Here is a 106,710-nt window from a genome sequence, read left to right as displayed (position 1 = left end):
CGACCTGTTCTCGGTACTGATGGGCGAGGACGTCGAAGCACGACGCTCCTTCATCCAGCGCAACGCCAAGGACGTCCGCTTCCTCGACATCTGAGCCGGCCCGACGAACGCGGGCCCGTCCGACGGCCGTTGCCGTGGACGGGCCCGCGTCCTCGCTGCCCTGCGCCTGAGCCCGCCGTCAGCCCGTCGGGGCTCAGAGCATGGTCTTGTAGATGTGCCAGCCGTTGCCGAACAGCACCTTGGAACCGAAGGTGGCGGTGCCGCTCTTGCCCGTCGAGCTGTAGCGGTACATCTCGCCGGTCGAGCGGCGGGCGAGCAGGTCGCCCTTGCTGTCGCCGTCGATGTCACCCGGCGCGATCAGCTTGTCGTACGTGCTCCAGCCGGTGCCGATCTGCTCCCGCGCGGCGAACGGGGCGCTCGACGTCCCCGTCCCCTTGTAGAGGAACAGCAGCCCGGAGCCGTCCCGGGCCAGCAGGTCGGGCCGTCCGTCGCCGGAGTAATCGCCGGCGCCGACCAGCGTGTTGTACGTGTTCCAGCCCGAGCCGACCCTGATGCGCGTGCCGAGCTTCGTGTGGACCGCCCCGTCGCCGGGGTGCAGCCACCGCACGCCCGCGGAGTCCCGGCTGACCAGGTCGCCCTTGCCGTCACCGGTGAGGTCGCCCGGGCCCGCCATCATGGTGTAGTTCCACGACGAACTGGCCTTCGAGCCGCGGATGTACAGGTCGCTGCCGATGTTCTGCACATAACTGGCGAGGTTGTGGCTGTTGAGGCCCGTGGCGTACGTGTTCCGCGACCCGGGCGCCTCCGTGCCCACTCCCGTCGGCGGGGTGATGTACGTGCCGTTGGCCAGGGCCTGGTACTTGACCAGGGTGTTGTCGGACTGGGTCATCAGGTTCTGGCTCTTGCCGTAGAGCTGGGTGGTGCCCGCGCCGACGATGAACCGGTTGTTCTGGTAGCCGCTGCCGAAGTACTCCTTCGGCGCGAACTTGCCGCCGCCGATCGACCGGTACCAGTACTGCACGCCGTCGCGGGTGCGGGCGAGCAGGTCGCTCTTGCCGTCGCCGTCGCGGTCGTCCGAGCCGGTGATCACGTTGTACGTGTTCCAGCCGGTGCCGACCTTCACACCGGGTTTGAGCGGGGCGGTGGCGCTGCCGGCCCCCTTGTGGAACCAGAGCTCCCCGCTGAGGGTGCGGGTGATGACGTCGCCGATGCCGTCTCCGTCGACGTCGCTGGCGCCGACCAACTGGTCGTAGATCCCCCAGCCGGAGCCGACCTTGACCCGGGTGTTGAAGGGCTTGCTGACGCTTCCGGTGCCGGTGTAGAGCCACAGGTCGCCGGCGTGGTCTCGGGCCAGCATGTCCGGGCGGCGGTCCCCGGTCACGTCGCCCGTGGCCATGATGCGGTTGAAGATCTGGAAGCCGGTCCCTGTCCACAGGGGCGCCGAGGTGCCCGTCCGGCCGGCCTCGTAGAGGGTCAGCTTGCCGTCGAAGGACAGCGACAGCAGCTCGGGCTTGGCCGTGCCACCCACGTCGCCCACCGGCAGCAGGTCCTTGTACGAGGAGTCCGGGTCCGTCTTGTGGATCGAGTAGTCGCTCCACTGCGAGGTCGACGACAGGTAGACGGCCGTGTAGTGGTCGTACTGCGTGACCATCATGTCGCTGATGCCGTCGCCGTCGACGTCGTGCCGCGGCTTGGCCGCGGCGGCCGCCCGCGCGCCCGTCGCGACCCGGTCGGGCTCGACGACGCCCGGGTGCCGGCCGTCGCCGCGTGACGCGGTTGCGGAGGACGGCTCCGCTGCCGGGCCGGCCGCGGGCCGGGTGGCGGAGCCGGTTGCGCGGGGCTGGGTGGCGGCGCTGCTCGGGGCGGCGGCCAGGGCGCCGGCGGTCAGCGCGAGTACGCCGCCTGCGGCCAGTACGCGGAGCCGTGCGTGGTGCGGTGCAGTCAAGATCCCCCCTGGTGATCGAGCCCGGGGCCCGCCCGGGACACGTCGTGCTGAGTCCCTGGAGACACGAACGTATGTGCGAACGGTTCCCCGGGCGTCCGCGCAGCCCGTGCCGCCGCTCTGGCAACACGGCGAGCGTTCACATGCTCAACCACCGCCGGAGCCCGCACCCTCGCCAAGAAGGATGCGGGCTCCGGCGGTTCCGGCACCCGTGTGAGCGGGGTGCGCCCCTTACGGAGCGATCTCGAACTGCGGCGGCTGGAGGCCCGCGAGGCACCCGGTGTCCGGGGCGTCCGGACGCTCGAAGAACGACGTGGTGATCGTCTGCGCGCACTTCGAGTCCGCGAACACCACGTGGGCGACGTACGGCACAGTGACGACCGTCGAGCGCGGCAGCGTACGGGCGACGTACGCGCCGTTGCTCGGCGCCGTCTGCGCGTCGAACCCGCCGGACAGGGCCAGCGTCGGGATGTCGCTCCGCGTCACGTCCCGCACCGAGGGGGGTGCCGGGGGCACGTCCCAGGCACGGCAGTCGTCGTGCAGCCAGGCGAGCTGCGGGGCGTTGGGCAGCATCGACTCCGGGAACGTCGGGAACGCGCGGCGCCCGCCCCGGATGATGTCGGCCCGGCTCTCGTACGGCGTCCACTGGCTGCAGAAGACGCCGTAGACCAGCCCGTGGGAGACGCGGCCGATGGCCGCCGGGCTGTACTTGCCGCCCGCGAGCTGCTCCGCGATCCGCTGCCCGTTGCCGTGGGCCAGCTCGTCGATGGAGCGCGGCACCCCCTCCGCCAGGTGGCTGGCGAAGGTCAGCCAGGTGACGAGCTGGCTCCCGTCCAGCACGACGTCCACCGGCTCGGGGCGGACCGGGACCGTGACGGTGACGGTGAGCGGGTTCGCCTCCAGCTCGCTGACGAGGCGGAGGAACGTGGCCTTCAGGTTCGGGTAGCGGGTGTTGCAGGCGGGCTGCTCCGCGCAGGCCTTGAAAATGCCGTCGAAGCCCTCGCGTGCGGCCTTCCAGGTGTTGGCCCCGCCGGCGATGGACGGCGGCAGGATGCCGTCGATGCCGACCGAGCGGATGCCCTTCGGGTGCAGGCGCATGTAGTTGAGCGCCAGGTGGGTGCCGTAGGAGATGCCGAAGACGTTCCACTTCTTCACACCCAGCGTCCTGCGCAGGGCGTCGTAGTCGGCCGAGCTCTCGATGTCGTTGTACGCGCTGCGGTCCGCCTTGGCGTCCACGCGGTCGCGGCACTCCCGGGTCGCCTCGACGTGGAGGCGCCGGGTGGACTGGGCGTTGGAGACGAGGCTCAGGGCGCGGGCGTTGAACAGGTCGATGTTCGGGCAGGTGAGCTCCGGCTCGGCCGAGTAGGTGCTCCGCTGGGACATGAAGATCACGTCGCGGTCGCGGTTCAGGTTGCCGGCCAGCGCCATCGGGATCTCGGAGACCGCGTCGTCGCCGGGGCCGCCGGCGAGCCACACGATCGGGTCGGGCGCCGGGGTGCTGCTCTCCGCGGGCATGATCGCGACGGCGAGCTTGATCGTGCGTCCGCCGTGACCTCCGGCGCCCCTCGGCCCCTCGGGCCGGTCGGGCTTCTTGGGTCCCTTGGACCCGGACCGCTTCTCGGGCACGGTCAGCGTGCCGCAGCGGGCGCGCGCGAGGTCGGGGATCGGATCCGCCGTCCGGGGGCAGGGGCCCGGCTCGTAGTGGGCGTCGCCCACGGTACGGGCGACCGTGCCGGTCGGCCCTTCGGTGCCGGATGCGGCGTGGGCGGGCAGCGCGGCGAGGCCGACGACGAGGGCGCCGGCCGTGGCTCCGGCCAGCGTCGCCGGGAACCGTCGCGCGGGGCGCCGGCCGGGGGTGGTGTTCGGGGGCATCGTGCGTACTCCGGTCAGGGGATGATGGTGAACGGCTTGGGTACGACTCCCGGCACGCAGCCGGTGTCGGGCGCGGTCGGCCGCGCCAGGAAGGACAGCAGGACCGATGCGGCGCAGGGGTTCTGCGGGACCACCCAGTGGGTGATGCCGGGGATCACCACGGCGGTCGAGCGGGGGAGCGTTCGGCCGGCGTACGGCCCCCAGCTCGCCCCGGTCTTCGCGTCGAAGGTTCCGGTGATGATCAGCGCGGGCACCTTGCTGTGGGTGGCCACCCGCTGCACGGCGGTGCGGTCCGGGACGTTCCAGGCGCGGCACAGGTCGTGCTCGAAGGGCAGCTGCGGTGCGTGGGCCAGCACCGAGTCCGGAAACCCGGGGAAGGCCTTGCGGCCCGCCTTCAGCACGTCGCGCTTGGAGTACCCCGGCGCCCACTCCGCGCAGGCCACCGAGTGCGTCAGTCCGTGGGCGAACTCCCCGATGGCAGGGGTGGCACCGGCCGCCTGGGCCCGCGCCAAGCGCTCCGGGTTGCCGGCGGCGAGCTCGTACAGCGCCGCGGGCACGTCGACGGACGGGACCAGCCGCCCGTTGGTCACCAGCAGGTTGACCAGCGTGCCCCCGTCGAGGACGACCTTCACCGGGGTCCCGCCACCGGGCGGCGGCACGGTCAGCGTCAGGGGGTTCGCCTCCAGGCGCCGTACCTGCTCCGTGAGCGTGCGGGAGAGGTCCGGGTAACGGGCCTTGCAGGCGGGCTGGGCCCCACACGCCGCGAAGATCGAGTTGATCCCCTCCTGGGCACTGTCCCAGGCCCACGGCAGGCTCACGATCTGCGGCGGCACGACGGAGTCGATCGCCAGCGACCGGATGCCCTGGGGGTGCCGGCGCAGGTAGGTCAGGCCCAGGTCGGTGCCGTACGAGTAGCCGTAGACGTTCCACTTCCTGATGCCCAGGGCCTTGCGGAGGGCGGCGAAGTCCGCTGCGTTCTCGAAGGTGTTGTAGGCCGAGAGGTCGTTGCCCTCGGCCACGAGGCGGTCCCGGCACTCCTTCGCCGCGCGCACCAGCCCGCGTCCGGTGGACGGAGCGTCGTAGGGCAGGCCCACGGCGGTCGCGTTGAACCGGTCCATCTCCGGGCAGGCGAGGTTCGGCTGGGAGTGCAGCGCGCCGCGCTGGGCCACGACGATCAGGTCGCGGTCGCGGTTCACCCCGGAGTCGATCAGGAAGGGGATGGCCCCGAAGGCGTCGCCGCCGGGACCCCCTTCCATGAACACCACGGGGTCCGGCGCCGGTGTCTGCGCCGCCGCCGGGATGATGGCGACGGCCAGCCGGATCGTCCGTCCCGTGCGGTGCTCGCGGTTCTCGGGGACCTCCAGGAACCCGCACTTCCCGGGCACCGGTTCCGGCGTCCGCGGACAGGGCGCGGGCACGAAGCGCGCGGGGTGCCCCGCCGGCGGTCCCCCGGCGGGCGACGACTGCGCGCTGCTCGGCGCGGTCCCGACCGCGCCGAGGACGGCCAGACCCGCGGCGACGAGTGCCGCCTTCGTACGCACTCCCCGGCCGCGTCGTGGGGGGACGCGCCGGGCCCGGCTCCGCACGGGCGTCCCGGTCCCGGAACGGGCGGGCCGGGGCCCGGGACCGATGTCGTGTTCCGCCATGTGAACTCGTCTCTCTGGCGTCTCCGACCGTTCCGGACGGGGACGGTGGGCATGGGTGCGCCTGCCGCAACGGCGGGGCAGGAGCGCGTACGCCAGCCTGCGTTCGGGCAAGGGCCCCCACCACTCGTCGCCTCCACTTGGAGCAGCACCGTTCCGCACCCGGGTCCACCCCCGGCGGGCCCCGTCACCCGGTCGGCCGGGGCCGGGTCCGTGCCCGCTCGTGCGGGCGCCGGGCCGCACGGTCACCACGCCCTCCGTCCGAGGCACGACCGGGTGCGCGTTCCGGGACCACTGGGTAGCGTGGAGCACGAGTTCGGCTCTCCTTCTGGCAACTCGGCCCGCTGCCGGCGGGTGCTTCAGCACGGCACACCGGTCGCGGCGCACCCTCGGCGATGTCTCCGCCCTCGGCCCGGCGGGTGGCCGGCGCCACGCGCCCTCCACCCGCCGGGCCGGCCGCGCTCCGGGCAGCGAAGGAAGGTGGTGTCCATGGTCCGCGCGGCGTCGTTGCGCACCGCCGGAGGCGCCGTCGCGACCGCCGTGGCCGTCGCGACCGCCGTGGCCGTCCTGGCCGCCGCGGACGCGGTCCTGCTGCTCGCGGGCCGCGGGCAACTCGCGCCGAGCGAACCCCTGTCCGCACACCTCGAGAACCCGCCGGCCTGGGCACGGGACGGCACAGCGTTCCCGGAACTCGTCCGCCGGGCCGACAACCACCGCACGGGCATCGGGGCCGAATGATGCGTCAGGGCCCTCCGGCACCCGCCGATCCCCCTCGCCCACGACGCTCCGGGCGGTCCCTCCTGCCCGTGCTCGTGCCCATCGTCCTCCTGATCCTGGTGGCGGTGGGCGTCGGTTCGTGGCTGCAGTTCAGCGAGCGGCAGGCCGCCGACACGGTGCACACCGTTGGATCGCCGGCCGCCGACCGGGTGGACGTGGAGGCCGTCGTCCAGAGCGTCGACGCCGCGGGCAGGGAGCTCGTCCTCCGCGTCTGGGTGACCCCGCGCGGCACCCTCGGCGAGGACGGCGGCGCGGCCCCGGTGGCCGACCTCACCCTCCAGACCTCGGGGGCGACCCTCAGCGACCTGGAGTTCAAGGCACACGAGCGGCTCGCGACCAGGGACGTGCAGGTCGCGATCACCGACGGATCGATCAGCGACTACCCCTTCGACACCTACGAGACCGACATCGCGTTCCGCGCGGAGCTGGGCGGCGAGCAGGTCCCGGTACGGATGTACTTCTCCAACAACGACACGCTCTTCTCCGCCTCGGTGGACCCCGCTCCCTCCGAGCAGGAGGCCGTGATCGCGCTGGGTCTGGCGCGTTCGGGCAGTCTCCTCGTCTTCGCCGTCTTCATGATGGCGGTGATGTGGGCGCTGGCGGCGTCCGTGCTCATCGGCGCCTGGTACCTGACGGGCCACGGCAAGGGCCTGGTCTGGCCCGGCCTCGCCTGGATGGCGGCCACCCTCTTCGCCCTCGCCGCCTTCCGCAACACCGCCCCCGGCACACCCCCGATCGGCTGCGTGCTGGACTGGTTCGCCTTCCTGTGGGCCGAGACCGTCATCGCCCTGTGCCTGGTCACGGTGGTCGTCACCGGCGTGCGCTCCGCCCTCCGCGAGGACGCGCCGCCCGCGTAGTGGCTCCGTTCGAAAAGTCGTCGGGATTCCCGTACAACCCTTGCGGGTGGGCGGGTGTCTCATGCGGTGGGTCCACACGGTGAACGTGATCGAATGCCTCCCGGCCGGGACCCGCGAACCACGTCCCGATCCTGGGGGGATCTTGTCCCGACGCACGACCGTTCGAAGCACGACCGTCCGGAGCGCCACCGTCCGCCGCGCCTCCGTGCGCCGCAGCGTGACCCTGCTCGCCTGCCTCGCCGCAGTGGCCGGCACGGCCCCGCTGCTGGCCCTGCCGGCCACCGCCACCGCCGCGGACGCCCTCCCGGCACCCGAGCTGGTCCTCGACCTGCCGGGCAAGGCCGAGGCCCGCCGCGAGCAGGTCCTGGCCACCGACCACTACGGCTACACCCACCGGGCCATCGGCAGCGACGCCGTGCTCCGGACCGACTGGTCCACCGGCGTCACCACCCCGGTCACCCACGCGGACGGCACCCCCGTGACCGTGACCGGCGGCCCCTGTGCCGACGTGTGGGCGGGCTGCCTGCCCGGCTGGTACGGCCAGGCGGCGAACGGCGTCGCCGTCCCCGACGGCAGCGAGCCGAAGACCCTCACCGTGTGGCACGACGGCAACCGCAGCACCTTCGACCTCGCGGGCGGCCGGTACGTCGGCCTCTACGGCGCCACCGTCCTCACCGCAGGCCCCGGCGGCACCGGCGCCGTGCTGCTCACCAAGAAGGACGGCGAGCAGACCTCCCGTACCGTCACCGGCCTGCCCGAGGGCGCCCGCCTCCAGCGCGGCGCGCAGGGCGACGCCGACGGCGCGGCCGTCGTCCACCAACTGGCCGACGGCACCTACGGACTGGGGTACGTCGACTTCGCCACCGCCGCCTACACCACCGTCTTCGCGGACCTCGGCACCGTCTCCTTCTCCCGCCCGCTGCCACTGCTCGGCCCGGACGGCGTGGGCTACGCGTACGGCACCGGCGTCAAGGTCAGGCCGCGCGCCGACCTCGCCGCGCCCGCCCGCGAGACCACCCTCGTCGCCGCGGCCACCACCGCGGCACTCAGCGGCGACTGGGTGGTCACCCAGTTCGCCGCGCGCGGCACGGCGTCCCTCTCCGCCACCTCCCTGGCCGACGGAACCCGCCGCGTGCTGCTGAACAGCAGCCACATCGGCCTGGCCGCAACCCCCGGCGCCGGGATCCTGGTGACCGGCGGCACGGACGGCAACGACTGGTGGTTCAAGCACGTCACCCCCGGCGCCGACGGCCCGGTCGTGTACAACCGCGCGAAGATCGCCCCGTACCCGTACCCCAAGACGGCCATGAGCCTCAGCCGCGGCACCCTGCGCGTGGCCGAGAATGACAAGGGCACCGACCAGCACCGCACCTCGGTGTGGAACCTGGCCGCGGCCGCCGACGGCACGGTCACCGCCTCGGCCCGCACCGACGGCCGGACCGCCCCGGCCGGAGCCGGCCTGTGGGGCAACTCCGGCACCGGCGGCGACGTCGTCCTCGGCAAGGGCGTCGTGGACCCGGAGGGCGCGCCGGCCGACACGGACGAGCTCCAGCAGCTCCGCGAGAACCCGAACTCCAGCGGGCACCGGCTCAACTGGGGCACCACGGGCGGCCGCATCGTCGACGTCGCCGACGGGTACGCCGTCTACCGCTCCGGCGGCGCCACTCCGGCGCAGTACGCCGACCGGTTCGGCTACCAGCAGACGCCGGCCGTCAAGCGCACCCCGGGCGCGGCCGCGCTGAACGGCCCGCTCATGTGGAGCGCCACCACCACACCGGGCCGGTTCACCACGTACCACCTGGACACGAAGAAGACCGCGACGGTCGACGTCCCGGCCGCCACCTGCGTCCCCACCGAGCTCCAGGCCGCCGGCCGCTGGCTGTACTGGAGCTGCGGCACGGTCACCGCGGGCGTCTACGACACCGTGTCCCGCACCACGCGCACCGTGACCGGCGGCGACGTCCTGCTCGGCGACGGCTTCACCGTCCGGCACGACGAGGCGACGGACACCCTGGTGCTCACCGACGCCGTGACGGGCGAGTCCCGCACCCTCGCGTCCGGCGTGCCGGACGGCGCCGCGGGCGAGGACCGGCGCCGCACCTGGACCGTGGACGAGTACACCGGCCTGGTCGCCTGGAACGGCTCCGACGAGCGCATCCGCGTCAAGGCCGTGGCCCTGGCCCCCACCGCCCTGGGCGTCGTCAACTCGGACGTGGACGGCGACATCCAGCTCCGCAGCACGTACCCGGCCTGGCACGCCGTCTGGACGGCCAGCCGCCCGGTCACCGACTGGAAGCTCACTCTCACCGACCCGGCCGGCACGGTCCTGCGCACCTTCACCGGCGGACCCTCGCAGGGGCAGCTCGGCAGCGTGTACTGGGACGGCAAGACCGCCTCGGGCGCCCACGCCCCCAACGGCCGGTTCACCTGGACCCTGACCGCCACCCCGCTGGGCGCCGCCTCCCCGGTCAGGCTCGCCACCGGCACGGGCACCGTGCGCGACGGGTCCGCGGTCCGCGGCGACTTCGGCTACGCGGGCGGCCCGCCGGACGGCATCGGCGACGCGATGGGCCTCACCTCCGGCGGCACCCTGCGCACGATCTACGGCAACTCCGCCTCCGGCGCCTGGAACGGCACCACCAGCAGCACCGGCTGGGCGAGCGGGACCCGCGTCGTGCCCTTCGGCGACCTCACGGGCGACCGCTGCAACGACGTCCTGGTCCGCACCCCGGCCGGAGAACTGCGCCGCTACGCCCCGGCGTGCGGCAAGCAGCTGACCACCGGCACCACGTACAAGGTCCTCGGCCCCGGCTGGAACCAGTACGACGTGCTCACCTCGCCCGGCGACGTCACCGGGGACAAGCGGCCCGACCTGATCGCCCGCAACCCCTCCACCGGCGCGCTCTACCTGTACCCGGCCACCAGCACCGGCATCCTCGGCACGCGCACCCTGCTGGGCAGCACGTACAAGGGCTACAAGCGCATCACGGGCGCCGGTGACCTGAACGGCGACGGCCACGGCGACCTGATCCTGCACGACACGGGCAACGAGCTGTGGCGCATGAACGGCCTGGGCGGCGGCAAGTTCGCCGCCCGCGTCAAGCTCGCGGACAACTGGGGCACCGCCTACAACACCCTGGCCGGGGTGGGCGACCTGACCGGCGACGGCCGGCCGGACCTGATCGCCCGCGACACGTCGGGCGTCATCTGGCGCTACACCGGCCGCGGCAACGGCACCTTCGCCTCCCGCGTCCAGATCGCCACGGGCTGGCAGGTCTACAGCACCGTCTCCTGACGGTCACGGCATCCACGGCCCCGCCGCCCCACCGCCCGGAAGGGCCGGCGGCGGGGCGCGGTTGCGCCGACCGCTACCGCCGATGGTCGGGGACGATGTACGGCAGGCCATCGGCCGGAGGCTGGTTTTCCGCGACCGCACCGACGACAACGGGCATGTCCGGGGGGTAGGGGGACGGAGGGGACACGGTGCCGATGTCGATGACGTCCGCGACGATGCACGTGACGTTGTCGGGGCCGCCGCCGCGCAGCGCGAGCCGGATGAGGTCCTGCACGGCCTCGTCGGGAGTGCGGTGGCCGTCGAGGGTCTCCTCCAGCGTCTGGTGGGGCACGACGCCGGAGAGGCCGTCGGAGCAGAGCAGGTAGCGGTCGCCGGTCCGCACCTCACGGATCGAAAGGTCGGGCTCCACCTGCTTTCCGGCTCCCAGCGCGCGCATCAGCAGGGAGCGCTGCGGGTGGATGCGCGCCTCCTCCTCGGTGATGCGGCCCTCGTCGACCAGCCGCTGGACCCAGGTGTGGTCCTGCGTGATCTGCGTCAGGACGCCGTCGCGCAGCAGGTACGCGCGGCTGTCGCCGACGTGCACGAGACCGAGCCGCCGGCCGGTCCACAGCAGGGCGGTGAGCGTGGTGCCCATGCCCTCCAGCTGCGGGTCCTCCTCGACCATCACGCGCAGCTGGTCGTTGGCGCGCTGCACGGCGGTGCCGAGCGCGGTGAGGATGTCGGAGCCCGGCACGTCGTCGTCGAGCTGGACGAGCGAGGAGATCACCTCGGAGCTGGCGACCTCGCCGGCGGCCTGGCCGCCCATGCCGTCGGCGACCGCGAGCAGGCGCGGCCCCGCGTAACCGGAATCCTCGTTGACCTCGCGGATGAAACCCCTGTGCGATCCGGCGGAGAACCGCAGCGACAGCAGGCCCGTCGACGGCGGCACCGTGGGCCGGGGCGGCACGACGGTCTGCCGGGGCGGCGGGACGGGGCCCGGCGCGGGGGTCGGCACGGGCACTGCCGGGTCGAGCGCGTGGCGCATGGCCGCGGCACCGGCGAACCCGTCGGCCCAGGCGAAGCGCAGCACGGCGGCGAGGTGGTCCGGCGTCCCGGCAGGGAACTCCAGGGCCGCGCCCCGCCGTTCCGGCGGCCCGGACGCGCCGGTCAGGAGTGCGTGGGCGCAGGCGGCCACCGCGCGGAGGTCCCGGGCGACGGACGCCGTCGTGAAGGCGTCGGCGCGGCAGTCGACGATCTTCACGTGGCCGGCGACGATCCGGACCCGTGCCGGGGCGAGGTACCAGCCGCTGAGTCCGTTGTGGTGGGCCTCTTCCAGTGCCTCCAGGATGTCCGAGCAGGCGCGCACCGTGCGGGCGACGTCGTGCGGTCCGGGAATCCAGCTGTCGAGCCCGACCCCCTGGAGTCCCTGGGTGGCGGCGTACGGGCAGCGCACGCCGTGCACCTCCGTCTCGCCGAGGTCCAGTACGACGGCCAGATAGGGGTGGGTGAGCCGGGCGCGGGCCCGCAGCGCGGCGGCGAACGCGTCCCGCTGCACGGGGTCTGAGGCCGCCTCGGGGCGCATGAGCCGGATGCCGACCTGCCGGTCGAGCAGGGTGTCGTGGGCGGCCAGGGTGACGGCGTCCTCGTCGACGAACAGCGCCTCTCCCAGGCCCCGGTAGCGGTGGGCGATCGGCTGCTCCGCCAGGTCCGCGGGCACGTGGGCCCGGTTGCGGAACAGCGGCAGCCGGCCGGCGGTGTTGCGGACCCGTGCCTGGGGCGCCGGCCAGGAGCGGGCCCGCAGGGCGGCGGCCAGCTGCGCGTACAGGTCGTCGGGGCGCAGCAGTTCGGGCCCGCCCGGCAGGCCGTTCGCCAGCAGGGAGAGCAGTTCGCCGGTGAAGGCGGTGTTGCGCGCTCCGGGCGGAGCGAGGGCCTGGGACGTCTCGCTCGCCGAGGCGATCAGGTAGGTGCCGGCGGCGTCGGCGCCGTTGGCGAGTTCCGCGGTGGCCTGGGCGCCGCCCATCATCCCCAGGGCACGACCGCTGTAGCAGCAGTCGAGGATGACGAGGATGCGTTCGGCCCGGCTGCGCAGCAGCTCCCGGCGGACCCAGTCGTACGGCATGACCGTGTCGATCTCGCCGGGCCGCGTGCCGGACAGGGCGAGCCACAGGTCGCCGCGGTCGGGGTCGACCAGTCCGTGGCCCGCGAAGTACACCACCAGGGTGTCGGTGGCCTCTTCGGCGGCGCGGCGCAGCGGCCCGATGGCCTCCGAGGCGCCGGCGGGGTCGGGCACGCGGTGGCAGCGCTCCGGAGGCAGTCCCCACACCGCCGGGTCCTGCAACTGGTGTTGCAGGTCGACCAGGTTGGTGCGCACGGCGGGGAGCTCGGGCAGATGCGCGTAGGCGCTGACGCCGATGAGTACGGCGCTCGACCGACCGGGGTCGGCGGGCGGGAGGGGCGGGATCACCGTTCGGCGCCGTCGGCCGGAGTGACGGTCGTCGGACTGCGCACCCACGCTCGTGGGGAACGCGCCTCCCGCTCGGCCGCGTCGGGTGTTCTGGCGATGGTGACGCACATGGTGGCTGCCCCCCGGTCTCACGCTGCCTCCACCCTGGCACAGCGTCGTGCGGCCCGCGGGGCGTTCCGCGGCATCGACGGCGGCGTGGTCCGCACCCGGAAATACGTGGCTGACAGATCAACAAGGGGATGCCTATGATGCTTTCGATGATGAACTTCACCTCTTCCGGATTGGGGGAATCGTCCGCGCAAGGTGAGTGCTGATGGCACTTCACTCCGCGGAAGCGATTTCCACCCACCTGCTGATGTGGCGGCGCGTGCGCGAGTACGCCGTCCCACCGTCCATGATCGAGAAGGCGGCCGCACGCCGTGCGGCCGGCGACTGGGCGGGGGCCTGTGCCGCCGCCCGGATCGACGTCGATCTCGATCTGCGCGCCGTGCGCCACCGCCACGGCACCGACCTCACCACCCGCCTCCGCGCCGACCTGCGCCGGCTGGCGCCCGACCTGCTGCGCTGGCACATGCCCCGGATCGCCCCCGAGGGGCGGCTCCGGCCCGGTCTCACCCTCGCGCTGGCCCGCTACGGCGGCCCCGGCACCGCGGCCGTGCAACTCGTGGTGCGGACACCGCCGGCCTGGGCGGACGCCGGCCAGCGGATGTCCCTCGCCCTCTGGGAGGAGAACGGGGACGACGCCTCCGGACTCCATCCGCACCCCCACCCCGACCGGCGCTTCCGGCTCGACCTGCACCGCCACCTCTGGGACGGCGCGCGCAGCGGGGACCTGGCACGCCGGCACACGGCCGCGGGGGATCCGTACGAGCCCGGCGGCCCGGAACGGCCGACCGGTCACGAGCCCTGGCCCCCGGCCCACTGGGCGGCCGAGGCGGAGCTGCTGCTGCGCGCCGAGGGCCGCCCCCGCGGGGCCCTCACCGTACGCACCGGCGTACGAAGCCGGGCCGTGCTCGAACTCGTCGCCCCGGACGACAGCCACGTCCCGGAGCTGAGGCCGGTACGCGACACCCCGCCGCGACAGGAGACCGCGGCGCTCCCGGTCCTCCCGGAAGCCGCGGCACGGCCCCTGCCCGACCTGGAACTGCTCCGGGCCGGCCTCCTCACGGCCGGCCGGCTGCACCCCCTGGTCGCGGCAGCGCTGACGGGCGGTGCGGACGCAGCAGGGGCGGCGGGCGTGCGTACGCCACCCGAGCCTCCCGGAGCGGCCGGCACCCTGTTCGGCGGCACGGACCCGCACCGGGTCGAGTGCTCGGGGCAGGTCCACCGGATCGTGCTGCGGAACGGCGTGCTCGCGGCCGTCGACCACGACCCGGCCCAACTGGCCCGTGAGGAACTCCTCATGGCGCTCGGCGGGCCCGGGCTGCCCTGCCTGCGGGCGATCGACGCGGCGCACCGCACCCCCGAAGCGCTGCCCGCGGTCCGCGAGCGGCTCGGCCACGGCGACGTGAACGGGGCGCTGGCCGTGGTGGAAGGGCTGCTCGGTCCCGCTGCGGTCCTCCGCGACGGGCCCCTCCGGGACGCCCTGGACGCGGCCGTCACCGGCCGGCTCGACCACGGGCGGTTCCGCTCGGGTCTCGTACCGCTGCACCCGGCCGCCGACGTGGGCGAGGACGACGGCCGCAGGCCGCGCACCGACCGCCGGCTCCCCCTGGCGATCCGCAGCAAGCGGGTCGCCCGTACCCGGCCCCGGACGGGCCTGTTCGGCTGACGCCCGCCGGTCCCGCGGTCCGCCGCGGACACGGCTGTCCGGACCTCCCGCACTTCGGCGTGCGCCGCGCCGCTTGACGACCTCCACGCCCGGGACGGCTCCCGCCGTCCCCGAACGCACCAGGTGATGCCCATGACTCCCAGCGCCCTCCTTTCCGAGCCGGCAGCACTCCCGGCCACCCGCACCCAGCTCGCCCTCGCCGGCGACCTGCTGACCCTCCTGCGGACGACGACCACCGAGCCGCGCCCCGACGAGCAGTTGGAGGCGCTCACCCTGGCCGTCGCCGCCGACCTGCCCGTCCTGCTGTGGGGCGAGCCGGGCATCGGCAAGACCGCGGCACTGACCCAGCTCGCCGCCTCCCTCGACCTGCCGCTCACCACCGTGATCGCCAGCGTCCACGAGCCGACGGACTTCTCCGGGCTGCCCATCGTCGGAGACGACCCGGCGGTGAACGGGGTGCCCATGGCCCCGCCGCAGTGGGCCGTGGAGCTGGTGCGCGCCGGGCGCGGCCTGCTCTTCCTGGACGAGCTCTCCACCGCGACGCCGGCCGTCCAGGCAGCCCTGCTGCGGGTCGTCCTCGAACGGAAGGTGGGCGCCCTGCAGCTCCCGCCCGGCGTACGGATCGTGGCCGCCGCCAACCCCCGCGCGTCGGCCGCGGACGGCTGGGAGCTGAGCCCGCCGCTGGCCAACCGGTTCGTGCACCTGTACTGGGTGCACGACCGGGACGTGGTGGTGCGCGGCCTCGGCGGGGTCTGGCCGCGTGCGGAGCTGCCCCGGCTGGATCCGGCGGGGCTGCCGGAGGCGGTGGCGTTCGCCCGGCGCGCGGTGTGCGGATTCCTGCACGCGCGGCCGACCCTGATCCACCGGCTGCCGACCACCGAGACGCGGCGCGGGGGTGCCTGGCCCTCCCCGCGCAGCTGGGAGGCGGCGATGACGCTGCTGGCCTTCGGCACGGCGGCGGCCGTCTCCCGGGAGGTGCTGGCGCTGCTGGTACGGGGCGCGGTCGGGGACGGGCCGGGGCTCGAACTCCTGGCCCACATCGACCGGATGGAGCTGCCGGACCCGGACTCGCTGCTGGCCGACCCGGCCCGCGCCGAGCTGCCGGAGCGGGGTGACCTGCGGCAGGCCGCCCTGGAGGCGGTGGTGGCCGCCGTCGGTGCCCGCCCGGAGCGGGACCGCTGGGACGCGGCCTGGGCGGTGCTGGTCAGGGCGCTGGAGACCGGCACCCCGGACCTGCTGGTCGGCCCGGCGAAGGCGCTGGCCGGACTGCGGCGCGACGGCTGGGAGGTGCCCGAGGCGGTGGAGCGGCTGGCCGGAGTGGTCGGCCTCGCCAGGCGGGCGGAGGACTCGGTGGCCCGGACCGCGGCAGCCGCCGCCTCGCGCGCCGCGGGTGGGCGCCGATGACCGGGAACGTACGGAACCCGGTGCCGGCGACGGCGGAATCGCGCAAGCCGGCGGCGGGGACGGCGGAGGTGCGCAAGCCGGCGCCGGGGACGGCGGAGGTGCGCCCGCCGGTGGTGCCGGCGACCGGACGCGCGCGCAGGCCCGTACCGCGCCCTCTCCCGCGCCCGATGGCCCCGCCGCCGCCCCCGCGTCCGGTTCGGGCGTCCGATCCGTGCCGGCCGCCCGGCCCCGCCGTCCCGCTCGACCTGGACAAGCTGCTGGCCGCCCGGCTGTACGCGGCCGAGGTGCGCCCGTACCTGGCCGGCGCGCTGTTCGCGCTGCACGTGGTGGAGGACCCGTCGGTGCCGACCATGGCGGTGGACGCGTACTGGCGCTGCTACGCGTCCCCGTCCTTCGTGGCGCGCACCCCGCTGGAGGAGCTCGCGGGGGTCTGGGTGCACGAGGTCTCGCACCTCCTCCGGGACCACCACGGGCGGAGCGAGCGCTACGCACGGGAGCACGGGGAACAGGGACCGGGCGACCGGCTGCGGCAGAACATCGCGGCCGACTTCGAGATCAACGACGACATCTACGGCGACGGCCTGCCGAGCCCGGCCGGGGCGGTGCGTCCGGGCATGATGGGCCTGGAGGACGGGCTGCTGATGGAGGAGTACCTGCGGCAGTTCTCCATGGGCGGCCGCACGCCGGGGCTGGCCTGGCTGGACTGCGGCAGCGGCGCCGACGGCCGGGCGCGGCCCTGGGAACTGGGGCCCGACGGGTCCCACGGCCTGAGCCGCCAGCAGCGGGACGCGGTGCGCTTCCGGGTCGCCGAGGCGATCACCGGCCGGCCGGGCGACGCCCCGGAGGGGTGGCGGCGGTGGGCCGACGAGGCCTTCCACCCGCCGCAGCCGTGGCGGCAGCTGCTCGGCGCGGCGGTCCGCGCGGCCGCCGGCGCGCCGGGAGCGGGGGAGGACCACAGCTACCGGCGCCCCTCCCGGCGCTCCGCCGGCGTCCCCGGCGTCGTGCTGCCGAGCCTGCGCCGGATGCCGCCCCGGGTGTGCGTCGTGATCGACACCTCCGCCTCGGTGAGCGACGCCGAACTGGGCAGCGCGCTGCTGGAGGTGGCTGCGATCTCGCGGGCGGTGGGCGGGCGGCGCGACCTGGTCTCGGTGATCTCCTGCGACGCCGCCGCGGGGGTCGCCGTACCGCTGTGCCGCGCCGAGAACCTGGAACTCGTCGGAGGCGGCGGTACGGACCTGCGCTCGGGATTCGCCCGGGCGCTCCGCTCCCGCCCCCGCCCCGACGTGATCGTGGCCCTGACCGACGGCCAGACACCCTGGCCCTCCGCGCAGCCGCCCTGCCGCACGGTCGTCGGCCTCTTTCCCCGCCCCGCCCACGCGGCGAACGAGGACGACCCGGACTACGTACCCGACACCCCGCCCCCCTGGGCCCGCGTGGTCCACATCGGCTGACGCCGCACCGGTGAACGGCCGCCCACCGGAACCACATACAGTCCGGCACCGAGAACACGACGCTGCCGCGCGGGACCCGTCCGTCATGATGAAGGGTGTCAAGGCGTGGACGGAGGGGGCGTGTTGGAGACGACGACGGAAGCGGTGCCCGGGGACCTGCCGGTGCTCCGGCGCCCGGCGGCCGGAGCGGGGGCCCGCTACCTGGACGGCACCCACCGGTCCCACGACCCGGAGCAAGGCAGACGCGGCGAGCACTTCGCCGGGCTCTGGCGGACGCACGAGGGCGTCGTCGCCGTGGTCTACCCGATGGAGCGCATGGCCGGCGCGGCCGGTGAGCTGCTCGACGTGCACGAGGAGGCCGGCACGATCGTCGTCGTCGGGCACGCCTACGGCCTCGACGGGCCCGAGCTCGACGCAGTGGACCGGGCACGCCCCGACCTCACCTACCACCCGTCATGGGCCGACCTGGCCGCCCATCTCGGTGCCCCCGTCCCCTGGTGGCCGTCGGCGCTACGACGGCCGGCCCACCTCACCGGCTGGCGGCCAGGCGACGAGCCCCGGCCGGTCGAGGTGGTCACCCACCCGTCCTGGGAAGCGCTCTACGCGCTTGCGCAACGGGAGCCCGCCGGGACCGCCGTCCGGCGCGCCTGCTTCACGATCGGGCATCGCGTCCGGTCCGGGGCGTCCGAGGAGGCGATGCAGCGGATGGAGCACCTCCGCAGCTGGGCGGCGAGGCCCGACGTCCGCTTCCCGATGGTCTTCCCGGCCGTTCCCGACCCGGCCGATCCCGGTCTCGCCGAGCTCGCGACGGACGACGTCGTCGCAGCCGGGCTCGCGGAGCTCTGCGTGCGAACCGACGAAGCAGCGGTGGAAGCCCTGGAGCAGGTCAGTGCCTGGAGCGGTGCCGAGGACCTGCCCTACGGCGGCACCTTCAACCTGACCAGGAAGAACGTCACGCGGGCCGCAGCCGAGTGGATCAACCGGCTGCGAGAGGTTCCCCCGACCGCCCTGCACCGGCTGGAGGGTGCGGACTACGACACCGTGGGCACCTTCGTCGACCCGGTGACCGGCAGTCCGGTGGTCGCGGTGAAGGGCAGGTTCACCTTCCGCGACACCCGAGAGATCACGTACATCGGGCGCTCGCCCAAGCGCCTGCCCGCCGGGTCGGTCCTCAAGGAGGTCGTCCTCGACGACCCGGTCTGGGTGCGGACCACCGGGGGAACGCTCTATCCGGCTCCCTGCATGGACGCGCCGGGACTGGCCTGGGGCTACAGCGGCTCCGGGCCGCTCACCCTCGCCGAGTGCGTCGGGCGGCTGCTCGACGACGGGGGCGCCCACGCGGTCACGTACGACGGCGGCGGCGGTGCCCCGGAACCGGGCCTCGGTGCGCTCTTCAAGAAGGAACACCGGCGCGGCACCCGCTTCACGCGCCGGCAACTCGAACGCGCCCGCGCCTCCACCTGAGAGCCGTTCGCGCCGGTACGAACCACGAAAGGCCCTTTCGCCCATGCCCCGACACCAACGGCGCCCCACGTGGCGGGTCGCCGACTTCTTCGCGCTGGAACGCGAAGCGCAGGTGTACCTGGCCGCGGTGGACTCCTGCCTCGCCGAGCCGTCCGTCGCCCGCCTCCTGGGCGTCCGGCCGCAGGCGACCGCCGAGAACGCCCGGGCCGCGATGCTCTCGGAGGCCAACGTCGGGCGGGCGCTCGAGCGCTCCAGGGTGACGCAGACCAGGTTCCGCACCCTGCTGGAGGAGGCCGCACGGCGGCAGCGACGCCTCGCCTACCTCCGCAGCGGCACGCACCCGGCCACGGTGCTCCTGGGCGCGGTCACCGTGCTGACGCTGCTGTTCGCGCCCTGGGCCCACTGGACGACGGCCCTGCTCCTGGCCTCCGTGCCCCTGCTGACCGCCACCGCCGTCTGGTTGCACCCCGTCTGGCGCCTGGGCGTCCGGCTCAACGTCGGCGCGTGGGCACTGGGAGCCCGTGCCGTGCTCCTGGGCAGGAGGATCCAGTGGGCGGAAGCAGCCTGGAGCCGGAGCCTCCAGGAGAACGGTGTGCGCCCGCTGGTCTCCCGGGTGGTGGACGCGCTGCTCGGCGAGGATCCCGACTCGCTGCTCCTCGCGGACAGTTACGACGGCCTGCGCTCACCCCGGGATCCGCGCTACGTGGTCGGCAGCCGGGCCGGCCGCAGCCTCGCCGCCAAGATCACCCAGCTGGAGGGCGGCGGCACCATCGCCGTCAGCGGGTCCCGGGGAGCCGGCAAGTCCACCCTGCTGGAGACCTGCGCGGTCGACGCGGGGCTGGCGGTCGTCATGCAGGCGCCGGCCACGTACTCCCCGTACGACTTCCTGGTGTCCCTGTACGTCAGGACCTGCGAGGCGTATCTGATCCAGCACGGCCAGGAACTGCCCGGGTTCACCCGGCTCTCGCCGTTCCGGAGAGCAGGACGCACCCTCCTGGGAGCCATCAGGAGACGCGCCCCGCTGCTGGCGGTCGGACTCGCGGCGGCGGCGCTCGTCGCCCTGGGCACGGCCGCCAGCACGCGTGCTCTCGTGGGCCGGCACGAAGGGGCCGTCCGCGGATGGGCGGAGGGCATGTGGGAGCACTGGCTGGCGGATCCGGTGCTGGACATCTGGCGGGGGGAACGGATCGGGACGGCCCTCCTCGTCGCCCTCACCGGCGTGCTGCTGTGGCAGGTGCGCCGCTGGACGGGCTGGCAGGTCGTCCGGTCGCGCGGCGCCGTCGGTCTGCTGGGAGCCGGCGTGCTGCTGGCCCTCGGCTCCGTCGTTTCGGTGCTCTTCGACGACGACATCCGGGCCGTCCTGGCGGACTTCGACACCGCGGACGACCCCTTCCTGCTCACGATGGCGCTCGCGGTGGCGCTGGCGTTCCTGTTCTTCTCCGAGTTCCGGTCGTTCCGGCGGAGACCCGTGGTGCTCGCCGCGTGCCTCGGCGGGCTCGTGGTGCTCCTCACCCGGCCCCTGCCGCAGGCGGTCGCGACCGATCCCGACAACCCGGTCCGCCTCGCCGGCCTCCTGACGGGGATCCTCCTCTGCAAGGCGGCCATCCGACGCCCGGCGTCCACCTCGCCCCTGGTCAGTGCCTGCCGCGACGAGCTGTACCGGTTGCAGACCGTGCAGACCGCCACATCCGCGATCACCGCGGGCGCGCCCCAGCTGCTGGCCGCACAGACCACCTCGCTGTCGACCCTGCCACCGAACTTCCCCGAGCTGGTCGCCGACTACCGCGCCCTGCTCACCCGCATCGCCGACGAACAGCACCTGCTGGGACGACGGGTCGTGATCGCGATCGACGAGCTCGACCGGCTCGGTTCCGACACGCAGGCACTGGCGTTCCTGAGCGAGATCAAGGGCGTCCTGGGGGTACCCCACGTCCACTACCTGATCTCGGTCGCCGAGGACGTCGGCGCCTCCTTCGTACGCCGCGGACTGCCGCACCGGGGGGTCACCGACAGCTCCCTGGACGACGTCGTGCACGTACCGCCCTGCACGCTGGAGGAGTCCAAGGAGATCCTGGAGCGGCGCGCGCCAGGTCTCTCCGAGCCCTTCAAGGTGCTCACCCACGCCCTCTCCGGGGGCGTTCCGCGGGACCTGATCCGCTACGGCCTGCGGCTGGACGAGATCGAGACCAGGACCAGGTTCGTCGAACTCGCGGACATCGCACGGCAGTTGATTCTGGAGGAGCTCACCGAGACGCTGTCCGGCTTCCGTACGCTGCTGGGCAAGCAGCGCTGGACGCCGCGCAGCAGCGCGGTCCTCGTCACCTTCCGGAACCTCGTCGCCGAGCTGCCCCCGCCCTGCCCCTGCGGTTCGCCGGAGCTGCGGTCGGCCCTGGAGCGGGTCGCCTTCCACGACCTCGGCCGCCAGCTGGGCGAGGACGCTGCGGCGGACGTGCCGGACGAGGCCCGGGCACTGGTGGACGAGGCGTCGGCGTACGTCCTGTTCTCGCTCACCCTCCTCGACGTGTTCGGTGCCGGTGACCTCGCCCGCCGCCGGAGCGAGGCGGCAGCGCGCGGCCGGGCCGGCGACCTCGAACTCCTGGGCCGGGCCCGCCAGGAGCTGGAGGTCTCCCCGTACAGCGCCCGGCAGCTGATCGCTTCCATCCGGGCCGCCTGGCAGCTGCCGGACGAGCGGACGGCCAGGGCGGCCGAGGTCCCCGCTCCGCGCAGCGGGGACTGTCCGCGCCACCCTCGTGTGGGCGGTTGAGCGGGCACGGTCGCCCCCTGGGCCCTCGGTGTCGGCGCCGCCCGAAGGTCGCCCCGGCGCCGCCGCTCCGCGCCTGGACATCGCCGCGAATGTAGGCGATGACCACCGACGCGTACGCGGGGCCCCGGGCGTGAGGGTGGGGCCCATGGACATGCTCACGGATCCCATGGAGATCATCCTGTGGACGCGGCACGCGGACGACGGCCGCTGGTCGGCCAGGCCCGTCTGGGTGGTGCTGGTCGACGGACACGCCCACGTCCGCTCGGCGTTCGGGCGGCGCAGCGCCTGGTACCGGCGGGTACTGGACGGCGCCGACGTACGGATCGAAGCCGACGGAGCCCAGGGGCCCGTCACCCTGAGCCCGGTGACCGACCCCGGGCTCGTCCGGCGCGTTTCCGACGCCTACCGCGCCAAGTACGGACTCAGCTGGCCGGGTCCCGTGGAGTCGATGAACCTCCCCGGGACCGCCGCCACCACCATGCGCCTCCACGCACCCGGCTAGCTGATGTCCGGCAGGTCCCGCAGCTGCCTGCGCGAGGTGAGCTGGAGCTTGCGGAAGATGTTCCGCAGGTGCGCGTCGACCGTCCGCGGACTGAGGAACAGCTTCGCCGCCACCTCCTTGGAGGTGGCGCCGTCGGCGACCAGGCGGGCGATGTGCACCTCCTGCATCGTCAGCTGGTCAGACGCCTTGGCGGTGCGGCGCCGGGCCTGTTCACCCGTGGCGCGCAGTTCGCCGGCCGCCCGGTCCGCGAAGGCCTCCATGCCGAGGCCGGTCAGCGATTCGTGTGCCTGCCGCAGTTCGGTACGGGCCTCCCGCCGCCGGCCCTGACGGCGCAGCCACTCCCCGTACAACAGGTGCGCGCGGGCGCGGTAGACGACCAGGGCGTCGTCGCCGAGCAGGGTGATCGCCTCCTGGTACGCGCCCTCGTCCTCGGTCACCAGCGCCCGCGCGTACGCCTCGACGCCGAGGCCCCACGCGTGCCCGCCGGCCTGCGTGCGTTCCCGGAGCGACGCCAGGGCAGCGGCGGCGGCCTCGGTCTCCCCGCAGCGCACCGCGGCTTCGACCAGCTCGGGGAGGGCCATGCCGGCCATGCCGACGGCGCCGTACTCGACCGTCTGCCTCGCCGCCTCCAGCGCGGCCGCGTAATCGGCCAGGCCGTTGTTCAGCACGGCCGTCGCCCACTGCACGCTCAGGCTCATCCGGGGTCCCACCGTCGCGAAGAGCTTCCTGGCCTCCTCGCGCTGCCCGCGCAGGGCCGCCAGGTGCAGGCGCGGGTAGACCAGCGGTGCCGCACCGGTGGCGTCGGCGATCGCCTCCTCCTCGGAGATCAGCTCCACTGCGGATCCGAAGTCGCCGCTGTGCGCCTTCGCCGTGGCCTGCATGGCCAGTCCGATGGGCAGGAGGTGGAAGGAGCCCGACCCGCGGCCGGCCTCGACCGCGCGGGCGGCGACGCCGTGCAGGGTCTCGAAGTTCCACAGTTCGGTCGCCAGCATGAAGCCCAGCGACGGCCGGCGTCGCCACACCTCGTCGCCGGGCTCGGCGACGACCGGCCCGAGGACCGGTCCCGCGGCCCGGTGCCCGTCACGGACCAGGCCGACCAGACCGGTCAGCACGGCCGCCGCGCTGCCCGCGCCCGCGGGGGCCGCGGCACTCGCGGTGCCTGCCGCGCTCGGGGTGCCTGCCGCGCTCGCGGCGCCTGCCGCCGCCGCGCTCGCCGCCCCCTCCGCCGGCGGGGTCTTCGTGACGGCGTCCACCACCTCGTCGAGGCCGCCGAGCAGCAGGCCCATCTCGACGGCGTCCAGATAGCACTCCCGGGCCCACGCGGGGTCGGCCTCCGCCAGGCGGGCGGCGGCCCGCAGCAGGTGCGCGGTGGGGCCCTCGTCGCCCCGGCGGCGTACGAACGACAGCCTGCCGCGCAGGAGGTCCGCCCTGGCCCCCTGGCCCGGATCGTCGGTCCGCACGGTGGTCAGCAGGTCGGCCGCCGTGTCGAACTCGCCCGCCGACAGCTTCGCCTGGACCGCGGCGAGGACCCGCTCGGTCCGCGGGGCCGGGCTCATGGTGAGCTCGGCCGCACGCTCCAGGAAGGCCGCTGCCGCGGCGACCCCGCCGCGCTCCTGGGCGCGGGCGGCGGAGACCTCCAGCTGGGCCGCCACCTCCTCGTCCGGGCCGGCGCTGGCCTGGGCACGGTGCCAGGCCTTCCGGTCGGGGTCGGTCTCCGGATCGGTCACGGCTGCCAGCGCCTCGTGTGCCCGGCGCCGCTCGTCCGGCGTCGCGGCGCGGTAGGCCGCCGAGCGTGCGAGGGGGTGACTGAACCGGATCCGGGTGCCGAAGTCGACCAGCGGAACGGTCTGCGCCACGGCCGCCGCGTCGATGCCCAGCAGCCCGGCGGCACCCCACAGCAGGCCGGGGTCGCCGATCGGCTCGGCCGCGGCGAGGGTGACGAGCAACCGCGCGGCCGGCGGCAGGAGTTCCAGCCGGGACCGGAAGCTCTGCTCGATCACACCGGGCACCGAGCCGGGCTGGGCGAAGCCGCCCGCCATCCCCGCCGGCCCGGCGGTTCTGGGCAGCTCCAGCAGTGCCAGGGGGTTGCCGCGCGCCTCGCCCAGGATGCGGTCGCGCACCCGCTCGTCCAGCGGGGCGCGCACCGCCGCCCGCAGCAGCGCGCGGGCCTCGGCCTCCCCGAGGCTCTGGAGCGTGTGGCCGGGCAGCTGGTCCAGTTCGGGCAGCCGGCTCGGCTCGCGCGCGGCGAACACGAGGGCGATGGACTCGGCCGAGACGCGCCGGGCCAGGAAGGCCAGCGCCTTGACCGACGACCGGTCCAGCCAGTGTGCGTCGTCGACGACGCACAGCACGGGGCGCTCCCGCACGGCCTCCACGAGCAGGCCCAGCGACGCCACGCCGACCAGGAACGGATCCGGGGTGCCGGTGTCGAGCCCGAAGGCGATCTCCAGCGCCTTGCGGTGCGGCGCGGGCAGCGCGGCCAGCCCGTCGGTGACGGGGGCGAGCAGCTGGTGCAGTGCGGCGTACGGCAGCTCCATCTCGAACTCCGCGCCGGACGCCCGTACGACGAGGAAGCCGCTCGCGGCGTCGTCGAGGTGCCGCAGCAGCGCGCTCTTGCCGATGCCCGGCTCACCGCGCAGCACGAGGGCGCCGCCGCGCCCCTCCCGTGCCGCCTGAAGCAAGGCGTCGAGCCGGCGTATCTCGTCCCGGCGGCCGATCAGTGCGTCCGTACGTGTCTCGGGCATGCCCAGAACCTATGCGCTGAACTGCTGTTGAGGGAATCGACACCAGCCCCATCAGCCCCAGCAGCCCCACGAGTTGGGTGAGTTCCACCGGTCCCAGGCCTCCGGTCAGGCACCCACAGCGCTTCCCGGCGGCCCGGGAGTACGGCCGTCTCCACCCAGAGGGCCCGTGTCGGTGAACCGCGTATAGGTGATGACCACCGACGCGAGCGGAGCCCGCCCGCCGCGAAGCTCTAGCCATGACCCGCACCGCACCGGAAACCACCGCCACCACAACCGGCTGGACACCCCTGGGAGTTCTGGCCACGGCACAGTTCCTCGTCGTGCTGAGCACCTCGATCGTGAACGTCGCCCTGCCGCAGATCCGGGCCGGACTCGCCCTGACGGACACGACCCAGGCCTGGACGGTCAACGCCTACGTGCTGGCCTTCGGCGCGCTGCTGCTGCCGGGCGGCCGGGCGGGCGACGTGTACGGCCTCCGGCGGGTGTTCCTGTTCGGCACCGCGCTGTTCGCCCTCTCCGCCCTGGGCGCGGCACTGGCGCCGTCGGCGATCGCACTGATCGCCTTCCGGGCGACGATGGGCATCGGGGCCGCCCTGCTGGCGCCGGCCGCGCTGGCCCTCGTACTGACGCTCTACGCCGGCCCGGACCGGCGCGGCACCGCGCTCGGCGTGTGGGGCGCGGTCTCCGGCGCCGGCGGTGCGGCGGGCGTGCTGCTGGGCGGGCTGCTCACGGATCTGTACGGCTGGCGGGCGGTCTTCGCCGTGGTCGTGCCCCTCGCCCTGGCCGTGCTGGTGGCCACCCGGCTGCTCGTCGGTGCCGACCGGCCGCGCGGCGGCAGCATGGACGCCCCCGGCACGGTGACGGTGGCGGCAGGGCTGGTCGCCCTCACCTACGGGCTGTCCGGGCCGTGGCCCCTGGCCGTGGCCGGTCTGGTGCTGCTCGGGCTGTTCGCACTGCTGCAGCGACGGACCGCCGCCCCGCTGCTGCCGGCCCGGATGCGCGTCGTCGCCGTGCCCAACGTACTGATGGCCCTGCTCGGCGCGGTCTGGCTCGGAGTCTTCTACTTCCTGCCCCTCTACCAGCAACGCGTCCTCGGTTACTCGCCCTTGGAGGCCGGTCTCACCCAGCTCCCCCTCGCCCTGACGATCACCCTTTCCTCCTGGTTCACCGGAAAGCTCTCCACCCGCCGTGCGCTCCCCGCCGGCCTGCTGGTCCTCGCGGCCGGACTGGCCTGGCTGTCGCGGACCCCGGCCGACGGCACGTTCCTCACGGATCTCCTCGGTCCCACGCTCCTCGTCGGCGCCGGCCTCGGGACCGCCTTCGTACGGCTCACCACCACGGCCTCCACGGGCGTCCCGGCGGCCGACAGCGGTCTGGCCGGCGGGCTGGTCAACGCCACCCGCCAGATCGGCGGAGCCATCGGCCTGGCCTTCCTGACCCTGCTCCCCACCTCCGGCGCGGCCTTCCTCGCCTGCGCCGCCCTGACCCTCCTGATCTCCGTACTCTCGACCCGAAAGGCCTGACCGTGTCCCTCCAGAAGCCTTACATCAGCGAGCACTTCACCCCCGTCACCGACGAGATCACCGGCCACGACCTGAAGGTCCGCGGCACCCTCCCGCCCGAGCTCGACGGCCGCTACTTCCGCAACGGCCACAACCCGAAGCCCGGCGTCACGCCGACCCACTGGTTCCGCGGCGAGGGCATGCTCCACGGTGTCCGCCTGCAGGACGGCCGGGCCGAGTGGTACCGCAACCGCTGGGTGCGCACCCCCTTCCTGGACGGCGTCCCGTTCACGGGAACCGAGCTCGAGGTCAGCGCCGCCGCCACCAACATCATCTTCCACGGGGGCCGCTACCTGGCCCTGCAGGAGGCCAACCTGCCCTGGGAGGTCAGCGCCGACCTCGAAACGATCGGCGTCCACGACTTCGGCGGCAGGCTCACCAGCTCCATGACCGCCCACCCGAAGGAGGATCCGGAGACCGGCGAGCTGCACTTCTTCAGCTACAGTCCCTTCGCGCCGTACCTCACCTACTACGTGGCCGACGCCTCGGGAGCCATCGTCCGCTCCGAGGTCGTCGACGGCTCCGGCCCCTCGCTCATGCACGACTTCGCCATCACCCGCGAACACGTCGTCTTCCTCAACTCGCCGGTCGTCTTCGACCACGCCGAGCACTCCGGCATCCCCTACCGCTGGCACGACGACGTCCCGCTGCGCATCGGCGTGATGCCGCGCGCCGGGGGCCGGACCACCTGGTACGAGGCGCCCGACCAGGCCGCGCTGCTGCACGTCGCCAACGCCTACACCGACCCGCGCGGCCGGATCGTGCTCGAAGCGCCCCGCTTCGACCGCTCCGCCTGGGAGAACTCCTGGAAGTGGTGGGTCGGCGCCCCCGGCTACGGCACCAGCCCCGACGCCGGCTCGACCTTCCACCGCTGGATCATCGACCCGGCCAAGGGCGAGGTCACCACCGAGTCCCTCAACGAGCTCGTCACCGAATTCCCGTCGATCAACGAGGCCCACACCGGAGCGGACTACCGCTACAGCTACGCCATCGCGTTCCCAGGCGCCGGCCTGTCGGGCTACCACACCGTCAAGCTGGACTCGCGGACCGGCGGTCAGACGCTGCTGGCACACGGCGAGGGCCGGATGCCGGGCGAGGCGGTCTTCGTACCCGCCGAGGGCGGCTCCGCGGAGGACGACGGCTACCTCCTCACCATCGTCAGCGACGTCAGGGCCGACGCCTCGGAACTGCTCGTCCTGGACGCGGGCGACCTGAGCACCGTGGCCGCGGTGGAACTGCCCCGCAGGGTCCCGGCGGGCATCCACGGCGACTGGATCCCGAACCCCACCGCCTGACGCGCCGCCACCGCCACCACGACTCACCACCCACCGGCGGTCACCACCCACCGACAGCCGGAACCGACCCAGAATCGAGAACACCCCATGACCTCCACGCCCCACCAGCCCCTCCACCCCACCACCATCGACGAGAACGCCCCGGTCGTCGCCGACCACTCCATCCGCATCGCCGCCCCCCTCGACCGGGTCTGGGAGCTGCACACCGACATCGGCAACTGGCCGCAGTGGCTGTCCGCCATCACCGAGACGCGGATCGACGGCCCCCTCGCCCCCGGGACGACGTTCCACTGGGTGACCGCGGGGATGTCCATCGACTCCACCGTCTACGAGGTCGACCCCGAGCGGCACCGCATCCTCTGGGGAGGACCCGCGCACGGCATCACGGGCATACACGAGTGGACCTTCACCGAAGACGGCGACGGCGTCCTCATCCGCACCCGCGAGTCCTGGTCGGGCGCCCCGGTCGACGCCGACCGGGACACCCTCGCCGCCGCCCTGGACGACTCCCTGACCACCTGGCTGACCACCCTCAAGCAGACAGCGGAGTAACCACCCGGCAACGAGCCCGGCCCCCGAAGACGGGGGCCGGGCTCGTCGTCATCCGCCGCCGGACACCCGGCCACGTCCGCCGGCTACGAGCCGGGGCGCGTCACCCGGCAGCCGCGACCTGGCCGGCCGTGACCTGCGGAGGGTTGGGCAGCAGGGACGCGAGGTTGTCCCGTACGAACTCGGCCGCCCGCCTGACCGACTCCTCGGCCCCGGCCTGGTTCTCGTAGACGCTGGTGGACACCATCACTCCGTCCCCGGCATCGATGAAGTAGTAGGCCACGAACCCGGTGACCTGGCGGAGCACGGGTACGAAGCCCTCCGCCACCCGACGCCCCGCCTCGGCAGGATCGGTCACCCCTTCGTACCGCCGAACCACTGCGTACACGGCTGCTCTCCTCACCGTTTTCCAAGGTCACGTCGCGGAACGACATACCCCGCAGCACACCTCCCGCTCGCCGCACGCGCGGAAGGCACCTGTATGGGCGCATGGGGAACGCCGGCCTCGCGTACCGGGTCGGGCGCACCGGGACCGGGGGCTTTCCCCCGCAACAGCCCTGAGGCGCACCGGATGTCGGGGCGCGCGGCGCATCCGTAGCGTTCCGGGCATGACGACCACGACCCGCACCCCGCACACCCGGAAGGCATGGCTCCGGCGCGGCGCCGCTGCCGTGGCCCTCGCGGCCGTACTCGGCGGCACCGCCGCACCGGCAGCCCTCGCCGCCGCACCTCCGGCCGCGCCCGCCACCCACGCGCCCGCCCGGGGCACCCTGACCGGCATCACGCGGCTCGACACCCTCGGCCGCGCCCAGGTCGTCGACGCGCTCGGCACCCTCGGCATCGACCCCGGCACCGTCCGGTACGGCGTCACCGCCCACCGCCTCACCTACGCCACCGTCGACCCGTACGGCCGCCCCACCACCGCCACCGGCCTGCTGGTCCTGCCCCGCGGCGGACCGCACCGCCTCGACCTGGTCTCCGACACCCACGGCACCGTCGCGTACCGCGACGACGCGCCCTCCGGCGGCGCCGGCTCCAACCGCCTCCTCCCTTACCTGCACGCCTCCGCGGGCCGCGCCGTGGCCGCCCCCGACTACCTGGGCCTCGGCGGCGGCCCGGGCCGCCACCCGTACATGGACACCGCCTCCGCCGTCACCGCCTCCGCCGACATGCTGCGCGCCGCCCGCACCGCCGCCGCCCGGCTCGGCCGGCCGCTCACCCGCGACGTGTACGTCACCGGCTTCTCGCAGGGCGGCCAGGTGGCGATGGCCCTGGGCCGCGAGCTCCAGCACGGCAGGCACGGTCTCCGCCTGCGCGCGCTGGCTCCGATAGCCGGCCCCTACGACCTCCTCGGCTCCGAGATCCCCGGCATCGCCGACGGGCGGGTCGCCCCCCGAAGCGCCGTCTACTACCTCTCCTACTTCCTGACCGCGCAGAACCGGCTGCACCCGCTGTACGAGGACCCCGCCGAGGTCTTCCGCGCGCCCTACGCGCGGTCGGTGGAGGGCCTGTTCGACGGGAGCCACCAGGACGCCGAGATCGTGACCACCCTGCCCGGCACCCTGCGGGAGCTCCTGACCCCGGAGTGGGCGGAGAACGTCCTCGCCCCGGGCGGAGCCCTCCGCACCGCCCTCGCCACGAACGACGGCAGCTGCGCCTGGCGGCCCACCGCACCCGTGCGCCTCTACGCGGGCGCCGCCGACACCGACGTACCCATCGCCAACTCCCGCGCCTGTGCCGCAGACCTGGCCCGGCACGGAGCCCGGGCACGGGTCGTCGACCAGGGCCCGGACGCGGACCACTTCGGCACCGCGATCCGCTCGGCCCCCCAGGTGGTCCGCTGGTTCGACACCCTCGCCCGCCGCTAGCCCGACCCGCCTCCGCACGGTCACCCCATCGTCGCGCGCAGGCGCCGTCGCGTCGTACGCCGGCGCCGGCCCGGCCGGGTGGCCGCCGGCGCGATGTCCTGACACCGGCGTCATCCACCGGCGCGGCGAGATCACGGCGTGAGGCGGGCGCCCTGGGGGAGCGCGACCGGCGGCTAGCCGAACGCGCGGAAGCCGATGGTCACGTCCTCACGGGGGAACCGGTGGGTCGACGTTGTCGTACGCGACCTCGACCTCGACCTCGACCTCGGCCGAGCCTGCCGCCGGCGTGCGTTCCGCAGCCGCCCGCAGCACCTGCGTCGCCGGCCCCTGATGGGCCCGCGCCAGCGCCTCCCGCTGGGGCGGGTCAGCCGGTGTCGAGGCCGTCGACCAGGCGGTTGAGGAAGCGGGTGAAGGTGGCCTCGGGGGTGACGGGGCGGCCGGGGGCGGCGAGCGCTTCGGCGAGCTCGGGGTGGTGTCCGTCCGCGGCGACCGCAGCGAGGTAGCGCGCTTCGAGCGCGGCCTGACCGGGGGACTGCGCGGCTGCCGCCTGCGCGATCTCGTGGCCGACGTGCCCGGCCACGAAGCCCGTGAGCTGGGCGAAGACCTCCAGCTTGGCCGCACCGTCCAGCCCCGTGGGCCGCAGGGCGGCGAGTGCGTGCTCCAGGAAGGCCAGGGTGTTCGGCCCGGGGACGCGGCGCGTGGCCAGGGCGGCCGGCAGCCAGCGGTGGCGCAGCATCAGGGCCCGCTGGAGGTGGGCCACGGCCTTGAGGTCGGCCCGCCAGTCGCCGGTGAGCGTGCCGCCGGCCGACAGTTCGCCGCTGACGTGGTCGACCATCAGGTCCAGCAGCGTCTCCTTGTCGGGAGCGTAGCTGTAGAGCGACATGACGCCGGCTCCCACCTGCGCGGCGACCTTCCGCATGCTGACCGCTTCGAGCCCCTCCGCGTCCGCGAGGCCGACGGCAGCGACCGTGATCGCCTCGCGGCTGTAGGCGGGCCTGCGGCCCCTGCGGGGCCGGGCAGGGCTCAGCCACAGCTGCTGGGGATCGACGCCCGGGGCGCCGGCCCCTCCGTCACCCGCCATGGTCCACGTTCCTTCCTCGACGGCCGCTCTTGCGCTGCCCAGTCAAGCATCCTCTATTCTCGTACACTGTACGAAAATGAACCGATGGAAGGGCAACGAGGAACGATGACGTCACGCACGCACGGTCTGCCGAAGCCGGCCTGGGCGCCGCCCGCCGGGAAACCGCCCCTCGCCGCCCGGCTGATGAGGGCCACCTGGCGCCGCCTCCCGGCCAAGCGGCACGACGTGGGGTGGGAACCCGGCCTGGAGGTCCCGGCCGCCGACGGCAGCCCGCTGATCACCGACCACTACTTCCCGCGCACCGCGGGCGACTTCCCCACCCTCCTGGTCCGCTCGCCCTACGGCAGGGGAGCGCCCTGGTCCCCCATGTACGGCCTGCTCTTCGCCGAGCAGGGCTTCCACGTGGTCCTGCAGAGCTGCCGCGGCACCGGCGGTTCCGGTGGCGCGTTCGACCTGTGGCGCAACGAGCCGGCCGACGGCCTGGCCACGGTGGCCTGGCTGCGCGACCAGCCGTGGTTCAACGGAACGCTCGGCACCGTCGGCCCCAGCTACCTCGGCTACGTGCAGTGGGCCCTCGCCGCCGACCCGCCGCCCGAACTGAAGGCCATGGTGGTGCAGGTGGGCCTGCACGATCCCCACGCCCTCTTCCACGCCGGCGGCGTCCCGCGCCTGGAGACCGCCCTCGCCGTCGCCGTCGGCATGACCTACCAGCACCAGGGCACGGCACCGTTCCTGAAGGCGACCCTGCGCCTGCAACGCCGCCTGCGTGACGTCATCGGCGCGCGCCCGCTCCGCGGCGCGTACACCGCGGCACTCGGCGGCGAAGTGCCCTGGCTGGACGACGTGCTGACGCACCCGGACGGCACGGACGCGTACTGGGCCGGCGCGTCCCTGGCCGACGTGGCCGAGCGGCTCCGCGTACCCACGAGCCTGATCACCGGCCGGTACGACGTACTCGTCGACCAGACCCTCGAACAGTACGAGCGGCTGCGCAGGGCGGGATGCGAGCGCGCCCTGCTCGTCGGCCCCTGGACCCACACCTCCGCCCTGCAGCGGGGATGGCCCGAGGTGTTCACCGAAAGCCTGGCCTGGCTCCGTGCCCACCTGTACGGGGACCGCGCCGGCCTGCGCCCCACCAGGGTGCGCGTCCACACCGGCGGCGAGAACGCCTGGCGGGACCTCGGCGACTGGCCGCCGGCCGCCGCCGTCAGCCCCTGGTATCCCACCGCGCAGGGACACCTCACCCCGCAGGCCCCCACCGGCCCCGCACCGCTGGCCTCCTTCGTCCACGACCCGGCCGACCCCACCCCGTCCCTGGGCGGCCCCCTGCTCTCCCGCACCGCCGGTCCGCGCGACAACGGCCGCCTGGAAGCCCGGGACGACGTACTGACCTTCACCGGCCCGCCGCTGACCGGGCCCGTCGACGTCATCGGCCCGGTCTCCGCGCGGCTCTCCGTGTCCACCGACACCGGTCATGCCGACGTCTTCACCCGCCTGTGCGACGTGGATCCGCACGGCCGCTCCGTCAACGTCTGCGACGGACTGGCGCGGCTGCGGACGGAGGGGCGGCAGCCGTCGCGGACCACCGTGCCCATGAGCGCCACCGCCCACCGCTTCGCCGTCGGGCACCGCATCCGCTGGCAGATCAGCGGAGGCGCCCATCCGCGCTACACCCGCAACCCCGGCAACGGACAGCCGTCACTGGACGCCACCACCCTCACCCCGGTGCACATCACGCTCCATGCGGACTCGGCGCTGCTGCTGCCCGGCCCCACGGCCCCGGACGCAGCTGCACCACCGTCACATGACGACAGGTCAGCGGCTCTCTGACCAGGCTGCGTTGTCAGTGGCGGGCGATACGTTCGAGGTCTTGGAAGCGCTGTTGTACGACAGGAGTGGACGATGACCGAGAGCACTGTGCTGCCCGCGCTCAGGGTGGTGCTGACGGACGTCAACGAGCGTGTGGTGGAGGCGTGGCGCGCCGCGTTCGCCGACACCCCCGGCATCGAGATCCGCAAGGGCTCGATCCTCGACGAGGACGTCGATGCCTGGGTCACCCCCACGAACTCCCGCGGCCGGATGGACGGCGGGGTCGACGCCGTCATCAAGCGTTACCTGGGCTCCGGCATCCAGGTACGCGTCCAGCGGGCGATCCGCGACCGGTTCGCCGGCCCCATGCCGGTCGGCAGCGCTGTCTGCGTCCCGTCCGGCGCGACCGTCCCCCGGTACCTGATATCGACGCCGACGATGGTGCGCTCCTCGCAGAACGTCAGTGCCACGCTGAACGTGGCGCTGGCGTGCGCGGCCGCGTTCCAGGCCGTCCACCGGCAGAACCGCAAGAAGCCGGGCAGCATCCGGTCCGTGGCGCTGGTCGGGCTGGGGGCGCAGACCGGTCAGGTGCCCGCCCGGGTGTGCGCCAACCTGATGTGGACGGGCTACACGCTCTTCCACGACCACTGGTTCGAGGACGACGACGAGCTGCGCTCGACGATCGTGTCGCAGCTGCACGGGATCGAGAGCGCGCCCTTCGACCAGCGGGTACGCATCGTCCCGCCGGCGGCCGCCACGCCCGCCGCCCCCGCGCCGGCACCGGAGGCCCAGGCCCCCGCCCCGGCACCCGCAGCCCCCGCTCCGGTGGCCGAGGCCGCCGCTCCCTCTCCCACCGATCCTCCGCACCAGCCCCAGCCCCAGCCCGAGCCCGAGCTCCAGCCCGCGCCCGAGCCCCAGCCCGAGGCCGCGGCCGAGCCCGACACGAACGACCCCCTCGCCCTCACCGAACTCTTCGACGGCGGCGGGGAGGCCTGGCTCCCGCTGCTGAAGCCGGTCATCGAGGCGCAGCCGGACGCCGAGCGGTTCATCGGGAAGGGCCGCAGCCACGAGGTGGTCCCGGTCCGCGAGCTGACGTTCCAGGCACTCAAGCCGAACCCGCCGCACAAGTGGAAGGTCGTGGTCTTCGGCCAGAACCCGTACCCGCGGCCGGAGAGCGCCACCGGCATCGCCATGTTCGACAACACCTTCAGCGACTGGAAGGACAGCCAGTTCGGCCGGGTCGTCAGCATCCGGTGCCTGATCAAGGCGGCGGCGATGTGGAAGTACGGCATCGCCAAGAAGACCCCGATCGCCGACGTACGGGCGCTGTTGAAGGAGCGGGACACGGTCCAGCCGCCGGAGTGGTTTCAGGCGATGCTGACGCAGGGCGTGCTCCTGCTGAACGCGTCGCTCACCGCGAGCGGCGACGGCGCGATGGGTGCCGACCACCACACGACGTTTTGGCGGCCGGTCGCCGAGCGGATCGTGGAGGAGATCCTCAAGGCCAAGCAGGACGCGCCCGAGGAGGACCGCGGGGTCGTGTTCGCCTGGTGGGGTGCGCACGCCCGCAGCCTGAAGCGGGTCGTCCTGCGGCTCCAGGAGAAGTACCCGGACGTCGAGGTCCGGCACCTCGACCACGCGAACCCGGCGGCACAGGGCGACATCTTCTGCGAGGGCGACCACTTCGCCCAGGTCAACGACGCGCTGACCTCGCTGGGCGCCGACGGCATCGACTGGCTGCCCAGCAAGGGCTGGAACACGACGACGGCTGGCGCCAGCGGTCAGGCCGGGGACGTCGCGGCCCGCATGGGCGCCTTCATCGAGTCGACGATGAACCTGCACCAGCTGTACCTGGAGCGCCTCACCAGCGTCAAGGACGAGGGCCTGGTCCTGCCCGCGATCACCGGCGTCTTCGACACCCCGCTGATGGACTTCCAGGGCGCCGTCGCCCCGGTCTCCGAGGCGCTGGCCGGGCTCGCCGGACACATCCGGCGGTCCCACGACTTCGGCAAGCACCGCGCGGACCAGGCGGCGGGCGGTGGCCTGTCCGCCGACGCGATCGCAGCGCTCCACCTCTACACCTGCGAGTCGGCCTTCTACCGCGAGATCAACAGCGTCCTGCGCTCACCCGACCGCACCAAGGTCACGCCGTACCTTCCGTACCTGCGCCTGCTGTTCTCGGCGGTCTCGGAGCTGCCGGCCTACACGCAGCCGCTGTTCCGCGGCGTGTCGCTCGACCTGCGAGCGCAGTACCCGGTGGGCCGCACGGTCACCTGGTGGGGCGTCTCCTCGTGCACCTCGGAGCTGAAGGTGGCCAAGGGATTCCTGGGCAGCCGAGGCAAGCGGACCCTCTTCGAGGTGACGCCGGCCCGAGCGGTCGGGATCAAGAGCTTCTCCGCCTTCACCGGCGAGGAGGAGTACATCCTCACGCCGGGCACCCAGCTCAAGGTGACGGAGGTGCGGAACGAATCCCGCGGCCTGTGCACGGTCCGCCTGAGCGAGGTCACGGACGCCACCCCCGTGGTGTCCTGACCCTGGTCCACTCCGGGCCCGCCCGCCCTGTGCGGGCGGTCGGGCCCGGAGCCCTCAGAGACCAACCTAGGCCGTCGCCCACTCGATACAGACCAACTCGCCGTGGCGCCATCCACGCTTCAGACAGCCGCCGGTCGAGGAATCGGGCTCGGGGGAGTCGCTGCGGGCGACGAACTCGGTGATGATCCTCTCGCCCTCGATGCGGGACCGCCCGTGCCGGCGCGTGTAGTCGATGCCGAGCTCGCGCTCAAGCGCCAGACTCGCGAGGGCGTACCTCTCCGCCATCTCCGGATGCTGCTCGAACGCATACTGGATCTTGTCCAGAAACGCGCGGTCTGTCTCGGGCAGGGCGTCGGGACGGGTGGTCATGCTGCCTCCTGGAGCGAGGTGGGAACGGCGGGGGGCGCGAGCACCACACCCTCCCTCAGGAGAGCCCTCCCACCCGGGCGCCGCAATCGTTCCGCCGCCATTCAGACGCCCGACGGCCCGGGCCGGGCCGCACCGCCTCCGGCTGATGCAGCCCCCTGGGTGCCGTCACCCGTCCGGCCGCGCTCGGCCGCGTCCTGACCGGTACGGACCGACTCGCCGCCCTGGATTCGACGGCATCAGTACCAGGCCGCGCGCGAGGCGGCCCACGAACGCCCGGCCCCTGCGTCGGCGCGCGGCACGCGGCGAGCGAAGGGCAGTGCAGGACATGACCGGTCGCCCCAACATCCTGCTGGTCGTCACCGACGAGGAGCGCGCCTCCCTGCCCCGGCCCGAGGGCTTCTCCCTGCCCGCCCGGGAACGTATCGCGGCCCGCGGCACCACCTTCGAGCGCTACTACACCGCCTCGGCGCAGTGCAGCTCCGCCCGGTCGGTGATCTACACCGGCCAGCACCTGCCGCTCACCGAGATCTACGACAACGACAACATGCCCTACATCCGCCCCCTCGACCCCGCGCTGGGCACCCTGGGCACCATGCTGCGCGAGGCGGGCTACTACACCACTTACCAGGGCAAGTGGCACCTCTCGAACTGCTACGTGACCCCCGAGAACCCCGGCCCGACCACCGACGCCCTGGAGCCCTACGGCTTCAGCGAGTTCAACGACTGGGGCGACATCGACGGCGGCGCCTGGGCCGGCCTCAAGCTCGACCCCGTGATCGCCGGCCAGGCCGTGCGCTGGCTGCGCAACCGCGCACCGGTCGTCTCCGAGGACCAGCCCTGGTTCATGGCCGTCAACTTCGTGAACCCGCACGACATCATGAGCTTCGACTACGGCGGCCGCCCCCAGGTCCAGCTCCCCTTCGGCCTCGCCCACGCCGTCGTCACGCGCGCGGCCGCGAACATCCCCGTCTACCAGCGCCGCTGGGACTTCGACCTCCCCACCAGCCTGCACGACGACCTCTCCGGCGCGGCCCCCGCGGTCGCCGAGTACGCACGGATGCTGGACACCGTCTTCGGGCCGGTCGCCGACGACGCGCACTGGTACGACGGCCTGAACTTCTACCTCAACGCCATCCGCGACGTGGACCGCAGCGTCGAGATCGTCCTCGACGCCCTGGAAGCCTCCGGACAGGCCGACCGCACCGTGGTCGTCTTCACCTCCGACCACGGCGAGATGGCCGGCTCCCACGGCCTCCGCCAGAACTTCCACGTCCCCTTCATGATCGCCCACCCCGACCTGCCCGGCGGGGGCCGCACCCAGGCCCTCGCCTCCTCCGTGGACATCGCCCCCACCCTGCTGGAGATCGCCGGCGTCGACGCGGGCGGGACCGCCACCCGGCACCCCGGCCTCAAGGGCCACTCGCTGATGCCCGTTCTCCACGGCCGCCCCGTACGGCAGGGGATCCTGAACGCGGTGGAGTCGATCACAACCCTCGACGCCTCGTTCTGGTTCGAGTTCGCCGACCCGGACGCGCCCGAGCGCGTCGCGTCCGGCGACCTGCGCCCCGACTGGAACAAGCGAGGCTTCCTGCGCGCGTACTCCGACGAGCGCTACACCTTCGGCCGCTACTTCTCCCCGCTGAAGCCCAACCGTCCCGCCGGCACCGAGGCGCTCCTGGCCGACAACGACGTCGTCCTGTACGACCGGGAGCAGGACCCCGCCGAGCTGCGCAACCTGGCCGCCGACCCGGCCCACCGCGACCTCGTCGAGCGCTACCGCGCCCTGCTGGGGACCTCATCGACACCGAGATCGGCCCCGACACGCGTGCCTGGGTCACCGAACGGCCGCGACTCCTCGGCTGGCCCACCTGGCACGGCGACGACCACCGCCCCGAAACCCTCACCGCACAAGGACGCTGACCGCCCGAGCCCGAGCGCCCGCCCCCCTGGCAAGCCACAGCCCCGCGTCGAGCAGGCCCTCACCGGCTCCGCCCTGACCTGCACCCTCCTGCGACCGGACGCCTTCGCCGGCAACTCCCTGGGCTGGGCCCACTTCATCGGCCGGGCGCTGCCGGGCCAACTCGCCTACCCGGAGGCGCAGATCGCGCCCATCCGCCCGCGGGACGTCGCCGGCATCGCCGTCGAGGCCCTGACCGGCACCTCGCTCACCGGCCGCGCGATCACCCTCACCGGCCCCGGGTCACTTCATTGGTCCAGACCTATTGACCGCCCCTCCTGCCCGCTCCTACGATCCGGACCGGCACGGCCCCACACGTCCGCACGTATCCAGCGCCGCGCGTCACCCCCACCCCGGCCCTGTCATGGCCATGGCGTTCGGCAGGAAGGGAGCACCCCATGTTCCGTCGGAGGCCACGACCGGCGCACCGGCCGCCGGGCGACACCACCCCCCTGGCGCCGCCCCACCACTCCGCGAACGGCTCGCGCGCCCTGCGGCGTTCGCTCGCCGGGATGAGCGCCGTCGCCCTCGTCGCCGCCGGCATGGCCGTGGCCGGATCCGTCTCGGCCGGAGCCGCGACAGCCGAGGACGCGGTCGGCAACCTGGTGGCGAACCCCGGGTTCGAGAGCGGCCTGACCGGCTGGACGTGCGCGGGCGGCTCGGGCGTGGCCGTCAACTCCCCGGTCCGCTCCGGGACTTCCGCCCTCAAGGCCACGCCGACCGGCCAGGACAACGCCCGCTGCGGCCAGACGGTCAGCGTGCAGCCCAACTCCGCGTACACGCTCAGCGCCCACGTCCAGGGCAGTTACGTCCACCTCGGCGCGACCGGGACCGGACTGACCGGCACCACGTCCACCTGGACGCCGAACAGCGCGTCGTACGGGCCGCTCACCGTCAGCTTCACCACCGGACCGAGCACCACGTCGGTCACCGTCTACCTGCACGGCTGGTACGGCCAGCCGGCGTACCACGCGGACGACGTCTCGCTCACGGGCCCCGGCGGCACGACGCCGCCGCCGACGAGCCCGCCGCCCCCCACGACCGAGCCGCCCACGACCCAGCCCCCGACCACCCAGCCCCCCACCACCCAGCCCCCGACGACCGCGCCACCCGGTGAGACCTGCCCCACCAAGCCCAAGCCGTCGGGCAAAGTCCTCCAGGGGTACTGGGAGAACTGGGACGGCGCCGCGAACGGCGTCCACCCCGGCATGGGCTGGATCCCCATCACGGACAGCCGGATCGCCGCCCACGGCTACAACGTCATCAACGCCGCCTTCCCAGTGATCCTCTCCGACGGCACCGTCCTCTGGCAGGACGGCATGGACACCGGCGTCAAGGTCGCCACCCCCGCCGAGATGTGCCAGGCCAAGGCGGCCGGAGCGACGATCCTGATGTCGATCGGCGGCGCCACCGCAGGCATCGACCTCAGCTCCAGCACGGTCGCCGACCGCTTCGTGGCCACCGTCGTCCCGATCCTCAAGAAGTACAACTTCGACGGAATCGACATCGACATCGAGACCGGCCTGTCCGGCAGCGGCAACATCAACACGCTGTCCGCCTCCCAGGCCAACCTGATCCGCATCATCGACGGCGTGCTGGCCCAGATGCCCGCGGGCTTCGGGCTGACCATGGCGCCCGAGACCGCGTACGTCACCGGCGGAAGCGTCACCTACGGGTCGATCTGGGGCTCGTACCTGCCGGTCATCAAGAAGTACGCGGACAACGGCCGGCTGTGGTGGCTGAACATGCAGTACTACAACGGCAGCATGTACGGCTGCGCCGGCGACTCGTACCAGGCCGGCACCGTCCAGGGCTTCACCGCGCAGACCACCTGCCTGAACAACGGCCTGGTCATCCAGGGCACCACCATCAAGGTCCCGTACGACAAGCAGGTCCCCGGCCTGCCGGCCCAACCCGGCGCGGGCGGCGGCCACATGGGGCCGAGCCTGGTCAGCCAGTCCTGGAACGCCTTCGGTGGCGCCCTCAAGGGCCTGATGACCTGGTCCGTCAACTGGGACGGCTCGAAGGGCTGGGGCTTCGGCGACAACGTCAAGTCCCTCCAGGGCCGCTGACCCCCCACCCACCCCGTCGTGCCCCCGGAGCCGCTCTCCGGCCCGGGGGCACGACGCCGTCCGGCAGGACGAAGGCCGGGCGATCACGCCTCGCGCGGCGGCGGCCACTCCTGCCGGGTGCCTGCCCGGGCTGCCCGGGCGGCGTCCGGGTGGGACGGATTCCAGAGCCGGTCGGCCTCACCGCGGTCGACGTGCTCCTCGTAGATCCGCACCTTCTGCCGCATCACGTGCAGGGTCTCCTGCAGTTCCCGGATCTGCGCCTCCACGTGATCCGCATGCCGGCGCAGCAACTCCAGCCGCTCGTGTTCGTTGCCCGGGCCCCGACGGGCCAGCTCGACGTACTGCCGGATCATCGCCAGCGACATGCCGGAGGAGCGCAGCCGGGTGCAGATCGCCAGCCATTCGAGGTCTTCCTCGTGGTAGATGCGGCGGCCGTTGGAGAGGCGGCGCACGGGGTTGGCGAACAGGCCCTCCCGCTCGTAGAACCGCAGCGCGTGAACGCTCAGCCCACTGCGCGCCGCCACTTCGCCGATGCTCAGATCCATGGGCGGCTCCCGTCACACACATCTTGATCTAGACCCGACTCTAGCTCTTAGCGTCGAGCTGCTGACCAACCGGCGATCGGAATGTGGGAGAACATGAGCGTTTGGTTTGTCACCGGTGCATCGCGCGGGCTCGGCGCCGCCATCACCCGCGAGGCCCTGCGGCGGGGGCACAGCGTCATCGCCACGGCGAGGGACGTGTCGGCCGTGCGTGAGGCCTACCCGGAGGGGCCGGAGGGCCTGCTGGCGGTGAATGCGGACGTGACCGAGGCCGAGCAGCTCAGAACCGCGGTGGAGGCCGGCCTGGCGGCGTTCGGGCGGATCGACATCGTGGTCAACAACGCCGGTTACGGTCTCGTCGGCGCGATCGAGGAGACCTCCGACGAGGCTGCCCGCGACCTGTTCGACGTCAACGTGTTCGGCGTCCTCAACACGCTGCGGGCCACCCTGCCGACCCTGCGTGCCCAGCGTTCCGGACACGTGGTGAACATCGGCTCCGTCGGTGGCTTCGCCACCGCTCCGGCGGTGGGCCTGTACGGCGCGTCGAAGTTCGCCCTCGAAGGCATCTCCGAGGCACTGCACGGCGAACTGGCCCCGCTGGGGGTCCACGTCACGGTCGTGGAACCGGGCGGCTTCCGCACCGACTTCCTCAACGGCTCCAGCATCCGGGTCGAACCGGCCGCCATCGCCGACTACGCAGCCGGCGCGGGGCCGGTGCGCGCGGCACTGGCCGGCAACGACGGCCGCCAGCCGGGGGATCCGGTGAAGGCGGCCAGGGCCGTCGTCGACCTCACCGAGACCGCCGACCCCCCGCTGCGCCTCCAACTGGGCGCGGACGCACTCGAACGCGTCGAGGCGAAGCTGGACCTGGTACGCCGCGAACTCGACCAGTGGCGCCACGTGGCCCTCTCCACCGCCCTCTGACCGCCCGTCCGCCGCACCCGCTGGGCGCAGCGTCGCCCTGGCCTGGCAGGCACCTCTCCGCCGGGGTCCCCGCCAGGCCGGCCGTGCGCACCGGGAGGAGGGCGGACACGCCACGGATCCGAGCCGGCCCCCTCCCGGCCGCCCGGGCCCCCTCCCGGCCGCCCCGGGACCCCTCCCGCCCCGGCGCCCGATGCGCATGCGCCACACGTCGTCGGGGCCCACGCTGGAGGGATGAGCACCCAGAGCCATCGGGCGGCTCGCGAGGGCATCGCGGGGCTCCTGGAGAGCCCTGTTGTCGGGATGGCCCCGTGGATCGTCTTCGGCATCCTCTCCGGCCCCGGCCGCTTCGAGATCGCGGTGGGCATCGCCCTGGCCCTGACCGTCCTCCTGGTCGTGGCCGGCCGGTGGTCCCACCCCGGAAGCTCCTGGAAGCTGCTGGAGCTGGCCGACCTGATCTTCTTCACGGGGCTCGCGATCATCGGGGCCCTGGCGGACGACGGCACCCTGCGGTGGCTGGAGACCTACTCCGGCGAGATCTCCAACCTCGCCCTGGTCGCCATCGCCTTCGGCTCCATGGCCCTGCACCGGCCGTTCACCCTCGCCTACGCCCGTGAACAGACCGACCCCTCGCTCTGGGACACCCCGCAGTTCCTGCGGGCCAACCAGGTCATCACGGGGGTGTGGGGTCTGGCCTTCCTGGCCGGCGCCCTCGCGGGCGGCTACGGCGACCTGGTTTTGCGCGAGCCCGACAACCTCTGGACCGGCTGGGTCATCCCGGTCCTCGCCCTGATCGTGGCCGTGCGCTTCACCCTCTGGTACCCCGAAACCCTCCGTGCCCGCGCACGGAAGGCGGCCGGCGAGCCGGGCCTGGAGCCGCCGGGCACGAACGCCATGCTCGCCCCGCTGGCCGGCTTGCTCGTACCGGTCGGGGCCCTCGTCCTGATCTTCGATGACGGCCCATGGTGGCTCGGGGGCGCCCTCATCGTGACGGGCGTCCTGGCCGGCAAGGCGCTGCGGGCGGACGCCTGACGGCAGCGGCCGGGCGTGCACGCGCACGGTCCGCCCCCACCACGCGCACGGCCCGCCCCCCCCACGCGAAGGGCCGCCCCGGGATCTGGTAGGAAACTTTCCTATCAGATAGCATCCCCGGCGGCGGCTTGGCGCGGCGCCCCTCCCCGGTACGCCCGGGGGCAGGGGCGTGACGCGCTCAGCGAGAGCTCTGACCCGGCCGCCGTGCACGCGTACGCCCCGAGGCGCCCGCCGTCACGGGGCCGGCCCGCGCTGCCCGCACCGGTGCCCAGCTCTCACCCTTCCCAGGCAAAGGGAGTCACAGGTATGCCCCAACCGCACGCCTCCGCCCCGTCACGCCGCACCACCACCCTGTCCCTGCTGCTCGCCGCCGTCCTGCTCGTGACCGGGGTCCTCGTCCTCGCGTCCACCGGCCGCGCCGAGGCCGCCGACCCGCTCCTCTCCCGCGGCAGGCCCGCAATCTCGTCCTCCGACGAGGCCTCCGAGTTCACCCCCGCCAAGGCCTTCGACGGCGATCCCGCCACCCGCTGGGCCAGCGCCGAGGGCTCCGACCCCCAGTGGCTCCGCGTCGACCTCGGCACCACCGCCACCGTCTCCCGCGTCCGCCTCAAGTGGGAGGCCGCCTACGGCAAGGCGTACCGCATCGAGATCTCCGCCGACGGCTCCGGCTGGACCACGCTCGCCACCGAGACCGCCGGCAACGGCGGCACGGACGACTGGACCGCCCTGAACGCCAAGGGACGCTACGTACGCGTCTTCGGCACCGCCCGCGGCACCTCGTACGGCTACTCCCTCTACGAGGCCGAGGTCTACGGGACGCCCGGCGACACCACCCCGCCCGGCACCGGCGCCTTCACCGTCGTCGCCGCCGGCGACATCGCCGCCCAGTGCACCGCCTCCAGCAGTTCCTGCGCCCACCCCAAGACGGCCGCCCAGGCCCAGCGGATCGGCCCGAAGTTCTACCTGACGATGGGCGACAACCAGTACGACGACGCCCGCCTGTCCGACTACCGGAACTACTACGACAAGACCTGGGGCGCCTTCAAGGCCAGGACGCGGCCCGCCCCCGGCAACCACGAGACCTACGACCCGGCCGGGTCGCTCGCCGGCTACAAGTCGTACTTCGGAGCGATCGCGTACCCCCAGGGCAAGCCCTACTACAGCTTCGACGAGGGCAACTGGCACTTCATCGCCCTCGACTCCAACTCCTTCGACGACCCCGCCCAGATCCAGTGGCTCAAGAACGACCTCGCCGGCACCACCAAGGGCTGCGTCGCCGCCTACTTCCACCACCCGCTCTACTCCTCCGGCGGCCACGGCAACGACCCCGTCTCCAAGCCCGTCTGGCAGATCCTCTACGCCGCCAAGGCCGACCTGGTCCTCAACGGCCACGACCACCACTACGAGCGCTTCGCCCCGCAGGACCCCTCCGGCCGGGCCACCGCCGACGGCATCGTCGAGATCGTCGCCGGCACCGGCGGCGCCGAGCCGTACCCCATCGAGAACGTCCAGCCCAACAGCCAGAAGCGGATCAGCGGCCCCTACGGGGTGCTGAAGCTGGACCTCACCGACACCACCTATGGCTGGCAGTACGTCGGCACCGACGGCCAGGTCAAGGACACCGGCCCGACCCGCACCTGCCACTGATGTACCTCGCGACCACCGGTCGCCGGGACGCGTCGCCCGCCCCCTCCGGGGCGCGGCGGCGCGTCTCCGCCACCGTCCTCGCCCTGGGCGCGGTCAGCCTCGTCACCGACGTCTCCTCCGAGATGGTCACCGCCGTGCTGCCCCTCTACCTGGTCGTCGGCCTCGGCCTCACACCCCTCCAGTTCGGTTTCCTGGACGGGCTGTTCACCGGCGCCACCGCCCTCGTCCGGCTCGCCGGCGGCCACACGGCCGACCGCGGCGGCCGCCACAAGGCGGTCGCCGGGGCCGGCTACGCGCTCTCCGCCTGCTCCCGGCTCGGGCTGCTGCTCGCCGGCGGCGCGACCGGCGGCATCGCCGCCGCACTCGCCGCCGACCGCCTCGGCAAGGGCATCCGCACCGCCCCGCGCGACGCCCTGATCACCCTCGACAGCACGCCCGACGGCCTCGGCCGCGCCTTCGGCGTGCACCGCGCCATGGACACCACCGGCGCCCTCCTCGGCCCCCTCGCCGCGTTCGCGCTCCTGTGGGCCACCGCCGACGCGTACGACGCCGTCTTCGTCGTCAGCTTCTGCACCGGGCTGCTCGGTGTGCTGCTGCTCGTCGTCCTGGTCCCCGGCGGACGGCGGCAACCGGTGGGCGGCGCGCACCGGTTGCGCGACCTCGCCGCGCCGCTGCGGCTGCCCGGCGTACGCCGGATCGCGCTCGGCGCCGCGCTCCTCGGCGGGGCCACCGTCGGCGACGCCTTCCTCTACCTGCTGCTCCAGCAGCGGACCGAACTGGCCGCCACCTGGTTCCCGTTCCTGCCGCTGGGCGCCTCGGCGGTCTACCTCCTGCTCGCCGTACCGGCCGGCCGGCTCGCCGACCGCGTCGGGCGCCGCCGCCCCTTCCTGTACGGACACGGCGCCCTGCTCCTGGCCCTCGGCCTGCTCCTCGCGCCGCTGCCCGCGGCCGTGCTCCTGGTGGGCGTCCCGCTCGCGATCGGGGTCTTCTACGCCGCCACCGACGGCGTCCTGATGGCCCTCACCGGTCCGCTCCTGCCGCCCGGACGCCGGGCCGGCGGACTCGCGCTCGTCCAGACCGCGCAGGCCGTCGCCAAGGTCGGCGCCGCAGCCGGCTTCGGGGCCGCCTGGACCCTGTGGGGACCCACAGCCGCGCTCCTGACCGCCCTCACCGGACTCACGGTGGCGATGTACGGCGCGAGCCGCCTGCTCCCGTCCGACCGCCGCCCCGTGGCCCCGCCGTCCACGCCGCACTCCCCGAAGGGTCCCTCCTGTTGACCACCGCGACCGCCCCGAACCGCCGCCGCCTGTGGGCGCTGCTCCTCGGAGTCCTGCTCCTCGCCGGCGGAGCCACCGCCTACACCGTGCGCGCCGCCGGCGCCCGCCCCGACCCGGCCACCGCGACGCCGAGCACCGGCTTCACGCTCGGCACGGGCACCCCGGGCAGCCTGTGGTTCCGCGACACCGCCACCGGCCGGGTCGCCCGCCAGGACCCCGGCGCCCCCGGCGGTCGCGCGGCGCTCGGTCCCCGCTGCGACCGCTTCCACGCCGCCGGCGGCACCGCGCTGTGCCTGCAGCTGCGCCCCGGCGTGCCTGCCCGCACGTACGTCGTCGTCCTGGACCGACACCTGCGCGAGGTGCGCAGGATGAGCCTGCCCGGCATCCCCAACCGCGCCCGCGTCTCGGCCTCCGGCAAGGTCCTGGCCTGGACCACCTTCGCGAGCGGCGACTCGTACGCCACCTCCGCGTTCTCCACCCGCACCTCGGTCCTCGACCTGCGCACCGGCTACCTGATCAAGAACATGGAGCAGATCCCGCTCACCCTGGACGGGCGCCGCCACCACGCCCCCGACGTCAACTACTGGGGCGTCACCTTCGCCGCCGACGACAACCGCTTCTACGCCACCGTCGCCACCCGGGGCCGCACCCACCTGGTCGCGGGCGACCTGAAGAAGTGGGCGGCGCGGACGCTCAAGGAGAACGTCGAGTGCCCCTCGCTCTCGCCGGACGGCACCCGCATCGCCTACAAGAAGAAGGTCTCCGCCGACCCCCGCGCACCCTGGCGCCTGCACGTCCTCGACCTCGCCACCCTCCGCGACCACCCCCTCGCCGACCCCCGCTCCGTCGACGACCAGGCGGCCTGGACCACCCCAGACACCGTCGCGTACGCACACGACGGCGCGGTCTGGGCCGTCCCCGCCGACGGCACGGCCACCCCCCGCCGCCTCGTGCCGGGCGCGTCCTCACCCGTGGTGCCGAGGTGAGGTCCGGATCGCCGGATCAGGGTTCACCGCCCGTCAGGGGCGCCGAGCGGAGCGGTGCCGCGCAGCCGCCAGCCTTCCTGCGTCAGCGCCACCAGCTGGACGGCCGTCGCACGGGTGCGCAGCGGCAGCAGGCCGTCGACCGCCGCGCACACCCGTGCGGCGGTCACCGGGTCGTCCGCCCCCAGAGCGACGGTGACATGGGCGGCGGGCCGCGCGCCGAAGCGGCCCCCGTACGGGAGCAGGCCGGGCCACCGGGCCCGGAACGCCTCGACCGCCGGCTGCAGACCCGGAACGGTGACGGCGACGGAGCCCGCCTCCGTCACGACCTCCTCCAGCAGCAGGTCGGCTGCCGGAAGCCTCGCCGCCAGGGAGAGCACGCCCTCCTCGTCCTCACCTGTCAGCGCCGGTTCCGGCACGAACGGGTAGAGGAGCGAGACGTGTGCCGGCACCCCGGGTCTCACCAGACCCGGATCGATCCGCCACGCCGCGTCGAGAAGCGGGGCGGCACCGGGAAGGACGATGACGACGGCAGTGGTTCCTGGCTCTGGCACTCCTTCATCATCACAGGACCATGGCGAACCGGTCCGAACACGGCACGGGCCACGGCTGCCCGGCGTTCTCTCCCTCTCCCGGACTTCCCTGTGGATCAAGGGAGTTGAGCCTCCCGCACCGTGCGGGTTGAATGACCGCGGGGAAGCCACGCGCCCGAGGGGGTGCGCCAGGGGGGGAGGGCAGGGCATGCGCGGCCGGTTGCTCGGAGGGCGGTACCGCCTCGGGAAGCGCCTCGGCGCCGGTGGGATGGGCGTGGTCTGGGAGGCCCACGACGACCTGCTGCACCGGACCGTCGCCGTCAAGGTCCTGCCGGACACACCGGAGACGCCCGAAGCGCTGGCCCGGCTGGAGCGGGAGGCCCGAGCCGCCGCCGGGCTGTCGGAGAACCGCCACGTCGTGACGGTCCACGACTTCGGCCGCGAAGCCGGCACCGCCTACGTCGTGATGGAGCGCGTACGCGGCCACACCCTCGACGAACTGCTCCGCAGGTGGGGGCCGCCGGCACCGGCCCGAGCCGTGGAGTGGACGCGCCAGGTGTGCGTCGGCCTCGCCGCGGCACACGCCGCCGGGGTCGTGCACCGGGACGTCAAACCGTCCAACGTCATCGTGACGCCGGACCTGAGCGTGAAGATCCTGGACTTCGGCATCGCCTGGTTCCATCCGGCACTCGGCCTGGAACGCCTCACCGGCGGCTCCGCCATCGGCAGCGCGCCGTGGATGTCTCCCGAGCAGATACAGGCCGGACGCATCGACCACCGTACCGACCTGTACTCGGTCGGCTGCCTGCTGTTCGAACTCCTCACCGGCCGGCCCCCTTTCGGCGACAGGCAGTTGCACTCCCAGTTCGTGGCCCACGTGACCGAGGCGCCGGTCGCTCCGGGAACCGTACGCGCGGATCTGCCGCCCGTCCTCGACGAGCTGGTGCTCGCCCTCCTGGCCAAGTCACCCGACGACCGGCCGCAACGCGCCGCCGACGTGGCGGCCCGGCTGGGCGGCATCGCGGGCGAGCTGGGCGCCGCGGCGACCTCGCCCCACCCGCCCGGGCCGCCCTCCGTCCCCGCACCCCCGGCCGCCGCCGCGACGGAGCCGCTCACGCCCGCGCGGGACGCGGCCCCTGCCGGGCGACCCACCCGCACCCGCACCCGCACCCGGATCCGTGCCGTGCCGGTGGCAGCCGTGGCCGTGGTCCTGGCAGCCGGCCTGACGACGGCCCTCGTGTGGATGGACGGCCGGAACGACCCCTCGGACACCGGGAGAGCGGGCTCGGGAACGACCGCCGGCCGCCCCACGCCGTCGGACTCCGAGACGCCGAGGCCGAAGCCGGAGCCGGGCACGAACACGAGCGTCCGCTTCCCGCGTACGGCGGCAGTGACCGGACCGCTGCAGAACGGCTGGCGCACGGTCCACGAAGAGGCCCGCCGGTTCACGATCGCGGTCCCCGCCGACTACGAGCGCACGGAGGAGAGGGCCGGAGTCCTCTACACGGGTCCGGGCTCGCAGATCGTCGTGACCGTCTACCACGAGTTCGACATCACCGACGAGGTCCAGGACGACCTGCGCGACCAGCTGAAGTGGTACCAGGAAGGAGCCGACGGAACGATGACCGCCGTACGCAGTGACGGAGTGCAGCCGGCCACGCTGCTCGGCGTGCCGGGCTGGACCTTCGAGGCGACGTACCACAAGACCGGCGCGGACGACCCCGGCTCCAGGCACCGCCGCATCGAGCTCGCCGCAACGGACTCCGCACGCGAACAGGTCTACTTCCGGGTGGAGTTCCCCGACGTACCCGACCAGCGGACGAGGGCCATGGGCGTGCTCGCCGCCATGCGCGAGCGGATGGTCCTCCGGCAGCGCTAGGCACGCTCCCCGACCTGGGGTGCAGCACCTGATGTCACGTTTCCCGCGGCGCGTTTGTCCCACGTGCGAACCGTCACGACCGCGGCACACACGCCGCGCCACCAGGGAAAGAGCACGCATGGAACTGAGCGTTCACACCTTCGTCAGCCTCGACGGCGTCATGCAGGGCCCCGGCGGCGTCCAGGAGGACCCGTCGGGCGGCTTCGACCGCGGCGGCTGGCTCGTACCGCACACCACCGAGGGCCAGCTCGAGCCGGTGGGGGAGTGGTTCGGCCGGGCCGACGCGATCCTCCTGGGGCGGACCACCTTCGAGATGATGCGCACCTACTGGTCGCAGGTGACCGACCCCGACAACGTCGTGGCCACGGCCCTCAACACGGGGCAGAAGTACGTCGTCAGCAACACGCTCACCGATGCCGGCGCAGCATGGGGCAAGACCACCGTGCTGCGCGGCGAGGACGTCGTCGAGCAGGTGCGCCGGCTCAGGGAACAGCCGGGCGGCGAGCTCCAGGTGCACGGCAGCTGGCAGCTCGTCCGGACCCTCCACGACGCCGGGCTGGTGGACGTCCACCGCCTGATCCAGTTCCCCGTCGTCGTCGGCGCCGGCAAGCGCCTCTTCGACGGGGGCGCCGTCCCGTCCGCCTACCGGATCACCGAGTCGCACGTGGCGGCCGGCGGCTCCGGCGCGGTCGCCCTCACCCTCCGCCGCACCGCGTCGGGCACGACCGGAGCCGGCGAGTTCGTCGTACGCGACGGCAGGGAGAGCACGGCGTAGGAACCGGCAGCGAGCGGGAGGGACCAAGGGGACCCTGCACCGACGGGCCGGTCACGGCCCGTCGGTGCAGCCGGGGCCCCTCACACTGCAACGCCCGCACGGCCGGGCGTCCTTCAGGGGCGGGTGCCGAAGGGGCCGAGGACCTTGTGGTCGAGCCGCAGGGATTCGACCATGGTCCAGGCGTTGTCGTAGGTGAAGACGTCGGCGCCGCCGAGCCGGCTGGTCCAGGCCGGGGTGACGGCGTCGGCCGTGGTCTGGGTGAGGATGTCGAGGTACTCCTTGAACACGGCCCACGCGTTGCCCGGGTACTTGGCGAAGAGGTAGCCCACGTCGACGAATTCGGTGATGGCCTTCCTGCCGTGGTGCTCCAGGTCGCGCAGGTACTCCTGCTGGATCTCGACGTCCTGCCGCGTACCCAGCCGTGTCAGGTGCCCGCCGATGAAGGTCTTGAAGTCGAACTCCAGGATCTGGTCGTGCGCCTTGAGCCAGCCGGGGATGTTGGTGGACACGACGAGGTTCCTGAACGGGACCCAGCCGGGGTAGACGATGTCCGCGACGTTCAGGACCTTCTGCCGCGGCGCGTGGACGAACAGGTTGTCCTGGCTGTGGTTGGGTCCCTTGTAGTGGAGCTCCAGGACCTGGTCGTCCACCTCCAGGCGGTAGCTGCCGGAGACGGTGCGGGTCGGCAGCGGCGGCCGGCTGGACTCGGGCACCTGTCGGAGCAGGTGGGCGGTCTGCTCGTGGGCGATGATCACCGGCTTCGGGACGCTCGCGTCGCGGAGCTTGTCCGCCGCGCCGATGTGGTCCGCGTGGTAGTGCGTGTACACCAGGTGGCTGATGCGGGCACCCGGTGCCACCTCCTCGATCGCGCGGAGGATGTTGCCCCCCAGTGTCGGGGGAGCGTCCACCACGATGACCCGCTGCTTCCTGCCGTGGTGCCGTTCGGTCACCAGGAACATGATCTGGTAGAAGCCGTCCGTCAGCCAGTACAGCCGCTTGCCGATCTCCTGGACCAGATAGCCCTTCGCGGGGATCTGCGGACCGATCGCGGTGGGTGGAACGGGTGCGTACGCGCCCGGTGCGGCAGCGGCCGCAGCGGGGTTCGCGAGGACGGACTGGAGCGCGGGTACCGACGCTGCCAGTGCCGAGTACCTCAGGAAGTCGCGGCGGCTGGCCGGGTCGTGAGCGACGGGGTGAACGGGTTCCCCGCCAGGAGTCTTCGTCATGGCCTCTCCCAGGAGCGTGCGTCCGAATCGAGGGGTGTGGCAGCCCTCCTGCCTCGGAGCAGCCCGCTGCAACCCGTGGCCGACGCAGACTGGAAGGGCGGGGCAAATCTAGGTGCCCTCATCGTGCTGGACCGATGAGCCACGCAGAGCCGCTGCTCCGACCTGCGCAGCCAACGCGGATCCACCACACCATCGGACGGCACGCACGGCGGGGCGACGCGCCCCCCGTGCGCCCCCGCGCCCCGGCCGGCTGGCCGGGGCCCGTGCGGGGTGGCCGGGAGGGACCCGGGCGGGGACCGGTCAGCCGACTTCGCGGATGCCTCGGGCCGGTGGTGCGAGCAGGGCCGTCGTGCCGGCCTCGGTCAGGTCTTCGGCGTGTGGTGGCAGCGGTGTGCCGGCGCGGAGGTGGCGGCGGACCACTGACAGCGGGAGGTCGATCAGGGCCAGGGTCACCCGGTCGCGGCCCTGCCGGTCCCCGGCCGGGATGCCGAGGGCGTCGGCGAGGGAGGCCAGGGTGGCGAAGACCCGTGCGTTGCCCGCGTCCGCGCGCCGCCGGTGCTCTTCGGACCAGTCGGCCCGGCCGAAGTCGGCCGGGCCGTAGAGGAGGAGGGTGGCTTCCTCGGGGTGTTCCCGGCTCCACTCCACCACGTACCGGGCGGCGCCGGACGCCGCCCGGCGGGGGTCGTCGGCACCGTCGAGGACGGCGAAGTAGCCCTCCTGGAAGCGTTCCACGGTCCGCAGCCACACCTCGGCGAGGAGCGCCGGACGCCCGGCGAAGCGGTGGTAGACCGACCCGCTGGGCGCTCCTACGGCCTTGGCGACCGCCGCCATGGTCACGGCGCCCGGGCCGCCGCCCGCGGTGAGGCGCACGGCGGCGTCGAGGAGCAGATCGGAGTCGAAGCGGGGTGGTCTCGCCATGAAACAGAGAGTACCCTCCAATTTATTGGAGAGAGCCCTCTAAAAGTCTCCGGGGGCGAGCCATCAGCGACCTCGGCGGCAGGGCGAACCAACCGGTGAAGGGAGGACGCATGGGCGTCCACAACGTGCACGAGCGCCTGCTGGTCGCGCCGCAGGACGAGGTCGGGGCCCTGGTCGACACCCTCGCCGACGGGGACGACGACCGGCTGTGGCCCGGCCGGGCCTGGGCGCCCATGGTGTTCGACCGCCCGTTGGCCGTCGGCGCCGTCGGCGGACACGGCCCCGTGCGCTACACCGTCTCCGGCTACGCCCCGGGGCGCTGGATCCGCTTCGCCTTCACCGGACCGCGTGGCTTCCACGGCTTCCACGAACTGGCCGTGCTTCCCGCGGGCCCCGAGCGCACCGTGCTCCACCACACCCTCACGATGTCCCCCCGGGGCCTGGCCCGCCTCACCTGGCCGCTGCTGTGGGGGCCCCTGCACGACGCCCTCCTGGAGGACGCCCTCGACCGCGCCGAACTCGCGTGCAGCGGAGCCGTGTCCCGACCGGCCCGCTGGTCGCCGTACGTCCGCCTGCTGCGCGCGCTGGTCCGGCGCACCCTGCGCCCCCGCCGCGGCCCGACCGCCGCCCCGGCGCCGGCAGCAGGGGATCCCGCACGTGCCGAAGCGGTTCGCCGAGGGGCGTGGCGGGCAGCACGGTGACGGAGCCGTGGTGGATGCCGTCCACGTCTAGGGCGCCCACGAACAGGTCCGCCCGGCCGGCGCGGTTGGTCTCGCCGTAGGCGCCGAGGGCCAGGTCCGCCCGGCCGTCCCCGTCGAAGTCGCCCGCGGCGAGCCGCGCGCCCCAGACGCGGGCGGTGTTCGTCGTCGGGGGGACCGTGAGCGCGTCCGGGTCGGCGAGCGCGATGGCGCGGCCCAGACCGGCGGGGGAGCCGAAGAGCACGCTGACGGCGCCGCGGTCCCCGTCCGTGAACGGGGCGCCCTCCCGTCTACGACGACCCGTACGCCCGCGCCGCCGCTCTCGTCCACGATCTCCACGCCCCCCGCACAACCGTCGCCCGGATCGCCGAACTCCTGAAGTCCTGGACGCCGTAAGCGCACGAGCCCGACGACGAGGCGCGGTGCACGGCACGCGCCCCCACAGCCTGCTCCACGCCCGCCCCCGGGCCCTCGCCACAGCCTGACCGGATCGCCGTCCTGGGCAGGGAACTTCGCCGTTGCGGTGGTCGCCGGAGGACGCGGCAAACACAATGAACCGGGCGCGACCGGGAGGGGCTGGGCGGATGGCGGACGACGACCCTTTGAACGAGCTCGGGCGCAGACTGCAAGAGGGGCGGCAGCACCGGAACCTGCAGGTGGCCCAGGTGGAGCGCCTGTCAGGGCTGTCGCACACCACCGTCAGCCAGTCGCTCAACGGCCGTACGCTGCCCAGCGTCGCGACGCTGAAGGCCCTGGCGAAGGTCCTGCACCTCCCTCTGCCGGAGCTGCTCGAGTTGCGGGAGCGCGCGTTACGAGGGGACGCCGACGGGGTCGACGCGTGCCCGTATCCCGGCATGGAGCCGTTCGGGCCGGACCGCGCCCACGTGTTCTTCGGCCGCGACGAGCTGATCGCGAGACTGCTCACGGCCCTGGAATGGCGCCGCCGTGCCGGCGGGATCCAGCTGGTGATCGGGGCCTCCGGAGCAGGGAAGTCCTCGCTGCTGCGGGCCGGGCTCGTCCCCAGACTCCTCGGCGGCGCGCTGGACACCGACGGCGCCGGGGTATCGCCCGTGGTCGTCACCCCGACCGCCGACCCCGGCGCGGTCCTGGAGCGCTACCTCCAGGAGAACGGCGACACCACTGCGGCATCGGCATCGGCATCGGCATCGGCCGCGGCGTCCGGCACGGGCCTCCCCACCGGCCGGGAACGGGTCCTCGTCGTCGACCAGTTCGAGGAGGTGTTCACCGAGTGCCGGGACGAGGGCCGGCGGAGGCGGTTCATCGACGCGCTCGTCGCGCTGGCGGCGCCGGGCCCCGGCGGGGCCCCGCCGGCCGTACGGGTCGTCGTAGGGCTCCGTGCCGACTTCTACGCCCCCTGCCTCGACCATCCCGGCCTCCTGGCCGCGGCCTCCGACGACCCGATCACCGTGGGCCCGCTGACCCCCGCACAACTGCGAGAGGCCATCACCGAGCCCGCGGCGAGGTCCAAACGCCCCTTGCACCTGGAACCCGGCCTGGCCGAACGCCTCCTCGCCGACCTCGGCACCTCTGACTCCCACCCCGACCCCGAGCCGCACGACCCGCACGCCGGCACCGTCCAGACCGGTGCCCTCCCTCCGCTCGGCTACGACGCCGGCCGGCTGCCGCTGCTGGCCCACGCGCTGCGCGTCACCTGGGCCCAGCGCACCGGCGACACCCTCACCCTCCGCGGCTACGAGCTCACCGGTGGCATCCGGGGTGCCGTCAAACGCTCAGCCGAGCAGGTGTGGAACCGACTGGACAAGCCCGGCAGAAAGGAGGCCGAGGCGCTCTTCCTGCGGCTGATCAGGGTCGACCGGAACCCGGCAGCGGACTCCCGCCGCCGGGCTGCTCGGGCCGTCCTCTTCGCCGCAGCCAACCAGCCGGAGGTACTGGCCGAGGTCGTCGACGCCTTCGTCGCCGCGCGCATGCTCACGCAGTACGAGGACACCGTGGAGATCACCCACGAGGTGCTCCTGCGGTCCTGGCCCCGCCTGCGCAGCTGGGCGGACGCCGAACGCGACCGGGACCTGGTCCACCAGAACCTGGAAGAGGCCGCACACGCCTGGCTGGAACGCTCCCGCAGCCCCGAACTCCTCTACCGGGGCAGCGTGCTCGAAGCGGCCCGGCGGGGCGTCGCCGCAGCCGGAACCAGGGTGGGCCCCACCACCCCGGCTGCTGTCTTCCTCGCCGCCTCGACCCGCCTGCACCGCCGGACCAGGGCCGTGCGCAGGGGCGCGGTCGCCCTCCTCGGCGTACTGGCCCTCCTGGCGTCCACGACCGCCTGGTACGCCCTGCGTCAGCGCACCGCCGCACAGGACGAACGGGACCGGACCGTCGCCGCGCGGATCGCCTCCGAGGCCGACCGGGCCCGGTCGGCGGACGTCGCACTGGCCGCACGCCTGGACGTCGCGGCCCACCGGACCCACCCCACCGACGCCACCCGGGCGAAGGTCCTGTCGGCCGCCGGGAGTCCGCTGCCCCAGGTGCTGCCGTGGCGCCTCAACCGTGAGGACAGGCTCGCGTTCGCGGGCGACGGCACCACCCTCCTGGCATTCCGCAGCATCCAACTGGCCGATCGAGAAGGTGTCCTCGCCTGGCGCATCGGGCGGGACCGGCCCGGCGAAGGACGGGAGCTCGCCCTCCCCGAGGACTGGCTCCCCGTCCGCTGGACGAGCGTCAGCCCCGTCCTCCCCCTGACGGCGGTCCGCGACGGCAGGGGCCGCACCGGCCTGTGGGACATCCGTGACCCGACCCGACCACGGCTGCGTGCCGTCCTCCAACCGTCGGTGATCGCCGTCCACTTCGCTCCGGATGCCGCAGTCATGGCCACCGTCACCGACGTCGTCCCGAACACCGAGGGCATCCTGGACGCCGACGACACCCGGGTACAGCTGTGGGACATCGCCGACCCGACCCGGCCCCGGCCGATGAGCGCGCCGTTCGGGACCCCCGGCATCGTCCACAAGACGGTGGGCCTCGCCGACCACGGGCGGACCGTGGCGACTTGGGCAGGGAACGGAGTGCAGCTCTGGCACGTCGCCCCAGGCGCCAGGCCCGATGCGTCACCGGAGCGGAAAGGCAGGTTCGCAGGGCGGAGCGCGAAGGAGCTGTTGGGCACGAAGGGTTTGCAGAAGTTCGTCCTGCGTCCCGACGGGCAGACGCTGGCCGTCCTGATCGGCAGCCGCGCCGAGCTGTGGCGACTGGACGGAGGCGAGCCCCAGGTCGTCCCCGTGGGCGATCCGGCCACGAAGGTCGGCACCCTCGCCTACAGCCGGGACGGAACGTGGCTGGCGACCGCCGACGAGCAACGGCACACCGTGCAGATCTGGGACGACGCCCTGGTCCGGCCCGGCGCAGCCATGCCGCCCCTCGTCGGCCACACCGCCTCGATCGAGGCGCTGGCCTTCGCCCCTGACGGGCGGACCCTGGCCGTCAGGGACGAGAAGGCAGTACACCTCTGGACGATGCCCGCGGGCATACGCACCAAGGCGGGTTACCGGTCCACCGAACTCCTGGCCTACCGGCCCGACGGGCGGCTGCTGCTCTACCTGGGGCGCGACCCCGTCCTGTGGGACACCACCAATCCGCTGCGCCCGCGCTTCGTCACCCGGCTGGGCACCGAGTACGCCCAGAGCGCCGCGTTCGCCCCGGACGGAAACACCCTGTTCACGACCACAGGCACGGGCGAGGCCGAGATCTGGGACGTACGCTCGCCACGCGCCCCGCGCCGCATCGGACCGGCCTTCAGCCCCGGCCGGGAGCACGAATCCTTCCTCTCACCGGAGCGCGAGCTGTCCCTCTCGGCGGACGGCCACCTGCTGGCCGTCACCGCCGCGGAGACGCTGAACCTGTGGGACGTCAGCGACCCTCAGCGGCCCCGGCTCGTACGCCGCACTCCGCAGACCCGCTGGGCGGTCTTCGCCCCCGAGGGGCGCACGCTCCTCACGGCGAGTGCGCTCGGCGTGCAGCTGTGGGACCTACGGGATCCCATGGCCCCCAAAGCCGTGCGGGGCTTCGTCCCCAGGATCGAGAACGAGGCCGTGGACCTGGGGCGCCCGGTCTTCGACACCCCCTCGCGGGTCCTGCTCGTGCGCAGGTCCCCGGTGGAAGCGGAGGCCGGCCTGTGGGTCTGGGACAGCTCGCGTCCTGCCTCCCCGGAGAACCCGTACGCCGTACCGGTGGAGCTGACGGGACCGGTGCACTCCGTCGCCGTCCGGCAGGGCCTCGTGGTCATCGGCGGTGCCGACGGCCTCCGTCAGTGGCGCCTCGGCGACGCGCCCGTCGGCAACGACGGCGCGCCCCTGAGGGCCAGAGGCGGCCCGATCACCGGCCATACGGGCGCCGTCCGGAACGTGTACTTCGCCCCGGGCGGGGACATCCTGGCCTCGGCGGACGGCACCGGCGTGCTGTTCCGGCCGCTCGACACCGACGAAGCCGTCCGACGCATCTGCACGGCCACCGAGGGCGCCCTGCCCCCGGACCAGTGGCGCAGTACCTTCCCGGACCTGGACCGCAACCCGGGATGCGGCTGACGGAGGTGCCCCTCGGCCCGTCCGTGCCTCCGGGCCCGGTGAGACCACCCCGCGCATCGTGATCACCAGCACGGGGGGTCATGTCCGGGCCCGGAGGCCGGAGGCTACTTGCCGGTGGTGGCCGTCACGTCCGTGGTGCCCGCGAGGCCGCCGGGGAGTTCCTTCCACGCCGTCCAGGTGCCGGGGCCGCTCACGAGGATGGAGCCCTGGACCCTGCCGGAGGCGCCGACCGTGTAGACGTGGACGTTCTTGCCGGACGGGGTGCTGGTCACGCGGGTGAGGCCGGTGCCGCCGGCGTCGGTCCATGCGGTGTTCCAGCGGCCGGCGTCGTAGTTGCCGTACTGGGTCCAGAGGCCGCCGTTCCCGCCGACGATCTGGAGCTCGGTGTTGTTGCCGACGAGGCTGGCGGCGATGTCCTTGACGCCGGCGGCGCCGCCCGGGAGCTCGCCCCAGCCGGTCCAGGAGCCGTTCTGGGTGTTGAGGTCGCGGCCGTAGACGCGGCCGTCGGCGACGGCGTACAGGCGCACCGTCGTGCCGGCGGCGACGCTGGTCAGGCCGGTCAGGCCGGAGGACGCGATGTTGGCCCAGCCGGTGTTCCAGCGGCCCGCGTTGTAGTCGCCGACCTGGGTGTGGAGCGAACCGCCGGAGCCGGCGATCTGGAGGTAGACGACGTTGTTGACGATCGCGGCGGTGATGTCGCGGGCGCCCGCGGCGCCGCCGGGGATCTCACCCCAGCCGGACCAGGTGTTGGTGCGGGTGTCGAGGTCACGGCCGTAGACCTTGCCGCCGGCGATGCCGTAGTAGCGGATGTGGTTCGTGGCGGTGACGCTGGTCAGACGGGTGACTTCGACGCCGCCGACCTGGGCCCACTGGGCGTCGAAGGCACCGGTGGCGAGGTCGCCCTTCTGGCTGAAGAGAGTGCCCTGGCTGCCCGCCGCCAGGGAGACCTTGGAGGGTGCGGCCACCGCGGTGGCGGAGACGTCGTTCGCGCCGGCGAGGCCGCCGGGGAGTTCCTTCCAGGCGGTCCAGGTACCGGGGCCGCTTTCGAGGGTGGCGTTGAGGACCTTGCCCGAGGCGCCGACCGCGTAGACGTTGACGCTCTTGCCGACGGGGCTGCTGCTCAGACGGGTGAGGTCGGTGCCGCCCGCCTTGGTCCACGTCGTGTTCCAGTGGCCGGCGTCGTAGTTGCCGTACTGCATCCAGACCGCGCCGTCGGCGCCGACGATCTGCAGCTCGACGTTGTTGCCGACCAGGCTCGCGCCGATGTCCTTGACGCCGGCGGCGCCGCCGGGGAGCTCGCCCCAGCCGGTCCAGGAGCCGTTCTGGGTGTTGAGGTCGCGGCCGTAGACGCGGCCGTCGGCGACGGCGTACAGGCGCACCGTCGTGCCGGCCGTGAGGCTGGTGACGCTGGTGAGGCCGGAGGCGGAGACGTTGGTCCAACCGGTGTTCCAGCGGCCCGCGTTGTAGTCGCCCACCTGGGTGTAGAGGGAGCCGTCGGCGCCGGCGATCTGGAGGTAGACCACGTTGTTGACGATCGCGGCGGTGATGTCCCTGGTGCCGGCGGCGCCGCCGGGGATCTCGCTCCATCCGGACCACTGGCCCGTGCGGACGTTGAGGTCCTGGCCGTAGACCTTGCCGCCGGCGATGCCGTAGGCCCGCAGGTACTCGCCGGAACGCACGCTGGTCACACGGGTGATGTCCTTGCCGTCGGCCTTGGACCACGCCTGCCCGTACTCCCCGTAGCCGAGGTCGCCGGACTGGCTCCACATGGTGCCGCCACCGCCGGCCAGGACCGACACCTGCGAGCTGTTGCGGGGCGCGGCGACCTGTGCGATCCACGCACCGATGTCGTCCACCCGGGTGTCGTAGGCGCCGGCCTTGGAGCCGTCGCCCCCGTCGAGGCAGGCTTCCTGCCAGGAACGGCTGGTGAGGGCGGCGACCGTCGGCTTGCCGTTCTCGGTGCGCAGGGCGGGTGCGCCGGCGTCGCCCTTGCAGACGGAGTCCACGCCGGCGGTCTTGGCGGCGAGGTCGAAACCGGTGGCGTCGACGGCGCCGACGCCGAAGACGGCGGTGTGGACCTTGCTCGGCGCCCACTCGGAGGCGGTGCGGCCGAAGGCGGCGACGGTCAGCTCCTCACCGGTGGTGGGGGCCTTTGACGACAGCGGGGCCGGAGTGATGCTGAAGGCGGGCTTCTCCAGGCGTGCCATCACCAGGTCCCGGTCCGTACGCGGCACGAGCTCGACGATCTCCGTCGTGTGGCCCCCGGTCGTCGCCAGGTCCGCACGGCCCACGGTGAGGGTCGTCTTCTCCTTCGGTGCCCCGGCGGCGACCGTGTTGTCCTCGGCGGGGTTGTCGGCGAAGCAGCTCTTCGCGGCCAGGACCCAGCGCGGGTCGATCAGTGTTGCGGAGCAGAACCGCTTGTTGTCCCCGATGGCCAGCTTGCCGGTGAACGCGTACGTGTTGTCCCCGGAGGGCTGCGCGGCCGCGGCCGAGGAGCCGGTGATGCGCATCTCCAGCAGCACGGCCCGCTGCGGGTCGGCCGGGTCGGCCTCGCCGAAGCCCTTGGAAGTGTCCTTGGGGACCGTGAGGCTGGAGGTCTCGCCGGCGATGGAGATCTTGGCGGCCAGGTCGCGGTCGTTGGTCTCGATGCGGTAGGCGCGGGGGATGTTGACGGCGAGGTAGCCGGTGTTGGCGGCCTTGAAGCAGATCCTGGAGTCGTTGGTCAGCAGGTTCCGCGCCCAGACCATGATCTGGTACGGGCCGGAGCACGAGGTGTGCGTGATGTTGCCGTCACCGGCGATCAGATCGGCGCCGGTGACGGCCAGGACCGAGGAACGGAAGGGGTAGGCGGCGTCCTCGACGGCGAACGGGGCACCGGCGTTGGCTGCCGGCACGGTCTCGGCGGACGCGGGCAGAGCCGGTCCGGCGATGGAGAGGGCGACGGTGAACGTGGCTGCGGGCAGCCACCTGTGAGTACGCACGAGTTGCGTGTTGCCTTCCAGGGAAGTCCCCCAACGCGCTTGGCGCGTAGGAGGGATGGGCTCAATGCGACCGCGCCGCGTCGATGCGGACGGTCGTGATCGCCTGGGGGGCCGCCGCGCAGCATACCCGCTCGAACGGGTGAACGCAGAACGCTCCCGAACGACCCAAGTGGCCCATCTCACAGAGCGGTTACGGACGCGCAGTGTCGATCCACCCGGAACGCCTTGCTCGCGGCCGAAAACACTTCTCTCGGCTGCCCGCCCTCTCAACTGCACTGTTGAGCAATCGTGTTGTGTCACCCGGGAGTCTGCGTAAAGGAAACGTAAACAAGCCCCCGGGGTGTGCAACCATTCAGGACGCGCGCTGATCTTCAGTCGTGATCATCAGGAACTGTGCCGGACCCGGTCCGGAACGGGACCCGCCTCCTCCGGCCTGGGGAAGCCGATTCGAGGAGGGCGGCGGGTCCCGTCCGAGCGCAGGCAGCACGGCGACGACGCCACCTGGCAACCCGGAGGAAACGGGGTGCCGGGCCTGCCCGCGCAAGGACTCACCACACCACCACAGGGGGAACTTTCGTGCGCCATGATCCAGCAGCGCGGAACAGGGTGTGGGGGAGGCGAACCGCGGCAGCCCTCAGGGCTGCGCGTGGCATGCTCCCACTCGCCCTGGTCGCGGGCCTCGTGTCGGCCGCGCCGGCCGTCGCCGAGGATTCCGTTCCACAACTGACCGAACGCCAGCAGGCGTTGCAGTCGTGGAGAACGGGCGGTCCGGCCGTGAAGTCCGCCGCGGGAGCGGCACTGTCCGGTTCGGACGACCAGGTTCGTGCGTACCTGGAGGCGGGACAGAAGGTCGCCGGGGACCTCGACCTGCGTGAAGCGGCGCTGCAGCTCGTCACGGACGCGGGCCCGGGCCTGCGCGAGGCGGCGCAGGCCGCGCTGGCCGGGACGCCGGAGCAGCTGGCCGCGTTCATGAAGGACGGCTGGAAGGCGCCGCTGGCGCAGGACGAGCAGGTCGAGGCGGCCCGGATCACCGAGGGTGGTGGCGCGGGTCTGCGCGAAGCCGGTGACAAGGCGATGCGCGGGACGCCGGAGGACATCCGCACGTTCCTGAGCGAGGGCCAGTACCGCCGGCGTGACGACGACGCCCGCGTCCGCGTCGCCCAGCTCGAGGCCTCCGGCGGACCTGCGACCAAGCGTGCGGCCGCATCCGCGCTGAAGGGCTCGATCGAGGACGTCCGGGACTTCCTGACCTACGGCCAGCACATCGCCCGCGCCCAGGACCGGGAGCACGCCACCATCACCGATCTGGCCAAGCAGACGGCCGATGCGGGGGCGGCGGCGGACAAGGCGAAGAAGAGCGCGCAGGAGGAGGCCGAGAAGGCCAGGAACGCCGCTCGTCTGGCCAAGGAGGAGACCGAGAAGGCGGCCGCGGAGACGCAGGCCGCGCAGAACGACTCCGTCAAGGCCAAGGACGCCGCGCGCCGGGCGGCGGAGTCGGCGCGCCGCGCCGCTGCCGCGGCGCAGTCGGCCATCGCTTCGGCGCGGGCGGCGAACGCGGCCGCGCAGACCGCGGCGATCGCCGCCCACAACGCCTCCACCGCGGCCCTGTACGCCTCGGAGGCGGCCACCAAGGCGTGGCAGGCGGCCGCGTCGGGCAAGGTGAACGAAAAGGTGGCCGCGGACGCGACGGCGGCGGCGACCCAGGCGGAGAAGATCGCCGACTCCGCGCAGGCGATGCAGAAGACGCTCGCGGAGGCCATCACGGCCCTGCAGGCCTCCCTCGCCGCCGTGAACGACATGAACCTGGCCGCCGGCAGTGCGGTGGAGTCGGGCGAGTGGGCGCAGAAGTCGGGCCTGAGCGCCGAGGAGGCCGAGGCCGCCGCGGACTCGGCCCGGCGTCACGCGGCCGAGGCGAAGCGTGCCTCCACCGCCGCCCAGAGCCATGCCTCCGCTGCCGCCACACAGGCGGGCCAGGCGGCGGCCGCCGCCCGCTCGGCCGCCGCGCACGCCCGCAGGGCCGCCGAGGCCGCCCGCCACGCGGCCGACTACGCCAACGACGCCCAGAAGGCTGCCACCCAGGCCAAGGCCAACGCCGACGAGGCCCTCAAGGCCGCCGGCATGGCCGACGCCGCGGTCAAGGAAGCCCAGCAGGTCCAGGAAGCGGCCCGCGCCACCGAGGCCGAAGAGGTCGCCGCCCGCACCCGGACCCAGGTCAACCACGCCCGGGACGCGAAGGCGAAGTACGACGCCGGAAAGGCCGAGGCCGCCCGGATCCAGCAGGAGACGGTCGAGCTCGCCAGCCGCTTCAAGACCCTCGCCGCGCAGGCGGCCCAGCCCGGGGCGAGTGCGGAGCAGATCGCGGCCACGGGCCGCAAGATGGCCCTGACCGCTCTCGACATCCGCGGCCCCTGGGGCCGGTCCGCCGCGGAGGCCGCCCTCACGGGCGACGACGCGACGGTCGTCGAGTACGTCCGCAGCGGCTGGACGAAGGCCGACGAGCAGGACGACCGCGAGACGGCCTTCCAGCTTTCCCAGGCCTCTCCGCTCGAAGACGTCCGCACCGCCGCAAGCACCGCCCTCGCGGGTGACGCGGCAGCCATCCACGCGTTCGTGGTCACGGGCCAGTACCAGGCCGCGGCCGCGGACAACCGCATCGAGGTCGCCCGGATCGCCGAGGCCGGCGGCACGGGCGTCAAGGAGGCCGCCAAGGCCGCCCTGGACAGCGCCGACCCGAAGGCCCTGGCCGCGTTCCTGCTGTCCGGCCAGCACCAGGCCCGCATCGAGGACGACCGCGTCACCGCCGCCGCCCTTGCGGAAGGCGGCACCCCCGAGGTCAAGGCCGCGGCCGAGACCGCTCTGGCCAGCCCCGACACGGACCTGCGCGCGTTCATCGAATCGGGCCGGCACCGGGCGCAGCGACGCGACCAGCTGAATGCCGCCCACGTAGCCCAGATCCAGGGCATCATCGCCGAAGCCGGACAGATCGCGGCCAAGGCCAACCAGGACGCCTACGACGCGGCCAGGATCGCGGCCACCGCGCAGGGCTACGCCGACCAGGCCGCCGGCCACGCGCAGACGGCCGCCGACTACGCCGCCAAGGCGGAGGGCTTCGCCGAGTCGGCGAGGAAGTCCGCCGACAGCGCGGCCGCGTCCGCCTCGGCGGCGGCGGCCTCCGCCGCGAAGGCCCGCAGTGCCGAGGCCGACGCCGCGCGCAGTGCCCAGCGGGCCGGCAGCTCCGCCGCCTCCGCCCAGGGCAGCGCCCTCGCCGCGGCCGCCTACGCCGCCGGCGCCTACCAGGCCGCCGAAGAGGCCTACACCTCGGCCCGCAACGCCGGCATGAGCGCCGCCGAGGCGCGCGGCAAGTACGAGTCGACGGTCCAGCGCTTCATGCACGACCAGTACCTCAAGGCCGAGCAGGAGCGCCTGAAGGCCGAAGCCGCGAAGAAGAAGCGGACCTGGCAGCAGTGGCTCACCTACGGCACGGCTGCCGTGAGCTTCGTGGTCCAGGGCCCCCTGGGCCCGGTCATGATCCTCGCGCCGGAGTTCGGCGTCCACCCGATGGACGTCCTCCACGTCACGCTCGACGTGGTCGGCCTGTTCCCGGGCCTGGGTGAGCCGGCGGACCTGGCCAACTGCGGCCTCTACGCGCTCGAGGGAACCCTCGAGCACTTCGTGCCCACGGGCCGCGAGGGCATGTGGCTGGACGCGGGCCTTTCCTGCGCCTCCGCGATTCCGGTCTTCGGCTGGGGCGCAGCCCCGGTCAAGGCCGGCCGGTGGGCGGAGAAGTACGGCCCGAAGGCCAAGGAACTCTTCGACAAGCTCGCGGACCTGTGGAGGAGGGCGCCCGACTGCCCTCGCGCGAACAGCTTCCCCGCCGGCACGCCCGTACTGATGGGTGACGGCTCGACCAGGCCCATCGAGAAGATCGCGGCCGGAGACCTCGTCCGGGCCACCGATCCCGAGACCGGGACCACCGGGCCGCGCGTCGTCGAAGCCACCATCTACACGCCGGACGACCGCGAGTTCACGGACATCGAGCTGCAGGGCAACGTGTCGGCCGCCCCGCTGACCTCTACCGACCACCACCCGTACTGGGTGGAGAACCGCAAACGCTGGACCGACGCCGCCGACCTCCGCGTCGGCGACGCCCTCCGGACCCCCGTCGGCACCACCGTCCGGATCGGCAAGGTCAGCCACTGGAAGGGCCTCCAGCCCGCCTACAACCTCACCGTCGACGACCTCCACACGTACTACGTCCTGGCCGGCCCCACCCCGGTCCTCGTCCACAACACGAACCCCCTGGTGAACTGCGGTGACCAAGTGGTCCTGGGCGTGAACCGCGGCGAGGGCGGAGACGCCCTGCGCGACACGCTGAACGCCCGGGACGAGGGCGGGTCCTGGTACACCTTCAACGACCGCGAAGGCTGGGGAAGGCCCAGGGATCCGGACGATCGCACGAGCCGACCGCTGTGGATGGAGGCTGTCGAACAGGCAGCCGTCAATCCCTCCGTGAAGATCTCGTTCTCGCTGGACCACCTCCTCAATGACAAGCTGGAGGAGTTCGCGACCGCCGAGGACGCGTTCAGGTTCACCTGGGCTCGAGGGCGTGGGCTCGCCACGAAGACGTGGGAAGAGCAGGCGTCGAGCGGGAACCAGACGGCTTGGGAGCTGGGCGTCGTCATGAGGCAACTCACGCCGGGTTCGATATCCGACAGGAAGTGGAGCACGGTCCAGTTCTACTGGAAGGGGAAACGGGTGGAAATCCCGGACCCGTTCGAGGAATTCCGGTAGGAACGTGATCTGACGGGGTTGGGCTCTCGGGTGAATCCGGAGCCCAACCCCGCTTGCTTTGACCGAGTGTGTTGAGATCGAATTGTCTGCGGTGCATCGAGGAGACGTCATGAAGGATGCGGGGGAGGAGCCGGATCCCGGTCTGTACCCGGAGCTGGCGGCCGAGGACGGAAGTCTGGTGGCCGCACTTCGGGCGACGTGCCACCGGCTGGGCGTCGAACTGCCCGGTCTCGGCGAGACGTACCCGCCGGAAGGCCTGTCGTCGCACTTCGCTGCCGCCCTGAAGACGGAGTTCGGCGATGTCCGACTGGAACTGCGCCCCGAACACCGCGAGGTGGCCGTCACGATCAGCATGCCCCTGGTGGGTGTCGCAGGCTCCGGTGCCACGGCATCCCTCGAATCCGCAGTCCGGATCGCCGAGGCCTGGAGGGCCGGAATTCCGCTCGCCGACATGACCGCGCAATGGGGTTTCCTCACGGTGTCCCCCGAGGCGTTGGCGCACGATCAGGGGAAAGCGGTGGAATACGAGTGGGCGAGGGTCCGGGCACTGTCACCCGGCCTGATCGACCTGGATCTGGTGGAGGCGGCGTACGCGACGCCGGAGCTGCGGGCGTTGTTCCCCATGGTCGCCCATGGCTCCCTGCAGTTCCGGCGGCGCACCATCGCGGCACCCGGAAGCGACATCCCCAGCCTCTTCCCGGCGTGGGGTGGCGGCTGGCTGGTCACCGGCCTGCCCGGCCCGGGGCCTGCCCGGCGCACCGCCGATACGGCCGGAGAAGCAGTCGGCATCGTGGTGGCAGGACTGCCGGAGGGCTGCGGCCCGGCCGTCGAGGTGATCCACGCCGCCCGACACGGAGCGTGAACAGACGGGACCCTCAGGGCGCGTGACGGGGCCAGCACCGTGGACGAGCCGGCCCTGCACGGGTCTTGGTGCCGGATTACTTGATGCCGAACGAGACGGCTTCGAGGTTGAGGGCCCGGCCCTCGGTGCCGAGTATGAGGTCTTCGCCGGGCTTTCCGGGGTTGTACTGCCAGCCGATGTTCTGCACGTGCGCCCATCCGTGCAGCACGTCGCCCGCGAAATTGATGGCGACGGCTTCCAGGGGAAGTGCCAGCCCGGTCGTGCCGACGGTGATTATCTGGCGGTTCTGCGGTGTCGCGCACTGCTGCGGGGTGGCGTACCAGCCGATGTTCCTGACGTGGCCCACGGCACAGTAGTCGCCCCATTCGCCGACCTCGGAGACGTAGATCTGCAGGGCTTCGATGGCCTTGTTCTGCCCGACGGTGCCGACGTAGGTGCCGATGCCGTTGCAGGACCACTCGCGCCAGCCGAGGTCGGCGACATGGGCACGAACGCAGACGGTCTTGCCACCGGAGGCTTGGACCGCGCCGGGAGAGGGGAGGTCTCCGGACCCGGCCGAGACCGTGCCGACGGGGCTCGGGGGGACTTCTGCCCGGGCGGTGCCGGCAGCGGTCAAGAGCGATGCGGTCACGGTGCAGAACACGAGCAGGGAACGGGGGCCGCGTTTCACAATTCTCTCCCTGGAGAGCAGATCTGATGGAACGTCGAAGACTACAGGGACATGATCATTTGCGCGTCGGCCCCCCGAGGGGACGCAGGCTGAGCAGACAGGACCCAGCTCCGCCCGGGAGCCGGAACGGCGCGGAACGTCCGCACGACCCGCTACTCGGTGCGCAGCGCCGTGGCGGTTCGGGCTCCGGCGGCCCAGCCTGCGGGCAGGAGCGCGCCCAGGGTGGCGATGAGTGCGCCGCCGAGTGCGAGCAGGAGCAGTTCTGGCCAGTCGTAGACCGCGATGACGGAATCCGGGAGTCGGAGCCCCACGCTGTCGGCCATGGCGGGGATGACCCAGCCGTGCAGCGTCACCCCCAGAGGTACGCCCAGAGCGCCCGCGACCAGCCCGGTCACGACGACGGAGGCGGTGACCATGGCGATGGTCTGCCGCGGGGTCATGCCGAGCGCCTTGTGGACCCCGAGTTCGCGGACGCGCTCGCGGGTGTCGAGCAGTACGCCGTTGAGCACGCCGAGCGCGGAGACGGCGACGAGCACCAGCGTGAGGATCAGGGACAGTGCGTTGAGCGTGACGGCCATCTCGCTGCCGGCGTCCGGCCCGCCGGCCCGCGCGGTGAGCCCCAGCGGAGCGAGGTCCTCGTTCAGCTCGTCGACGTAGCCGGTGACGTCGGCGCCCGAGGCGACCGCGATGTGATGGCTCGTCCCTGTCAGGCCGCGGGTCGTGGCGGGGGCGGTGCCGGTGCCGACGAGGGACGAGGCGTCGGTGAAGACCTGCATGCCGTCCTTGCGGGGGTCGAGGACCTCCCCGACGATCCGGAGCGTGACCGGCTCGGCCAGGCCGTTCAGCGTGATGGTGTCGCCGAGGCGGGTACCGGTGGCGGCCAGGAACGGGGTGGGGACCGCCGCCTCGCCGCGCTGGGCGATCCAGCGGCCCGAGACCATCGTGTAGCCGCCCCACGAGGCGTCGCCGGTGAAGGCGACCACGTCGACGGTACGGGTCAGGCCGCCCACGCCCGCCCGTACCGTCGAGGCGCTGTAGTGCTTCCCGGTTCCGGCGGCGTCCTCGATGACCGCGGCCACCGCCGTGGGGTCGGGCCCGCCCTGCTTCCCCCGGCCGGGACCCGCAGGTCCGGAGTCCGCCGACGGCGCGGGCACGGTGACGTCGGCGCCGTCGTGGGCCCGGGCCCGCACCACCTCGCCGAGCGAGGCGCCCATCCCCACGGTGAACGTGACGGCGACCGTACCGAACACGACCGCGGTGCCCATCGCCAGCGTGCGTGCGGGCCTCGCGAACGGCCGGGCCAGTCCGAGGGCGACCGGCCGAGGCAGCGGCAGCCGGCCGGCCAGACGGGCCGCCCGCCGGCCGCGGCCCACCACCGCCGTACGCCCGACGGCGAGCACGTCGACCGTACGCAGCCGGCCGGCCCGCCACGCACTCGCCCACGCGGCCACCGCCACCAGGCCCAGCACGCCGCCGGTCACTGCGAGGTCGACCCAGGGGACGACGGCCAGGGACGAGGTGCCGTAGACCTCCTCCGCCTCGGCGAGCACGGGCACCGCCAGCAGGTGACCGGCAAGGACGCCGAACGCCGTGCCGACAGCGGCCGGGACCAAGGCCTGGCCCGTGTGGGCCCGTACGACCTGGGCCGGGGTGAAGCCGAGGGCCTTGAGGATGCCGATGCGGCGCGTTCCCGAACCCACGGCCGAGGCAACGACGTTACCGACGACGAGCACGGACATCACCAAGCCCAGCGCCCCGAACGCGACGAGGAACGGTACGTACAGGGCGGTGTCGCGCTCCGCGGACTTCTTGACGGTGAGCCAGGACTGGTCCCCGACGGCCGCTCCCCGCGGCAGGGACCCCGTCACCGCCGTTCGGCCCGCCGCGACCTGCCCGTCGGTTGCCGCGGCGGTGAAGCGGTAGAGCATCTGGTAACCGCCGCTGCCCGGCATGACGAGCGCCGGCATCTGGGACGGAACCACCCAGGCATCGGCGGTCTGCGTGACCGAGCGGGCCACACCCACCACCGTCAGGACCGGCCCGGCGGGAGGACGAGCGAAGGTGAGCCGCTTGCCCAGGGCCGGGACGAGCGGGGAGTCGGCGGACAGCACGATCTCGCCCGGGCGCGTGGGCCACCGCCCCTCGAGCACCGTCACCTCGTCCACGCCCCGGCCGGGATCGCCCCTGCCGACCACGGTCACCGGCCACCCGGGGCTCGCCCCCTCTGCCCGCGGGGTGACCGTCGCCGTACGGAACGGCCCGGCCGCACCGCTCACCCCTTCGGCATCCCTGGACTCGGACAGCTGCCCGGGCCCCACCTTGCCCGCGTCGAACCGGACGGACAGATGCGCGCCGTGCTGCCTGGCGAACGCCTCCTCGAAAGGCGCTCCGGAAACCACCAGCAGCGATCCGCCGAGCACGGAAGCGGCCACCGCCGCCATCGCGGCGAGCCCGATCACCAGCGTCTGCACCCTGCGCCGTCCCACCCCCGAGCGCACGATGCTGCCGAGCGCGCTCATCCGATGGCCTCCGTGATCCGTCCGTCGGCGATCCGGACCGCACGGTGCGTGCAGGACCGGGCCAGAGCCAGGTCATGGGTGACCAGGACGACGGTCTGGCCCCCGGCGTTGAGGTCGGTGAGCAGCCTGCTGACGTCCTGTCCGGCGACCGAGTCGAGGGCTCCGGTCGGCTCGTCGGCCAGGAGCAGCGGCGGCCGGTTCATCAGGGCCCGGGCCACCGCGACGCGCTGGCGCTCGCCGCCGGACAGCCGGCCCGGGTAGGCGCGGGCGTGCCGGTCGATGCCGAGGGCCTGCAGGAGTTCCGCGGCCCGGCGCTCCGCCCCGGCACGAGCGGTGCCCGCGAGCCGCGCGGGCAGGAGGACGTTGTCGGTGACGGTCAGATCGTCGAGCAGGTTGAAGAACTGGAAGACCATGCCGACCTTCGACCGCCGGTAGCGGGCCGCCCCGGCCTCGCCCAGGCGGTCCACGCGCACCCCGTCCACGGTCACGGTCCCCGTATCCGGCCGGTCGAGGCCCGCGATCAGGTTGAGCAGCGTGGACTTGCCGCTGCCCGAAGGTCCGAGGATCGCGACGGCCTCGCCGGGCCGCACGGTCAGCGACACGTCGTGCAGTGCGGGCGGGCCGTCGCCGTACCTGCGGCTCACCTCGCGCAGTTCGATCACGGGCATGGTCATGAAAGGGCTCCTCGGTCTCGGACACCGGACCCGTCGGACGCTAGGAGCGGGTCCGGCCCCCGCGCGTCCCCCGCCCGAACCCCGTGCCGTACCGCACCGGGACGACCTGCCGGAGCGTCATCCTTACGATGTAGGCGCCCGATGCAGACGAAGCGCCGGGAACAGCCGCCGAGGAGGACCCCGGGCAACCGGACGGCGGCGACAATGAACCGGTGACGAACGCACGCACGATCCTGGACCGGTTGCGGGCCCTGGCCCGCGACGTGGCCCGCGACGTCAGGCTCCCGACCGGTCCGCCGCTGCGGCCCAGCCGTCGCGCCTGGCGGTTCGACGTGCTGCTGGCGCTGGCCCTCGGCATCACCACCGTCTATTACGGCATCGACAACGTGGGCAACGTCGTGGTCCGTGAGGTCGCACCCGGCGTGGAGTACGCCGTCCCGCGCCCGTCGGGCCCCGGCGGCATGGCCCTCATGGTGACCCTGGCGGTCACCGCCTCGGCCGCCCTCGCACTGCGGCGCCGCTTCCCGCTCGCCGTGCTGTGCCTCGTGACGGTCGCGGTACTGGCGACACCGCAGAGCGTCCTGCGGCTGACGTTCTACGCGTTCGTGATCGCCGTCTACGGCGCCGCCGTGTACAGCCCGTACCGACTGGCGACCCTGGGGGCGCTCCCGGTGGCGGTCGTCCTGGTCGGTACCTCGGGGAACGCGGTGACGCCGGTCATCCCCAACGAATACGTCGTCCTGCTGACCCTGGTCCCGATGGCAGTGGCCGCCCTCGGGCTGCGCACCTGGAAGCTCCGGACCGCCGAAGGCCGCACCCGGCTCTCCGCCCTGGAACGCGAACAGGCCGAGACCCTGCGCCGGGCCGTCGAGCACGAGCGCGCGCGGATCGCCCGCGAACTGCACGACGTCGTCACGCACAACGTCAGTGTGATGGTCATTCAGGCCGGAGCGGCCCGCAAGATCATGAACACCGCTCCCGAACAGGCCGAAGAGGCACTGCTCGCCGTCGAGGCCGGCGGCCGGGCGGCCATGACCGAACTCCGGCACGTCATGGGCCTGCTCACCATGGCCGACGAGCGCGAGGCGACCGGCCCGGCCCAGGACTTGGGGGACCCGGGCGCGGAGCTGGCCCCGCAGCCCGGCCTGGACCGGCTGGACACGCTCGTCGGGCGGGTACGGGACGCAGGCCTGCCGGTCGCCCTGGCCGTGACCGGCGTACCCCGCGCAGTCCCGCCCGGCACGGAGCTCGCCGTCTACCGCGTGGTCCAGGAAGCCCTGACCAACACGATGAAGCACGCGTCCGGGGCCACCGCCTCCGTGACCGTCGCGTACGCACCGGACGTGCTTCGGGTGGAAGTCACCGACACCGGGGGACGGCCTGGCGCGGGCTCCACCACCGGGGACGGCCGGGGCCTGATGGGCCTGCGCGAGCGACTCGCCGTCCACGACGGAACCCTGACCGCCGGCCGGCGTCCGGCCGGCGGCTACCGGGTGGAAGCGCTGATCCCCCTGGAGGCACCGTGACCGAGCAGCCGCCGCGGGTGCTCCTGGCCGACGACCAGACCCTGGTGCGCACCGGGTTCCGGATGATCCTCGGTGCCGACGGCATCGACGTCGTCGGTGAGGCGACCAACGGGACCGAGGCGATCGAAGCGGTCCGCCGTACACGTCCGGACGTGGTCCTGATGGACATCCGCATGCCCGAAACGGACGGTCTGGAAGCCACCCGCCGCATCCTCACCGGAGCCCCCGGCGAACCCCGCGTCATCATGCTGACCACCTTCGACCTCGACCGCTACGTCTACGCGGCCCTGTCCGCCGGCGCCAGCGGCTTCCTCCTCAAGGACGTCACCCCGGAGTACCTGGCCGCAGCCGTCCGCACCGTCCGCACCGGGGACGCCCTCCTCGCGCCCGCCATCACCCGCCGGCTCGTGCAGCGGTTCGCCCGGCACGGCAGTGACACCGCCGCCCTCCACCGCGACCTCGCCTCGCTCACCCCGCGCGAACTGGAGGTCCTCGGCCTGCTGGCCCGGGGGCTGAGCAACGCCGAACTCGCGGCCCGCCTCCACCTGGCCGAGGCGACCGTCAAGACCCACGTCGCCCGCATCCTCGCCAAACTCGGTCTCCGCGACCGCGTCCAGGCCGTCATCGTCGCCTACGAAACCGGGCTGGTCGGCGTCGGCGCACGCGGGGCCGCGCAGGCCGCGGACGAGCAGGCGTGAGACCGACCCGACGCATGCCCCCGCGCCACTGCCCGACGCCCACTGCCCGTGCGGTCCGGGGACTCATGCCCCCTTGCGGAAGACGAGGACCTCGGTGGAGGCGAACCCCAGCGGGGCCGGAAAGCCGGCCTCCAGGGCACAGCCGAGGGTCGCGAAGAGGTCCACGCACACCTGACGCGGCATGGCCGCCGGGTACGAGTCGTGCCCCGCGCCGCCCTTCGTCGCCCAGGCACGCATCGTCGCCGGGTCCAGGCAGGTCTCCGTCATGACGTCGAAGACGATCCGGCCGCCGGGGCGGACGACGCGTGCCATTTCGAGGAAGTAGCGCGAGGCGCTGAGGAAGGTCACGGTGTTGAAGACCTTGTGGGCCTGGACGAGGTCGACGCTCCCGCTGGGTGTGGGGGAGAGGCTGCTGCCGGAGGTCGGCTGGACGATGACCCTGAACGTGTCCGCGAGGTAGCCGGCCCAGGGCGCCGCCGTCTCGTAGATCTCGTAGCGGCCCGGCGAGCACTCCTTGAGCGTCTTCTCCAGGTACCGGCCCGATCCCGGACCGATCTCCAGCACCGTCTCCGGGGCGGCGGCGAAGACACCGAGCGCGCGCAGTTCGTCGATGGTGGACTGGGTGGCGCCGGGCGTCCCGTTCATGACCTCGTCGATGTAGTCACCGACCGACAGGCCGGCCGACTTCGCGGCCCGCATGGTGGCCTCGAACGGGAGGAAGTCGTCCACTCCGCCACGGTTGTTGGTGCTGCGCACGATGTCGAAACCGGTACGCCCCAGGAGTCGCTTGAGACCGGACTTCACTGCTGCCCTCATTCGGCATGACCTCCGAGGTCGTTTCCCGCGGGGAGCGCTGTCCGACGGTGACCGGGCGCAGGGCTCATGCGCCCGCCGGGCAGGGGGCTTGCACGGCCACCGCCTGCGGAGGTCGGCACAACTCGACCATCATGACCGAAACCGCCACGCCGTGTTGGGGAATGCGGCATTCCGAGGCCGATGGCCCCCGTGCGAGGTTGCAGGCCTGCGCGGGCGGGCCGACGCGACGCACGCGCCCCGGCGGGGACGGCGTTGCGGTCCGTTCATTGTTGAGGTCGGCCTCCAGGGATGCCTGCCTGAGCGGCTCAACCGCTGCCGCCGGGACCGCCGCCCCCGCGGCACCGCCAGTCCCTCGCCTGAAGGGCTGCGCCCGCCGCGGTGGGGGCGCCGGAGATGTCGAGGACGCGCGGCAGCCGCTGCGGTCTCCCGAGCAGTCCGATACGGCTCTGCGGACAGGGGGAGTCGCATTCAGGGCCGCTGGCCTTGGGCCGTGCCGGTCGTGTGCCCGGCTGATCGGGGGACCTGCACGCCGCGCGGAGCGCTTCTCCCACCCGGCACGGGCATGGGTGGGGGAAACGAAGGAGACACCTCATGCCGCTCTATCTATCGAGGTTCAGCTACACGCCGCAGACCTGGGCGAGGCTGATGGGGCACCCCGAGGACCGTGCAGCAGCCGCGCGGTCGTACATCGAGTCCGTCGGCGGGAAGCTCCACGGCTTCTGGTACGCCTTCGGCACGCACGACGGCTACAACCTCTGGGAGGCACCGGACAACGTATCCATGGCCTCGGTGGCCCTGGCGATCAGCGGGGGCGGCGCGCTCAGCTCCTTCGAGACGACCGTTCTCCTGACCGTCGATGAAACCCTGGACGCCCTCGCCAGAGCCGAGCAAGTCCGGTACCGAGCTCCAGGGGCCGAACGGTGACCAGCACCTGCCGGGGTACCTGACCTGGTTCGACCCCTGCGCCCTTTCCGCCGCGCCCGCGCGGAAGGCGGGCGGGCCGTGCGCGAGGGGGGATGACGCGCACGGCCCGTCCGGGGGAGTCGCTCACACCCCAGCCGTGAGCGCTTCTGTCCCGGACCGGCGGCCTCAAACAGGGGAGCCGGCCAGGCGCGGGGACTGGTCTCTGGGCGCGCCGGCGGTCAGCGGGTGCGGCGTTGTTCGTTGCTGTCGGTGCGGAGCCGGTCGGTTTGGCGGATGAGGGTGTCGATGCGGTCGGCGAGGCCGCGGTGGTGGGGGCGCAGGTGGGGCGCTGCCTCTGCCAGTGGGCCGAGCAGGGTGGCGGGGTCGGATCCGCCCAGGGCGCGGCGTACCCGCTCGACGGAAACGTGCCCGGGGGCGTCGAGGCCGGTGACGGCGGTGACCTGTCCGGCGAGTTGGCGCAGGTCGGCGGCGTGGTCGCGGGCCCAGGCGTTGACGGTGCGCTGGGCGGCGCGGCGGTCGCGGGTGGCCTGGACCCGTTCCTCGCCGGTGGCGCCCTCGGCGCCCGGGCGCAGCCGCAGGTAGCGGCGTTCGGCGGCCTGGCGGCTGGCCACGCCGAGGGGGCCCGCGAGGTCGGCCCAGCTGGCGCCGGCGGCCCGGGCCGTCTCGATCAGGCCCGACTCCCAGCCGGCGAGCTGTTCACGTACCTCTCGTAGCAGCATCAGCGCGGCCAGGGCCTGGCGCGGTTCGGCGGTCGTGGTGCCGGCCGCGTCGTGGGCGTCGCGCAGTTCCCGTTCCACAGCGGCCAGCGCGGTGGCTGCCGCGAAGAACGAAGCCGGTGAGCCGACGGGTGGACCGGCAGGTGATGAAGCACGGGTCATGGAACCTCCACAAGGTCGGCAGCGGGGCATCGGCGGGCACGGCACATCCGCGTTCCCGGGCTCGTCATCCATTGGATGCCAGACTGGATTGTCATCGTTTCGATGACATGCTAGAACAGAAGAGCCTGAAGCGCACTGGCACCCATTGCAGACACATCAGGAGGTTTCCATGCTGATGCGCACCGATCCCTTCCGTGAGCTCGACCGGCTCACCCAGCAGCTCATGGGCCCGGGCACGTGGTCGAAGCCGTCCGCGATGCCGATGGACGCATTCCGCGACGGGGACGTGTACGTCATCGCCTTCGACGTGCCCGGCGTCGCGAAGGACGCGATCGACATCGACGTCGAGCGCAACATGCTCACCGTCAAGGCCGAACGCCGGCCCACGGCGAGGTCGGAGCAGGCCCAGATGGAGCTCTCGGAGCGTCCGCTGGGCGTCTTCTCGCGGCAGGTCATGCTCGCCGACACCCTCGACACCGAGCGCATCGACGCCGAGTACGACGCCGGCGTGCTGACCCTGCGGATCCCGATCGCCGAACGCGCCAAGCCGCGCAAGATCGCCATCGGCGACGGCAGCCGCAAGCAGCTCAACGCCTGACCCCGCTGCCCGCGCGCCGTTCCGCGCCGCAGCCGCACCGCCGGGCTTCCTGGTCGGCGGTGCCACCCGGCGGAGGACGGGAGTACCCCCTCCCCCCGCTCCCGTCCTCCACCACCGCCGTCCCTCGCCCCCGCCCCCTGCGCCCCGCAGCGCGCGGGGCACGGGGCACGGGGCGCAAGAGCACGCCGGAGGAGGAACCAGCGATGACCCTGCGATGGGACGCCTTCATCCGCAGCGTTCAAGAACGCGGCGAGTACCCCTCCCAGCAGGAAGCCGACCGCGCCGCGCGCGTCGTCCTCGCCCTGCTCGGTGCCCACCTCGTCGGCGAGGACCGCGCCCAGGTCGCGGCCCGCCTGCCCGAGACGTACGCCCTGATCCTGCTCAACCCGCTCCAGGCCGCCGAACCCCTGGACGCGCAGCGGTTCGTACGGGCGACCGCCGCCTGGATCGACGGCGCGACCGAACGCACCGCCGCCTGGGACGTCAGCGCCGTCCTCAGCGTCGTCGCAGACGCCGTCGACGAAGACCTCCTGAACCGCGTCCTGCTCCAGCTCCCTCCCGGCTACGACCTCCTCTTCGGCCATCCCCAGACCACCTGACCCACGGGACAGCACAATGGATCACGGCGTGGACGCCGGCGGCCCGACCGGGGACGACGGCCTGAGCAGTGAGCCCATCGAGGTGGCGGCCCTCGACGGCACGATCGTCATCCGCCTGCACGGTGAGATGGACATCGCCCGCTCCGAAACCTTCCGACTCACCCTCCGCCGGGCCCTCACCGCCGGAACGACATCCCGGCACGTGGTGGTCGACCTTCAGCACCTGACGTTCTGCGACTCCGCAGGCCTGCATGCCCTCCTCGACGCCCGCACGCAAGCAAACCGCCTCGGGCACGAGCTCTACCTCGCCGCGCCCCGGGAGCAGCTCGTGCGGCTGCTGGAGCTCACCGGGACGCTGCCGCTGTTCGCGGTCAGGCCCGCGCCACCGTTCTGACCCCGGAGCAGGTCCGGCGAACGGGCTCCACCGGGGGCGGTGACCGGCTGACAGGCCCGCGCCGCCTCAGGTGTTGGCGGCGCCATAGTGCAGGACGTCGCCTTGCGGAAGCAGGTCCCATCGCCTCCGCGGATCGCCACACAACCGCAGACGACCGGTTGGCCCGTCGGCAGGCGGACCTGACCGTGGAGATGCCCGAACTCGGTCAGTGACCCGACTGTGCACGGCACGGGATCCTGCTCCTCGGGTTCACGGTCGCTCTGGCCGAAGCACCCGTGAACGTCCGCGGCGGACCAGACAGCACTCAGGACGGCTTGAATCCGGGCATCGTCACTCGACCCGACCTCTATGGCCAGCTCGTAGTAGCCGCCGGACCGGCTGGACTGGTCCCGGAAGGCGGATGGACTCGTCATGGCGTGATCATGTGGCACGGCCGTCCCCCAATGCCACCCGCGTTCCGGCGCGCGCCCGGACCACTTGAGCTGACCGCTTGGGGGAGCCGCACCCTCGACGGGCGGTTCCTAGTGTGCGGCGAGCCTCTCCACCAGCCCGATTCCGCGCGCCAGCAACTCCCGCTCCTCGTCGGTCAGCTCGGCCTCGATCGCCCGGGCGAGCCAGTCCGCCCTGCGCTCGCGCTCTTCTTCCAGCAGGGTCCGTCCGGCAGGGGAGAGTTCGACCAGGCTCTTGCGGCCGTCGGTCGGATGCGCGCGACGCGTGAGCAGTCCCTGTTCCATGAGCAGGCCGACGGCCCTGGCCATGGACTGGGGGCGCACCCGTTGGTCGGCGGCCAGTTCGCTGGTCGTCATCGCACCGCTGCGGTCCAGGGCGCCGAGGACGGACGCCTGGCCGAGCGGCATCTGGTCCTCGAGCTTCACGCGCCGCGTGAGCTTTCCGAGCGCGGTACGCAGTTCGGCCGCGACGGCGGCGGATTCCGGAAGGGGCATGCCCGATTTTAACGCAGCGTACCTGTGCAGGGGGACTGTTCAGTTCTGCTGTACAGCAAAACTGAACAGCAGAACTGCACAGCCTTGCTGTAGAGTTTTGGCTGCCGGGCCCCGCGTCAGCGCCGCCGCACCAGAGCCCGGCACGTATGCGACAACGGGGAGGACCTTCCATGACCGCCATCACCTCGATCACCGGCCGACGCGTACTCGACAGCAGGGGCAACCCCACCGTCGAAGTGGACGTGGAACTGGCGGACGGATCCATCGGCCGGGCCGCGGTGCCCTCCGGCGCTTCGACCGGTGCCCGCGAGGCCGTCGAGCTCCGCGACGGAGACCCGGCCCGATGGCACGGCAAGGGCGTCGACCGGGCCGTGCGCCACGTCAACACGGAGCTCGCCGCAGCCGTCGTGGGCCGTGAGGCAGAGGACCAGGCCGGCCTCGACGCGGCCCTCGTGGCCGCGGACGGCACCCCCACCAAGTCCCGGCTCGGCGCCAACGCGATCCTCGGGGTGTCCCTGGCCACCGCCAAGGCGGCCGCCGCCGCCCACCGCCTGCCGCTCTACCGCTACGTCGGCGGCTCCGGTGCCCGCCTGCTGCCCGTCCCGATGATGAACATCGTCAACGGAGGCGCCCACGCCGACAATCCCCTGGACTTCCAGGAGTTCATGATCGCCCCGATCGGCGCCGAGACCTTCGCCGAGGCCGTGCGAATGGGATCGGAGATCTTCCACACCCTGCGCCGGGACCTCCTCGCCGCCGGGCACTCCACGGGCGTGGGCGACGAAGGCGGCTTCGCACCGGCCCTGCGCACCGCCGAAGAGGCCCTCGACTTCGTCGTGGCGGCCGTCGAGCGCACGGGCTACCGGCCGGGCACGGACATCGGCCTGGTCATGGACCCGGCCTCGTCCGAGTTCTTCCGCGACGGCGTCTACGACTACCCAGGCGAGGGTGTCCGGCGCACGCCGGCCGAGCACGCAGACCACCTGGTCAAGTTGATCGACGCCTACCCCATCGTGTCGATCGAGGACCCGATGGCCGAGGACGACCTGGCGGGCTGGCAGGACCTGACCGCACGGGTCGGTGCGCGCTGCCAGCTCACCGGCGACGACGTGTTCTGCACGAACGAGGCGATCCTGCGCGAGGGCATCCGCTCCGGCGTCGCCAACTCGGTGCTGGTGAAGGTCAACCAGATCGGCACCCTGACCGAAGCCCTGGCCACCGTCGACGCCGCCCACCGGGCGGGCTACACCGTCGTCATGTCGCACCGCTCGGGGGAGACGGAAGACACGACGATCGCGGACCTGGCGGTGGCCACGGGCTGCGGCCAGATCAAGACCGGCTCGCTCTCACGCTCCGACCGCACGGCCAAGTACAACCAGCTGATCCGCATCGAAGAGCAGCTGGGCGACAGCGCACAGTACGCGGGCGCGGCGGCCCTCCGGCGCTAGCCCGGCCCCGGGGGCGGGTACCGGCGCCGCCCTGGTCGGGCTTCCCGGCATCTTCCCCGCCGCGAACGAAGCGCGACCCCTCCGGATCGGCGTCCTGATCGGCACCAACACCGACCTCACCGCCCGATGGCTGCGCGCGCCCCGGGCGGACGGATGAGACCCCCACCAGAGCGGTGCCGTATGTGGCCGGATTCCGCTCTTGTCGCTGCCGGGTGGGGACCATACCGTCCCCAGGCCCCTCACACGTCCGCCCAGCAGCCGGGAGGAAATGCCCCGATGGACGTCATGACCGTCCTGCCGCTGATCGTCGTCCTCGGTCTCCTCTGGTTCGTTGTCCGGACCGTCCGCCGACGGGAGCGGGCCGCGGCCGAGCAGGCGCGACGCGAGCAGGCCTTCCTGGCCTCGCTGCCCCCGCGCACGGTGCGGGACGAACGGACGGACGCGCTGGCTCTCCTGGCCCTGGCGAGGCTGTGCGCACTCACCGGGAACACGCCGGGCACGTTCGCCGACATGTCCGGCTACTTCCGCGAACAAGGCTGGAACAGTGCCGACGTCCTGCACGTCATGGGACGCCTGGAAGACCTGGGCTTCGCCCACCAGGTGATCACCGCCACCCACCCGATCAGCCCGTACCGCTACCGTGCGACCGCAGAAGGCGTGAGGAAGAACATGGACCGCTACGGCACCGAGCCGGCCGCCCCCGGCATCGTCATCAACCAGACGACCACGACCGGCAACAACAACGCGGCCGCGGCCGCGTCGGGCGCGGGGGCGGCGCACGCCTCGGCCCACCAGACGGCGGCCGCCGCCCGGTACGAGGACCTCGCCCGCACCCTGCGCGAAGAGGCGGCGGACGCTCCCCAGGAGCAGGCCGACCCGGCCGAGAGCCACGCCGACGCCCTGGACGCCGCGCTGGCGGCCGGTGACGAGGGCGCCCGGGACCGGGCGGTGGACCGGGTCCGGCGCTTCCTCCTCACCGCCGGCCCCGGCTTCGAGGCCACCCGGCAGCTGCTGGCCCTGCTTTCCGCGTAGGCAGGCGGGAGACCCTCCCGCGGCTCACGTGCTCCCTAATCGTGTTGACGGCGCCCGGCATGCGGTGTTGGAGTCCCCGTGTGGACAGCATTCCCGCCAACCGGCGGCTCTGGAACCGGATCAGCAGCGCCTACCAGCAGGAGCACGACGCGCGCATCGGCGCCACACCCCGGCTGTGGGGCATGTACTCCATCCCCGACGAGCGCCTGCACGCCCTGGGCGACGTCGCCGGCAAGCGCGTCCTCGAACTCGGCTGCGGCGCCGGCCAGTGGTCCAGGGCACTCGCCGCCGAGGGCGCCACCGTCGTCGGGCTCGACCTGTCCGAAGCCCAACTCGCCGCAGCAGCAGGCGCGATGGGAGACACCCGCTACCAGCTGGTGCAGGGCGCCGCCGAACAGCTCCCCTTCGCCGCAGAAAGCTTCGACCTGGTGTTCTGCGACTTCGGCGGGCTCAGCTGGGCGCCGGCCCACCTGGCCGTCCCGGAGGCCGCGCGCGTCCTGGTCCGGGGCGGGCGCCTGGTCTTCAACGTCGCCAGCCCATGGTTCGAAGCGTGCTACGACGAAGCCGCGAGCCGCGTGACCCCGACGCTGCAGCAGGACTACTTCGGCCTGAACGCCATCGCCGAAGGCGACGGTGCAACCAGCTACCAGCTCACTTACGGCGACTGGGTCAGGATCCTGCGCGGCGCGGGCCTCGTCATCGACGACCTCATCGAGCCGCGGCCCGGACTCGGGACACCCAACGGCTACAACGAAACCGACCCACCCGACTGGGCACACCGCTGGCCGGCGGAGCTCCTCTGGGTGACCCACAAACCGTGAGCCGACCTCGGCCACAGCGGCCGGTAGCCCTTGCGCCTGCCAAGTGAAGTCGACGGAGGCTCAGCGGTCGCGGTGCCGGCCGCTGGGTTCGGCGGTCGCCACCAGGACGAGCGCGAGGCCAAGGGGGAGCAGAACGAGCAGCATCAAGGTCATGACCGCGCTCTTGCCCCGGAACGAGCCGCCCATGCGGCGTTGTGGGTTGGCGGTTGTCTGTCAGGAACGGGGGATGAGCGACGTGCTGCCGGGCGGCCCCGTGCCGGCGTCGGATGCGGTGGTGGAGTGGGCGCGGCAGGCGGGCTTGGTGGTGGGGACGCGTGAGGTGCTCGACGTGCTGGCCGGCCTTGCCCGCCTCCCGGATGTGCGCGTCCGTCCGGCGGGATGCGTGGGAGGAGCCGTCGTCATCACCCACCCGAAGTAGCGCAGCCCTCCCACCCGCTTGCAGACGTCGCCACGGCGTCCGCAAGCGGCTCAGCCGCGCCTGGCACGACGGCCTTGGCGGTGGCCGTGGCGGAACTGCAGACGTGGTTGCCGTTGGTCGGGCGGCGCACAGGCATCGGATTCACCTCCCCGACGCCGTCATCGAAGCCGTGACGGTGTTCCCGCAAGGCCGTTGTCCGGAGTGCCGGAGCGTGCGGCGGAACAGTTGCCGTTGTGGGCTTCGGGTGCCTCGCAGATCCCTTGCCAGGGTGAGGCGGGGAACGATCGGTCGGATGGCTGTCGGCTTGTGGCTGACGCGGCCGTCACGTCGGGAAGGGAATGGACGAGGGATGATGGGCACCGACTGGCGCAAGCGGTCCGTGGTGGTGACGGGTGCAACGCGAGGCATCGGGCGGGGCATCGCGGAGTTGTTCGCCCGCCGCGGGGCGGCCGTGGTGGTCACCGGCCGGGACGAGGCGGTAGCCCGTCAGGCCGCCGACGACATCGCCGGCACCTCCGGGGGTCGCGTGCTGGGCCTGGGCGTGGACCTCCGGGATGCGGAGGCGATCGAGGCGATGGCCGCCGAGGCCGAGCGCCGCCACGGCCATGTGGACGTGCTGTGCGCGAACGCAGGGATCTTCCCCGAGAAGCCCTTGCGGGAGATGAGGGCCGAGGACGTGGACGACGTCCTCGCGGTGAACCTGCGGGGCTCGATCCTGACCGTGAGGGCGTTCCTGCCGGCGATGGAGCGCGCCAGGCACGGTCGAATCGTGCTGACCTCCTCCATCACGGGCCCCACCACCGGGTACGCCGGCTGGACCCACTACGGGGCCAGCAAAGCCGGGCAGCTCGGATTCCTGCGGGGTGCCGCCCTGGAGTTGGCTCCGACCGGTGTCACGGTCAACGCCGTCCTGCCCGGCAACGTCCGCACCGAAGGCCTCACCGGCCTGGGGGAGGAGTACCTGCGGCGGATGACCGCGTCGATCCCGCTGGGCCGGCTGGGCGAGACCACCGACATCGCCCACGCCGCCCTCTTCCTCGCATCCGACGAGGCCGCGTTCATCACCGGCCAGACCCTCACCGTCGACGGCGGCCAGACGCTCCCCGAATCCCTCGACGCCTTCACGGCACGGCGCACCTGACCCACGCCGGCTGCACGCCGCGCTCGCCGTGGCGCTGATCGCGTTCCGCGTGATCGGTGCCAAACCCTCGGTCGTCCCTTCCGCTGAGGCCACACCACCCGCGCCGACCGCCCCCGCCCCCCGCCCCCGGAGCCGCGGTAGGAGCCCGCAGGCCACGACGGGATGAGCGGACCGGGCAGGGCGGCGAGGTGAATCCGGGCGTGCAGTGGTCCGGCATCGGTCGTTCGGCCCATCAAGGGCAGTGGCCGCCGCGCCGAAAACGATCAAGCGGAGCCGGCCCACCCCCACACCCTTCCGGTACGCCTCCGCGCCCCCGGCCGCCCGGACGACGGCGGTCCGTCACCCGGCCGCCGGCCCCGGAGGAGATCCCGCATGCGCGTCTTCCTGCCCCTGACCGCCGCGGCCACCGCCGCGCTCCAACTCGTCACGGTCACCGGCGCGACCCCCGCCGCAGCAGACCGCAACCCCCACGGCACGGCACTGGTCAAGGTGTCCCCCGGCAACCCGTACGCGGACTGCACCATCGGCGCGAGGTCGCCCGACAGCATCGTCTACCCGGGCACCGAGGTCGAGCCGTACCTCTCGGTCGATCCGCGCGACCCCGGGCGCGTCGTCACCGTGTTCCAGCAGGACCGCTGGAACGACGGTGGCGCCCGTGGCCTGGCGGCCGCCTGGACCACGGACGGCCACACCTTCCACCGGAGCACGCTGCCGTTCAGCCTGTGCGCCCCCGGTGGCGCGGACTTCGAGCGGGCCTCCGACCCCTGGGTGAGCACCGGACCGGACGGCACCGTCTACGCGGGCGGGGAGGGGGTCGACTTCACGAAGAGCACGCGCACCGGCCTCCTGACCGCCACGTCCCGCGACGGCGGCCGCACGTGGCAGAACCTCACGACCACCCACGTCGACGAACAGCCGTTCTTCAACGACAAGCCCTCGATCACCGCCGACCCCATCCGCAGGGGCACCGCCTACCAGGTCTGGAACCGACTCGACAACGACCCGCCAGGACCCGGCTCCCTCGACGGCCCGGGCTACATCTCCCTCACGCGCGACGGCGGCCGAACCTGGAGCAAGGCCCGGCAGTTCGTCGACACCAGTACCGTGCCCAACACCCAGACCATCGGCCACGTGATCGTCGCCGACCGGCGCACCGGCACCCTGTACGACTTCTTCGACACGATCACCTACTCCGACGACCTGGCCACCGTCGTGGAGGCCCACTACGCGATGGTCACCTCGACCGACGCCGGGCAGACCTGGAGCGCCCCCGTCACCGTGGCCCGGGACACCTCCGTGCCGGAGGTCGACCCGAACGACCCCACCAGGGCGCTGCGCGCCGCCGCCACCCTGCCCAGCCCGGCCGTCGACCCCAGTACGGGCACGCTGTACATGGCCTACGAAGGATCGGACTTCTCCGGCGGCGCGTTCGACTCCGTCCAGCTGGTGCGCTCCACCGACGGCGGACGCACCTGGGGGAGCCCCGAGCTGATCAGCCCGGAAGGCGTGCCGGCCTTCTCGCCGTCGGTCGCGGTCGACGAGCGGGGCACGGTCGCCCTCACCTACTACGACCTGCGCTTCCTGAGGCCGGGTGACACCTCCACCCTGCCCACCGCCTACCAGCTGGCCACCCTGCCCCACGGAGACACGGGGCGCCGAACCGAACGCCGGATCTCGCGGGTCTTCGACTGGCTGGAGGCGCCGTTCGCCGGGGGCTACTTCCTGGGCGACTACCAAGGCCTGGTCGCAGACGGCAAGGGAGTACGGGTGGTGCTCACCACGGCCCGCTCCGACGCACCACAGAACCGTACGGACGTGTACACGGGCCGTCTGCACACCCGGTGACCCCGGTGACCCCGGTGACCCCGGTATCCGGGTGAATCTCGGCCCGGTCGGCCGTGCGGGGACGGGCGACCGGCGTGGCCCGCTCCCCGCCACGGAATACAAGGCGCAAATCCCCCACCGAGAGGCCCACGTCCCCCATGCGCCGTCGTTACCCCCTCGCCGCCTGCACCGCGGCGACGGCCTTCACCGCCACCCTGTCCCTCGCCCTGACCACACCTGCCGCCTCCGCGGGATCGGGCGGGGGCGGGGGCGGGCATGAACCCTGGGTTGTCCGGGCCGCCGCGCAGCACACGGACGCCAAGGCGTTCCGTTCACTGTGCGGCAAGCAGAAGGAGGGCAGACCGGAACGCCTCACCTTCCCGCTGTTCAAGCACGAGAAGGGCTTCACCGCCGTCCAGGACTTCACGCGCCGGCAGGCGGACGGCACGGTCTTCTGGAGCGGCCACGACCCGGAGAACGAGCTGAACACCATCTCCGTCTCCGTCATCGGGGCCTGCACCAAGGGGCCGGTCACCCTCTCCGGCGTCATCACGGAGGAGTTCCGCCAGTACGCGTACCAGCCGCTGGCCAAGCGTCCGGGCTGGTACGAGCTGGACGAGATCGACTCCCTCGCACTGCCGCCCAGCGGGCAGGGGGTCGACACGGTCAGCGGCCCGCCGAAGAAGCCGCACCGCCCGCACCCGCCGAAGCACCCGAAGCACCCCCAGCACCCCCAGCACCCGCAACTCCCGCAGCTCCCGAACTTCCCGCCCAAGCCGGGGCTGAGGGCCGCCACGCTCAACGCCCCGGCCGCCATCGACGTCGTCGTCGCGTACACCCCGGCCGCCGTCGAGGTCATGGGCAGTGTCCAGGCGGTCCAGAGCCGTATCACCTATGGCGTGAACCAGCTCAACAGGGCGCTCGCCTTCAGCAACGTGCCGGCCAGCGTGCACGTCGTCAACACGTACCAGACCGCGCCCACCAACGTCCCCCGCGAGAACGTGAACACGCTGCTGGCCATGATCAGCAACCCCGCGAACACGGTTCTCGGGGCCACGGCCGCCGCCACGCGGAACCAATACGGCGCCGACCTGGTGGCGCTGCTCGCCTCCGTCCCGTTCGAGGACAGCTCCGGGGCGGCGAGCCTGCCCGACCCGGCAGCCACCGCGACGACGGACAGCCAGGCCTTCTCGGTCACGAGCATCGGGTCCGTGGCGGCCTGGGACAACCTCGGGCACGAGATCGGCCACAACTTCGGCATGAAGCACGACCGCCTGACGGTCACGAGCAACGGCGGGACCACCCCCGCCGGCACGTTCAACTACGGCTGGGTCACGCCCAACGGGCTGCACCGCACGCTGATGGCGTACAGCTCCGCCTGCCCGCAGGCGTGCACCCTGGCCAACACGTACTCCAACACCGAGCGCACCTGGAACGGCCAGGCCCTGGGCAACGCCCAGAACAACAACGCCGCCGTAGCGCGCGCGAGCGCCGACATCCTCGCCGGCTACCGCGCCTCCACGGTGACCAACCGCAACTCCCTCACCCTGCTCCACGACCCCGAGGCCGGAGGCACGGTCCGCGTCAGCGAGTTCGGTCCGTACGACCCCGGCGCGCAGGTCACCGTCACCGCCGTTCCCAACGCCGGCTACCGCTTCGACGCCTGGGCGGTCGACGGCATCGAGCAGGAGGGGAACACCCCGAGCTACCAGCTCACCATGAACGCCAACCGGACCATCAACGCCCTGTTCGCCCCGATCGAGCAGCCGTAGGCGCCCGGTCGACGCCACTCGCGTGCGTCCGGGTCCCGGCGGACCGCCGGGACCCGGACGCGCACGAGCGTGTGCTCGGTCCATGCCCCCACCAGCCCGGCTCCGCCGGTCGCCGGTCGCCCGCGGATCATTCCGGTTCGACGGGCAGCCACAGTTCGCAGGTGGCGGTGGCGAAGTCGCGGGCGTGGTCCAGGGTGGAGACGATCGACGGGCCCGGGCGCAGTCGCCAGGGGTTCGACGGGAACCAGTCGGTCGCGGTGGCCGCCCAGGCGGTCTGGAGGGCCTGGGGGTGCGGGCCGCTGGTGCGGAAGACCGCCCACATGCCGTCCGGGACCTCGATGGTGTCCAGGTCCCCGGGGACCACGGTGTCCCGGGTGACGGCCACCCCGTGCAGGTAGGTGAGGTCGGTCCCCTCGGTGCCGTCGGGGTCGACGTCGTCGCAGACCTGGAGGAGGCCTTCGGGGACGGCGTCGCCCAGCGCCTTCAGGCGCTGGTGCTCCTCGGACGGCAGCGCGGCGATGTGCTCCTGGATGCGGGGGTTGACGCCCTGGTGTACGAGCGGGACCCGGGCGGCGTGTCCGATCAGCCGGAACGCGGGGCGGTTGACGAGGCGGGTGTCCATGGGGACGCTCCCTTCGACGGTCAGGCGGAACCTGAGCTGTGGTTGTGTGCGCAGGGGGCCTCCCTCGCGGCGCACGTCGCCGGGGCCGGTGCCGTGCACCGCCCGGAACGCGCGCCCGAACGCCTCGGTCGAGCCGTAGCCGTGCCGTACCGCGATGCCGAGCAGGTCCTGCTCGCCGCGGACGACCTCGGCGGCGGCCACGGTCATGCGCCGCCGCCGCACGTACTCCGACAGCGGCATGCCGGCGAGCGACGAGAACATCCGGCGCAGGTGGTATTCGGTCGAGCCGACCGACGCCGCCAGTGCGCGGACGTCGGGATCCTCCGCGAGATGCTCCTCGACGAGGTCGACGAGCCGGTTCAGTGCCGAGATCACGAGGCCTCCTTTCGACTCCCACCCTGGCAGCGGGCACCCCGGTGGCACCCGACCGCTGCGAACCGATCCGATCATGCACCTGCTTCCGGGCCCCGTGGACGGGGTACCCACTCGCGTGGCACACCCCGGTGCCGCTCTGGCTGCACTGCCGGCACGACGAGGAGAAGCGGACCTGATGGACGCGCTGAAACTGCACCTGACGTACCTGGACCTGACGACCGCGCACGTCGCTGACGCACTCCTGCGGCTGGGGCTGCCGATCCGGCAGGCCCCGGCGTCGGTGCGACCGCTGGGCGACGGCACGCACCTCGTCGGCAGGGCCCGGCCGGCCCGCCACCACGGCAGTGTGGACGTGTTCCTGGAGGCGATCGAGCACGCCGCTGCCGGGGACGTGCTGGTGGTCGACAACGCCGGCCGCGACGACGAGGCGTGCGTGGGCGACCTGGTCGCCCTCGAAGCCGAACGCGCCGGGCTGGCCGGTCTGGTGGTCTGGGGGCGGCACCGGGACACGCGCGAGCTGCGCGGGATGCGGCTGCCCGTGTTCAGCCAGGGCGCGCTGCCCGCCGGTCCGCAGCGGCTCGAACCCCAGGGGCTCGACTCCCTCGTCTCGGCCCGGATCGGCGGGGTGGACGTCACCGGTGACGACTTCGTCCTCGGTGACGACGACGGGGTGCTGTTCCTGCCCCTCGACCGCGCCGCCGACATCGCCGCGGCGGCGGGCGGGATCCGTGACACCGAGCGCCACCAGGCCGCCCGGATGCGGCTGGGCACCAGCCTGCGCACCCAAGTGAGGTTCGCCGACTACCGCGCGGCACGGGACCGGGACGGTACGACGTTCCGCGAGCACCTGCGCGCCGTCGGCGGTGCGATCGAGGAGTAGACCACCTCACTCATCCCGGCCCTCGATTCGGCATCGGGCGAAATGTTGAGGCAAGCTGGAGGGATGAATCAGCTGCCCTCCGGGAATCCGTCCGAAACCCCTGCGCCGGCGTCCCCGGCTCCGGCCGCGCGGCTGGCGAGCCTGGCCGGGGCGCTGGCCGACGAGACGCGGGCCGCGATCTGCATGGCGTTGCTGGAGGGGCGCGCCTGGACGGCGGGCGAGCTGGCCCGGATCACCGGGGTGGCGCCGTCCACCGTCACCGGGCACCTGGTGCGTCTGGAGGAGGCGGGCGTCTGCGTGACCGAGCGGCAGGGCCGGCACCGGTACGTCCGGATCGCCGACGCGGCGACGGCCCGGCTGGTGGACGGGCTGGCCTCGTTCGCGATCCCCGACCGGGACGCGGCGCACGCGGTGCCGGTCGTCGGCGCCCCCGATCCGCTGGCGAGGGCCCGTACCTGCTACGACCACTTCGCGGGGCGCCTCGGCATGGCCGTCACCGATGCCATGGAGCGGGGCGGGCTGCTGCGGACCGACGGGGTGTTCGAGCTCACCGCGGCGGGGCGGGAGTGGTGCGTGGGGGCGGGCGTGGACCTGGCGCAGGAGGGGCGCCGGCCGCTGGTGAGCGCCTGCCTGGACTGGACGGAGCGACGCCGGCACCTGGGCGGGCTGGCAGGGGCCCGGCTGTGCGCCCGGGCGCTGGCCGCCGGCTGGGTGGAGCGTCCCGCGGCCGGCGGGCGGGCGCTGCTGGTGACGGGGGCCGGGGAGCGCGCGTTCGGGGAGCTGCTCGGCCTCGCGCCGGAGGTGTTCGCCTGACAGCCCGCAATATTTCGGTGGACACCGAAATATTGCGGGCTAGGGTGGAGAGCATGAGACCCCCCGCCCCGCCCCTGCGGTCCCCGCTGCCGATCCACCTCCCGACCCTGGGAGCCATCACCTTCACCGTGCTCGCGTGGGCCTCCGCCTTCGTGTCGATCCGCAGCGCGGGCGCGGCCTACTCCCCGGGCGCCCTGGCCCTGGGACGCCTGCTGACCGCCTCCCTCGTGCTAGGGCTGCTGCTCCTGGCCCGCCGCGAGGGACTGCCGCCGCGGGGTGCGTGGCGCGGGATCCTCGTCTCGGGCGTCGTCTGGTTCTTCGGGTACACGGTGATGCTGAACTGGGGCGAGCGCCTGGTGGACGCCGGTACCGCCGCCCTGCTCGTGAACATCGGGCCGATCCTCATGGCCCTGCTCGCCGCCCGGCTGCTCGGCGAGGGGCTGCCGCCGCAGCTGCTGCTGGGCATGGGGGTCTCGTTCGTGGGCGCGGTCGTCGTCGGCCTGTCCATGTCCGCCTCGGACGCCGGGGCGGGCGGGAGCAGCTCGACGTCCGTGCTCGGCGTGGTGCTCTGCCTGCTGGCGGCGGTGGCGTACGCGACCGGCGTGATCGCCCAGAAGCCCGCGCTCGCGTGCGGGACGCCGCTCCAGATCACCGCGTACAGCTGCCTCGTGGGAACCGTCGTCTGCCTGCCCTTCGCCGGGCAGCTGACCGCGGAGGTGACCCGGGCGCCACTCTCCGCGACGCTGAGCATGCTCTATCTCGGCGTGGTGCCGACCGCCCTCGCGTTCACCACCTGGACGTACGCCCTGGCCCGGATGCCCGCCGGAAAGCTGGGCGCGACCACGTACGCCGTCCCGGCCATCGTGGTGCTGCTGAGCTGGCTGCTCCTGGGCGAGGTGCCGGCGTGGCTGACACTGCTGGGAGGTGCGCTGTGCCTGGCCGGAGTCGCCGTCTCCCGCCGCCGCCCCGCCTCCCGTCCGGCGGACGCAGCCGGGGTCAGACCGTCACGCTAGCCGGGCTGCCGGAGCGCCGAGCGGGTGCGGACCTTCGCCCTGGCGAAGGTCCGTCGCGGGCACCTGGCGTGCGAGCCCCGGCGGGGCCGGCCTTCCGCATGCCCGGGCCGGCCAGGGGACTTCACCTGCGGCGGCGTCCGCGACGCAGGAGGAGGACCACCAGCATTGCCGCGGCGGCGGCCAGCAGCGGTGTGGGGTTGGCCCGAACCCTCGTGGCGGCCGTCCCGGCCATCTCACGCAGGGGGTCCCCGGCCTTGGCGACTGCCAGGTGGCCGGCGTGGGTGACGCTGTCACGGACGTGGGCGGCCTTGTCGAGTACGGGGTCCGGGGTCTTGTCCTTGATCGTCTCCGCTGCCTGGGCGGCCGTGTGCCGGAGCTGTTCGGCGGCCAGGGCGGCCTTCTGCCCGGCCTGCTCCGTGATGTCGGCGGCCTTCTCCTTGGCCCGTTCCTTGAGGTCGGCCTTGGCCGCCAGCGCCTCCACGGTCCGGCCGAGTTCATCGCGGGTGTGCTCGACCTGCTCGCGCAGCTGCTCGGGAGTCGGTGCGGACTGCTCGCCTCGGGACTGGTGGCTCATCGGTGTGCCCTCTCCTTGATCTCGGCCACGTCGGCCTTGACGCTGTCGATGGTCTTCTCGGGTGTGGGACTGCCGGCCTGGACGACCTGCTTCTTGCCGGCCAAGGCCAGGACCGCTGCCACGGCCGCCAGCACGATGCCGACGGTCAAGGCCGCCGCCCACACCGGCAGGACCAGCCACAGGGCCGCGATCGCGGCGGCGACCAGGGCCTGGGCGGCCAGGATGCCGACGATGCCGGCACCCCCGAACAGGCCGCCTCCCATGCCGTAGCGCTTGCCTTTCTGGGTCATCTCCGCGCGGGCCAGCTGCATCTCCTCGCGGACCAGGTCCGAGACCTGCTGCGACGCCCGCGTCACGAGCTCGCCCACCGACTCGTCGCTGCGGTGGCCGGGACGGCTTCCGACGGCGCTCATTGACTGTTCACCTTCTTTCGCCTGACAGAGGGTGTTCCGGGCCGCGCATACCCTGCAACCCGCCGATCACCCCTCGCGGAGCCGGGTCCGCGCAGGGCAGCGGAGGCGAGACGACGTACGGGCGGGCGGGGACGGCCGCGCCGTCGATCGGAACAGCGGCTGCCGGATGAGCCGATTCCAAAGGGGGGCGGCGGAGTCCGTGAACGTGACGGCGCCCAGGTCCGGGGCCAGGGGCTGCACGGATCCCGGCCCGGCCGCTCCGGCCCGTACACCAAACGGTGCAGCCGGCCGGACGACGACACCATCCGCGGTACGACCGGATGTCAGCATCGGGACGACGCGGCCGCCCCCGCCTCCTCCGTAGGTTCTGGATCACCGGAACGACAACGAGGAGGACGGCATGACGGCGACGAACACGGCACCAGCGGCGGGAGTACGGGCTCCGCTCACCCTGATCGGCACCGGGGCCCTGGCCATGGCCGCGGTGGAGACGCTCAACCCGCGGTACGACCTGGTGAGCGAGACCCTCAGCCGGTACGTCCACGGCACGGCCGGCTGGCTGCTCCCGGCGGCGCTGCTGGCCGTCGGCGCCGCTTCCGCCGTCCTCACGGTGCGTTTGGGCGCCGTCGCCCGGCGGGCGCCCCGGGCCGCGCTCGCGGTGTGGACGGCCGGCATTCTGGTCGCGGCGCTCTTCCCTGCGGACCCGCCCGGCCACTGGACCCGCCCCTCCCTCTCCGAACTCGTCCACGGCAACGCCGCCTTCCTCGCCTTCGCCGCCCTGCCGACCGCCGCCGTGCTGCTGCGCGGGACGCTCGCCGCCGGGAGGCCCGCCCTGAGCACGGCGCTGAACGCCTTCACCGTGGCCTCGGTCGCCACCACGGCGGCGCTCGCGGTCTTCCTGGTCGACGTGATGCAAGGGGGCCCGTCGCTGGGACTGGGCGGCGTCCCCACGCTCGTCGGTCTTGCCGAACGCCTGGTTCTCGCCGCCGATTTGGGGTGGATCGCGCTCGCCCTGGCCGCGGCGCGCCCCCGCGCCGAACAGGGACGGAACCGTCGTGCATGATCGGCGCATGGACCGACCTCCCGTCCCCGCCCCCGCCGACCCCCGCACGGCCCGGCTGATCGACGGGCTCCTGGCGGCCGGCACCGCCGTCGCCGTCCTGGCGGGCACCGCCCGGTTCGGCGGCCGGCTGGACGCCGCGGGAGCCCTGCCGCTCGCGCTGTGGCTGGGCCCGCTCCTTCTGGCGCGCCGCCGCCGGCCGCTGGTCGTGGTGCTGTTGAGCGTGCAGGCCGTCGTCGTCTTCCGCACCTCGGGACTCGCCGACGTCGGCTGGGTGTGGCCGGCCTCAGCCGCCTACGCCGCACTGGCCGCGGATGACCGGCCCGGCCGCCCCGGCCTCCCGTGGGCGGTCGGCGTCGGCCTCGCCGAACTGGCCTTCGCCGCGGCCTGGGAGACGACTGCCGGCGGCGCCACCCCACGCGAAGTCCTGGGCTCCCTGGGCGCCGAGGCCCTGTGGCTGGCAGTGCTCCTGGCCGCCGCGACCGCCTACCGCAACCGCCTGCGCTGGCGCGCCGAACTCGACGAGCGCCTGCTGCGGGCCGCGCGGGAACGGGACCTGGAGGCCGGCCGGCGGATCGCGGAGGCCCGCCTGGACATCGCCCGCGAACTGCACGACGTCGTCGGGCACACCCTCACCGTCGTCGGGATCCAGCTCCGCGTCGCGGCCGAGGCTCTGCACGACTCACCCGAAGAGGCACGGGCAGCGCTCACCGCCGCCCAGCAGGTCCGCACCGAGGCCGTACGGGACCTCCGTGCGCTCGTCCACGTGCTGCGCGCGCCCGGGGAGGTCACGGAAGGCCCCGCCGCCGGGGTCCCCGAGGTCGCGGCGCTCGTCGACCGGATGCGGTCGGCGGAGCTGGACGTACGGCTGGAGACGGCCGGCGACCTGACCAGCGTCCCCGCACCCGTGTCCCTCGCGGTCCACCGGATCGTCCAGGAGGCGCTCACCAACACGGTCCGCCACACGGAAGCCTCACGGGCCGACGTCACCCTCCGGCTCGCCGACGGGCGGCTGGACGTGAGCGTCGCCGACGACGGTCGCAGCGTCGCGCGGACACCGGGAGCGGGCGGGCACGGGGTGCGCGGAATGGCCGAACGGGTCCGAGCACTCGGCGGCGACTTCTCCGCCGGACCGCACGAGCAGGGCGACGGATGGCTCGTGCGAGCCGCCATACCCGTGACAGGCTTCCACCCATGACGATCAAGGTGCTCCTCGCCGACGACCAGGCCCTGGTACGGGCCGGATTCAGCAGCCTCCTCGCCCGGGCCGAGGACATCGAGGTCGTGGGCGAGGCGGGCAGCGGCGACGAGGCGGTCCGCTCCGCCCGCGCCGTCCGTCCCGACGTCGTCCTCATGGACATCCGCATGCCCGGCACGGACGGACTCACCGCCACTCGGACGATCGTCGAAGACCCTCGACTGACCGGCTGCCGGGTCATCGTCCTCACCACCTTCGAGACCGACGAGTACGTCTTCGCCGCCCTGCGTGCAGGCGCGAGCGGCTTCCTCACCAAGGAGATCGAACCGGACGACCTGCGACACGCGGTGCGGGCGGTGGCGGCCGGCGACGCACTGCTCTCACCGAGCGCGACCCGACGGGTGATCGAGCAGTTCGCGCACCGCCCGGCAGCCCCGACGGACACCGCCGAACGGCTCGCCGTGCTCACCACGCGGGAACGCGAGGTGACCCGCCTGATCGCGACCGGCCTGTCCAACGACCACATCGCCGCCCAGCTCTCCATCAGCCCGCTCACCGCCAAGACCCACGTCACCCGCGCGATCGCCAAACTCGGCGTCCGCGACCGCGCCCAACTGGTGATCCTCGCGTACGAAACGGGCCTGGTCCGCGCCGGCGGCTAGGCCGTGTCTTTCGGATCAGGCCTGATCCGAAAGACACGGCCTGGGCACTAGCCCGCCGCGGCCCCGGCATCTCCTGTGGGATGGCGGGCCATGCTCGCCGGCCATACGGTCCGGAGTGGTAAGCCCCGCCGCTTCGGCACCGGGGCCGATGATCACCCACCACGGCGACGGCCGGTGAAGTGGAACGCGCCGCCGAGGTGGACGGCCAGGACGCCGAGCGGCAGTCCGCTCTGCCGGCCGGTGACCGGGGCCCAGCCGTCCTCGCTCACGCGCGGCCGGCCGGATCCTGAGCCTGGTCCTTGAGGTCCTCGCCGGATCCGGCCTGTGACGGCACCGCAGTCAGGGGCGGGGCAGGACGGATCCGGCGGCCGGCGAACCAGGCGGCCGCGGGCTCGGTGTAGCGGGCGGTGAGCGGTCCCAGCACCACGAGGATCAGCACATAGGCCGTGGCGAGCGGTCCCATCGCAGGCTCGATGCCCGCCGTGACGGCGAGTCCGGCGATGACGATGGAGAACTCGCCGCGGGCCACGAGCGTGCCACCGGCCCGCCAACGGCCCTTCACTCCGACACCGGCGCGCTTGGCGGCCCAGTACCCGGTCGCGATCTTCGTACCCGCCGTGACGACGGCGAGGGCGAGGGCGGGCAGGAGGACCGGCGGAATGCTCGCCGGGTCGGTGTGCAGGCCGAAGAAGACGAAGAACACGGCGGCGAACAGGTCGCGCAGCGGGCTCAGCAGACTGTGCGTGCCCTCGGCGACCTCGCCGGACAGGGCGATCCCGACGAGGAACGCTCCGACCGCGGCGGAGACCTGGAGCTGCTGGGCGATGCCCGCCACCAGCAGCGTCAGGCCCAGGACGACCAGAAGCAGCTTCTCCGGGTCGTCGCTGGAGACGAAGCGGGAGATGTGGCGCCCGAAGCGGACCGCGACGAAGAGGACCGCGCCCGCGACACCGAGGGCGATGGCGAGCGTCGCGCTTCCGGCGGCCAGGCTCACGCCGGCGAGGAGGGCGGTGATGATCGGCAGGTAGACCGCCATCGCCAGGTCTTCCAGGACCAGGATGGACAGGATGACCGGCGTCTCGCGATTGCCGACCCGCCCCAGGTCGCCCATGACCTTGGCGATGACGCCGGAGGACGAGATCCAGGTGACGCCGGCCAGGACGACGGCGGCGACCGGCCCCCAGCCCATGAGCAGGGCGGCTGCCGCTCCGGGGACGGCGTTGAGGCCGAAGTCGACCAGTCCGGCCGGGTACTGGGTCTTCAGGTTGGAGACCAGGTCCGAGGCGGTGTACTCCAGGCCGAGCATGAGCAGCAGCAGGATGACGCCGATCTCGGCGCCGATCGCGACGAACTCCTCGCTGGCGGGGAGCGGGAGGAGCCCGCCGGTTCCGAAGGCGAGACCGGCCAGCAGGTAGAGCGGGATGGGGGAGAACTTCAGGCGTCCGGCGACCCGGCCGAGCAGGCCGAGGCCGAGGATGATCGCGCCGAACTCGATGAGGAAGAAGGCGGAGTGCACCGGCGGTCACTCCCGCCCGAGTATGGACGCGGCGGCCTCGACGCCCTCGCGGGTGCCGATGACGATGAGGGTGTCGCCGCCGGCCAGGCGGAAGTCCGGCGCGGGCGAGGGCCTGGCTTCCGCGCGGCGCAGCACGGCCACGATCGACACGCCGGTCTCGGTCCGCATCCGGGTATCGCCCAGCACCCGGCCGTTCCAGTACGAATGCGCCGACAGCTCGATCCGTTCCGCCACCAGACCGAGATCGGTGGTGTGCAGGAGGCTCGGGCTGTGATGGGCGGGCATCAGCGCGTCGATCAGGGAGGACGTCTCGGGACCGGTCAGGTGCAGGGACTGGGCGCACGCGTCGGGGTCGTCGGACCGGTACAGGTTCACGGTCCGGGTACCGTCGCGGTGCGCGATCACCGACAGGTGGCGGTGTTCGCGGGTGGTCAGGTCGTACTGGACCCCGATGCCGGGCAATGGTGTGGTGCTCATCCGTGGAGCAGGCACAGCTGTCCCCCTCGTGTTCGCTTCGTGCGGGATACCGTGGCGACGGACGCTCGATTACAGGCAGGAGACGCCGCGCGGCGGGGCCATCCTGCCATTTTCCGCACGTCCGGAGGATGGGTGTCGGCACGGATGGACAACAGCACGCCGACCGCGTGAGGATGGGGCCGGGGAAGTGGGCTCCGTTGCAGCTCAGAGCACCTGGGCGAGACGGCCGCAGCGGCCGTGACGGATGTCGGGGGACCGGCTGGAAAGGCGTGTGGCCGTGTCTCTGTACTGGCGGATCTTCCTCCTGAACGCCGGCGTCCTGGTACTCGCGGTGGCCCTCCTGTTCGGCCCCGTCACCGTCTCCACACCGGTCCTCTTCGGGGAGGCGATCGTCCTGCTCACCGGGCTGGCCGCGATGCTCGTCCTCAACGCCGTCCTCCTCAAGATCGGCCTGGCCCCGCTCGCCCGCCTGAACCGGGCCATGGCGACCGCCGACCTCCTCAAACCCGGTACCCGCCCGGCCGTCACGGGAGACGGGGAAATCGCCGCACTCACCCGGACCTTCAACGCCATGCTCGACCGGCTCGAGGCCGAGCGGGCAACCAGCAGCGGCCGCGTCCTGACCGCCCTCGAAGGCGAACGGCAACGCATCGCCCAGGAGCTCCACGACGAGGTCGGCCAGACCCTCACCGCAGTCCTCCTCCAGCTGAAGTACGCCGCCGACCGCGCCCCCGGGCCCGTCCGCACCGACCTCCACCAGGCCCAGGAGACCACCCGCTCCAGCCTGGACGAGATCCGCCGCATCGCACGCCGCCTGCGCCCCGGGGTCCTGGAAGAACTCGGCCTGCACAGCGCCCTGCGCTCCCTCGCCGCCGAATTCACCACCCCCCGCCTGAGCGTCACCGCCCACATCACCCCCGGACTGCCCCACCTCGACCAGTCCACCGAACTCGTCCTCTACCGCGTGGCCCAGGAAGGCCTGACCAACGCCGCCCGCCACTCCGGCGCGAACCGCGTCGAGGTCCGCCTGCGGCCCCTGCCCCACAGCGGAACCGAACTGCTCGTCAGCGACAACGGGCGCGGCCTCGCCGACGCACCGGAAGGCGCCGGCATCCAGGGCATGCGCGAACGCGCCCTGCTCATCGGCGCCGAACTCGTCGTCGGTGCCGGCCCGCACGGCGGTACCGAGGTACGACTGGATGTCCCCGACACCAGGAAGGCGACCCGATGACCCTGCCAGAGGTCGGTCCCGCCCGGATCCTCCTCGCCGACGACCACGCCCTCGTACGCCGCGGCGTACGCCTCATCCTCGACGCCGAGCCCGACCTGACCGTGGTCGCCGAAGCCGCAGACGGAGCCGAAGCCGTCACCCAGGCCCGCACCCTCGACATCGACCTGGCCGTCCTCGACATCGCGATGCCGCGCCAGACGGGCCTCCAAGCCGCCCGCGAACTCGCACGCATCCGCCCCGGCCTGCGGATCCTCATCCTCACCATGTACGACAACGAGCAGTACTTCTTCGAAGCCCTGCGCGCCGGCGCGTCCGGCTACGTCCTCAAATCCGTCGCCGACCGCGACCTCGTCGAAGCCTGCCGCGCCGCAATGCGGGACGAGCCCTTCATCTACCCCGGCGCGGAAACGGCCCTCATCCGCAGCTACCTCGACCGCGCCCGCAACGGCAGCCCGCTGCCGGAGCGGACCATCACCGAGCGGGAGGAGGAAATCCTCAAACTCGTCGCCGAGGGCCACAGCTCCAAGGAGATCGGTGAACTCCTCGTCATCAGCCCCAAGACGGTCGAGCGCCACCGCGCCAACCTCCTCCAGAAACTGGGCCTCCGCGACCGCCTCGAACTCACCCGCTACGCCATCCGCGCCGGCCTGATCGAGCCGTAGCCGCCCCGACCGCCCTCGCCTGCCGGGACGGCCGTCATCGCCAAGGCCCTCGCCCGCTGGGGCCACATCCTGCTCCCCTCTGGTCCTCATCACCATCGGCCTGCTCACCCTCGTCGAAGGCGGCGCCTCGGCCTGTGACCGCGCTGCGCCGGCAGGTCAGGGCAGGGTCCAGAACTGCCGCGTCACGAGGTAGAAGACGACCGCCCAGAACCCGAGGGCCGCCGCGACGGTGCCGAGGCCGACGAGGTTGGTCCGCAGCGGTGGTGCGTCCGGTGCGGGCCACAGCCACCGCCTGAGCAGCCGGTTCACGTAGTAGGGCATCGTGAAGAAGCTCATGGCGAGGCTCGACAGGAGGTTGCCTATGAGCAGCCCGAGCCAGATCGGCAACTTCAGTGGGGACAGGGCGAGCGCCAGCAGCACGACGGTCGGGTAGAGGCCCACCCAGACCGCTATGGCGGTCTTCGTCTCCGACGGCGGCGGCGCTTCCCTGCCGTTCTCCTCGAAAGCGAACCAACTGCCGAACGAGTTCTCGATCGTCTGCAGTTTGAAGTCGTTGAACTTCTCCCCTTCGGCGAGCATCTGCCGCCGTTTCTCCGACGTCAGCCAGGCATCGAGGTGTTCGGCGTTGTCGTAGCGGTACAGGGTGGTCCATTCGTCCTGGAGGCCTTCGATCGGGCGGAAGAGCTCCGTGCCGCGGAAGCCCGGGAACCCGCCCTCCGCCTTGCTCATGTCGTGCTGCCACCGGAGGAAGTCGTCCACGTGGTCGGGGTGGACCCGGTGGGTCACCACCACGGTCACGAGCAGGTCCGTGGGCTGGGTTCCGCCCCTCATCACCTGCTGGGTTCCGGGGCCGTCGAAGAACTTCTCCCCGATGTCGAGGAGCCGTTGCCGGGTGGCGCCGTTCATCCACGCCTGCAGGTGGGCCACGGAGTCGAACCGGTAGACGACGACCCAGTCGGGCTGCAGCTCCGTCGGCGGGGACACCTCGGCGCCCAGGTGCCCCGCGTACCGGGCGGCGGCGGCGTTGACGTCCTCCTGCCACTTCGCGTACTCCTGGTCCATGCCGGGCCGGATCCTGTGGCCGATGATGACGGTGGCGGCCGAGTCCCCCTGTTGCCCGGTGGTCATCGTCCCGGGCCCGACCGGGCCGACTGGCTCTCACCCAGCCGGCTGTAGATCCGCTCCGGAGTGAGGGGCAGCTCACGGTAGCGGACGCCCGTGGCATTGCGGAGCGCGTTCGCCAGCGCGGGCGCCACGGGGTTGATGCAGCACTCCGCCATCCCCTTCGAGTGCATGGCCCCGACGGAGTCGCTGGAGCTGACCAGGAGCAGTTTGGTGCGGGGGACGTCGGCGTAGGCGGGGATCCGGTAGTTCCGCAGGTTCGGGTTGGCCATGACCCCGTCCGCGTCGATCCGGAAGTTTTCCGTCAGGGCGAATCCGATGCCCTGGGCGACGCCGCCGTCCACCTGGCCGCGGACCTGCTCGGGGTTGATGATCTCCCCGGCGTCGGCCGCGTGGACGCTGTGCAGGATACGGATCTCACCCGTCACCCGGTGGACGGCGATGCGGAACCCCTGGGTGTTGGAGGTGACGCTGCGGGGCGAGCCGTAGGCCTTGCGGGCGGCGGTGAACCGGATGCCGCGGGCCCGAGCCAGGGCGACGAGCTCGGCCAGTGGGACGCGGTCGTCCCCGCAGACGACGTGCTCGTCGTCCATGGAGCACATCACGACGTGGACGCCGGTCTGCGCGGCGGCGAACTCCAGGATGCGGTCGCGCACCGCGTTGGCCGCCCGGAGAACGGCGTTGCCCGCGACGAAGAGTCCGGCACTCGCGAAGGCGCCGGTGTCGAACCCCGTACGGTCGGTGTCCGACTGCACCAGGCGGATCCGCGAGGGGGTCGTGCCCAGCTGGTTCGCGGCGATCTGGACGTGCGCGGTCGAGGTGCCCTCGCCGAACTCGACGGTACCGATGGCGAGTTCGTAGACGAGGTCGTCGCCGAGCGTGAGCCAGGCCTCGGAGATGTGCTCGGTCGGGGGCGCCGTCTCGTGCATGGAGCTCGCCACGCCGGTTCCCACGAGCCACCCCGGGCCGGGTGCGGGCTGATCGGCCGTCCGGGCCAGCTCTCCGGCCACCAAGTCGATGCACTTGGCGAGCCCGTCCTCGTTGAACATGACGTCGTCGGGGCCGTCGTGCATCGCGACGAGCGGATCGCCGGGGCGCACGATGTTGCGGCGGCGCAGTTCGAGCGGATCCATGTGCAGGGCGATGGCCAGCTCGTCCATCGCGCACTCCACGGCGAAGGCCGGCTGGGTCATCCCGTACCCGCGCAGGGCTCCGCTCGGCACGGTGTTCGTGTAGACGGAGAAGGCGTCGTACTTCTTGTTGGGGCAGCGGTAGAGCATGACGGCGGCGCCGCCCGCGTACAGGGTCTCCCCGCCGTGGTTGCCGTAGGCGCCCGTGTTGGAGACGTTGCGGACCTGCAACGCCGTGAGCGTCCCGTCGTTCTTCGCGCCCAGCTTGACCGTCAACGTCATCGGGTGCCGAGGCGAGGCCGTGGTGAACTCCTCCTCGCGCGTGAACTCGAGACAGGTGGGGCGTCCGGTGTCGAGGGTGGCCAGGGCGACCAGGTCTTCGGAGATGACCTCCTGTTTGCCGCCGAAACCCCCGCCGACGCGCTTGCAGAACACCCGGAGCTCGTCCGGGCGCCGTGCGAACAGGTAGGCCAGTTTGACCTTGGCGATCGACGGCGACTGCGAACTGGTGCGTACGTTCAGCCGCCCGTCCTCCATCCAGGCGATCGAGCCGTGGGTCTCCAGGTGGGCGTGCTGTACACGCGGTGAGGAGTAGGTGCCTTCGTGGATCACGTCGGCCGCCGCGAACCCGGCGTCGACGTCCCCGATGTGCGAGTGGAGCTCGACCAGGAGGTTGTGGACGGAGTCCCGGACGAACGGGTCGTCCGAGTCGTGCAGTTGGGGTGCTCCGTCGGCCATGGCGTCCTCGGGGTCGAAGACCGCGGGCAGCACCTCGTACTCGACGGCCAGCCTGCGGCAGCCCTCCTCCGCCGCCCCGACCGTTTCGGCGAGGACGACGGCGACGCGCTGTCCGGCGAAGCGGACGGTGTCGTCGAGGATGTAGGTGTCGTCCGGATCCACGAGGTGGTCGGTGTGGATCGCCGTGGTGAACCGCCTGCGCGGTACGTCCTGCCAGGTGTAGACGCGGTGCACGCCGGGGACCGCGAGCGCGGCGGACTTGTCGATCGAAACGATCCGGGCGTGGGCGTGGGGGGAGTGCAGCACCTTGAGGTGCAGCATGCCGTCGATGTGGGTGTCCATCGTGAACTCGGCCCGACCGGTCACGACGTCCTCGGCTGCAGGCGCACCGACGCTCGTCCCGACGGCCTTGCCCGGAGCGGCCGCCCGCACGTTGGCGACGCCCTTGACGGCATCCTCGATCTCCCGATAGCCGGTGCAGCGGCAGAGGTTGCCCTTCAACGCTCGGGGCAGGTCGGCCTTCTGCGCCTCGGTGAGGGCCGCCGACGTCATGATCATCCCCGCGGTGCAGAAGCCGCACTGGAATCCTGGGGCGTCCCGGAACGCCTGTTGTGCGGGATGCAGGTCGCCGGGCGATCCGAGACCCTCGATCGTGGTCACCTCGTGGCCTTCCGCGCGGAAGGCCGGAGTGATGCAGCTGTGTACCGGAGTGCCGTCGACCCACACGGTGCACGCACCGCAGTCGCCCGCGTCGCACCCCTTCTTGACGCCGAAGTGACCGAGTCCGCGCAGGAAGGTGCGCAGGCACTGGCCGGGCCGCGGCTCCGCTTCGAAGCTCCGTCCGTTGACGAGGTACGTCATGCCGGGCCCCCGTGGATGAGTTCGCTGCGGATCTCCTCGGCGAAGTGCCGGGTCAGGTGGCGACGGTGGCCGGGAGTCCCGTTCGGGTCGGCGAACCACACGTCGGCGGGGATGGCGTCGATGCTCTGTCGCAGTGTGTGGGCATCGGGCATGGTGCGGAAGGCGAACCGTACCGGCCGCGTGGTGCCCGCCGTCACCGTGAGCAGCAGATCGCCCGTTGCGGGTGTGTGCGTGCCGATGAGGAACACGGTCGAGCGGCCGAGGCGGGTCAGTGAGAAGCGGCGGTGCACGCAGCGTTTGCGCAGGGCGTGCGCCGGAATGCAGATCCGGCGCAGCACCTCTCCCGGGGCCAGGATGTTGCGGTTGTTCCCGGTCACGAAGTCGAGGGCGTCGACGGTGCGGACGGCCCCGTCGGCGCCCCACAACTCGTACCGGGCCTCCAGCGCGACCGTGAGCGTGATCATCGGCCCGGCCGGCAGCGACATGCAGATGTTTCCGCCGACGGTCGCCGCGTTCCAGACCTTGAAGGAGGACAGGAACGCCTCGCACGACGTCGGGATGAGGGCCCCCGCGGTCCACTCGGCCGGCGGTGCGAAGGCGTACAGGTCGCGGATGGTGCACGTGGCACCGATTTCGAGACCGGCGTCGCTCGGGACGAGGGGATCCCATGGCAGCGACGTCAGGTCGATCAGCCGCCGCAGGTCGGGCTGCTCCGCCGAGAAGAGCCAGGTGCCGCCAGCCAGCCAGGCGTCCCCGTCCCGCCAGTCGGAGCCCGGCTGGTCGGACGGCCGCCGGACGACTTCGGTGATGGTGTTGAGGTCCATGGGTATCGAGCCCCCACACGAAAACGATCGTGAACTGCCCGGGGATGGACCGGCCCGGCGCGGAGCTTCTCTTTCACCGTACCCACAACGGTCCGGCCCTGCTCGGCAGCGAGTCCCCGCAGCGGGCTGCGGTCCCCCCCTCCTGAGGTCACTTCACCGAGCCGGCCATCACGCCCTGGACGAAGTGCCGCTGGAAGGCGAAGAACACGACGAGGGGGACCACCAGGGACAGGAACGCTCCCGGGGCGAGGACGCCGATGTTGCTGCCGAACTGGCGGATCTGGGACTGGAGCGCGACCGTGAGCGGCTGGGATCCGCTGTCCGCGAAGAGCAGCGCCACCAGCATGTCGTTCCAGACCCAGAGGAACTGGAAGATGGCGAGGCTCGCGATGGCGGGGCGGCCGAGGGGCAGCACGAGGCGGAAGAAGATCCGCCACTCGCTGCCGCCGTCCATCCTCGCCGCCTCCAGCATCTCGCGCGGGATCTCGGCGAAGTAGTTGCGCAGCAGGAAGATCGCGAAGGGCAGTCCGTAGGCGACGTGGAAGAGGACGACGCCGGCGACGGTGCCGAAGAGCCCGACCGCGCCCATGAGCTTTGCGACCGGCAGCAGCCCGACCTGCACGGGGACCACGAGCAGGCCGACGACCACGAGGAAGATCCCGTCCCGGCCGGGGAACTCCAGCCAGGCGAAGGCGTACCCGGCCAGGGCTGCGATGCCGACCACCAGGGCCGTGGCGGGCACCGAGATCAGCACGGTGTTCCCGAACGCGGCCGGGATGCCCGAGTCGGCGAGCAGGGCGGTGTAGTTGTCGAAGGACAGCTGTGACGGGTCGGCGAGCGCCGTCCACCAGCCGCCGGAGGCGTTGTCCTCTTCGGAGCGCATCGAGGACAGGAAGAGGCCGGCGAGCGGGGTGATCCACACGAGGGCGACCAGGATCAGCAGCCCCTGGACGAGGCCGCTGCCGAGCAGGCGGGAGACGCGGGGCCGGCGGCGCGGCGGGGAGGCCGGCGGGGAGGCCGGGAGGGCTGCCGCCCGTCGCGGGGAGGGGCGGCGCTCGATGGTGCCGTGGCTGGTCATGTTCCACTCCTTCGGAACCGCCGGATGTTGAAGACCATGGCGGGGACGACCAGCAGGAGGAGGACCATGCTGAGGGCACTGCCGAGGCCCTGGTCGTTGCCGCCGCCGAAGGAGACCAGCCACATGCGGGTCGCCAGGACGTTCGCCTCTTCCTGCACCGGGCCGGGGGCGATGATGTAGACGAGGTCGAAGACCTTCATCACGTTGATCACGAGGGTGACGAAGACGACGGTGAGGACGGGTGCGAGCAGCGGCACGGTGATCTTGCGGAAGATCTGGCCCTCGCTGGCGCCGTCCATCCGGGCGGCCTCCAGGGCGTCGCGGGGGATGGCGGCGAGGCCGGCGCCGATGAGGACCATCGCGAAGCCGGTCCACACCCAGAGGTAGGCGCCGATGACGGCCGGCGTCACCAGGGCCGGGCCCAGCCAGTCCACGCCCCGGTAGGGGGGTGCGAAATTGGCCGCGGGCAGGCGGACGGTGTACTCGCCGGGCGTGAGCCCGCCCAGGCGGAACGTGCCGTCGGCGGCGGCGGTGGCGGTCGCCGCGACTTCACCGCCGCGTACGGCCTCGACCCGCGTACCGGGCAGGCCCTTCTCGCCCGGGTCGACCTTTCCCGGGGTTCCGTTGCCGCCCGGCGCGAAGTCCAGGTAGACGGCGCCGGTGATCGCGTTCTGGTCCGCCGCGCCGGCTGCGGGATCCGCCGGGGCGGGCTTCGCCGTCGCGGGCAGGGCGTTCGGGCCGACCCCGACGAGTCCGAGGCCGACCGAGTCTCCGGGGCGGACCGTCCGGTCGGTGACGTAAGGGCCCCCGGGGGCGCCTGACAGGCCGTGGCCCTCTCGGGCGCGGGCCGTGGGGTACGCGGCGGTGTCCTGGAAGGTGTCGTGGATCCCGACGGCGACGGCGTTGAGCACGCCCCGGTCGGGGTTCTGCTCGTAGGCGAGTCGGAAGACGATCCCGGCGGCGAGGAAGGAGACGGCCATCGGGAGGAAGAGGACGAGTTTGAAGGCGGTGGCCCAGCGCACCTTCTCGGTGAGGACGGCGAGGAGCAGCCCGAGCCCCGTGAGCAGGGTGGGGGCGACGACGACCCAGATGGTGCTGTTGCGGACGGCCTTGAGGGTGGCCGGGTCGTGGAGGATCGCCGCGTAGTTCCCGGCCCCGACGAAGTGCTCGCCGCTGGCGTCGAAGAGGCTGCGGCCGAAGGAGAAGAAGACGGGGTAGAGGACGAGCGCACCGAGCAGGAGCAGGGCCGGCAGGACGAAGGCGACCGCGAGCCGGCGCTTCCTCGCCCGGGCCCGGCGCCGCGGGTCGGCCGCGGCGCGGGCGGTGGCGGTGGTGGTGGGAGCCATGGGTGGCCTCAGTTCCCGTACGCCTTGGCGGCTTCGGCCTCGAGCCTGGCGGCCGTGCCCTGCGGGTCCGACGGGTCTCGGAGGAAGTCCTGGAGGAGCTTCCACTCGCCGGCTCCCTTGGTGCCGCCGAAGGCGGCCGGTGCCTGGTCGGACATGTCGAAGCGGACGGAGTCGCCGGCTTCGACGAGGGAGCGGGCGGTGTTGCGGGTGGTGTCGTCGGCGTAGGCACCGGGGTCGACCTTGCCGTTCGGGGAGAGGAAGCCGCCGGCACCGGCCCAGATCGCGGCGGCCTCGGGGCCGGCCAGGAATTCGAGCAGCGCCATGCCGGCCTTGGGGTTCTTGCCCTGCTTGAGGACGACTGCGGCGTCTCCGCCGCTGACGACGGGGGCCTTGCCGCCGTCGACGCCGGGGAACGGGAAGAACTTGGCGTCCTTGCCGGGCGTCCTGCCGAACTGGTCCTTGGCGACGCCGCCGACGAAGTCGCCCTCGTAGACCATGCCGGCCTTGGGCCGGGGGCCGAAGACGTGCTCGACGGAGGTGGGGAAGTCGGTCTGGAGGGCCGTCTGGGCACCCCCGGCGACGAGCTGCTTGTCCTTGAACAGTTCGCCGAGGCTGGTCAGGGCCCGTACGACGCTGCCGTCGGTCCACTTGATCTTGTGCTGGGCGAGCTGGTCGTACTTCTCGGGACCGGCCTGGGAGAGGTAGATGTTCTCGAACCAGTCGGTGAGGGTCCAGCCGTCCTCGCCGGCTATCGCGAAGGCCGGGCGGCCGGAGTCGGCGAGGGTGCGGCCGGCCTTCAGCAGGTCGGCGTAGCTCGTGGGCTCGGTGACGCCGGCCTGGGTGAAGGCGTCGGGGGCGTACCAGACGGTGGACTTGTGCGCGGCCTTGAAGTACAGGCCGTAGTAGGTGCCTTCGACGGTTCCGTAGTTGCGCCAGACGGGGGCGAGGGTGTCGCCCGCGGTCTTCGCGGTCTCCTCGGACAGGGGCTGGAGCCAGCCCTCCTTGGCGAACTGCTGCAGGACTCCCACCTGCGGGACCATCACGACGTCCGGCGCGTTGCCGCCTTCGATCTTGCTGCCGACGAAGGTGGAGACGTTGTCTCCGGAGGGCACGAAAACGGTCGTGGCGCCGGTCTCGGCGGAGAAGGCCTCCAGGACCTTCTTGAAGTTCTTCTGCTCGCTGCCGGTCCAGACACCGGCCACGGTGACGGTCTGGCCGCTGAGCTCGCCGCCGCTCGACGAGGGACCGGCGGTGCCGCCGCAGGCCGTGGCGGTGAGGGCGAGTACGAGGGCGGTCGTGGCGGTGAGCGCCGTACGCCGGGCGGTCTTGGCGGGTCGTCGCATGAGGGGGTCCCTTTCGAGGAGTCTGGGCTGGAGACGGTGCGGGAGGCGGGAGGCGGAAGGCGGGAGGCGGGAGACAGGAGGCGGAAGAAGGGAGGCGGCGGGGACGGCCGGCGGGCGGAAGGCCGCCCCCGCGCCGGATCAGGGGGCCGGGAACTCCCCGGTCCACCAGGCGGCGGTCGCCGCGGGCAGGACCCCGTCCGGGCAGGGGCCGCTGGCCAGCAGCGGGGACCCGGAGACGGGGGCGGGCATCGGCTCGGTGCCGAAGTTGACTGCGCAGACCAGGCCGTCGCCACGGACGACGGCGAGGACCTGCGGCGGCGTGTCCAGCCAGCGCAGGGTGCCGTCGCCGAGCTGCGGCAGGCTGCGCCGCAGTTGGAGGCCGTCGCGGTAGAGGTGCCAGAAGGAGCGGGTGTCGGCGAGGGCGCGGTCGGTGGCGTGCTCGGCGAACCAGGCGGGCTGCGGCAGCCATGGCCTGGCGCCGTCCGGGGCCCGGGTGAAGCCGAAGGGGGAGGCGTGCCCGGACCAGGGCAGCGGCACCCGGCAGCCGTCCCGGACGTGCTTGCGGCTGCCGGTGCGGCGGAATATCGGGTCGGTCAGGACCTCGTCGGGCAGGTCGAGGACTTCGGGGAGGCCGAGCTCCTCGCCCTGGTAGACGTACGCGGCCCCGGGGAGGGCGAGCATCAGCAGGGCGGCGGCGCGGGCGCGGGCGGCTCCCAGCCCGCTGCCCTCGACGCCGGGCTCACCCGCGTAGCGGGTGACCGTGCGGACCTGGTCGTGATTGTTGAGGACCCAGGTGACGGTGGAGCCCGTGCCGGCGATGTCCCGCATGGCCTCGGAGATCGTCGAGCGGAAGGCGTCCGCGTCCCAGGGGGCGCTGAGCAGGTCGAAGAAGAACGCCTGGTGGAGTTCGTCGGGGCGTACGTACTCGGCGTGCTCGCGGGCGGTGGGCACCGAGACCTCGCCGACCAGGAGCCGCTCGTGGCCGTCGCGGGCGGTGTACTCCTCGCACACGGCGCGCCAGCGGCGCCACACGCCGTGGACCTCGGGCCGGTTCCAGGCGAGCTGGTTGACGGCGTCGCGGGCCCGCTCGTCCGCCCCGGGGTCGTCGGAGTCGGGCAGGTCCGGGTGCTTGAACAGGCCGGCGGCGACATCGATGCGGAAGCCGTCGACACCACGGTCCAGCCAGAACCGCAGCACCCGCTCGAACTCGTCGCCGACGGCCGGGTTCCGCCAGTTCAGGTCGGGCTGCTCGGGCGTGAACAGGTGCAGATACCACTCGCCGGGGGTGCCGTCCGGGCCGGTGGTCCGGCTCCAGGCGGGGCCGCCGAACATGGCGCGCCAGTTGTTCGGCGGCTCGGCGCCCTCCGGGCCGCGGCCGGGGGCGAAGTGGAAGCGGGAGCGGGCCGCGCTTCCGGGGGCGGCGGCGAGCGCCTCG

Annotated in this window: 80 protein-coding genes and 1 pseudogene (1 of these 81 only partly in view); 49 read left to right on the top strand and 32 right to left on the bottom strand. The window is 73.0% G+C overall.

The features are described from left to right. Positions 1–193: 193 nt before the first annotated feature. The 3 genes from ACIQUQ_RS28615 to ACIQUQ_RS28605 form a co-directional block, all read right to left on the bottom strand. Positions 194–1,945, bottom strand: a complete 1,752-nt coding sequence (locus ACIQUQ_RS28615; protein ID WP_403981453.1) for an FG-GAP repeat domain-containing protein — start codon at positions 1,943–1,945, stop codon at positions 194–196. 228 nt (positions 1,946–2,173) lie between these two features. Further along, a complete protein-coding gene (locus ACIQUQ_RS28610; protein ID WP_403981450.1) occupies positions 2,174–3,814 on the bottom strand; it encodes an alpha/beta fold hydrolase in 1,641 nt (546 codons plus the stop codon). Between the two features lie 14 nt (positions 3,815–3,828). Then, positions 3,829–5,355: an alpha/beta hydrolase gene (locus tag ACIQUQ_RS28605; RefSeq protein ID WP_403981448.1), complete on the bottom strand. Its 1,527-nt coding sequence runs from the start codon at positions 5,353–5,355 to the stop codon at positions 3,829–3,831. A 591-nt stretch (positions 5,356–5,946) separates the two neighbouring features. On the opposite strand from ACIQUQ_RS28605, the gene ACIQUQ_RS28600 reads away from it, so the two are divergent. From ACIQUQ_RS28600 to ACIQUQ_RS28590, 3 genes are all read left to right on the top strand, one after another. Continuing rightward, a complete protein-coding gene (locus tag ACIQUQ_RS28600) occupies positions 5,947–6,195 on the top strand; it encodes a hypothetical protein (protein ID WP_403981446.1) in 249 nt (82 codons plus the stop codon). Positions 6,196–6,257: 62 nt separating this feature from the next. Next, a complete protein-coding gene (locus tag ACIQUQ_RS28595) occupies positions 6,258–7,091 on the top strand; it encodes a DUF4436 family protein (protein WP_403981471.1) in 834 nt (277 codons plus the stop codon). Between the two features lie 142 nt (positions 7,092–7,233). After that, complete coding sequence (locus ACIQUQ_RS28590; protein ID WP_403981444.1) at positions 7,234–10,386, top strand: FG-GAP-like repeat-containing protein; 3,153 nt, start codon at positions 7,234–7,236, stop codon at positions 10,384–10,386. A 73-nt stretch (positions 10,387–10,459) separates the two neighbouring features. Here the strand turns inward: ACIQUQ_RS28590 and ACIQUQ_RS28585 are convergent, their stop codons facing one another. Next, a complete protein-coding gene (locus ACIQUQ_RS28585) occupies positions 10,460–12,829 on the bottom strand; it encodes a protein phosphatase 2C domain-containing protein (protein WP_403981442.1) in 2,370 nt (789 codons plus the stop codon). Positions 12,830–13,142: 313 nt separating this feature from the next. On the opposite strand from ACIQUQ_RS28585, the gene ACIQUQ_RS28580 reads away from it, so the two are divergent. The 6 genes from ACIQUQ_RS28580 (at position 13,143) to ACIQUQ_RS28555 (ending at position 22,185) form a co-directional block, all read left to right on the top strand. Continuing rightward, complete coding sequence (locus ACIQUQ_RS28580) at positions 13,143–14,600, top strand: hypothetical protein (RefSeq protein ID WP_403981439.1); 1,458 nt, start codon at positions 13,143–13,145, stop codon at positions 14,598–14,600. Between the two features lie 126 nt (positions 14,601–14,726). Continuing rightward, positions 14,727–16,004 (top strand): AAA family ATPase, encoded by a 1,278-nt coding sequence (locus tag ACIQUQ_RS28575; protein WP_403981436.1) that lies wholly within the window; start codon positions 14,727–14,729, stop codon positions 16,002–16,004. A 245-nt stretch (positions 16,005–16,249) separates the two neighbouring features. Then, positions 16,250–17,455, top strand: a complete 1,206-nt coding sequence (locus ACIQUQ_RS28570; RefSeq protein ID WP_403981468.1) for a VWA-like domain-containing protein — start codon at positions 16,250–16,252, stop codon at positions 17,453–17,455. 120 nt (positions 17,456–17,575) lie between these two features. Then, positions 17,576–18,919, top strand: coding sequence for a hypothetical protein (locus ACIQUQ_RS28565; protein ID WP_403981433.1), 1,344 nt, complete (start codon positions 17,576–17,578; stop codon positions 18,917–18,919). A gap of 43 nt (positions 18,920–18,962) precedes the next feature. Next, on the top strand, positions 18,963–21,683 hold the full coding sequence (locus ACIQUQ_RS28560) for a hypothetical protein (RefSeq protein WP_403981431.1): 2,721 nt from the start codon (positions 18,963–18,965) through the stop codon (positions 21,681–21,683). 145 nt (positions 21,684–21,828) lie between these two features. Continuing rightward, positions 21,829–22,185, top strand: coding sequence for a DUF2255 family protein (locus ACIQUQ_RS28555; protein WP_403981429.1), 357 nt, complete (start codon positions 21,829–21,831; stop codon positions 22,183–22,185). Here the strand turns inward: ACIQUQ_RS28555 and ACIQUQ_RS28550 are convergent. Next, a complete protein-coding gene (locus ACIQUQ_RS28550; RefSeq protein WP_403981428.1) occupies positions 22,182–24,929 on the bottom strand; it encodes an AAA family ATPase in 2,748 nt (915 codons plus the stop codon). The two genes, ACIQUQ_RS28555 and ACIQUQ_RS28550, sit on opposite strands and share 4 nt — an antisense overlap. Positions 24,930–25,165: 236 nt before the next feature. Here ACIQUQ_RS28550 and ACIQUQ_RS28545 point away from each other — a divergent pair, with 236 nt between their 5' ends. The 3 genes from ACIQUQ_RS28545 (at position 25,166) to ACIQUQ_RS28535 (ending at position 28,338) form a co-directional block, all read left to right on the top strand. Continuing rightward, the gene (locus ACIQUQ_RS28545) at positions 25,166–26,452 is read left to right on the top strand and encodes an MFS transporter (protein WP_403981425.1); all 1,287 of its coding nucleotides are present in this window, start codon (positions 25,166–25,168) and stop codon (positions 26,450–26,452) included. A 2-nt stretch (positions 26,453–26,454) separates the two neighbouring features. Continuing rightward, positions 26,455–27,786: a carotenoid oxygenase family protein gene (locus ACIQUQ_RS28540; protein WP_403981422.1), complete on the top strand. Its 1,332-nt coding sequence runs from the start codon at positions 26,455–26,457 to the stop codon at positions 27,784–27,786. Between the two features lie 87 nt (positions 27,787–27,873). After that, on the top strand, positions 27,874–28,338 hold the full coding sequence (locus ACIQUQ_RS28535) for an SRPBCC family protein (RefSeq protein ID WP_403981419.1): 465 nt from the start codon (positions 27,874–27,876) through the stop codon (positions 28,336–28,338). 100 nt (positions 28,339–28,438) lie between these two features. Here the strand turns inward: ACIQUQ_RS28535 and ACIQUQ_RS28530 are convergent, their stop codons facing one another. Continuing rightward, positions 28,439–28,723 carry a hypothetical protein gene (locus ACIQUQ_RS28530; protein WP_403981417.1) on the bottom strand — a complete coding sequence of 95 codons (285 nt, stop codon included), beginning with the start codon at positions 28,721–28,723 and terminating at the stop codon, positions 28,439–28,441. A gap of 220 nt (positions 28,724–28,943) precedes the next feature. Between ACIQUQ_RS28530 and ACIQUQ_RS28525 the strand changes: the two genes are divergently transcribed. Then, complete coding sequence (locus ACIQUQ_RS28525) at positions 28,944–30,203, top strand: alpha/beta hydrolase family protein (RefSeq protein ID WP_403981414.1); 1,260 nt, start codon at positions 28,944–28,946, stop codon at positions 30,201–30,203. 364 nt (positions 30,204–30,567) lie between these two features. Here the strand turns inward: ACIQUQ_RS28525 and ACIQUQ_RS28520 are convergent, their stop codons facing one another. Then, positions 30,568–31,284 (bottom strand): TetR/AcrR family transcriptional regulator, encoded by a 717-nt coding sequence (locus ACIQUQ_RS28520; RefSeq protein ID WP_403981411.1) that lies wholly within the window; start codon positions 31,282–31,284, stop codon positions 30,568–30,570. A gap of 105 nt (positions 31,285–31,389) precedes the next feature. Here ACIQUQ_RS28520 and ACIQUQ_RS28515 point away from each other — a divergent pair, with 105 nt between their 5' ends. Continuing rightward, positions 31,390–33,114, top strand: a complete 1,725-nt coding sequence (locus ACIQUQ_RS28515; RefSeq protein ID WP_403981408.1) for a CocE/NonD family hydrolase — start codon at positions 31,390–31,392, stop codon at positions 33,112–33,114. A 72-nt stretch (positions 33,115–33,186) separates the two neighbouring features. Next, a complete protein-coding gene (locus ACIQUQ_RS28510; protein WP_403981405.1) occupies positions 33,187–35,625 on the top strand; it encodes an ADP-ribosyltransferase domain-containing protein in 2,439 nt (812 codons plus the stop codon). A 66-nt stretch (positions 35,626–35,691) separates the two neighbouring features. Here ACIQUQ_RS28510 and ACIQUQ_RS28505 read toward each other — a convergent pair whose 3' ends face one another. Beyond that, positions 35,692–35,994: a hypothetical protein gene (locus ACIQUQ_RS28505; protein ID WP_403981402.1), complete on the bottom strand. Its 303-nt coding sequence runs from the start codon at positions 35,992–35,994 to the stop codon at positions 35,692–35,694. Between the two features lie 325 nt (positions 35,995–36,319). On the opposite strand from ACIQUQ_RS28505, the gene ACIQUQ_RS28500 reads away from it, so the two are divergent. Beyond that, positions 36,320–38,467, top strand: a complete 2,148-nt coding sequence (locus tag ACIQUQ_RS28500; protein ID WP_403981399.1) for a sulfatase-like hydrolase/transferase — start codon at positions 36,320–36,322, stop codon at positions 38,465–38,467. After that, entirely contained in the window at positions 38,464–40,023 is a 1,560-nt protein-coding gene (locus tag ACIQUQ_RS28495; RefSeq protein WP_403981397.1) for a carbohydrate binding domain-containing protein, read from the top strand. Before ACIQUQ_RS28500 ends, ACIQUQ_RS28495 begins: the two co-directional genes overlap by 4 nt. An 83-nt stretch (positions 40,024–40,106) precedes the next feature. Here ACIQUQ_RS28495 and ACIQUQ_RS28490 read toward each other — a convergent pair whose 3' ends face one another. Next, positions 40,107–40,568, bottom strand: coding sequence for a MerR family transcriptional regulator (locus tag ACIQUQ_RS28490; RefSeq protein WP_403981394.1), 462 nt, complete (start codon positions 40,566–40,568; stop codon positions 40,107–40,109). A 93-nt stretch (positions 40,569–40,661) separates the two neighbouring features. Here ACIQUQ_RS28490 and ACIQUQ_RS28485 point away from each other — a divergent pair, with 93 nt between their 5' ends. The 5 genes from ACIQUQ_RS28485 to ACIQUQ_RS28465 all read left to right on the top strand — a co-directional run bounded on the left by ACIQUQ_RS28485 (position 40,662) and on the right by ACIQUQ_RS28465 (position 46,428). After that, a complete protein-coding gene (locus ACIQUQ_RS28485) occupies positions 40,662–41,489 on the top strand; it encodes an oxidoreductase (RefSeq protein ID WP_403981391.1) in 828 nt (275 codons plus the stop codon). A gap of 231 nt (positions 41,490–41,720) precedes the next feature. Further along, positions 41,721–42,518 (top strand): hypothetical protein, encoded by a 798-nt coding sequence (locus ACIQUQ_RS28480; RefSeq protein ID WP_403981388.1) that lies wholly within the window; start codon positions 41,721–41,723, stop codon positions 42,516–42,518. Between the two features lie 306 nt (positions 42,519–42,824). Further along, complete coding sequence (locus tag ACIQUQ_RS28475) at positions 42,825–44,165, top strand: discoidin domain-containing protein (RefSeq protein ID WP_403981386.1); 1,341 nt, start codon at positions 42,825–42,827, stop codon at positions 44,163–44,165. After that, a complete protein-coding gene (locus ACIQUQ_RS28470; protein WP_403981383.1) occupies positions 44,165–45,442 on the top strand; it encodes an MFS transporter in 1,278 nt (425 codons plus the stop codon). The genes ACIQUQ_RS28475 and ACIQUQ_RS28470 overlap by 1 nt, the downstream gene beginning before the upstream one ends. After that, a complete protein-coding gene (locus ACIQUQ_RS28465; protein WP_403981380.1) occupies positions 45,439–46,428 on the top strand; it encodes a hypothetical protein in 990 nt (329 codons plus the stop codon). Before ACIQUQ_RS28470 ends, ACIQUQ_RS28465 begins: the two co-directional genes overlap by 4 nt. A 23-nt stretch (positions 46,429–46,451) precedes the next feature. Here ACIQUQ_RS28465 and ACIQUQ_RS28460 read toward each other — a convergent pair whose 3' ends face one another. Then, on the bottom strand, positions 46,452–46,979 hold the full coding sequence (locus ACIQUQ_RS28460; protein WP_403981377.1) for a 2'-5' RNA ligase family protein: 528 nt from the start codon (positions 46,977–46,979) through the stop codon (positions 46,452–46,454). A gap of 187 nt (positions 46,980–47,166) precedes the next feature. On the opposite strand from ACIQUQ_RS28460, the gene ACIQUQ_RS28455 reads away from it, so the two are divergent. After that, positions 47,167–48,837, top strand: coding sequence for a serine/threonine-protein kinase (locus tag ACIQUQ_RS28455; protein ID WP_403981375.1), 1,671 nt, complete (start codon positions 47,167–47,169; stop codon positions 48,835–48,837). A 118-nt stretch (positions 48,838–48,955) separates the two neighbouring features. Next, positions 48,956–49,612 carry a dihydrofolate reductase family protein gene (locus ACIQUQ_RS28450; protein ID WP_403981372.1) on the top strand — a complete coding sequence of 219 codons (657 nt, stop codon included), beginning with the start codon at positions 48,956–48,958 and terminating at the stop codon, positions 49,610–49,612. Between the two features lie 113 nt (positions 49,613–49,725). Here the strand turns inward: ACIQUQ_RS28450 and ACIQUQ_RS28445 are convergent, their stop codons facing one another. Both ACIQUQ_RS28445 and ACIQUQ_RS28440 read right to left on the bottom strand, forming a co-directional pair. After that, the gene (locus ACIQUQ_RS28445) at positions 49,726–50,838 is read right to left on the bottom strand and encodes an MBL fold metallo-hydrolase (RefSeq protein WP_403981370.1); all 1,113 of its coding nucleotides are present in this window, start codon (positions 50,836–50,838) and stop codon (positions 49,726–49,728) included. A gap of 300 nt (positions 50,839–51,138) precedes the next feature. Next, the gene (locus ACIQUQ_RS28440; protein WP_403981367.1) at positions 51,139–51,756 is read right to left on the bottom strand and encodes a TetR/AcrR family transcriptional regulator; all 618 of its coding nucleotides are present in this window, start codon (positions 51,754–51,756) and stop codon (positions 51,139–51,141) included. Positions 51,757–51,866: 110 nt separating this feature from the next. Between ACIQUQ_RS28440 and ACIQUQ_RS28435 the strand changes: the two genes are divergently transcribed. Next, positions 51,867–52,457, top strand: coding sequence for an SRPBCC family protein (locus tag ACIQUQ_RS28435; protein ID WP_403981363.1), 591 nt, complete (start codon positions 51,867–51,869; stop codon positions 52,455–52,457). 61 nt (positions 52,458–52,518) lie between these two features. Here ACIQUQ_RS28435 and ACIQUQ_RS28430 read toward each other — a convergent pair. Further along, positions 52,519–52,698: pseudogene (locus tag ACIQUQ_RS28430) on the bottom strand (FG-GAP repeat protein); the annotation flags it as partial. A 307-nt stretch (positions 52,699–53,005) separates the two neighbouring features. On the opposite strand from ACIQUQ_RS28430, the gene ACIQUQ_RS28425 reads away from it, so the two are divergent. Next, complete coding sequence (locus tag ACIQUQ_RS28425; protein WP_403981361.1) at positions 53,006–57,007, top strand: helix-turn-helix domain-containing protein; 4,002 nt, start codon at positions 53,006–53,008, stop codon at positions 57,005–57,007. A 104-nt stretch (positions 57,008–57,111) separates the two neighbouring features. Here ACIQUQ_RS28425 and ACIQUQ_RS28420 read toward each other — a convergent pair whose 3' ends face one another. Then, positions 57,112–59,988 (bottom strand): trypsin-like serine protease, encoded by a 2,877-nt coding sequence (locus ACIQUQ_RS28420; RefSeq protein WP_403981359.1) that lies wholly within the window; start codon positions 59,986–59,988, stop codon positions 57,112–57,114. A 651-nt stretch (positions 59,989–60,639) separates the two neighbouring features. Here ACIQUQ_RS28420 and ACIQUQ_RS28415 point away from each other — a divergent pair. Both ACIQUQ_RS28415 and ACIQUQ_RS28410 read left to right on the top strand, forming a co-directional pair. Beyond that, positions 60,640–64,779, top strand: coding sequence for a polymorphic toxin-type HINT domain-containing protein (locus ACIQUQ_RS28415; RefSeq protein WP_403981357.1), 4,140 nt, complete (start codon positions 60,640–60,642; stop codon positions 64,777–64,779). 109 nt (positions 64,780–64,888) lie between these two features. After that, entirely contained in the window at positions 64,889–65,641 is a 753-nt protein-coding gene (locus ACIQUQ_RS28410; RefSeq protein WP_403981354.1) for a DUF6193 family natural product biosynthesis protein, read from the top strand. A 76-nt stretch (positions 65,642–65,717) separates the two neighbouring features. On the opposite strand, the gene ACIQUQ_RS28405 is transcribed toward ACIQUQ_RS28410, so the two are convergent. The 3 genes from ACIQUQ_RS28405 to ACIQUQ_RS28395 form a co-directional block, all read right to left on the bottom strand. Continuing rightward, on the bottom strand, positions 65,718–66,311 hold the full coding sequence (locus ACIQUQ_RS28405) for a hypothetical protein (RefSeq protein ID WP_403981351.1): 594 nt from the start codon (positions 66,309–66,311) through the stop codon (positions 65,718–65,720). A 152-nt stretch (positions 66,312–66,463) separates the two neighbouring features. Continuing rightward, a complete protein-coding gene (locus tag ACIQUQ_RS28400) occupies positions 66,464–68,830 on the bottom strand; it encodes an FtsX-like permease family protein (protein ID WP_403981348.1) in 2,367 nt (788 codons plus the stop codon). Then, positions 68,827–69,504 carry an ABC transporter ATP-binding protein gene (locus ACIQUQ_RS28395; RefSeq protein ID WP_403981345.1) on the bottom strand — a complete coding sequence of 226 codons (678 nt, stop codon included), beginning with the start codon at positions 69,502–69,504 and terminating at the stop codon, positions 68,827–68,829. Before ACIQUQ_RS28395 ends, ACIQUQ_RS28400 begins: the two co-directional genes overlap by 4 nt. Before the next feature lie 212 nt (positions 69,505–69,716). Here ACIQUQ_RS28395 and ACIQUQ_RS28390 point away from each other — a divergent pair, with 212 nt between their 5' ends. Beyond that, the gene (locus ACIQUQ_RS28390; protein WP_403981342.1) at positions 69,717–71,030 is read left to right on the top strand and encodes a sensor histidine kinase; all 1,314 of its coding nucleotides are present in this window, start codon (positions 69,717–69,719) and stop codon (positions 71,028–71,030) included. Positions 71,031–71,092: 62 nt separating this feature from the next. Further along, on the top strand, positions 71,093–71,728 hold the full coding sequence (locus tag ACIQUQ_RS28385) for a response regulator (protein WP_403981466.1): 636 nt from the start codon (positions 71,093–71,095) through the stop codon (positions 71,726–71,728). A 63-nt stretch (positions 71,729–71,791) separates the two neighbouring features. Here ACIQUQ_RS28385 and ACIQUQ_RS28380 read toward each other — a convergent pair whose 3' ends face one another. Then, on the bottom strand, positions 71,792–72,544 hold the full coding sequence (locus ACIQUQ_RS28380; RefSeq protein ID WP_403981339.1) for a methyltransferase domain-containing protein: 753 nt from the start codon (positions 72,542–72,544) through the stop codon (positions 71,792–71,794). Between the two features lie 591 nt (positions 72,545–73,135). On the opposite strand from ACIQUQ_RS28380, the gene ACIQUQ_RS28375 reads away from it, so the two are divergent. Continuing rightward, on the top strand, positions 73,136–73,468 hold the full coding sequence (locus ACIQUQ_RS28375; RefSeq protein WP_403981337.1) for a GYD domain-containing protein: 333 nt from the start codon (positions 73,136–73,138) through the stop codon (positions 73,466–73,468). Positions 73,469–73,686: 218 nt separating this feature from the next. Here the strand turns inward: ACIQUQ_RS28375 and ACIQUQ_RS28370 are convergent, their stop codons facing one another. Next, positions 73,687–74,346 (bottom strand): hypothetical protein, encoded by a 660-nt coding sequence (locus ACIQUQ_RS28370; RefSeq protein WP_403981334.1) that lies wholly within the window; start codon positions 74,344–74,346, stop codon positions 73,687–73,689. A gap of 169 nt (positions 74,347–74,515) precedes the next feature. Here ACIQUQ_RS28370 and ACIQUQ_RS28365 point away from each other — a divergent pair, with 169 nt between their 5' ends. The 3 genes from ACIQUQ_RS28365 to ACIQUQ_RS28355 all read left to right on the top strand — a co-directional run bounded on the left by ACIQUQ_RS28365 (position 74,516) and on the right by ACIQUQ_RS28355 (position 75,937). After that, positions 74,516–74,944, top strand: coding sequence for an Hsp20/alpha crystallin family protein (locus ACIQUQ_RS28365; protein ID WP_403981332.1), 429 nt, complete (start codon positions 74,516–74,518; stop codon positions 74,942–74,944). A gap of 203 nt (positions 74,945–75,147) precedes the next feature. Continuing rightward, positions 75,148–75,543: a DUF2267 domain-containing protein gene (locus ACIQUQ_RS28360; protein ID WP_403981330.1), complete on the top strand. Its 396-nt coding sequence runs from the start codon at positions 75,148–75,150 to the stop codon at positions 75,541–75,543. 16 nt (positions 75,544–75,559) lie between these two features. Beyond that, positions 75,560–75,937, top strand: coding sequence for an STAS domain-containing protein (locus ACIQUQ_RS28355; protein WP_403981327.1), 378 nt, complete (start codon positions 75,560–75,562; stop codon positions 75,935–75,937). 521 nt (positions 75,938–76,458) lie between these two features. Here ACIQUQ_RS28355 and ACIQUQ_RS28350 read toward each other — a convergent pair. Continuing rightward, entirely contained in the window at positions 76,459–76,881 is a 423-nt protein-coding gene (locus ACIQUQ_RS28350; RefSeq protein WP_403981324.1) for a MarR family winged helix-turn-helix transcriptional regulator, read from the bottom strand. A gap of 170 nt (positions 76,882–77,051) precedes the next feature. Here ACIQUQ_RS28350 and eno point away from each other — a divergent pair, with 170 nt between their 5' ends. From eno to ACIQUQ_RS28315, 7 genes are all read left to right on the top strand, one after another. Next, a complete protein-coding gene (gene eno / locus ACIQUQ_RS28345; protein ID WP_403981321.1) occupies positions 77,052–78,329 on the top strand; it encodes a phosphopyruvate hydratase in 1,278 nt (425 codons plus the stop codon). 276 nt (positions 78,330–78,605) lie between these two features. Next, complete coding sequence (locus tag ACIQUQ_RS28340) at positions 78,606–79,361, top strand: hypothetical protein (protein ID WP_403981318.1); 756 nt, start codon at positions 78,606–78,608, stop codon at positions 79,359–79,361. A gap of 80 nt (positions 79,362–79,441) precedes the next feature. After that, positions 79,442–80,182, top strand: a complete 741-nt coding sequence (locus ACIQUQ_RS28335) for a class I SAM-dependent methyltransferase (protein WP_403981315.1) — start codon at positions 79,442–79,444, stop codon at positions 80,180–80,182. Positions 80,183–80,408: 226 nt separating this feature from the next. Further along, positions 80,409–80,600, top strand: a complete 192-nt coding sequence (locus ACIQUQ_RS28330) for a hypothetical protein (RefSeq protein WP_403981313.1) — start codon at positions 80,409–80,411, stop codon at positions 80,598–80,600. Positions 80,601–80,952: 352 nt separating this feature from the next. Beyond that, complete coding sequence (gene fabG / locus ACIQUQ_RS28325; RefSeq protein ID WP_403981464.1) at positions 80,953–81,741, top strand: 3-oxoacyl-ACP reductase FabG; 789 nt, start codon at positions 80,953–80,955, stop codon at positions 81,739–81,741. A gap of 372 nt (positions 81,742–82,113) precedes the next feature. Further along, the gene (locus ACIQUQ_RS28320) at positions 82,114–83,586 is read left to right on the top strand and encodes a sialidase family protein (protein ID WP_403981311.1); all 1,473 of its coding nucleotides are present in this window, start codon (positions 82,114–82,116) and stop codon (positions 83,584–83,586) included. Positions 83,587–83,723: 137 nt separating this feature from the next. Further along, on the top strand, positions 83,724–85,337 hold the full coding sequence (locus ACIQUQ_RS28315; RefSeq protein ID WP_403981309.1) for a M12 family metallo-peptidase: 1,614 nt from the start codon (positions 83,724–83,726) through the stop codon (positions 85,335–85,337). A 127-nt stretch (positions 85,338–85,464) separates the two neighbouring features. Here the strand turns inward: ACIQUQ_RS28315 and ACIQUQ_RS28310 are convergent, their stop codons facing one another. Further along, positions 85,465–86,334 carry a GyrI-like domain-containing protein gene (locus ACIQUQ_RS28310; RefSeq protein ID WP_403981307.1) on the bottom strand — a complete coding sequence of 290 codons (870 nt, stop codon included), beginning with the start codon at positions 86,332–86,334 and terminating at the stop codon, positions 85,465–85,467. 175 nt (positions 86,335–86,509) lie between these two features. On the opposite strand from ACIQUQ_RS28310, the gene ACIQUQ_RS28305 reads away from it, so the two are divergent. The 3 genes from ACIQUQ_RS28305 (at position 86,510) to ACIQUQ_RS28295 (ending at position 89,040) form a co-directional block, all read left to right on the top strand. Beyond that, the gene (locus ACIQUQ_RS28305; RefSeq protein WP_403981305.1) at positions 86,510–87,214 is read left to right on the top strand and encodes an RraA family protein; all 705 of its coding nucleotides are present in this window, start codon (positions 86,510–86,512) and stop codon (positions 87,212–87,214) included. Positions 87,215–87,277: 63 nt separating this feature from the next. Next, complete coding sequence (locus ACIQUQ_RS28300; RefSeq protein ID WP_403981303.1) at positions 87,278–88,027, top strand: ArsR/SmtB family transcription factor; 750 nt, start codon at positions 87,278–87,280, stop codon at positions 88,025–88,027. 53 nt (positions 88,028–88,080) lie between these two features. Then, complete coding sequence (locus tag ACIQUQ_RS28295; RefSeq protein WP_403981301.1) at positions 88,081–89,040, top strand: DMT family transporter; 960 nt, start codon at positions 88,081–88,083, stop codon at positions 89,038–89,040. 121 nt (positions 89,041–89,161) lie between these two features. Here the strand turns inward: ACIQUQ_RS28295 and ACIQUQ_RS28290 are convergent, their stop codons facing one another. After that, positions 89,162–89,614 carry a DUF3618 domain-containing protein gene (locus ACIQUQ_RS28290; RefSeq protein ID WP_403981299.1) on the bottom strand — a complete coding sequence of 151 codons (453 nt, stop codon included), beginning with the start codon at positions 89,612–89,614 and terminating at the stop codon, positions 89,162–89,164. Continuing rightward, entirely contained in the window at positions 89,611–90,027 is a 417-nt protein-coding gene (locus ACIQUQ_RS28285) for a phage holin family protein (RefSeq protein ID WP_403981297.1), read from the bottom strand. The genes ACIQUQ_RS28290 and ACIQUQ_RS28285 overlap by 4 nt, the downstream gene beginning before the upstream one ends. A gap of 400 nt (positions 90,028–90,427) precedes the next feature. Here ACIQUQ_RS28285 and ACIQUQ_RS28280 point away from each other — a divergent pair, with 400 nt between their 5' ends. The 3 genes from ACIQUQ_RS28280 to ACIQUQ_RS28270 are packed head-to-tail and all read left to right on the top strand — an operon-like array spanning position 90,428 to position 92,947. Continuing rightward, positions 90,428–91,090 carry a DUF998 domain-containing protein gene (locus ACIQUQ_RS28280; protein ID WP_403981295.1) on the top strand — a complete coding sequence of 221 codons (663 nt, stop codon included), beginning with the start codon at positions 90,428–90,430 and terminating at the stop codon, positions 91,088–91,090. Positions 91,091–91,097: 7 nt separating this feature from the next. Beyond that, on the top strand, positions 91,098–92,285 hold the full coding sequence (locus tag ACIQUQ_RS28275) for a sensor histidine kinase (protein WP_403981292.1): 1,188 nt from the start codon (positions 91,098–91,100) through the stop codon (positions 92,283–92,285). Further along, positions 92,282–92,947 carry a response regulator gene (locus ACIQUQ_RS28270; RefSeq protein WP_403981289.1) on the top strand — a complete coding sequence of 222 codons (666 nt, stop codon included), beginning with the start codon at positions 92,282–92,284 and terminating at the stop codon, positions 92,945–92,947. The genes ACIQUQ_RS28275 and ACIQUQ_RS28270 overlap by 4 nt, the downstream gene beginning before the upstream one ends. Positions 92,948–93,212: 265 nt before the next feature. On the opposite strand, the gene ACIQUQ_RS28265 is transcribed toward ACIQUQ_RS28270, so the two are convergent. Together ACIQUQ_RS28265 and ACIQUQ_RS28260 are read right to left on the bottom strand one after the other, a co-directional pair. Beyond that, positions 93,213–94,463 carry a cation:proton antiporter gene (locus ACIQUQ_RS28265; RefSeq protein ID WP_403981286.1) on the bottom strand — a complete coding sequence of 417 codons (1,251 nt, stop codon included), beginning with the start codon at positions 94,461–94,463 and terminating at the stop codon, positions 93,213–93,215. 6 nt (positions 94,464–94,469) lie between these two features. Beyond that, complete coding sequence (locus ACIQUQ_RS28260; RefSeq protein ID WP_403981284.1) at positions 94,470–94,940, bottom strand: cation:proton antiporter regulatory subunit; 471 nt, start codon at positions 94,938–94,940, stop codon at positions 94,470–94,472. A 277-nt stretch (positions 94,941–95,217) separates the two neighbouring features. Between ACIQUQ_RS28260 and ACIQUQ_RS28255 the strand changes: the two genes are divergently transcribed. Then, on the top strand, positions 95,218–96,171 hold the full coding sequence (locus tag ACIQUQ_RS28255) for a histidine kinase (protein WP_403981462.1): 954 nt from the start codon (positions 95,218–95,220) through the stop codon (positions 96,169–96,171). Further along, a complete protein-coding gene (locus tag ACIQUQ_RS28250; protein WP_403981281.1) occupies positions 96,168–96,833 on the top strand; it encodes a response regulator in 666 nt (221 codons plus the stop codon). The genes ACIQUQ_RS28255 and ACIQUQ_RS28250 overlap by 4 nt, the downstream gene beginning before the upstream one ends. A gap of 156 nt (positions 96,834–96,989) precedes the next feature. Here the strand turns inward: ACIQUQ_RS28250 and ACIQUQ_RS28245 are convergent, their stop codons facing one another. The 7 genes from ACIQUQ_RS28245 to ACIQUQ_RS28215 all read right to left on the bottom strand — a co-directional run. Beyond that, complete coding sequence (locus tag ACIQUQ_RS28245) at positions 96,990–97,961, bottom strand: antibiotic biosynthesis monooxygenase (RefSeq protein ID WP_403981279.1); 972 nt, start codon at positions 97,959–97,961, stop codon at positions 96,990–96,992. Then, positions 97,958–100,684, bottom strand: a complete 2,727-nt coding sequence (locus tag ACIQUQ_RS28240; RefSeq protein ID WP_403981276.1) for a molybdopterin-dependent oxidoreductase — start codon at positions 100,682–100,684, stop codon at positions 97,958–97,960. Before ACIQUQ_RS28240 ends, ACIQUQ_RS28245 begins: the two co-directional genes overlap by 4 nt. After that, the gene (locus ACIQUQ_RS28235; RefSeq protein WP_403981273.1) at positions 100,681–101,508 is read right to left on the bottom strand and encodes an FAD binding domain-containing protein; all 828 of its coding nucleotides are present in this window, start codon (positions 101,506–101,508) and stop codon (positions 100,681–100,683) included. The genes ACIQUQ_RS28240 and ACIQUQ_RS28235 overlap by 4 nt, the downstream gene beginning before the upstream one ends. 148 nt (positions 101,509–101,656) lie before the next feature. Then, the gene (locus ACIQUQ_RS28230) at positions 101,657–102,586 is read right to left on the bottom strand and encodes a carbohydrate ABC transporter permease (protein WP_403981271.1); all 930 of its coding nucleotides are present in this window, start codon (positions 102,584–102,586) and stop codon (positions 101,657–101,659) included. Beyond that, on the bottom strand, positions 102,583–103,932 hold the full coding sequence (locus tag ACIQUQ_RS28225) for a carbohydrate ABC transporter permease (RefSeq protein WP_403981268.1): 1,350 nt from the start codon (positions 103,930–103,932) through the stop codon (positions 102,583–102,585). Before ACIQUQ_RS28225 ends, ACIQUQ_RS28230 begins: the two co-directional genes overlap by 4 nt. 8 nt (positions 103,933–103,940) lie before the next feature. Continuing rightward, complete coding sequence (locus tag ACIQUQ_RS28220) at positions 103,941–105,275, bottom strand: ABC transporter substrate-binding protein (protein ID WP_403981265.1); 1,335 nt, start codon at positions 105,273–105,275, stop codon at positions 103,941–103,943. A 138-nt stretch (positions 105,276–105,413) separates the two neighbouring features. After that, positions 105,414–106,710: the 3' portion of a glycoside hydrolase family 13 protein gene (locus ACIQUQ_RS28215; RefSeq protein WP_403981262.1), read on the bottom strand. Its footprint extends 386 nt past the window's final position; 1,297 of the gene's 1,683 nt are visible here — the last part of the coding sequence; the start codon falls outside the window, past its right edge; it ends in the stop codon at positions 105,414–105,416.

This window comes from Streptomyces sp. NPDC101118, assembly GCF_044759445.1.
GTDB lineage: Bacteria > Actinomycetota > Actinomycetes > Streptomycetales > Streptomycetaceae > Streptomyces.
Note: the sequence above shows the minus strand (reverse complement) of the source record. Positions and strands in the feature narration are given on the sequence as shown.

Bases quoted from the DNA above. Each gene is read 5' to 3' on its own strand.
- ACIQUQ_RS28610 (WP_403981450.1), bottom strand. From the start codon at position 3,814: ATGCCCCCGAACACCACCCCCGGCCGGCGCCCCGCGCGACGGTTCCCG.
- ACIQUQ_RS28600 (WP_403981446.1), top strand. From the start codon at position 5,947: ATGGTCCGCGCGGCGTCGTTGCGCACCGCCGGAGGCGCCGTCGCGACC.
- ACIQUQ_RS28580 (WP_403981439.1), top strand. From the start codon at position 13,143: ATGGCACTTCACTCCGCGGAAGCGATTTCCACCCACCTGCTGATGTGG.
- ACIQUQ_RS28575 (WP_403981436.1), top strand. From the start codon at position 14,727: ATGCCCATGACTCCCAGCGCCCTCCTTTCCGAGCCGGCAGCACTCCCG.
- ACIQUQ_RS28560 (WP_403981431.1), top strand. From the start codon at position 18,963: ATGCCCCGACACCAACGGCGCCCCACGTGGCGGGTCGCCGACTTCTTC.
- ACIQUQ_RS28555 (WP_403981429.1), top strand. From the start codon at position 21,829: ATGGACATGCTCACGGATCCCATGGAGATCATCCTGTGGACGCGGCAC.
- ACIQUQ_RS28550 (WP_403981428.1), bottom strand. From the start codon at position 24,929: ATGCCCGAGACACGTACGGACGCACTGATCGGCCGCCGGGACGAGATA.
- ACIQUQ_RS28545 (WP_403981425.1), top strand. From the start codon at position 25,166: ATGACCCGCACCGCACCGGAAACCACCGCCACCACAACCGGCTGGACA.
- ACIQUQ_RS28535 (WP_403981419.1), top strand. From the start codon at position 27,874: ATGACCTCCACGCCCCACCAGCCCCTCCACCCCACCACCATCGACGAG.
- ACIQUQ_RS28525 (WP_403981414.1), top strand. From the start codon at position 28,944: ATGACGACCACGACCCGCACCCCGCACACCCGGAAGGCATGGCTCCGG.
- ACIQUQ_RS28520 (WP_403981411.1), bottom strand. From the start codon at position 31,284: ATGGCGGGTGACGGAGGGGCCGGCGCCCCGGGCGTCGATCCCCAGCAG.
- ACIQUQ_RS28515 (WP_403981408.1), top strand. From the start codon at position 31,390: ATGACGTCACGCACGCACGGTCTGCCGAAGCCGGCCTGGGCGCCGCCC.
- ACIQUQ_RS28510 (WP_403981405.1), top strand. From the start codon at position 33,187: ATGACCGAGAGCACTGTGCTGCCCGCGCTCAGGGTGGTGCTGACGGAC.
- ACIQUQ_RS28505 (WP_403981402.1), bottom strand. From the start codon at position 35,994: ATGACCACCCGTCCCGACGCCCTGCCCGAGACAGACCGCGCGTTTCTG.
- ACIQUQ_RS28500 (WP_403981399.1), top strand. From the start codon at position 36,320: ATGACCGGTCGCCCCAACATCCTGCTGGTCGTCACCGACGAGGAGCGC.
- ACIQUQ_RS28495 (WP_403981397.1), top strand. From the start codon at position 38,464: ATGAGCGCCGTCGCCCTCGTCGCCGCCGGCATGGCCGTGGCCGGATCC.
- ACIQUQ_RS28490 (WP_403981394.1), bottom strand. From the start codon at position 40,568: ATGGATCTGAGCATCGGCGAAGTGGCGGCGCGCAGTGGGCTGAGCGTT.
- ACIQUQ_RS28485 (WP_403981391.1), top strand. From the start codon at position 40,662: ATGAGCGTTTGGTTTGTCACCGGTGCATCGCGCGGGCTCGGCGCCGCC.
- ACIQUQ_RS28480 (WP_403981388.1), top strand. From the start codon at position 41,721: ATGAGCACCCAGAGCCATCGGGCGGCTCGCGAGGGCATCGCGGGGCTC.
- ACIQUQ_RS28475 (WP_403981386.1), top strand. From the start codon at position 42,825: ATGCCCCAACCGCACGCCTCCGCCCCGTCACGCCGCACCACCACCCTG.
- ACIQUQ_RS28470 (WP_403981383.1), top strand. From the start codon at position 44,165: ATGTACCTCGCGACCACCGGTCGCCGGGACGCGTCGCCCGCCCCCTCC.
- ACIQUQ_RS28455 (WP_403981375.1), top strand. From the start codon at position 47,167: ATGCGCGGCCGGTTGCTCGGAGGGCGGTACCGCCTCGGGAAGCGCCTC.
- ACIQUQ_RS28450 (WP_403981372.1), top strand. From the start codon at position 48,956: ATGGAACTGAGCGTTCACACCTTCGTCAGCCTCGACGGCGTCATGCAG.
- ACIQUQ_RS28445 (WP_403981370.1), bottom strand. From the start codon at position 50,838: ATGACGAAGACTCCTGGCGGGGAACCCGTTCACCCCGTCGCTCACGAC.
- ACIQUQ_RS28440 (WP_403981367.1), bottom strand. From the start codon at position 51,756: ATGGCGAGACCACCCCGCTTCGACTCCGATCTGCTCCTCGACGCCGCC.
- ACIQUQ_RS28435 (WP_403981363.1), top strand. From the start codon at position 51,867: ATGGGCGTCCACAACGTGCACGAGCGCCTGCTGGTCGCGCCGCAGGAC.
- ACIQUQ_RS28425 (WP_403981361.1), top strand. From the start codon at position 53,006: ATGAACCGGGCGCGACCGGGAGGGGCTGGGCGGATGGCGGACGACGAC.
- ACIQUQ_RS28415 (WP_403981357.1), top strand. From the start codon at position 60,640: ATGCTCCCACTCGCCCTGGTCGCGGGCCTCGTGTCGGCCGCGCCGGCC.
- ACIQUQ_RS28410 (WP_403981354.1), top strand. From the start codon at position 64,889: ATGAAGGATGCGGGGGAGGAGCCGGATCCCGGTCTGTACCCGGAGCTG.
- ACIQUQ_RS28400 (WP_403981348.1), bottom strand. From the start codon at position 68,830: ATGAGCGCGCTCGGCAGCATCGTGCGCTCGGGGGTGGGACGGCGCAGG.
- ACIQUQ_RS28395 (WP_403981345.1), bottom strand. From the start codon at position 69,504: ATGACCATGCCCGTGATCGAACTGCGCGAGGTGAGCCGCAGGTACGGC.
- ACIQUQ_RS28385 (WP_403981466.1), top strand. From the start codon at position 71,093: ATGATCCTCGGTGCCGACGGCATCGACGTCGTCGGTGAGGCGACCAAC.
- ACIQUQ_RS28380 (WP_403981339.1), bottom strand. From the start codon at position 72,544: ATGAGGGCAGCAGTGAAGTCCGGTCTCAAGCGACTCCTGGGGCGTACC.
- ACIQUQ_RS28375 (WP_403981337.1), top strand. From the start codon at position 73,136: ATGCCGCTCTATCTATCGAGGTTCAGCTACACGCCGCAGACCTGGGCG.
- ACIQUQ_RS28370 (WP_403981334.1), bottom strand. From the start codon at position 74,346: ATGACCCGTGCTTCATCACCTGCCGGTCCACCCGTCGGCTCACCGGCT.
- ACIQUQ_RS28365 (WP_403981332.1), top strand. From the start codon at position 74,516: ATGCTGATGCGCACCGATCCCTTCCGTGAGCTCGACCGGCTCACCCAG.
- ACIQUQ_RS28360 (WP_403981330.1), top strand. From the start codon at position 75,148: ATGACCCTGCGATGGGACGCCTTCATCCGCAGCGTTCAAGAACGCGGC.
- ACIQUQ_RS28355 (WP_403981327.1), top strand. From the start codon at position 75,560: ATGGATCACGGCGTGGACGCCGGCGGCCCGACCGGGGACGACGGCCTG.
- ACIQUQ_RS28350 (WP_403981324.1), bottom strand. From the start codon at position 76,881: ATGCCCCTTCCGGAATCCGCCGCCGTCGCGGCCGAACTGCGTACCGCG.
- eno (WP_403981321.1), top strand. From the start codon at position 77,052: ATGACCGCCATCACCTCGATCACCGGCCGACGCGTACTCGACAGCAGG.
- ACIQUQ_RS28340 (WP_403981318.1), top strand. From the start codon at position 78,606: ATGGACGTCATGACCGTCCTGCCGCTGATCGTCGTCCTCGGTCTCCTC.
- ACIQUQ_RS28330 (WP_403981313.1), top strand. From the start codon at position 80,409: ATGAGCGACGTGCTGCCGGGCGGCCCCGTGCCGGCGTCGGATGCGGTG.
- fabG (WP_403981464.1), top strand. From the start codon at position 80,953: ATGGGCACCGACTGGCGCAAGCGGTCCGTGGTGGTGACGGGTGCAACG.
- ACIQUQ_RS28320 (WP_403981311.1), top strand. From the start codon at position 82,114: ATGCGCGTCTTCCTGCCCCTGACCGCCGCGGCCACCGCCGCGCTCCAA.
- ACIQUQ_RS28315 (WP_403981309.1), top strand. From the start codon at position 83,724: ATGCGCCGTCGTTACCCCCTCGCCGCCTGCACCGCGGCGACGGCCTTC.
- ACIQUQ_RS28305 (WP_403981305.1), top strand. From the start codon at position 86,510: ATGGACGCGCTGAAACTGCACCTGACGTACCTGGACCTGACGACCGCG.
- ACIQUQ_RS28300 (WP_403981303.1), top strand. From the start codon at position 87,278: ATGAATCAGCTGCCCTCCGGGAATCCGTCCGAAACCCCTGCGCCGGCG.
- ACIQUQ_RS28295 (WP_403981301.1), top strand. From the start codon at position 88,081: ATGAGACCCCCCGCCCCGCCCCTGCGGTCCCCGCTGCCGATCCACCTC.
- ACIQUQ_RS28290 (WP_403981299.1), bottom strand. From the start codon at position 89,614: ATGAGCCACCAGTCCCGAGGCGAGCAGTCCGCACCGACTCCCGAGCAG.
- ACIQUQ_RS28285 (WP_403981297.1), bottom strand. From the start codon at position 90,027: ATGAGCGCCGTCGGAAGCCGTCCCGGCCACCGCAGCGACGAGTCGGTG.
- ACIQUQ_RS28280 (WP_403981295.1), top strand. From the start codon at position 90,428: ATGACGGCGACGAACACGGCACCAGCGGCGGGAGTACGGGCTCCGCTC.
- ACIQUQ_RS28275 (WP_403981292.1), top strand. From the start codon at position 91,098: ATGGACCGACCTCCCGTCCCCGCCCCCGCCGACCCCCGCACGGCCCGG.
- ACIQUQ_RS28270 (WP_403981289.1), top strand. From the start codon at position 92,282: ATGACGATCAAGGTGCTCCTCGCCGACGACCAGGCCCTGGTACGGGCC.
- ACIQUQ_RS28260 (WP_403981284.1), bottom strand. From the start codon at position 94,940: ATGAGCACCACACCATTGCCCGGCATCGGGGTCCAGTACGACCTGACC.
- ACIQUQ_RS28250 (WP_403981281.1), top strand. From the start codon at position 96,168: ATGACCCTGCCAGAGGTCGGTCCCGCCCGGATCCTCCTCGCCGACGAC.
- ACIQUQ_RS28245 (WP_403981279.1), bottom strand. From the start codon at position 97,961: ATGACCACCGGGCAACAGGGGGACTCGGCCGCCACCGTCATCATCGGC.
- ACIQUQ_RS28240 (WP_403981276.1), bottom strand. From the start codon at position 100,684: ATGACGTACCTCGTCAACGGACGGAGCTTCGAAGCGGAGCCGCGGCCC.
- ACIQUQ_RS28235 (WP_403981273.1), bottom strand. From the start codon at position 101,508: ATGGACCTCAACACCATCACCGAAGTCGTCCGGCGGCCGTCCGACCAG.
- ACIQUQ_RS28230 (WP_403981271.1), bottom strand. From the start codon at position 102,586: ATGACCAGCCACGGCACCATCGAGCGCCGCCCCTCCCCGCGACGGGCG.
- ACIQUQ_RS28225 (WP_403981268.1), bottom strand. From the start codon at position 103,932: ATGGCTCCCACCACCACCGCCACCGCCCGCGCCGCGGCCGACCCGCGG.
- ACIQUQ_RS28220 (WP_403981265.1), bottom strand. From the start codon at position 105,275: ATGCGACGACCCGCCAAGACCGCCCGGCGTACGGCGCTCACCGCCACG.